This is a genomic window from Streptomyces sp. NPDC015532 (assembly GCF_043078065.1).
GTDB lineage: Bacteria > Actinomycetota > Actinomycetes > Streptomycetales > Streptomycetaceae > Streptomyces.
Genome location: NZ_JBIBSY010000002.1, coordinates 463,755 through 554,292, shown reverse-complemented (window position 1 = coordinate 554,292; position 90,538 = coordinate 463,755). Strand labels below are relative to the sequence as shown.

General features: G+C 68.8%; 87 protein-coding genes and 9 pseudogenes. 53 read left to right on the top strand and 43 right to left on the bottom strand.

From position 1 onward, the window contains the following. Positions 1 to 84: 84 nt before the first annotated feature. The gene (locus ACF07B_RS09030; RefSeq protein ID WP_392178357.1) at positions 85 to 555 is read right to left on the bottom strand and encodes an ArsI/CadI family heavy metal resistance metalloenzyme; all 471 of its coding nucleotides are present in this window, start codon (positions 553 to 555) and stop codon (positions 85 to 87) included. Between the two features lie 61 nt (positions 556 to 616). After that, a complete protein-coding gene (locus ACF07B_RS09025; RefSeq protein ID WP_392178356.1) occupies positions 617 to 2,002 on the bottom strand; it encodes an FAD-dependent oxidoreductase in 1,386 nt (461 codons plus the stop codon). A 104-nt stretch (positions 2,003 to 2,106) separates the two neighbouring features. Here ACF07B_RS09025 and ACF07B_RS09020 point away from each other — a divergent pair, with 104 nt between their 5' ends. Then, a complete protein-coding gene (locus tag ACF07B_RS09020) occupies positions 2,107 to 2,475 on the top strand; it encodes a metalloregulator ArsR/SmtB family transcription factor (protein WP_369481678.1) in 369 nt (122 codons plus the stop codon). A gap of 23 nt (positions 2,476 to 2,498) precedes the next feature. After that, a pseudogene (locus ACF07B_RS09015) lies at positions 2,499 to 2,639 on the top strand (N-acetyltransferase); the annotation flags it as partial. 124 nt (positions 2,640 to 2,763) lie between these two features. On the opposite strand, the gene ACF07B_RS09010 reads toward ACF07B_RS09015, so the two are convergent. Together ACF07B_RS09010 and ACF07B_RS09005 are read right to left on the bottom strand one after the other, a co-directional pair. After that, positions 2,764 to 3,552 carry a sulfite exporter TauE/SafE family protein gene (locus ACF07B_RS09010; RefSeq protein WP_392178746.1) on the bottom strand — a complete coding sequence of 263 codons (789 nt, stop codon included), beginning with the start codon at positions 3,550 to 3,552 and terminating at the stop codon, positions 2,764 to 2,766. 84 nt (positions 3,553 to 3,636) lie between these two features. Further along, complete coding sequence (locus ACF07B_RS09005; RefSeq protein WP_369481679.1) at positions 3,637 to 4,776, bottom strand: PucR family transcriptional regulator; 1,140 nt, start codon at positions 4,774 to 4,776, stop codon at positions 3,637 to 3,639. 87 nt (positions 4,777 to 4,863) lie between these two features. On the opposite strand from ACF07B_RS09005, the gene ACF07B_RS09000 reads away from it, so the two are divergent. Both ACF07B_RS09000 and ACF07B_RS08995 read left to right on the top strand, forming a co-directional pair. Beyond that, positions 4,864 to 5,919, top strand: a complete 1,056-nt coding sequence (locus ACF07B_RS09000; RefSeq protein ID WP_392178355.1) for a ferredoxin reductase — start codon at positions 4,864 to 4,866, stop codon at positions 5,917 to 5,919. Positions 5,920 to 5,926: 7 nt separating this feature from the next. Beyond that, complete coding sequence (locus tag ACF07B_RS08995; protein WP_392178354.1) at positions 5,927 to 7,045, top strand: fatty acid desaturase family protein; 1,119 nt, start codon at positions 5,927 to 5,929, stop codon at positions 7,043 to 7,045. A gap of 297 nt (positions 7,046 to 7,342) precedes the next feature. On the opposite strand, the gene ACF07B_RS08990 is transcribed toward ACF07B_RS08995, so the two are convergent. After that, positions 7,343 to 9,055: an MOSC domain-containing protein gene (locus tag ACF07B_RS08990; protein ID WP_392178353.1), complete on the bottom strand. Its 1,713-nt coding sequence runs from the start codon at positions 9,053 to 9,055 to the stop codon at positions 7,343 to 7,345. 137 nt (positions 9,056 to 9,192) lie between these two features. Beyond that, positions 9,193 to 9,498: a helix-turn-helix domain-containing protein gene (locus ACF07B_RS08985; RefSeq protein ID WP_392178352.1), complete on the bottom strand. Its 306-nt coding sequence runs from the start codon at positions 9,496 to 9,498 to the stop codon at positions 9,193 to 9,195. 41 nt (positions 9,499 to 9,539) lie between these two features. Here ACF07B_RS08985 and ACF07B_RS08980 point away from each other — a divergent pair, with 41 nt between their 5' ends. Continuing rightward, positions 9,540 to 9,893, top strand: a complete 354-nt coding sequence (locus tag ACF07B_RS08980; RefSeq protein ID WP_392178745.1) for a hypothetical protein — start codon at positions 9,540 to 9,542, stop codon at positions 9,891 to 9,893. A 389-nt stretch (positions 9,894 to 10,282) separates the two neighbouring features. Here the strand turns inward: ACF07B_RS08980 and ACF07B_RS08975 are convergent, their stop codons facing one another. Further along, complete coding sequence (locus ACF07B_RS08975; protein ID WP_392178351.1) at positions 10,283 to 11,968, bottom strand: ribonuclease J; 1,686 nt, start codon at positions 11,966 to 11,968, stop codon at positions 10,283 to 10,285. A 30-nt stretch (positions 11,969 to 11,998) separates the two neighbouring features. On the opposite strand from ACF07B_RS08975, the gene ACF07B_RS08970 reads away from it, so the two are divergent. Continuing rightward, positions 11,999 to 12,307, top strand: coding sequence for a hypothetical protein (locus tag ACF07B_RS08970; RefSeq protein WP_392178350.1), 309 nt, complete (start codon positions 11,999 to 12,001; stop codon positions 12,305 to 12,307). A 329-nt stretch (positions 12,308 to 12,636) separates the two neighbouring features. Here ACF07B_RS08970 and snpA read toward each other — a convergent pair whose 3' ends face one another. After that, positions 12,637 to 13,332, bottom strand: a complete 696-nt coding sequence (gene snpA, locus ACF07B_RS08965) for a snapalysin (protein ID WP_369481686.1) — start codon at positions 13,330 to 13,332, stop codon at positions 12,637 to 12,639. A gap of 197 nt (positions 13,333 to 13,529) precedes the next feature. Here snpA and ACF07B_RS08960 point away from each other — a divergent pair, with 197 nt between their 5' ends. Then, complete coding sequence (locus tag ACF07B_RS08960) at positions 13,530 to 14,567, top strand: LysR family transcriptional regulator (RefSeq protein ID WP_392178349.1); 1,038 nt, start codon at positions 13,530 to 13,532, stop codon at positions 14,565 to 14,567. Between the two features lie 123 nt (positions 14,568 to 14,690). On the opposite strand, the gene ACF07B_RS08955 is transcribed toward ACF07B_RS08960, so the two are convergent. Together ACF07B_RS08955 and ACF07B_RS08950 are read right to left on the bottom strand one after the other, a co-directional pair. Further along, on the bottom strand, positions 14,691 to 16,166 hold the full coding sequence (locus tag ACF07B_RS08955) for an endonuclease/exonuclease/phosphatase family protein (protein WP_392178744.1): 1,476 nt from the start codon (positions 16,164 to 16,166) through the stop codon (positions 14,691 to 14,693). An 884-nt stretch (positions 16,167 to 17,050) separates the two neighbouring features. After that, positions 17,051 to 17,902, bottom strand: a complete 852-nt coding sequence (locus ACF07B_RS08950; protein ID WP_392178348.1) for a shikimate dehydrogenase — start codon at positions 17,900 to 17,902, stop codon at positions 17,051 to 17,053. A 137-nt stretch (positions 17,903 to 18,039) separates the two neighbouring features. Here ACF07B_RS08950 and ACF07B_RS08945 point away from each other — a divergent pair, with 137 nt between their 5' ends. After that, positions 18,040 to 18,720 (top strand): TetR/AcrR family transcriptional regulator, encoded by a 681-nt coding sequence (locus ACF07B_RS08945; protein WP_369481691.1) that lies wholly within the window; start codon positions 18,040 to 18,042, stop codon positions 18,718 to 18,720. A gap of 128 nt (positions 18,721 to 18,848) precedes the next feature. On the opposite strand, the gene ACF07B_RS08940 is transcribed toward ACF07B_RS08945, so the two are convergent. The 6 genes from ACF07B_RS08940 to ACF07B_RS08915 all read right to left on the bottom strand — a co-directional run bounded on the left by ACF07B_RS08940 (position 18,849) and on the right by ACF07B_RS08915 (position 26,810). Then, a complete protein-coding gene (locus ACF07B_RS08940; protein WP_392178347.1) occupies positions 18,849 to 19,583 on the bottom strand; it encodes an ABC transporter ATP-binding protein in 735 nt (244 codons plus the stop codon). Further along, positions 19,580 to 21,415 carry an ATP-binding cassette domain-containing protein gene (locus tag ACF07B_RS08935; RefSeq protein ID WP_392178346.1) on the bottom strand — a complete coding sequence of 612 codons (1,836 nt, stop codon included), beginning with the start codon at positions 21,413 to 21,415 and terminating at the stop codon, positions 19,580 to 19,582. The genes ACF07B_RS08940 and ACF07B_RS08935 overlap by 4 nt, the downstream gene beginning before the upstream one ends. Then, positions 21,412 to 22,281: a branched-chain amino acid ABC transporter permease gene (locus ACF07B_RS08930; RefSeq protein ID WP_369481694.1), complete on the bottom strand. Its 870-nt coding sequence runs from the start codon at positions 22,279 to 22,281 to the stop codon at positions 21,412 to 21,414. The genes ACF07B_RS08935 and ACF07B_RS08930 overlap by 4 nt, the downstream gene beginning before the upstream one ends. Before the next feature lie 8 nt (positions 22,282 to 22,289). Beyond that, complete coding sequence (locus tag ACF07B_RS08925) at positions 22,290 to 23,450, bottom strand: ABC transporter substrate-binding protein (protein ID WP_392178345.1); 1,161 nt, start codon at positions 23,448 to 23,450, stop codon at positions 22,290 to 22,292. Positions 23,451 to 23,559: 109 nt separating this feature from the next. Continuing rightward, a complete protein-coding gene (locus ACF07B_RS08920) occupies positions 23,560 to 25,311 on the bottom strand; it encodes a thiamine pyrophosphate-binding protein (RefSeq protein ID WP_392178344.1) in 1,752 nt (583 codons plus the stop codon). Next, positions 25,308 to 26,810 carry an aldehyde dehydrogenase family protein gene (locus ACF07B_RS08915; RefSeq protein ID WP_392178343.1) on the bottom strand — a complete coding sequence of 501 codons (1,503 nt, stop codon included), beginning with the start codon at positions 26,808 to 26,810 and terminating at the stop codon, positions 25,308 to 25,310. The genes ACF07B_RS08920 and ACF07B_RS08915 overlap by 4 nt, the downstream gene beginning before the upstream one ends. Before the next feature lie 211 nt (positions 26,811 to 27,021). On the opposite strand from ACF07B_RS08915, the gene ACF07B_RS08910 reads away from it, so the two are divergent. The 15 genes from ACF07B_RS08910 to ACF07B_RS08840 all read left to right on the top strand — a co-directional run bounded on the left by ACF07B_RS08910 (position 27,022) and on the right by ACF07B_RS08840 (position 41,006). Beyond that, positions 27,022 to 27,789, top strand: a complete 768-nt coding sequence (locus tag ACF07B_RS08910; RefSeq protein WP_369481698.1) for an IclR family transcriptional regulator — start codon at positions 27,022 to 27,024, stop codon at positions 27,787 to 27,789. Between the two features lie 64 nt (positions 27,790 to 27,853). Continuing rightward, entirely contained in the window at positions 27,854 to 29,047 is a 1,194-nt protein-coding gene (locus ACF07B_RS08905) for a CaiB/BaiF CoA transferase family protein (RefSeq protein ID WP_384233987.1), read from the top strand. Further along, positions 29,044 to 29,865 carry a citryl-CoA lyase gene (locus ACF07B_RS08900; protein WP_384233988.1) on the top strand — a complete coding sequence of 274 codons (822 nt, stop codon included), beginning with the start codon at positions 29,044 to 29,046 and terminating at the stop codon, positions 29,863 to 29,865. The genes ACF07B_RS08905 and ACF07B_RS08900 overlap by 4 nt, the downstream gene beginning before the upstream one ends. Before the next feature lie 192 nt (positions 29,866 to 30,057). Beyond that, positions 30,058 to 32,205 (top strand): PQQ-binding-like beta-propeller repeat protein, encoded by a 2,148-nt coding sequence (locus ACF07B_RS08895; RefSeq protein ID WP_392178342.1) that lies wholly within the window; start codon positions 30,058 to 30,060, stop codon positions 32,203 to 32,205. Positions 32,206 to 32,335: 130 nt separating this feature from the next. Beyond that, positions 32,336 to 33,316, top strand: a complete 981-nt coding sequence (locus tag ACF07B_RS08890) for a ThuA domain-containing protein (protein ID WP_392178341.1) — start codon at positions 32,336 to 32,338, stop codon at positions 33,314 to 33,316. Between the two features lie 80 nt (positions 33,317 to 33,396). Continuing rightward, positions 33,397 to 33,528 (top strand): pyrroloquinoline quinone precursor peptide PqqA, encoded by a 132-nt coding sequence (gene pqqA, locus ACF07B_RS08885; RefSeq protein ID WP_392178340.1) that lies wholly within the window; start codon positions 33,397 to 33,399, stop codon positions 33,526 to 33,528. A gap of 12 nt (positions 33,529 to 33,540) precedes the next feature. Next, the gene (pqqB, locus tag ACF07B_RS08880; RefSeq protein ID WP_384233994.1) at positions 33,541 to 34,440 is read left to right on the top strand and encodes a pyrroloquinoline quinone biosynthesis protein PqqB; all 900 of its coding nucleotides are present in this window, start codon (positions 33,541 to 33,543) and stop codon (positions 34,438 to 34,440) included. Further along, entirely contained in the window at positions 34,437 to 35,201 is a 765-nt protein-coding gene (gene pqqC / locus ACF07B_RS08875) for a pyrroloquinoline-quinone synthase PqqC (protein ID WP_392178339.1), read from the top strand. Before pqqB ends, pqqC begins: the two co-directional genes overlap by 4 nt. Next, positions 35,194 to 35,460 (top strand): pyrroloquinoline quinone biosynthesis peptide chaperone PqqD, encoded by a 267-nt coding sequence (gene pqqD / locus ACF07B_RS08870; protein ID WP_392178338.1) that lies wholly within the window; start codon positions 35,194 to 35,196, stop codon positions 35,458 to 35,460. The genes pqqC and pqqD overlap by 8 nt, the downstream gene beginning before the upstream one ends. Then, a complete protein-coding gene (gene pqqE, locus ACF07B_RS08865) occupies positions 35,457 to 36,572 on the top strand; it encodes a pyrroloquinoline quinone biosynthesis protein PqqE (RefSeq protein WP_392178337.1) in 1,116 nt (371 codons plus the stop codon). The genes pqqD and pqqE overlap by 4 nt, the downstream gene beginning before the upstream one ends. Before the next feature lie 567 nt (positions 36,573 to 37,139). After that, positions 37,140 to 37,397, top strand: coding sequence for a toxin-antitoxin system HicB family antitoxin (locus tag ACF07B_RS08860; RefSeq protein WP_369481709.1), 258 nt, complete (start codon positions 37,140 to 37,142; stop codon positions 37,395 to 37,397). Next, the gene (locus ACF07B_RS08855) at positions 37,394 to 37,642 is read left to right on the top strand and encodes a hypothetical protein (protein WP_392178336.1); all 249 of its coding nucleotides are present in this window, start codon (positions 37,394 to 37,396) and stop codon (positions 37,640 to 37,642) included. Before ACF07B_RS08860 ends, ACF07B_RS08855 begins: the two co-directional genes overlap by 4 nt. Before the next feature lie 544 nt (positions 37,643 to 38,186). Next, positions 38,187 to 38,948 carry an FG-GAP repeat protein gene (locus ACF07B_RS08850; protein WP_392178335.1) on the top strand — a complete coding sequence of 254 codons (762 nt, stop codon included), beginning with the start codon at positions 38,187 to 38,189 and terminating at the stop codon, positions 38,946 to 38,948. Positions 38,949 to 39,505: 557 nt separating this feature from the next. Beyond that, on the top strand, positions 39,506 to 40,333 hold the full coding sequence (locus ACF07B_RS08845) for a restriction endonuclease (protein WP_392178334.1): 828 nt from the start codon (positions 39,506 to 39,508) through the stop codon (positions 40,331 to 40,333). Positions 40,334 to 40,649: 316 nt separating this feature from the next. Next, the gene (locus ACF07B_RS08840; protein WP_392178333.1) at positions 40,650 to 41,006 is read left to right on the top strand and encodes a GNAT family N-acetyltransferase; all 357 of its coding nucleotides are present in this window, start codon (positions 40,650 to 40,652) and stop codon (positions 41,004 to 41,006) included. 71 nt (positions 41,007 to 41,077) lie between these two features. Here ACF07B_RS08840 and ACF07B_RS08835 read toward each other — a convergent pair whose 3' ends face one another. From ACF07B_RS08835 to ACF07B_RS08820, 4 genes are all read right to left on the bottom strand, one after another. Then, positions 41,078 to 41,245 carry a hypothetical protein gene (locus ACF07B_RS08835; RefSeq protein ID WP_392178332.1) on the bottom strand — a complete coding sequence of 56 codons (168 nt, stop codon included), beginning with the start codon at positions 41,243 to 41,245 and terminating at the stop codon, positions 41,078 to 41,080. A 217-nt stretch (positions 41,246 to 41,462) separates the two neighbouring features. Next, positions 41,463 to 42,698: a DUF2716 domain-containing protein gene (locus ACF07B_RS08830; protein ID WP_392178331.1), complete on the bottom strand. Its 1,236-nt coding sequence runs from the start codon at positions 42,696 to 42,698 to the stop codon at positions 41,463 to 41,465. A 142-nt stretch (positions 42,699 to 42,840) separates the two neighbouring features. Then, complete coding sequence (locus ACF07B_RS08825; RefSeq protein WP_392178330.1) at positions 42,841 to 43,161, bottom strand: hypothetical protein; 321 nt, start codon at positions 43,159 to 43,161, stop codon at positions 42,841 to 42,843. A 317-nt stretch (positions 43,162 to 43,478) separates the two neighbouring features. Continuing rightward, on the bottom strand, positions 43,479 to 44,873 hold the full coding sequence (locus ACF07B_RS08820) for an alkaline phosphatase PhoX (RefSeq protein WP_392178329.1): 1,395 nt from the start codon (positions 44,871 to 44,873) through the stop codon (positions 43,479 to 43,481). 1,041 nt (positions 44,874 to 45,914) lie between these two features. On the opposite strand from ACF07B_RS08820, the gene ACF07B_RS08815 reads away from it, so the two are divergent. From ACF07B_RS08815 to ACF07B_RS08805, 3 genes are all read left to right on the top strand, one after another. Beyond that, complete coding sequence (locus ACF07B_RS08815) at positions 45,915 to 46,391, top strand: hypothetical protein (RefSeq protein ID WP_392178328.1); 477 nt, start codon at positions 45,915 to 45,917, stop codon at positions 46,389 to 46,391. Positions 46,392 to 47,025: 634 nt separating this feature from the next. Further along, positions 47,026 to 47,295, top strand: coding sequence for a hypothetical protein (locus tag ACF07B_RS08810; RefSeq protein ID WP_392178327.1), 270 nt, complete (start codon positions 47,026 to 47,028; stop codon positions 47,293 to 47,295). Between the two features lie 232 nt (positions 47,296 to 47,527). Beyond that, on the top strand, positions 47,528 to 48,439 hold the full coding sequence (locus ACF07B_RS08805; protein ID WP_392178326.1) for an alpha/beta hydrolase family protein: 912 nt from the start codon (positions 47,528 to 47,530) through the stop codon (positions 48,437 to 48,439). 390 nt (positions 48,440 to 48,829) lie between these two features. On the opposite strand, the pseudogene ACF07B_RS08800 reads toward ACF07B_RS08805, so the two are convergent. Then, positions 48,830 to 49,054 (bottom strand): annotated as a pseudogene (locus ACF07B_RS08800) (hypothetical protein); the annotation flags it as partial. 491 nt (positions 49,055 to 49,545) lie between these two features. Here ACF07B_RS08800 and ACF07B_RS08795 point away from each other — a divergent pair. Then, positions 49,546 to 49,749, top strand: coding sequence for a cold-shock protein (locus ACF07B_RS08795; protein WP_326790538.1), 204 nt, complete (start codon positions 49,546 to 49,548; stop codon positions 49,747 to 49,749). Between the two features lie 394 nt (positions 49,750 to 50,143). After that, positions 50,144 to 50,299, top strand: coding sequence for a DUF6207 family protein (locus ACF07B_RS08790; protein WP_392178743.1), 156 nt, complete (start codon positions 50,144 to 50,146; stop codon positions 50,297 to 50,299). A gap of 15 nt (positions 50,300 to 50,314) precedes the next feature. Here the strand turns inward: ACF07B_RS08790 and ACF07B_RS08785 are convergent, their stop codons facing one another. Then, the gene (locus ACF07B_RS08785; RefSeq protein ID WP_392178325.1) at positions 50,315 to 50,767 is read right to left on the bottom strand and encodes a hypothetical protein; all 453 of its coding nucleotides are present in this window, start codon (positions 50,765 to 50,767) and stop codon (positions 50,315 to 50,317) included. Between the two features lie 153 nt (positions 50,768 to 50,920). Between ACF07B_RS08785 and ACF07B_RS08780 the strand changes: the two genes are divergently transcribed. From ACF07B_RS08780 to ACF07B_RS08755, 6 genes and pseudogenes are all read left to right on the top strand, one after another. Beyond that, on the top strand, positions 50,921 to 51,082 hold the full coding sequence (locus tag ACF07B_RS08780; RefSeq protein WP_392178324.1) for a hypothetical protein: 162 nt from the start codon (positions 50,921 to 50,923) through the stop codon (positions 51,080 to 51,082). A gap of 33 nt (positions 51,083 to 51,115) precedes the next feature. Further along, positions 51,116 to 51,312, top strand: a pseudogene (locus tag ACF07B_RS08775) (transposase); the annotation flags it as partial. Positions 51,313 to 52,235: 923 nt separating this feature from the next. Then, positions 52,236 to 52,802 (top strand): SMI1/KNR4 family protein, encoded by a 567-nt coding sequence (locus tag ACF07B_RS08770; protein WP_392178323.1) that lies wholly within the window; start codon positions 52,236 to 52,238, stop codon positions 52,800 to 52,802. Positions 52,803 to 53,003: 201 nt separating this feature from the next. Then, a complete protein-coding gene (locus ACF07B_RS08765; RefSeq protein WP_392178322.1) occupies positions 53,004 to 54,071 on the top strand; it encodes a peptidase M10 in 1,068 nt (355 codons plus the stop codon). A gap of 65 nt (positions 54,072 to 54,136) precedes the next feature. Further along, positions 54,137 to 54,505, top strand: a complete 369-nt coding sequence (locus ACF07B_RS08760; RefSeq protein ID WP_392178321.1) for a DUF6281 family protein — start codon at positions 54,137 to 54,139, stop codon at positions 54,503 to 54,505. A 566-nt stretch (positions 54,506 to 55,071) separates the two neighbouring features. Next, positions 55,072 to 55,509 carry an HAD-IA family hydrolase gene (locus ACF07B_RS08755; protein ID WP_392178320.1) on the top strand — a complete coding sequence of 146 codons (438 nt, stop codon included), beginning with the start codon at positions 55,072 to 55,074 and terminating at the stop codon, positions 55,507 to 55,509. A 5-nt stretch (positions 55,510 to 55,514) separates the two neighbouring features. Here ACF07B_RS08755 and ACF07B_RS08750 read toward each other — a convergent pair whose 3' ends face one another. Then, positions 55,515 to 55,646 carry a hypothetical protein gene (locus tag ACF07B_RS08750; RefSeq protein ID WP_392178319.1) on the bottom strand — a complete coding sequence of 44 codons (132 nt, stop codon included), beginning with the start codon at positions 55,644 to 55,646 and terminating at the stop codon, positions 55,515 to 55,517. Between the two features lie 5 nt (positions 55,647 to 55,651). Further along, a complete protein-coding gene (locus ACF07B_RS08745; protein ID WP_392178318.1) occupies positions 55,652 to 55,807 on the bottom strand; it encodes a hypothetical protein in 156 nt (51 codons plus the stop codon). Positions 55,808 to 56,073: 266 nt separating this feature from the next. On the opposite strand from ACF07B_RS08745, the gene ACF07B_RS08740 reads away from it, so the two are divergent. Together ACF07B_RS08740 and ACF07B_RS08735 are read left to right on the top strand one after the other, a co-directional pair. Beyond that, positions 56,074 to 56,637 (top strand): peptidoglycan-binding protein, encoded by a 564-nt coding sequence (locus ACF07B_RS08740; protein WP_392178317.1) that lies wholly within the window; start codon positions 56,074 to 56,076, stop codon positions 56,635 to 56,637. A 125-nt stretch (positions 56,638 to 56,762) separates the two neighbouring features. Then, positions 56,763 to 57,675: pseudogene (locus tag ACF07B_RS08735) on the top strand (transposase family protein). Positions 57,676 to 57,857: 182 nt separating this feature from the next. On the opposite strand, the gene ACF07B_RS08730 reads toward ACF07B_RS08735, so the two are convergent. Further along, complete coding sequence (locus ACF07B_RS08730) at positions 57,858 to 58,190, bottom strand: type II toxin-antitoxin system PemK/MazF family toxin (protein ID WP_392178316.1); 333 nt, start codon at positions 58,188 to 58,190, stop codon at positions 57,858 to 57,860. Between the two features lie 80 nt (positions 58,191 to 58,270). Between ACF07B_RS08730 and ACF07B_RS08725 the strand changes: the two genes are divergently transcribed. Continuing rightward, the gene (locus ACF07B_RS08725) at positions 58,271 to 58,789 is read left to right on the top strand and encodes a transposase (RefSeq protein ID WP_392178315.1); all 519 of its coding nucleotides are present in this window, start codon (positions 58,271 to 58,273) and stop codon (positions 58,787 to 58,789) included. Between the two features lie 67 nt (positions 58,790 to 58,856). Here the strand turns inward: ACF07B_RS08725 and ACF07B_RS08720 are convergent, their stop codons facing one another. Continuing rightward, entirely contained in the window at positions 58,857 to 59,168 is a 312-nt protein-coding gene (locus tag ACF07B_RS08720; protein WP_392178314.1) for a CBS domain-containing protein, read from the bottom strand. Positions 59,169 to 59,522: 354 nt separating this feature from the next. On the opposite strand from ACF07B_RS08720, the gene ACF07B_RS08715 reads away from it, so the two are divergent. After that, positions 59,523 to 60,707 (top strand): type III polyketide synthase, encoded by a 1,185-nt coding sequence (locus ACF07B_RS08715; protein ID WP_369482377.1) that lies wholly within the window; start codon positions 59,523 to 59,525, stop codon positions 60,705 to 60,707. 170 nt (positions 60,708 to 60,877) lie between these two features. Here ACF07B_RS08715 and ACF07B_RS08710 read toward each other — a convergent pair whose 3' ends face one another. Then, positions 60,878 to 63,043 carry a SpoIIE family protein phosphatase gene (locus ACF07B_RS08710; protein ID WP_392178313.1) on the bottom strand — a complete coding sequence of 722 codons (2,166 nt, stop codon included), beginning with the start codon at positions 63,041 to 63,043 and terminating at the stop codon, positions 60,878 to 60,880. Between the two features lie 512 nt (positions 63,044 to 63,555). Beyond that, positions 63,556 to 63,909: a DUF427 domain-containing protein gene (locus tag ACF07B_RS08705; RefSeq protein WP_392178742.1), complete on the bottom strand. Its 354-nt coding sequence runs from the start codon at positions 63,907 to 63,909 to the stop codon at positions 63,556 to 63,558. 67 nt (positions 63,910 to 63,976) lie between these two features. On the opposite strand from ACF07B_RS08705, the gene ACF07B_RS08700 reads away from it, so the two are divergent. Continuing rightward, positions 63,977 to 64,315, top strand: coding sequence for a winged helix-turn-helix domain-containing protein (locus ACF07B_RS08700; RefSeq protein ID WP_392178312.1), 339 nt, complete (start codon positions 63,977 to 63,979; stop codon positions 64,313 to 64,315). Between the two features lie 79 nt (positions 64,316 to 64,394). Further along, positions 64,395 to 64,942: pseudogene (locus ACF07B_RS08695) on the top strand (transposase). Between the two features lie 10 nt (positions 64,943 to 64,952). On the opposite strand, the gene ACF07B_RS08690 reads toward ACF07B_RS08695, so the two are convergent. Beyond that, on the bottom strand, positions 64,953 to 65,282 hold the full coding sequence (locus ACF07B_RS08690) for a UBP-type zinc finger domain-containing protein (protein WP_392178311.1): 330 nt from the start codon (positions 65,280 to 65,282) through the stop codon (positions 64,953 to 64,955). A 521-nt stretch (positions 65,283 to 65,803) separates the two neighbouring features. Here ACF07B_RS08690 and ACF07B_RS08685 point away from each other — a divergent pair. Beyond that, positions 65,804 to 66,220: pseudogene (locus ACF07B_RS08685) on the top strand (IS630 family transposase); the annotation flags it as partial. Between the two features lie 786 nt (positions 66,221 to 67,006). Here the strand turns inward: ACF07B_RS08685 and ACF07B_RS08680 are convergent. The 5 genes from ACF07B_RS08680 to ACF07B_RS08660 form a co-directional block, all read right to left on the bottom strand. Next, positions 67,007 to 67,273, bottom strand: a complete 267-nt coding sequence (locus tag ACF07B_RS08680) for a DUF4235 domain-containing protein (protein ID WP_392178310.1) — start codon at positions 67,271 to 67,273, stop codon at positions 67,007 to 67,009. A 4-nt stretch (positions 67,274 to 67,277) separates the two neighbouring features. Next, positions 67,278 to 67,760: a DUF3618 domain-containing protein gene (locus tag ACF07B_RS08675; protein WP_392178309.1), complete on the bottom strand. Its 483-nt coding sequence runs from the start codon at positions 67,758 to 67,760 to the stop codon at positions 67,278 to 67,280. After that, the gene (locus ACF07B_RS08670) at positions 67,757 to 68,194 is read right to left on the bottom strand and encodes a phage holin family protein (protein WP_392178308.1); all 438 of its coding nucleotides are present in this window, start codon (positions 68,192 to 68,194) and stop codon (positions 67,757 to 67,759) included. The genes ACF07B_RS08675 and ACF07B_RS08670 overlap by 4 nt, the downstream gene beginning before the upstream one ends. 150 nt (positions 68,195 to 68,344) lie before the next feature. Beyond that, a complete protein-coding gene (locus tag ACF07B_RS08665) occupies positions 68,345 to 68,890 on the bottom strand; it encodes a phosphatase PAP2 family protein (protein WP_392178307.1) in 546 nt (181 codons plus the stop codon). A 52-nt stretch (positions 68,891 to 68,942) separates the two neighbouring features. After that, complete coding sequence (locus tag ACF07B_RS08660) at positions 68,943 to 69,998, bottom strand: YihY/virulence factor BrkB family protein (protein WP_392178741.1); 1,056 nt, start codon at positions 69,996 to 69,998, stop codon at positions 68,943 to 68,945. A 938-nt stretch (positions 69,999 to 70,936) separates the two neighbouring features. On the opposite strand from ACF07B_RS08660, the gene ACF07B_RS08655 reads away from it, so the two are divergent. The 5 genes from ACF07B_RS08655 to ACF07B_RS08635 all read left to right on the top strand — a co-directional run bounded on the left by ACF07B_RS08655 (position 70,937) and on the right by ACF07B_RS08635 (position 75,542). Further along, a complete protein-coding gene (locus tag ACF07B_RS08655) occupies positions 70,937 to 71,932 on the top strand; it encodes an SDR family NAD(P)-dependent oxidoreductase (RefSeq protein ID WP_392178306.1) in 996 nt (331 codons plus the stop codon). 39 nt (positions 71,933 to 71,971) lie between these two features. Then, positions 71,972 to 73,153 (top strand): alcohol dehydrogenase catalytic domain-containing protein, encoded by a 1,182-nt coding sequence (locus tag ACF07B_RS08650; RefSeq protein ID WP_392178305.1) that lies wholly within the window; start codon positions 71,972 to 71,974, stop codon positions 73,151 to 73,153. Positions 73,154 to 73,230: 77 nt separating this feature from the next. After that, positions 73,231 to 73,443, top strand: coding sequence for a hypothetical protein (locus ACF07B_RS08645; protein WP_369482385.1), 213 nt, complete (start codon positions 73,231 to 73,233; stop codon positions 73,441 to 73,443). Between the two features lie 1,118 nt (positions 73,444 to 74,561). Further along, complete coding sequence (locus tag ACF07B_RS08640; RefSeq protein ID WP_392178304.1) at positions 74,562 to 75,062, top strand: PRC-barrel domain-containing protein; 501 nt, start codon at positions 74,562 to 74,564, stop codon at positions 75,060 to 75,062. A gap of 225 nt (positions 75,063 to 75,287) precedes the next feature. Beyond that, positions 75,288 to 75,542, top strand: coding sequence for a DUF6479 family protein (locus tag ACF07B_RS08635; protein ID WP_392178303.1), 255 nt, complete (start codon positions 75,288 to 75,290; stop codon positions 75,540 to 75,542). A gap of 200 nt (positions 75,543 to 75,742) precedes the next feature. Here the strand turns inward: ACF07B_RS08635 and ACF07B_RS08630 are convergent. Both ACF07B_RS08630 and ACF07B_RS08625 read right to left on the bottom strand, forming a co-directional pair. Then, positions 75,743 to 76,201, bottom strand: a pseudogene (locus ACF07B_RS08630) (hypothetical protein); the annotation flags it as partial. A gap of 422 nt (positions 76,202 to 76,623) precedes the next feature. Next, a complete protein-coding gene (locus ACF07B_RS08625; RefSeq protein WP_392178302.1) occupies positions 76,624 to 77,037 on the bottom strand; it encodes a DUF4345 domain-containing protein in 414 nt (137 codons plus the stop codon). A 90-nt stretch (positions 77,038 to 77,127) separates the two neighbouring features. Between ACF07B_RS08625 and ACF07B_RS08620 the strand changes: the two genes are divergently transcribed. Continuing rightward, positions 77,128 to 77,775, top strand: a complete 648-nt coding sequence (locus tag ACF07B_RS08620) for a TetR/AcrR family transcriptional regulator (RefSeq protein WP_369482390.1) — start codon at positions 77,128 to 77,130, stop codon at positions 77,773 to 77,775. A gap of 87 nt (positions 77,776 to 77,862) precedes the next feature. Further along, on the top strand, positions 77,863 to 78,372 hold the full coding sequence (locus tag ACF07B_RS08615) for a DUF2867 domain-containing protein (RefSeq protein WP_392178301.1): 510 nt from the start codon (positions 77,863 to 77,865) through the stop codon (positions 78,370 to 78,372). A gap of 364 nt (positions 78,373 to 78,736) precedes the next feature. Here the strand turns inward: ACF07B_RS08615 and ACF07B_RS08610 are convergent, their stop codons facing one another. The 3 genes and pseudogenes from ACF07B_RS08610 to ACF07B_RS08600 all read right to left on the bottom strand — a co-directional run bounded on the left by ACF07B_RS08610 (position 78,737) and on the right by ACF07B_RS08600 (position 80,369). Continuing rightward, positions 78,737 to 79,093, bottom strand: coding sequence for a hypothetical protein (locus ACF07B_RS08610; protein ID WP_392178300.1), 357 nt, complete (start codon positions 79,091 to 79,093; stop codon positions 78,737 to 78,739). 640 nt (positions 79,094 to 79,733) lie between these two features. Continuing rightward, positions 79,734 to 80,059: pseudogene (locus tag ACF07B_RS08605) on the bottom strand (transposase); the annotation flags it as partial. Beyond that, positions 79,957 to 80,369, bottom strand: a pseudogene (locus ACF07B_RS08600) (GNAT family N-acetyltransferase). The pseudogenes ACF07B_RS08600 and ACF07B_RS08605, both read right to left, overlap by 103 nt. Before the next feature lie 469 nt (positions 80,370 to 80,838). Here ACF07B_RS08600 and ACF07B_RS08595 point away from each other — a divergent pair. The 3 genes from ACF07B_RS08595 to ACF07B_RS08585 all read left to right on the top strand — a co-directional run bounded on the left by ACF07B_RS08595 (position 80,839) and on the right by ACF07B_RS08585 (position 83,461). Then, a complete protein-coding gene (locus ACF07B_RS08595) occupies positions 80,839 to 81,057 on the top strand; it encodes a hypothetical protein (protein WP_392178299.1) in 219 nt (72 codons plus the stop codon). A gap of 107 nt (positions 81,058 to 81,164) precedes the next feature. Continuing rightward, positions 81,165 to 81,506, top strand: coding sequence for a hypothetical protein (locus ACF07B_RS08590; RefSeq protein WP_392178298.1), 342 nt, complete (start codon positions 81,165 to 81,167; stop codon positions 81,504 to 81,506). A 554-nt stretch (positions 81,507 to 82,060) separates the two neighbouring features. Then, positions 82,061 to 83,461 carry a protein kinase gene (locus tag ACF07B_RS08585; RefSeq protein ID WP_392178297.1) on the top strand — a complete coding sequence of 467 codons (1,401 nt, stop codon included), beginning with the start codon at positions 82,061 to 82,063 and terminating at the stop codon, positions 83,459 to 83,461. Between the two features lie 130 nt (positions 83,462 to 83,591). On the opposite strand, the gene ACF07B_RS08580 is transcribed toward ACF07B_RS08585, so the two are convergent. The 4 genes from ACF07B_RS08580 to ACF07B_RS08565 all read right to left on the bottom strand — a co-directional run bounded on the left by ACF07B_RS08580 (position 83,592) and on the right by ACF07B_RS08565 (position 86,798). Further along, positions 83,592 to 83,858: a DUF4235 domain-containing protein gene (locus ACF07B_RS08580; RefSeq protein WP_392178296.1), complete on the bottom strand. Its 267-nt coding sequence runs from the start codon at positions 83,856 to 83,858 to the stop codon at positions 83,592 to 83,594. A 4-nt stretch (positions 83,859 to 83,862) separates the two neighbouring features. After that, positions 83,863 to 84,312, bottom strand: coding sequence for a DUF3618 domain-containing protein (locus ACF07B_RS08575; protein ID WP_392178295.1), 450 nt, complete (start codon positions 84,310 to 84,312; stop codon positions 83,863 to 83,865). Then, complete coding sequence (locus tag ACF07B_RS08570; protein WP_392178294.1) at positions 84,309 to 84,746, bottom strand: phage holin family protein; 438 nt, start codon at positions 84,744 to 84,746, stop codon at positions 84,309 to 84,311. Before ACF07B_RS08570 ends, ACF07B_RS08575 begins: the two co-directional genes overlap by 4 nt. Positions 84,747 to 85,805: 1,059 nt before the next feature. Then, the gene (locus tag ACF07B_RS08565) at positions 85,806 to 86,798 is read right to left on the bottom strand and encodes a LacI family DNA-binding transcriptional regulator (RefSeq protein ID WP_392178293.1); all 993 of its coding nucleotides are present in this window, start codon (positions 86,796 to 86,798) and stop codon (positions 85,806 to 85,808) included. Between the two features lie 320 nt (positions 86,799 to 87,118). On the opposite strand from ACF07B_RS08565, the gene ACF07B_RS08560 reads away from it, so the two are divergent. Then, positions 87,119 to 88,849: a discoidin domain-containing protein gene (locus ACF07B_RS08560; RefSeq protein ID WP_392178292.1), complete on the top strand. Its 1,731-nt coding sequence runs from the start codon at positions 87,119 to 87,121 to the stop codon at positions 88,847 to 88,849. A gap of 102 nt (positions 88,850 to 88,951) precedes the next feature. Beyond that, positions 88,952 to 90,322, top strand: a complete 1,371-nt coding sequence (locus tag ACF07B_RS08555) for a DUF1996 domain-containing protein (protein ID WP_392178291.1) — start codon at positions 88,952 to 88,954, stop codon at positions 90,320 to 90,322. The last annotated feature ends 216 nt before the right edge of the window (positions 90,323 to 90,538 follow it).

Sequence of the window (90,538 nt, the reverse complement as noted above, 5' to 3'; positions counted from 1 at the left end):
GCGTGAGGCCCGGGCCGGGGAGTCGGGCGCGGGGCCGCGCCCGGTCCCCCGGTCCGGTCGCGGCCCCGCGGGCGTCGAGCTCGGTCACGGGCAGCAGCCGCCGGCGGCCTTGGCCTGCGCGGCAGGGCTTGCTTCGGCCGTGTCCGGGTTCGCGCAGCAGGTGCTGCCCTTCTGCTTGGCCATCGACTCGGCATCGGCCTTGACGACGTAGACCTCCCAGGGTTCCTGGCCCGGACCGTGGACCCAGACCTTGTCCTGGAGGGCGTAGCAGCAGGTGGTGTCGTTCTCGACGTCGGTTGCCAGGCCTTGGTCGGCGAGGCGGGTGGTGGCGGCGTGGACGGCGTCGGTGGTGTCGACTTCGACGCCGAGGTGGTCCATGCGCGTGTCGTCGTCGGCGGTGCCCTGGACGAGGACGAGTTTGAGCGGCGGGTCGGCGATGGCGAAGTTGGCGTAGCCGTCGCGGAGTTTGGCCGGCTCGGTGTTGAAGAGCTTGCTGTAGAAGGCGATCGAGGCCGCAAGGTCGGGGACGCGCAGAGCGAGTTGTACGCGGGACATGACGTTCCTCCTGACACGGGATGGACACGCCCCGGCCTGTCGGCCGGGGCGCGGGAGTTCATCAGCCGCAGCAGCCACCCGACGCCGTGTCCTCGGCGGCCGGGGCCGCCGAGGCGGCGGTGCCGATCTGGACGAGCGCCGGGGCGGGGGCGCAGCAGCCGCCGTCGGTCTGGCCGGCGGTGGGGTCGTCGAAGAGTCCGGCGCCGCCGCACACGCCGGTCTCGGGGAGGGTGAGTTCGACGCGGTCGGCGGCTTCGAGGTCCCCGGCGATGGCGGCGGTGACGGAGCGGACCTGCTCGTAGCCGGTCATGGCCAGGAACGTCGGGGCGCGGCCGTAGGACTTCATGCCGACCAGGTAGACGCCCTGTTCGGGGTGGGACAGCTCCTGGTGGCCGTGCGGGTACACGGTGCCGCAGGAGTGCTGGTTGGGGTCGATGAGCGGCGCCAGTTCGACGGGTGCCTGGAGGCGCTCGTCCAGGCCGAGGCGCAGTTCGGACAGGAACGACAGGTCGGGACGCAGACCCGTCAGGACGATGACCTCGTCGACCGCGTCGAGGCGGCGGCCGTCCTCACCGACCAGGACCAGGCGGCCCTCCCCGTCGGGTTCGACGGCGTCGGTGCGGAATCCGGTGACGGCGTCGGCGTATCCGTCGTCGACGGCGGCCTTGGCGGCCAGGCCCAGCGCGCCGCGGGCGGGGAGCTGGTCGGCGCTGCCGCCTCCGAAGGTGGAGCCGCCGATCCCGCGGCGCAGGATCCACACGGCCCGGGTGCCGGTCACGTCCTTGGCGAGGGCGGCGAGGGCGGCCAGCGCGGTGAACGCCGAGGCACCGGAGCCGATGACCGCGGTGCGCTTGCCCGCGTACCGGGTACGGACGGCGGGGTCCTTGAGGTCGGGGATGCGATACGAGATGCGGGCCGCGGCGGCGTGCTCGCCCAGGGCCGGGAGGCCGTCGGCGCCGATCGGGCCGGGGGTGGACCAGGTACCGGACGCGTCGATCACAGCCCGGGCGAGGATCCGCTGCTCGGTACCGTCGGCGAGGGCGATGCGCACGGTGAAGGGCTGTTCGTCACGGTCGGCGTCGACGATCCGGTCGCGGCCCTGGCGGGAGACGCCGGTGACGGTGGCGCCGTAGCGGACCTTCTCACCCAGGACGTCGGCGAGCGGCTGCAGATATTGCTCGGCCCAGTCCCCGCCTGTCGGGTAGGTGTCCGCGTCGGGCTTGCTCCAGCCGGTCGGCGCGAGAAGCTTCTCGGCGGCGGGGTCGGTGAGCTCGCCCCAGGTCGAGAAGAGCCGCACGTGCGACCAGTCACGGACCGCGGTGGCGGCGGCGGGCCCGGCCTCCAGGACCAGCGCGTCGATGCCGCGTTCGGTGAGGTGGGCGGCGGCTGCCAGCCCGGTGGGGCCGGCGCCGATGACGACAACCGGACGGTCTGCAGTGGTGGTCATGGCGGTGATGTCCTCCGAGACACGCGACCCGACAGGCCGCTATTTCGATCGATGTCGATATTCTCACCTTGCCACTCGGTATCGACGAGTGTCAACATAGACGTATGTCGAAGTCTGAGGTTGTGGAGCTGCCGGTCCTGGACACCGGTGTGGTGACGCCGTGCTGCCCGCCGATCACCGCCGGGGAGCTGTCACAGGAGGACGCGGAGAAGATGGCCGCGATGTTCAAGGCCCTCGCGGACCCGGTGCGGCTGCGGCTGTTCTCCAAGGTCGCCTCGCACCCGGGCGGCGAGGCGTGCGTGTGCGACATCTCCGACGTCGGCGTCTCCCAGCCGACGGTCTCCCACCACCTGAAGAAGCTCAAGGACGCCGGGCTGCTCACCTCGGAGCGGCGCGGGACCTGGGTCTACTACCGGGTCGAGGCGTCCGTGCTCGCGGGCATGGGCCAGCTGCTGACGCTGCCGGCGGCCTGACCAGCAGCCGGGAACGAGCTGGAATGCACGGCGGGGCGAGCGCGGCTGTCGTGCCGCCGGCTCCTGAGCATGCCGCCGCGGTGCTGGCGATCTACCATGCCGGGATCGATGAAGGCAACGCCACCTTCGAGACGCGGGCGCCCGCCTGGGAAGTGTTCGACGCGCTGGTTTCCGGGTCATCGGCACCCGCGAGCGGATGGGCCGTCGGTACGGCCGGGGGCGCGACGTCGTCCTGATGGGACGCCGCAGCCCTGTCATCGGCTGACCCACCCTGGTGCGTGCCGCGCATCAGGTGAGCGTCTCGACGGCGTAGAGGGCGCCGACGCCGGCGGCGAGCGTGCCGAGGAGCAGGCGCAGTGCCTTCTCCGGAAAGCGTGGCTGGAGGCGGGCGCCCAGGTAGCCGCCGATCAGCCCGCCCACCCCGCAGGCGAGGCCGAGAAGCCAGTGCGGTGCGATGCCCCCGGAGCCGGTGAGCGACAGGAGGACGTAGGCGGCGGCGCCGACGACAGAGGTGGCGAAGGTGGCGGCCAGGGCCGCCGGTGCGACCCTCCCCACCGGCATTCCGCGCCCGACAAGAATCGGTCCCAGCAGTGATCCGCCGCCGATGCCGTAGATCCCGCCGACCACTCCCACGGCCAGAGCCAGGCCGGTGACCGCGCGCGGCGAGGGCCCGTCACCTGAGCGTGCCGCCTGCGGTGCGGGAAGAAGGGTCCGGACGATCAGCCAGGTCCCCAGCGGGAACAGGAACAGTGCGACCAGCGCCTTGAACGCGGCCGGACCCGGGACGGCGAACACGCGGATGACCGCGCCGACGATGACACCAGGCAGGGTGCCCAGGACCAGCCGGCGCACGAGCGGGCCGTTCAGAGATCCGGTGCGGCGGTAGCGCAGGAGTGCGCCCGGGCCGGCAACTACGTTGTAGAGCAGGTTGGTCGGGGTCACGGCGGGGCTCGGCACCGCGAACACGCTCAGCTGGACGGGCAGCAGGAAGACGGCTCCCGAGACACCCACCGGCGCGGTGACGACCGCGATCACCAGGCCTGCTGCCAGACCGGCCGGCCCTGTTCCCCACTCCACGGCCGTCAACGCCGGTCGATGTGCAGCGCGAGGCGCGATTCCTGGACCGCTCGCGGACGCGGTCCAGGACGGTCGAAGTACGCGTCAGCCGACCCCAAGACCGACCGCCAGTGTCAGTTCGAGGACCCGGTGTGGCGACGCGAGATCCGGAAACAGCTCCCGCAGCTGCGACATCCGGTACCGGACCGTCTGGGGATGGACGAACAGCGCCGCCGCCACCTCGTCCCGCCTGCCCTGGTGCAGCAGCCACGCCCGCAACGTCTCCTCCAGCCGCCGTGCGGTCGCGACAGGCAAGGTCCGCAACGGTGCGAGGGCTCGGGCACGCAGGTCTGCGAACGCGTCCACGTCGGCGCTCAGCACCAGCGCGGGCAGGTGGTCCTCGGTGTCGCGAATGTCGGAGGAGAGGGAGCGCGCGCGTACGGCTCGTGCGTACGAGGCGGACGCACGCGTCCATGGCCGGGCCGGGCCGGCCACGGCGGTGCGGTCGGTCAGCTGCCGCAGGAGATGTGATCGGTCGGCATCGGGGACGAGCAGCACACCGGTGGCATCCGGAAGATCGTCGAGGACGAGGGTGCTCGGGTCGAGCGCGCGGTAGGCGGGCCGGGCCTGGTCGGCGGGCAGCAGGACCGCGGTGAGCGAAACCGGAGGCTGCCACCCGGCCCGTTGGACAGAGGCCAGCAGCACGTCCGGGCTCGCGCCGGCGAGGAGGTCGCGGGCCAGGTGTTCCAAGTGTCGCTCGTGGGCCCTGCCCCGGGCGGCGAGTTCGTCGGCGTGGCCCGCGGCGCTCGCGGCGGAGAGCTCGTCGATGTAGGCGAAGGTCAGCTCGGCGAACTTGGCGACCTCGGCGGCGGGCAGACCTGCGGGTACGGCACCCGCCGCCAGGCATCGCCAGGCCACACGGGCGCCGACGCGGTAGGCGCTGAGCAGGGCGTCCATCGAACGGCCGTCGCGCACCTCGCCGCGGCCCAACTCGTAGGCCGCGTCACCGCCGTCGCCGCCCGTGGCGTTCCCGCTCGCGAGGTCCAGGTAGTGCCCCAGGGCGGTGCGGACAGCTCGGCGGATGGTGGCGCCCATACGGCCCGAAAGGGCGTTGGCGTAGGGAGGAACCTCGTCGATGATCGCCTGGACGACCTCGTCGGCGGTGGTCGTCAGCGCGGCCCGAAGTGCGGTGACCGTCGCCTCATCCAGAGCCAGTTCGGTGGCTCTGCGGAGTGCATGGCTCATATTTTTGTTCCCTGCGAACAATTCAGCCGACCAGATTTACGTCCTGCGGTCAGGACTTTACGCCCTCAGGCACAGCAAGCTGGAGTCATGACGAGTGCAGCCCTCCGCAGCAGGGCGTGGAAACTGCTGGAGATGGTCACGACGCCGCTGCTGCCGTCGGACTACCTCGACCTGGTCAGCCCGCTGCGTGCGGGCGCTGACCTGCGTGGCCGCATCGAGGCCGTGCACCCCGAGACGGGTGACGCCGCGACCGTCGTGATCAGGCCGGGGCGGGGCTGGCGCGGCCACACGGCCGGGCAGTACATGCGGATCGGGGTCGACGTCGACGGGGTGCGCCTGTGGCGTGCCTACTCCATCACCTCGCCGACAGACCGCCGGGACGGCCGCGTCACGATCACCGTGAAGGCGATCCCGGACGGCAAGGTCAGCAACCACCTGGTCCGCAAGGCGAAACCGGGCACACTGATCCAGCTCGACCAGCCGACCGGTGACTTCGTGCTGCCGCAGGCCAAGCCCGCCAAGGTGCTCTACCTGACGGCCGGCAGCGGCATCACGCCCGTGATGGGCATGCTGCGCGACACCGAGTTCGACGACGTCGTCATGGTCCACTGCGCGCCGCAGCCGCACGACGTGATCTTCCGCAACGAACTGCACGCCCTGGTCGCGGACAAGAAGCTGCGGCTCACCGAGGTGCACACCGACACGGACGGCATGCTCGACATCGCCCGTCTCGACGAACTCGTGCCCGACTGGGCCGAGCGCGAGACCTGGGCCTGCGGGCCCGCGGGCCTGCTCGACGCCGCCGAGAAGCACTGGAGCGAGCACGGCGTCCCGGAGCGTCTGCACACCGAACGCTTCCGCCCCAGCATCGTCGTCGCCGGCGACGGCGGCGAGGTCACGTTCAGCGTCACCGGCAAGACCGTCGACGCGGACGGCGCCTCGCCGTTGCTGGACATCGGCGAGGAGGCCGGCGTGCTCATGCCCTCCGGGTGCCGCATGGGCATCTGCTTCGGCTGCGTCACTCCGCTCAAGGCGGGCGCCGTCCGCGACCTGCGCACCGGCGAGATCACCGAGGCCGAGCCGGGCGTCCTCATCCAGACCTGCGTGTCCGCCGCGGCGGGCCCCTGCGACATCGAACGGTAGGAGCACCTTGACCGCCATCGACCCCACCGCCCACCTGACAGCGGAGCAGATCGAGGAGCTGGGCCGCGAGCTGGACGCGATCCGCGACGAGGTGATCGCCGGCCGAGGCGAGAAAGACGCCGCCTACATCCGCAAGGTCATCTCGGCTCAGCGCAAGCTCGAGCTGGTCAGCAGGAGCGTGCTGCTGTTCTCGATCTTCCCGCCCGCGTGGCTGCTCGGCACCGCCGGCCTGTCCGTGGCGAAGATCATGGACAACATGGAGATCGGCCACAACATCCTGCACGGCCAGTGGGACTGGATGCGGGACCCGAAGATCCACTCCACCACCTGGGACTGGGATCACGTCTCGCCGGCCGATCAGTGGAAGCACTCGCACAACGAGTTGCACCACACGTACACCAACGTGATCGGCAAGGACAACGACCTCGGCTACGGCATCATGCGCGTCGACGAGGACCAGAAGTGGCACCCGTTCCACCTCGGCCAGCCGCTGTGGAACTTCCTCAACGCCTGCTTCTTCGAGTACGGCATCGCGGCGTACGACCTGGAGCTCGGCAAGAACCTGCACAAGCGCCGCCGCAAGAACCCGGAGTTCCGGGCGCGGGCCAAGGCCGTGGGCCGCAAGATCCGCAAGCAGGTGCTCAAGGACTACGTGATCCACCCGGTGCTGTCGGGCCCGTCGTTCCTCCCCACGCTCGCCGCCACGTTCACCGCGAACCTGGTCCGCAACCTCTGGACCCACTCGGTGATCATGTGCGGGCACTTCCCCGAGGGCGTACAGGTCTTCGAGCGCCGGTCGATCAGGAACGAGACGCGCGGCCAGTGGTACCTGCGTCAGATGATGGGCTCGGCGAACATCAGCGGCAGCAAGGCCATGCACTTCATGTCCGGCAATCTGTCGCACCAGATCGAGCACCACCTGTTCCCGGACCTGCCGAGCAACCGGTACGCCGAGGTCGCGGTGAAGGTGCGCGCGCTGTTCGAGAAGTACGAGCTGGAGTACGTCACCGGCCCGCTGCCCAAGCAGGTGTTCTCCGCGTGGCACAAGGTCTTCCGGCTCTCGCTGCCGAACAAGAAGCCCAAGGTCAAAGCGCCGGACCGCGAGCAGGCACTCGTCGCCGCCTGAGTCCCGGTATCGATTCGGATCTCCCGGCCGTCCCGGCGGCACCGCCGGGTTCGGTGGGATCCGTTGAGATCGGTCACCGTTCGCGGCGAGGCCACGCCGGAGGCCCGCCCGCCCGGCTTCGACGCCGCGGCCCACAAGGAGCGCAACACCGTCGAGCGGTGCGTTGTCCGACCAAGCAGTGGCGCGGCCTCGCCATGCGGACGGACGAGCTCGCCATCGCCTACCAGGCCGCGCTCCACCTTGCTGCCATCCTCCGCCGGACCAGGACGTGTCCGCGCGGGGCGAGTTCGCGACCGGCTAGAGGTCGAGCACCACGTCGGTCGCGGGCCGGCTGCAGCAGATCAGGACGTCGCCCGCGTCCGGGAGTTCGAGGGGTGGGGCGGTGTAGGCGACGTCGCCCGTCACGACGTGGCTGACGCATGTGTGGCAGACGCCGCTGCGGCAGGACCAGCGGGTGGGGATGTCGCAGGCCTCGGCGAGTTCGAGGATCGAGGCGTGCTCGGCTGACCAGGGGGTGGTGATGCCGCTGAGCGCGAAGGTGACGAGCGGGCCGCTGCCCGAGGGACCGGGGGGTTGATGCGGCCGGACGGCGGCCGCGGGCGTGATCCCCGGGTTGATGGCCGGGAGGGCGCTGAACTGCTCGGTGTGGATGCGCTCCGGGCTCAGACCGTGGGTGCGCAGGAAGCCGCCGAGGACGTCCATGAAGGGAGGCGGCCCGCAGACGTACGCGTCGGCGTCGGCGGGGATGCCCAGGGCCTTGAGCGAGGAGACCGTCGGGCGGCCGTGGGTGATGTGGGGCTGTTCGGGGCGGGGGGCCTCGGACGTGTAGTAGGTGTGCTCGTGGGTGTCGGGGAGCTGGGCCAGCAGGGCGTGCGCCTCGTCCGAGAAGGCCTGGCTCGTGCGGTCGTGGGCCACCTGGATCCACCAGACCGGCCGAGCGGATCGTGCGGCGGCGAGCCGGTGGAGCATGGCGAGGACCGGCGTGACACCGATTCCCGCGGAGATGAGGGCGACGGGACGGGTCCCCTCCTCGAGTACGAACGTTCCTCGGGGGCTGGCGATGTCCACGAGGTCCCCTGGGCGGAGCGTCGCGTGGATGTAGCCGCTGACCTTTCCGAACGGTTCGTGCTTGACGCTGATGCGGTACGTGCCGCCCTCGGGGGCTGCGGAGAGCGAGTAGCTGCGTACCGCCGGGGCCGCGTCACCGACGGGGAGCCGGATGGAGAGGTACTGGCCCGGGCGCGCCTCGGGCAGGGGTGTGCCGTCGGTGGTGTCGAGGTAGACCGACGAGACGCCGGCGGTCTCGGGGACGATCCGGGCGACGCGCATGGGCCGGAATCCCGGCCAGCCCGCCTTCCGCGCCGGCTGCTGCCCGGTGGCGAGCTCCTCGAAGGACCGCTGCCACCCGGGGCTGAGGGCAGGTATGCGCAGGGCGCTGCGCAGCTTCACCGGGTCGCGGTCGGGAAGGTAGAGCAGCGCGTCGGTGTCGGTGACGCTGAGCTGTTCCGGGCCCCTTCGGGTCAGGGTGATCTCGTCGCCGCTCCCGACCTGTCCTTCGGTGATGACACGCATGTAGAAGCCCGGACGATGGTGGGCGACCAGGAGGGAGGCCATGGCGGGTTCGCCCAGACGCATGCCCACGCGATAGCAGGTCACGCGTGGCTGTGTGACCTCGAATTCCGCTTCGCCGATGCGATAGCGGTCGCCGACGCACACCTCGTCGTCGGGCAGCCCGTCGACGGTGAGGTTCTCCCCGAACATCCCGAACGTCAGGTCGCTCCGGCCGAGTTGTCCGGCCCAGTACCGGTACGACTGCGACTGGTAGACGAGAACGGCACGCATCTCGCCGCCGTGCCCGGCCAGGTCGCCCTGGCCGTCTCCTTCGATGTTCAGCCGCCGCACCATCCGACGGCCGCGCACGGGGGTCTTCCACGCCCCGGTGTGCACGGTCCTTCCCTGCCAGGAAACGTCCTTGGGTGTTCCTACGTTGACGGACAGCAGGGTCGCCATCGGGGACCTCCTGCGGGTGGTCGGCCAGGGCAGCCCTCAAGGCGCCGTGGACCCGTGGTCGGTCCGGGCGTTGCCCCGTAGGCCGATCTTAGTTCTCATGCCGGTACGGCCGCGATTCAGCGCGAGCTCCCATCGGTCTACCGGCCGCGTGCGTGCGGCTCTCGGACATGAGCGGTGTCCCCCGAACTGTCCGTGATGCGGAAGCGCGTCCGGTAGGCCCCGGGCGTGATCGCGAGGTTGCGCGTGAAAGCCCGGCGCAGCGACTCCGGCGAGCCGAAACCCGTGTGCCGGGCCACCGTCGCCATGGGGTCGTCGCCGCCCTCCAGCATGGCCTGGGCGGCCTCCATCCGTACCTGCTCGACGTAGCGGGCCGGCGTCGTGGTCATCTCGTCGTGGAACAGGCGGGTCATGTGCCGGGTACTGACGCCGGCCCGGCGCGCCATGGTGGCGAGCGTGTGCTCGGCGGACGGGTTCACTCGGTGCGCTGGCCATCGCGGCGCCGAGCGCGCTTCCCGCTCCGGCCGCGCGGGGGAGCGAGGTCGTGGCGCTCCTCGGCGGGCTCGGGATAGGGGGTTTCGCCCTGCTGTGGCTGGCCCTCGCCACCGCGCTGACCGTGCGTGAGGTCCGCGGAGGGCTGCCCTTCGCACCGACCTGGTGGTCGTTCACCTTCCCGCTCGGGGCCTGCGTCACCAGCACCAGCGCCCTCGCGACACGAAGCGGCTCACAGCTGTTCGTCTGGCTGGCCGTCGTGCTGTACGCGGTGCTGGTCGTCGCATGGGCGGTGGTCTCCTGGCACTCGATGCGCGACGTCGCGGCACGTCGGCGAATGCGCTCTTGAGCGGGTGACCGGGAGTTGAGGACGACGCTTCCGAGGGCGAGGGCCGCTGCGGGAGCATCGCCGGCCCGGCGAGAACGCGGTGATCGTCCGTCCCGGCTCGGTGCCCGTCCTGCGGTGGGCGGGCCGCCTGCATGCCTCTCAGGCGCCCGAGCGCGCTCGCCGAGCCTGCCGGAAGTCGACGGTCGACAGCGCCGTGACGAGAAGCGGCAGGATGCGCGCCAGACGGCCTACGAGCCTGCGACCGCAAGCCGGGCTGCCGAACGCGGCTGCCCGAGCGCCATCGGCTGCGACCGGCTGCGTGGCGGCTCCTCGGGCGGCTGCTGACTGCCGTGCCCGGCTTCGATACTCACGAGGCCGGGCACGGCGGTCAGGGGGCGTGCTGTCGGGGCTCAGGCGTCGATGATGACCGGGATGATGAGGGGCCTGCGGCGGTAGGTGCGAAACGCCCAGTTCGCCACGGCGCGGGCGATGAGCTGTTCGAGTTGGACCGCGTCCCCGATGCCTTCGTCGGCGGCGGTGGCCAGGGTCTTCTCGATGACGGGGATGACCGGCTCGAAGGTGGTGTCGTCATGGGCGAAGCCGCGGGCCAGGAAGTCGGGGGCTTCGGCGAGGGCGCCGGAGTCGGCGTCGACGATCGCCACCACCGTGACCACACCCTCTTCCCCGAGCGTGCGGCGGTCCTTGAGGGAGGCTTCGGTGACGCCGCCGACTTCCATCCCGTCCACGTAGACGTAGCCTGCGGGGACCTTCCCGGTGATGGACGCGCGGCCGTCGACGAGGTCGACGACGACGCCGTCCTCGGCGATGACGACCCGGTCCGGATCGACACCGGTACGGATGGCGAGGTCGCCGTTGGCCTGCAGGTGGCGCCATTCGCCGTGCACCGGCATGACATTGCGGGGTTTGACGATGTTGTAGCAGTAGACGAGTTCGCCGGCGCTGGCGTGCCCGGAGACGTGGACCTTGGCGTTGCCCTTGTGGACCACGTGGGCGCCCCACCGGGTGAGCCCGTTGATGACGCGGTAGATGGCGCTCTCGTTGCCGGGGATGAGGGAGCTGGCGAGCAGGACGGTGTCGCCCTTGCCGATACGGATCTGGTGGTCGCGGTTGGCCATCCGTGACAGCGCGGCCATCGGTTCGCCCTGGGAGCCGGTGCACACCAGAGTGATCTTGTGGTCCGGGAGCTTCTCCAGCTCCTTCGTGCTCACGACCAGACCGGATGGGACCTTCAGATAGCCCAGGTCACGGGCGATTCCCATGTTGCGGACCATCGACCGGCCGACGAAGGCGACCTTGCGGCCGTGCTGGTGGGCGGCGTCCAGGACCTGTTGGATGCGGTGCACATGGCTGGCGAAGCTGGAGACGATGACCCGGCGCGGCGCGGTGCGCAGCACCTGCTCGATCGCCGGGTTCAGCTCACGCTCGGAGGTGGTGAAGCCGGGTACTTCGGCGTTGGTGGAGTCGGTGAGGAACAGGTCCACGCCCTCCTCGCCGAGGCGGGCGAAGGCACGGAGATCGGTGATGCGGTCGTCGAGGGGGAACTGGTCCATCTTGAAGTCGCCGGTGTGCAGCACCATCCCGGCGCCGGTGCGGATCGCGACCGCGAGGCCGTCCGGGATGGAGTGGTTGACCGCCACGAACTCGCAGTCGAAGGGACCGAAACTGCGCCGGTCGCCCTCCCGCACGCGCACCGTGCGCGGCCGGATGCCGTGTTCCTTGAGCTTGGCCTCCAGGAACGCCAGCGTCAGCTTGGAGGCGACGATGGGAATGTCGGACCGCTCGCGCAGCAGGTAGGGCACGCCGCCGATGTGGTCCTCGTGGCCGTGGGTGAGGACCACGGCCACGATGTCGTCCAGCCGGTCCCGGATGGAGGTGAAGTCCGGAAGGATGACGTCTACGCCGGGCTGGGTCTCTTCGGGGAACAGCACGCCGCAGTCGACGATGAGCAGCTTGCCGGCGTACTCGAAGACGGTCATGTTGCGGCCGATCTCGCCCAGGCCGCCCAGGGCGATGACCCGCAGCCCTCCTTTGGGAAGGGGCGGAGCGGCTTTCAGCTCGGGGTGTGGATGACTCATGCCTGGACGTTACCTGGAGAGTGGGACGAGGTGATCCATTGCCTGGGCGATCTCGTCCTCCCGCCGAGCGGATCGAGCGGTGCCGGCAGCAGGCCGACGACCGTTTCACCAGCCGCCTGCGGCACCACCGAGGGCTTCCTCGGCGCGATCGGCGAAGCCCGCCTGACCACCCCGCTGCGCTCCGCGGGCGGCCACCGCCGCTCCTCCCGCTGCCAGCTGCGCATCGCGGGCCGCGCCCGTGAGCGCGTCACGGGCCGCGAGGAGGTCGGCCGGGGCGAGGCTGGTCCAGTACTCGTGCGTGACGATCGTCCCGGCGAGTACGACTTCCCGCGCCCGTAGCCCGGCGATCTCCGCCGCGTCCTGGGGATCCCAGCCGGGGGAGGAGGACCGGGACGACTTTCGTCAGGCGTTCTCGTGCGTCTCCCACGCGTCCAGCGGGTCGAGGTTCCCGAGAGCGCTGACGTACAGACGCGTCTGCTCGCCTTCATCGGGCGTCAGCCCTGAGCGGCGCGTCCGGCCGGATCACCGCCGGGACGGGTCGTGTCCCGGTCGGGCCACGGCTCGCACCCGGGCGAACCCGGTAGGGGCCGTGGCGTCACACCACGGCCCCTACCGGCTCGACTCGAGTGTGCGGCGCGCGGCGCTCGACACGCGTGCGGGACGCTGGGTCAGCGCGCCTTCTCCAGCTTGGCGAGGGCCTTCGCGAGGCCGTTGGCCCAGAGCTGGTTCACGCGGGAGCGCTCGGCCGTGTTCGGGTAGCGGTTGGTGCAGGACGTGCCCGGGCCGCCGCCCGACATCAGCTCGCTGCACGGACCGCTGTAGTGGTCCGGCAGACCCAGCACGTGACCGGTCTCGTGGGCGGTGACGCGGATCGAGTCGTACTGCCGGTTCTGCGCGTAGTCGAGGAAGATGTAGCCGCTGCCGTGGCCGTTCGTGGAGGCGTACGACCCGCGCGAGTCGTTGCCCTCGTAGTAGGTGAAGTCCGCACCGCTCGAGGTCGCCTGGAGCTTGACGTTCGACACGGAGCTGTTCCAGATCGAGGCGGAACTCGATATCTGGGAACGGAAACTCGGCGCCTGGGAGGCGTTGTAGTAGACGGTCACCGACTGCGCGGAGGGGTTGGCCGCCTGCTTCTTGGCGACCGACTTCAGTACGGCTTCGAAGAACGCCTTGTTGCCGGCGGCGTTCTCGGCCGAACCGGCGTACCGGGCCGCCGAGGCGGAGGTGGAACCGGCCGGGGCGGAGTCCGCCGACTTGGCGCTCGCCGGGACCGCGGTGCCCAGCGCGGCGGAGGCCAGACCCAGGCCGAGCGTGAGGGCCAGGACCCTCCTGGAGGCCTTCGACTTCATGCGGGAGGACAGCATGTGGGGTGCTCCTACTCGTTCGTGTGGGGTGGTGAACGATTGGTTCAGCAGGAGTCTCGGGTAGGCCAAGGGGGTGGCGGATGATGGCATTCGGGGATAGCGCGGAGCTATCGGGGAGCTATCGGGAGCCAACTCGTCAGGCTTCGTCGCGTTTTGAACATCTGGTGCGCCGCTCCGCCTCGCCCTACCCTTCCGGCATGGAGCTCGAGGTGAGGCATTTACGTGCCCTGTGCGCCATCGCCGACACGGGCAGCCTGCACAAGGCGGCCCGTGAACTCGGGGTGGCACAGCCCTCGTTGAGCGCCCAACTGCGCCGCATCGAGCGGGCACTCGGCGCGCAGCTCTTCGTCCGCGCGGGCACGGGCTGCCGCCCCACACCACTGGGTCACGCGGTGCTGAGTCGCGCCAGACCTCTCGTCGCCGAACTCGCCGCGATCGTCACGGAGACGAGGGCGGCCGTGGCCCGGGCCACGGATGAGTACACATTGCGGATCGGTGCCACGGCCAGCCGTGCTCTGCCGGGCTGGCTGCGCCGCCTGCGCGCCCGTGTTCCCCGCACCGAACCCACACTCCGGATGGACGTCTCCGCGAACTCCCTGCTGCGCATGGTCGCCGGGGGATGGCTCGAACTGGCCTTCGTGCATGAGGTCGAGGGCAGCCCCCTGTGCATCCCGTCCGGGCTCTGTCTGCGCGTCCTGGTCGAACGCGAACCGCAGTTCGTCACGCTCGCCGCCGACCACCCGGCTGCGGAACGTTCCGAGGTGCGGCTCGCCGACCTGGCCGACGACCACTGGATGGTGGACTCCACGGTCGACGGCGAGTGGGACGCGCTCTGCCGTGTCCTGCGGGATGCGGGGATCGAGCCCGACATGCTGCACGGCGACTACCTCACGGCGTACTCGCTGGCCGCCACCGGCGAAGTCGTCACGGTCAGCCAGCCCACGGCCCGCCCGCGTTCCGATGTCGTCGTCCGGCCCCTGCAGGGCGACCCGATAGGAGTACGACTGCTGCTCGCCGCCCGCTCGGAGGCCGAACTCGATCTCGGATACGACGAGTTGGTGGACGCCTACTGGGAGGCGGTCCGTCAGGCACCGGCCTACCGTGAATGGCTGAAGCGTTCGGGCACACCGGAGGCGATGCGAGTCCTGTGTGAACCCGGGACCACCGACACGCGGGAGACGCCCGAGCGGGTGCTCACGACGGACGGTACCGGCACGGGCAAAGCCGTGCGGTGACCGGGTAGGTCCGGCGCATGTCCGAGCCCTTCGTGAAGGCCACCGGACCGAGGTTTCCACGCCGGTCGGGCCTTGGTCCGGAACGCCTGCGGGGCGTTCTGGACCAAGGCCGCGTCACTGCTCTCAGAACTCGAAGTGCGCCTTGATCGGATAGTGGTCCGACTTCCCCGCGTCGGCCAGCACGTCGCATGCCGAGATGGTCGCGGAGGATGGACCGAACAAGTAGTCGATCTTGATGTTTCGGCCGACCAACGGCTTCGTGGCCTTACCGTCGCGCGGCCGAGTGCTCGACTGCCCCTCGTCGCATTCCTTGTCCGCCGCATAGGCGGACGTCATGACGTCCTTGGGCGTGTCCGGCGAGGCGGAGTCCGTCGGCACGGAGTTGAAATCGCCGCCGTAGACGGTCCGATAGCCGGCCGGAGTGTACGTATGGACGATCTCCTGCAGCAGCGCGGATTGTTCCTTGCGCTTTTCCCCCTTCGGGTCCTCCGTGTCCGCGCCGGAGCTGAAGTGGGTCGCGCAGAACTGCAGGGCCTGGGTCGGGAGAACCGCGCACATGGCGGTCCGCTGTTCCATCCGCACCCAGACGTCGTCGCCCTTGTCGTTCTTGATGGTCTGGTTCTCCGGTGAGGGAAGGTCGTACGACGTGTACCAGACGTTGGTGTCCGGCACCGCGAGGGCGATGCCGTAGGCGCCTCGGTCCTCCGACCCGGTCTTGTTGCAGGTCTTGGCGGCCTTCACGGATGACTCGTCGACGGTGTACTTGATGGGGGCGAAGCGTACGTCCCATCCGGTGTCCGTCTTGGTCTCCAGCGCCTTCTCGATCGCCTTGGCGTGCGACTCGCAGAGCTCCTGGAGAAAGACGGCGCGGTATTGCCTCGCCTCCGCGTCGGAGCCCAGCCGGTCGGCGATCTGGCTCCCCAGGTCCGCGCCTGCTACCTCGTTGTTCTGGCAGCCCGTGTTGTTATTGGCGCAGACGTTCCACGACATCACACGGAAGTCGGCCGCTGGTGCGGGGGAAGCGGGACTGGGGCGTCCCCCTTCGTCGCTCGCGTTCTCCTCGCCGAGGAAGACGAGCTCGAACTTCTGCCAGGATCCCACCGAGTCAGCCCGTGCCCGCAGCAGCCCCTTGTCGGTTCCGGGGTCCTGCATCTCGGCGGTCACGTATTTGTAGCCGTCGTTCGTCCAGGCCTTCAGGGCGTACGTACCGTCCGTCTGCCTCACGAGATGGAGCTCTTCCCACTCGCCGACGGTCGTGCTCCGGGCCCGGAGCAGATTCTTGTGGCTGCCGGTGTCGTTCCGCTCGGTCGTGACGTAGTTCCCGTTCGCTTCCGAACGCAGGGTGGCGGTCCACCCCTTGTCGTGGGTGTGCAGCGTGAACTTCTCCCAGGATCCCAGCTCATCGAGAGGGGACTTGCGCGCACGCAGCATGCCCTCCTCGTCACCGCTGTTGACGACTTCCGCCGACACATAAAGACCGCCGGCGCCCACGGACTTGAGCGCGTACTTGTCGCCGGCCGTGACGGGCACCGGCCGTGCGTCCGCCTGCGCCTGCACGGTCGACATGGCGATCACCGCGAACAAAGCGGTACACAGCACCGCCAAGCGGCTGATTATCTGTCTCATTTACCCCCGCCTAAGAACTGTGAACAGTCAAAGCGTGCACGGTGTGACACCGCCCCGGCCGCGAGCGAGATCGCGAAGGGCTGCCGAGTCCGCGGACGGCATCCGTAGACCCTGCATGCTCACCATCCATCCACGACAACCCGTGACGGGCTGTCAAATGATCAATGTAACTTCCGATCCGGAAGCGGCAGTTGACGGATTGCATGAGGAGCTTTCATCGGGCGATGAATAGCAAAGGCGACTGCGGGATCGTGCAGCAGTGGGCCAGGCGGCGTCGTCGTCGGTCGGCAAGTTCCAGTGACGGCTCACCAACTCGGACACCCGTGTCGGTTCCGGACGGCGTGGAGTGAGGGCCGTTGTCTGGGAGGCGAGGGGAGACGTCCGGTCGCGGCGTAGGCGATGAGAGCACCCCAGGCGAAGACGTTCCCGGCAGGCCCCACGTCCCCGGTGCGGTAGTGCTCAGGACTGATCCAGCCGGGGGTGCCGGTCATCATTCCCGTGCGTGTCACCGAGGTGGCGTCGAGAGCATGGGCGATACGGAAGTCCAGCATCCGGGGCCGGTCGGGGCGAGGATGACATTCTGAGGTTTCACATCCCGGTGGATGACGCCTGCCTCGTGCACGGCCGCGAGGGCAGCCGCGGTTGCGGCAGCCAGCGCATACCGCGGCGCCCCGTCCAGAGCGCCGCTCGCGGTCGATGGTCGTCAGGTGGGTGAGGATGAGATCGTCGAGCGGGTTCAGGCCTTCGCGCAGGTACGGTGCGGAGTCGGACAACGCGGAGCACGGTTGTGGTTCGTGCGCGGTCGAGCACCCGTCCGCGTGACCGAAGGGCTGCTCCTGCTGATCGAAGGTTCGGCCTCAGCTGTGAGCGGCCGGTTCGGCCGTCAGGTCGGCGAAGTCCCCGAGCATGTGTGAGGTGTGCGCCTGTTGGCCTGTGACGAGTTGGAAGTTCCGCGCCGTCGCGTGGACCAGTATGGTCCCGCCGTGCAGCACCGTGCACCCCAGGGCTCGTGCCGCTGGCGCGAGCGATCCAGGGCGGTGGTCGAGGTCGCAGATCCACAGGTCGCTGCGCAGTGACTCGGTGAGCACCTGGGTCAACCGGTCCGATTCCGCTGCGGGTGGGAGGGCGTTGACGAGTCCGTCGGCCTGCTTGAGGTGATGTTCGAGAACCTCGGCCGGATGGGCCCTGGCGGGACGGTGCACCGCGTGCCGGTTCACGGCCTCGGCCAGGGCTGAGGCCCGGGCCGGGTCGGTGTCGACCAGGGTCAGATGTTCCACGCCGCGCTCGGCGAGTGCGTGGGCGACCGACACACCGGCACCTGTCGCGCCGACCTGCACGACCCGGGAGAGCGCAACGCCGGGCAGGTTCCGTGTGAAGGCGGCGGTGAAGGCTTCCATGCCGGTGTCGTGGCCGGTGGTCCGGCCGTCCGCGCCGTAGACGACCGCGGTTACCGTGCCCGTTCTGGCGGCCGCCCCGGACAGTCCGTCCAGGGCCTCCACCGGGTGATCCGCTGATGCGGTCACGCCGAGTCCCGAGAACCCGAAGATCCTGCAGTAGTCCAGCAGCCTGCCGAAGTCCCGCTGGCAGTCCAGGTGCCGGCACAGGTAGCGCAGGTGGTGGCGTTCGGCTTCGCGGCGGTGGAGTTCGGAGCTGACCGAGAACTCGGCTCCCGGCGCAATCAACCCGACCAGGTACGAGTGCTGGTTCATCCGGACTCCACACGAGTAATGTACGAACTGGTTCGTTATCCATATCAGGGATCGGCGCGCTACGGGAAGTGGCAAGGATGCTCCGACCGCGCCCAGGACACGTCGCGCCTCCGGCCCGGGGCGGGCCAGGGGGTCACATGGGCACGGCCGTCTCACCGGACCGGCACCGTCCGCACGACGCGGACCGCACACGGCGCGAGATACTCGCGGCAGCCAGAGCGGAGTTCGCGGAAGCCGGGTACGCCGGCGCGCGCATGGACGAGATCACCGCCCGCACCCGCACCAGCAAGAGGATGATCTACTACTACTTCGGTAGCAAGGAGGGCCTGTTCACAGCCGTCCTAGAGGAGGCCTACCGCGAAATCCGCCAGCAGGAGCAGCTGCTGGACACCGACGAGCAGGACTCGGTGGAGGCGATGCGCCGGCTGGCGGAGTTGACCTTCGACCATCACGAGGCCCACCCCGACTTCGTCCGCCTGGTGAGCATCGAGAACGTCCACCGAGGACGTCACCTGGCCCGGTCGCGGCATCTGACGGACCTGCGGACCCCGGCGCTCACGGTCATCGAAGGGATTTTGCACAGGGGGCGGGAGAGCGGACAGATCACCGCCGACGTCGACGCGGTCGGCATGCACGCCTTCATCAGCTCGTTCTGTGTCTTCCCGGTGGCCAACCGGCACACCTTCGCGGCACTGTTCGACTGTGACCTGCTCGCGCCGGGGCACCGCGACCGGCTGCGCACCATGATCGGGGACCTGGTCGTCACGTACCTGACGGGCACCGCCGCGCAACAGGGGCCCGCGGTGTCACCGGAGTGAACGCACTGCCCTGACGGCCTGTTCGGCAGAGGCGACGAACCGGTTCCTCCGTCGCAGGGGTCCCGCCTGCAACGGAGTCGCCAGGACCACCCGTGGATCGGTGGTCGGAGTGTCAGTCGTGGCGGTATTCACAGTCCCAGGTACACCTCCCGCACCCGCGGATCGTGGCTGAGCTGTGCGGAGGTGCCGCGCATGGCGACCTGACCGTTTTCCATCACGATGCAGTGACTGGTCACCCCGAAGGTGAGCTTGGCGTTCTGCTCCACCAGGAGCAGGCTCAGTCCTTCCTCGCGCAGCCGCAGCAGTACGTCGAGGATGTTGCCGACGAGCTTCGGCGACAGACCCATGGACGGTTCGTCCAGCACCAGCAGACGCGGACGGGTCATCAGGGCGCGGCCGATGGCGAGCATCTGCTGCTGCCCGCCGGACAGCGCCCCTGCCACACGCTCGCGCATCTCCTTCAGCACGGGAAAGAGGGCGTAGATCTCGTCGAGTTGCTGGTGGGTGTCCTTGTCCCAGGCGCGGGAGTAGGCACCCAAAAGGAGGTTCTTCTCGACAGACAGCCCGGGAAAGACGTGCCGGCCCTCGGGTACGTAGCCGATACCGTGACGGACCATGTCGCGGGCCTTGACCCGGGTGAGGTCCTTGTCGCCGAGACGGACGCTGCCGCCGCTGCGCGGGACCAGTCCCATGACCGCCTTGAGGGTGGAGGTCTTGCCGGCGCCGTTGGCGCCGATGATGCCGACGGACTGGCCGGACTCCACGCTGAAGTCGATGGAGCTGACGGCCTGGACACCGCCGTAGTGCACGCTCAGTTCCTGCACACTCAGGCACTCTGCGGCGTTGCCTGCGATGACCTTCACGAGGTCGCCTCCTTCGCACGGTCAGGCCGGTCGGCGGCCTCGGGAGCGTCCATGCCGAGCTCGGCCAGGTCGGACTCACCGAGATAGGCCTCGATGACCTCCGGCGCGGTCACGACCTGCTGCGGGGTGCCCTCCGCGATGATGTTCCCGCTGGACAGGACGGTGACCTTCTCGCAAAGAGACATCACCAGCCCCATGTTGTGCTCGATGAGGATCACGGTGGTGCCGCTGTCCCTGATCGAGCGGACGATGCGGATGAGCTGCTGCACCTCCTCGCCGTTGAGACCGGCAGCCGGCTCGTCCAGCAGCAGCAGCCGGGGACGGGCCGCCATGGCGCGGGCGATTTCGATACGGCGCTGGATGCCGTACGGCAGTGCCGTGGGGTCGGCGTCCGCGAAGTCCGCTAGTCCGAAACGCTCGAGTACCTCGTCAGCCTGCGCCCGCAGCCGACGCTCGTGCGCCCACACTCCCGGCTGCCACACGGCGTACTGCCAGATCGACCGGGTGCGGCTGCGGTCGAGCGCGACGAGGATGTTCTCCCGCACGGTCAACTGCCCGAACAGGCGCAGGTTCTGGAACGTGCGGGACAGTCCGGCCAGTGACAGGACGTAGGGCCGGGCGGTGGTGGTGTCGCTGCCGACGAAGCGGACCGTGCCCGCGGTCGCCCGGTAGAAGCCGCTGATCACGTTGAACAGCGTCGTCTTCCCGGAGCCGTTGGGACCCACGATCCCCCGGATCTCGCCCTCTCTCACGGAGAGAGAGACCTCATTGAGCGCCCGCAGTCCGCGGAACTGCTTGGTGACGCCTTCCACCGCCAGCAGCACATCCGCGGTGTCCGGACGCTCGATGGGGGAGTAGGGCGTGAAGGGCCGCAGCTCGGCGCGGACGGACTCCCGGCCGCGCCGCCGCTCGTACACACCGCGCAACCGCGCCGGGACGCCGGCGAGACCGGTCGGCGCGAACACGACCATGAGGACGACGACGATGCCGTAGCCCAGTTGGGCGTAGGTGGAGAAGTCCGAGAGCCATTCCCGGACCAGGGTCAGCCCGATGGCTCCGACCACACAGCCCACCAGGGACCGGCGGCCGCCGATGATGACCATCGCCAGCAGGATGAACATGTTCCCGATGGAGAACGTCTCCGGAGCGACGTAGCGGATGAGCCCCGAGTAGAGGACTCCGGCGAGGCCGCCGTAGAGACTGGCCAGGAGGAAGGCCGTCATCCGCAGCAACGGGATCTCCGCCCCCATCGCCCCGGCGGCCAAGGAGTCGTCGCGCATGGCGCGCAGGCGCCGGCCGAGCGAGGTACGGACGACGAAGAGGCCGAAGACGAGCGAGAGGCCGAAGACCACGGCTTCCAGGTAGTAGTAGAGGTACTCGCTGGACAGATCGATGCCCGGCACGGTGGGGCCGGGGACAGCGGAGATGCCGTCGGCGCCGCCGGAGATGTGGGCGTTGGTGATCCAGTTGATGAATCCCAGGGCGAGACCGAGGGTCACGATCCCCAGATAGTGCGACTGCATCCGCAGGGCTGGAATGCCGACGAACAGGCCGGCGATGACGGTGGCCAGGACGGCGAGCAGGGCCGCGGCCCAGAAGCCGTAGCCGTAGTGGGTGGTGAGGATGGCCACCGTGTAGGCGCCGACGCCGAAGAACGCGACCTGGGCGAGGTTGATCTGGCCGGAGATTCCCATCGCCAGGCCCATCCCGATCGCCAGCAGGGCGTAGATGAGGGCGATGTTCACGACGTGGATGGTGTAGCTCCCCAGGCCGTAGGGGAGTACCCAGGCGGCGACGATGATCGCGCCTATCGTGCCGATGCGGGTCTTCATGCGCGGCTGACCGTCCTCTCGCCGAAGATGCCCGTGGGCCGGATCATGATCGCCAAAGTGAAGACGAGGAACGTGACCAGGACCGAGTAGCCCTGGAAGTGGCCGGCGGCGTAGGAGTCGAGGACACCGATAGCCACCCCGCCCACCACAGCCCCCTGGATCGAGCCGAAACCGCCGAGCATCGCCGCGGCGAAGCCCTTGATGCCCAGCGCCCCGCCGAGGGAGGCGTCGACGTAGAGCATGGGGCCGACCAGGCCGCCCGCGAGGGCGGCCAGTCCGGCTCCGATGGCGAAGGCCAGGGCGTTGCTGCGGCCCACGTTGATCCCCACGGCGGTTGCCGCCTCGTGGTCCATCGCGACCGCCTGCATGGCCGCCCCGCGCTTGGTGCGCGACAGGAAGAAGGCCAGGGCGACGACGGCGATGGCGGCGACCGCCATGACCAGCAGGTCGTACGTGCGCACCCGGATACCGAGGATGTCCAGGGGCGCGGCGTGCAGGGGCGAGGGGACGGCGCGGCCGGTGGTGCCCCAGATGAGGACGGCGACCGCCTGCAGCACGATGCCGAAGCCGATCGTGCCGATGAGCATGAGGTCGAAGTCCTTGTTCTCCAGCGGGCGCAGCACCCGTTCGATGACCAGGCCGATGGCCCCGGTGACCACGATGGCGGTCAGCATGGCCACGGCGAAGGGCAGCTTGGAGGTGAGGTAGAACGTGGACGCGGCGTACGCGCCGATCATGGCGATGTCCGCGTGCGCGAAGTTGACCAGCCCCATCGTGCGGTAGACGAGGGAGAAGCCCATCGCGACCAGGGCGTACACGGCCCCGAGACTCAGACCGCTGACGAGCGTTTGCAGGGTGTCTTGCACGTCGTCCCTCAGTTCTGCGCGACGAGCGCGCCGGACTTGATGACTCCGATGCTGGTCTTGGTGATGCCGACGCCGTCGGCGCCGTACTGGAACTGCCCGAGCAGGCCGTCGTACTGGGTCGCACGGATCGCGTCGGCGAGCTTCTTGCCGGTCGCCACCTTGCTGTTCTTCAGCGCGGTGAGCAGGATGCTGGTGCCGTCGTAGGCCTTGGCGCCGTGCAGTTCGGCCTCCTCGCCGTAGGCGGCCTTGTAGGCGACGGCGAACTTCTGTGCTGCGGGGCTGGTGTCGTTGCTCAGGTAGGGAGAGCTGACGATGGTGCCTTCCGCCGCCTCCTTGCCGGCGGTCTGCGCGAAGACCGGCGTGCCCTGCGGCGCCGCACCCGCGAACGGGACGGTGATACCGAGGTCGCGGGCCTGCTTGACGATCAGACCGGCCTCGACCTCCTCCGAGCCGATGAAGATCACCTGCGGCTTCTTGGCGCGGATCTTGGTCAGGGCGGCGCTGAAGTCCTTCTGGTCGGTGGTGACGACCTGGTCGGTGACCGGGGTGACGCCGAGGTCCTTGGCCGCCTTGGTGAACGCGTCGTGCTCACCCGTACCGAAGGAACCGTTGTTCGTGATCAAGGCGATCTTCTTGTAGCCCTTGGTCTCTATCAGGTATTTGGCCAGGGTGCTGTCGTAGGTGGTGCTGGTCGGGCCGTTGAGGAACAGGAACTCGCTCTTGAGCGCCACGAGCCCGTCGGACTGACCGGAGGTGATGTTGGGGATGCCCTCCTGCTTCAGGACGGGCGCCATGGCGATGGTGACCGCGCTCTCGGCGGTGCCGATCATCGCGATGTAGTTCTCGCTGGAGATCTTGCGGGCCAGGTTGGTGCCCGTGGTGGGGTCGCCCTGGTCGTCGAACGACTTCAGCTGGATCTTGCGGCCGTTGATGCCGCCCTTCTTGTTCCACTCGTCGACGGCGAGCTTGGCGCCCTTGTGCTCCCAGTCGCCCAGAGAGGAGAGCTGGCCGCTGCGGGCGTTGATGACGGCGATCTTGATGGGGCCCGAGTCGGAGCTGCCGCTCTTGTCGGAATCACCGGGTGCGCCGCAGGCGGTGAGGGTTGCGGCCACGGCGATGGCGGCGGCGAGCAGGGTGCGTGGGGCCGAAGGCTGGGAGATGCGGGACATGATGGTCACCTCGTCGGTGTCGGTGGGTTGGCGGGCAGGGGTGGGGGGAGGCGACGCGAACCCCGCCGGCCCGTGATGCCGGGGCCGGCGGGCGTTGCACAAGTGGGGATCAGAGAGTGTCGGCAGGGAAGCGGCCGGCGTAGATGTCCTTGATGTTCCAGTGACCCGGGGTGGGCACCGGCTCGTTGACCATGGGGACGTCGAGGACGGCCGGGCGGCGGCGGGCGATGGCGTCGTCGAGCGCCTTGCGCAGGTCGCCAGGTGCGGTGACGGTGTAGCCGTCGGCGCCGCAGGACTCGCCGTACCGCGCGAAGTCCGGGCTGTAGGGCCGGCCCTCGGCGTCGGTGAACTCGCAGCCGTAGGAACGTCCGAAGGACGAGGCCTGCAGGTCGGCGATGGTTCCGTGGGCGCGGTTGTTCATCACCACGAAGATGACGGGCGCCCCCTGCTCGACCGCCATGGGTACCGCGGGCAGTTGGGCGCTCATGCCGCCGTCACCGATGAGGGCGACCACGACGCGCTCGGGCTGGGCGATCTGCACGCCGACGGCCGCGGCCGGGCCGAAGCCCATGGTGGAGGCGCCTCCCGGAGTGATGAAGCGGCCTTCCTCGGGCAGTTCGTAGCACTGTGCGACGCCGTTCTTGTTCCAGCCGACGTCGGTGACCAGGATCGCGTCGTTCGGCAGGGCCTCGCGCAGGTCGGTCAGGATGCGCTGGGGCCGCAGCGGGAAGTTGTCGCTGCGACCGGCCTCGCGTGCCGCGTCGAACACACCGGTTCGCGCGCCAGCGATGCTCTCGCGCAGGCCCGGACGGGAGACGGGCGCGTTCCGGCGGGCCCGGACCGCCGCACCGATCTTCTCCAGGGCGAGTTCCACATCCGCCACGGCACCGATGTGCACGGGGTAGTTGCGGCCGATCTCCGCGGGGTCGATGTCGATCTGCAGCAGCCGGCTCGGCGGGAAGTTCCAGGTGTACGTCGCGTCCCAGGAGCTGGAGTCGGTCTCGGCGAAGCGGGTGGCGAGCGCCAGGACGACGTCGGCACCCTTGGTGCGTTCGTGAGTGCTCTCCAGTCCCCAGAAACCGGGCATGCCCAGCAGCAGGGGATGACGGTCGGAGACGACGCCCTTGCCCATCAGGGAGTGGGCGAGCGGGATGTCGAGGTGCTCGGCGAGGGCCAGCAGCCCGGCGCGGGCCCGGGGGCTGCGCAGGCCACCGCCGAAGTAGATCAGAGGCCGCTGCGCCTCCAGCAGCTCCTGGGCGATCTGGTCGGCGGTCGCCTCGTCAAGGCCGGGCCGGCCGAGGTGTCCGGGCAGCGGGTGGCCGCCGTCGTAGGGCGTGACCGGCCGGTTGAACAGGTCCATCGGAACATTGATCAGAACAGTCCCGGGTCGGCCGCTGACGGCGGTGAAGAAGGCCCGCTCGGTGACGCGCGGGATGTCCTGGACCCGCTGGACCTCCCAGGTGCGCTTGCAGAAGGGCCGGTAGATCGCGGTCTGGTCGGCGTCGGCATGGAGGTTGACCTCCTGATGCGGGTGCCGGCCGTAGTAGTAGGAGGGAATGTCGCCGGTGATGACGACCAGCGGCACGGAGTCCAGGGCGGCCGTGGCGACGCCGGTGACGGCGTTCATCATGCCCGGCCCCACATGGGTGAGCAGTACTCCGCGGCGGCCGGTGGCCCGGGCGTAGCCGTCGGCCGCGTGGGCCGCGGCCTGTTCGTGCCGGGCGATCACGAACTCGATCGAGCTCGGGCCCAGCGCGTCGAGCAGGGCGATGTTGGTGTGTCCGCAGGTGCCGAAGACGTGCTCCACGCCGTAGGACTCGAGCTGGGCGACGAGGGCTTCGGCGGCGGTCACAGTGGTCACGAGTTCTCCTTGGGCAGCTCACGGCTGTCGCCCCAGATGGACAGTCCGCGCAGTACGAGGGTCTTGACGACGGTGTAGTCCTCGATGAGCCACCGAGGGGCCTCGCGGCCGAAGCCGGAGTCCTTCACACCGCCGAACGGAACATGGTCGAGACGGAAGTTGGAGGTCCCGTTCACGATCAGTCCGCCGACCTCCAGGCGTCGCCAGGCGGTGAGGATGCGGGTGATGTCGTGGGTGAACAGGCCGGCCTGCAGTCCGTACCTGCTGGCGTTGCACTGATCGAGAACGGTGTCGAAGTCGTCGAAGGGCAGGACGGCGACCAGCGCGCCGAACACCTCGTGCACGACCACGGAGGCGTGGACGGGCGGGTCGGCGACGATGGTCGGTGCGGCGGTGGCGCCGTCACGGGTGCCGCCGCGGATCACACTCGCGCCCAGCCGGCGTGCCTCGCTCGACCAGGCCACCACGCGTTCGGCCGCGTTCTCGTCGACCATGGAGCCGACATCGGTGCGGTCGTCGAGGGGATCACCGACGACCAGCGCGTCGACCGCGGCGGTGAAGGCATCGAGGAATTCGGCGTAGCGGGACCGGTGGACGTAGACACGCTGGACGGAGATACAGCTCTGACCTGAGTTGCTGTATCCGGTGCGGGCGCTGATCTTGGCGGCCGCCGTGGCGTCGGCGTCCTCGCACACGATCGTGGCGGCGTTGCCGCCCAGCTCCAGGGCGAGCCTCTTTCGGCCCGCGGCGCGGGCCACGGCGGCACCCGTGTCGGCGCTGCCGGTGAAGCTGATGACGCTGACCGGATCGGCGGCGCACAGGGCGGCCCCGACATCACCGCCGCCGTGCAGCAGCTGGACCGCCTGGTGGGGCATGCCGCTGTCCAGGAGCAGGGCGACGACGGCGGCCGAGATGGCCGGCGCCTGCGGCGGGGCCTTGACCAAGGTGGTGTTGCCCGCCGCGAAGGAGGCGCCGAGCTTGTGCGCGAGGAGGTTGGCCGGCGCGTTGAACGGCGTGATGGCCAGAGCCACTCCGGCGGGCGCCCGGTAGGTGAAGGCGGTGTTGCCGATGCCGGTGTTCCAGCCGGCCACGGGCAGGGTCTCGCCGTCGACGCGGCGGGCCTCGGCCGCGCAGACCGCGAACGTGGAGGCCACCCGTTCGATCTCGGTGCGGCTGTCCTTGACGGGTTTGCCCAGTTCAAGGGCAAGAAGGCGGGCGAGCCGGTCGCGGTGGGCGAGCGCGTTGCGTGAGGCGGCCTCCAGGATGTCGGCCCGGGCGGCGGGCGCGAGGTCGGCCATCTGCCGCGCGTAACCGCCGGCCTGCGCGACCGCTGTGTCGATCTCACGCCCGGTCGCGGCAGGGGCGCGGCTGACGGTGCGCCTCAGGTAGGGGCCGGTGCGATCCGTGGGAGGGCCTTCGCCGCCCCAGGATCCGGCGATGTAGGGGAGGACCTCGACCACGTCGTTCTGGTCGGCGGCCTTGAGGAGGTCTTGCAGCATCACATCTCCAGAAAAAACCATCTGATGGTTTCCATGGACTGCTCTGTGGACTGGCGTGTAACGTACGGGCGCCGTGAGGCCGTGGCAATAGGTCGGCAAGAGGAAGTTGAAACCAGCGGTTTTCGAATGGACCGTGGCTGGTGGAAGCTGTCCTCTCGAGCGCCACGCCCGACAACGGGCCGCGCGGCCGGCCACTGACGAAGGAGAGCGCATGGACACGGAGCAAGGACAAGGCGGCGTACGCAGCGTGCGCCGGGCTCTGGACATCCTGTCGCTGCTGACCGAAGATCAGCCCACCGTTCCTCTCAAGGACATGGTCGACGCGACCGGCCTCCCCAAGACGACCGTGGTGCGCCTCGTCCAGACGCTGGAGCAGTACGGACTGTTGTGGGCGACGCCCGGCGGCTACACGGCCGGGCCTGGCCTGTGGCGCTGGGCCCATCTGGCCCACACCAGCTGGGAGTTGCCGCCGGACACGCAGAAGCTGTTGCGTGAACTGGTCGACCGGCGCGGCGAGACGGCGAATCTGATGATCCGCCGCGACATCCACCGTGTCTGCGTCGCCCAGCAGGAAAGCCCTCAGCCTCTGCGGCATGTGGTGCGCGTGGGCGACGAACTGCCGCTGTGGGCCGGCGCTTCGTCGAAGGTACTGCTCATCGGGGCCACCGATGGGCTGCTGCAACGGGTCGCCGCTGCTTCCCCGCACGGTGTGGCCCACGTGCAACAACTGCGGCTGTGGGCCGATGAGGCCGCCGGCCGCGGATACGCCACCAGCCACGGCGAGCGCGACATCGGCCTCACGGCGGTTGCCGTGCCCATCCGCACCCAGTCGGGTGTCACGGTCGCCTCCCTTTCGCTGAGCGGCCCCAGCGCGCGCATCACGGAGCAGGACATCGAGGTGTTCGCGGACGACCTGCGCGAAACAGCCGCGCGCATCGCCTCGCAGGGCTTCCACCACCCCCTGGGGCCGCGCACCTAACCACGCCGGCAGCGGCGCCGCAGCAGGTGCCGCTGGAAGGAGACGTCATATGCACGTTCGCCCATTGGATGGAATACGCGTTCTGGATCTCACGAACGTGCTGGCAGGTCCCTACTGCAGCTACCAGCTCATGCTCATGGGCGCCGAGGTGGTCAAGATCGAGCGTCCGGGCCAGGGTGATCTGGCCCGGAACCTGGGCCCCGATCCTTCTCTCAACCGGGACGGTGTCGGGGCGTCCTTCCTCGCCCAGAACGCGGGCAAGAGCTCGCTGGAGCTCGATCTCAAGGACACCGCCGACCGGGCCCTTTTCGAACGGCTCCTGTCCGGGGCGGACGTTCTGCTGGAGAATTTCCGGGCCGGTGTCCTGGACAGGATGGGCTACGGGGCGGACCGCCTCGCCCAGCTCAACGGACGTCTCGTCTACTGCTCCATCTCCGGCTTCGGACAGGACGGCCCGATGAGCGACGCGCCGGCCTACGACCAGATCGTCCAGGGCCTCACCGGCATGATGAGCATCACCGGAACGACCGAGACAGCGCCCCAGCGCGTGGGCTTCCCCGTCTGTGACACCACCGGTGGACTGATGGCCGCCTTCGCGATCAGCGCAGCCCTGCTCCACCGCGAACGCACCGGGCACGGCAGCCGTCTCGACGTCTCCATGCTGGAGGCATCGCTGTCCACCATGGGCTGGGCCGTCTCCAACTACCTGGTCAGCGGTATTCCACCCGAACCGCTCAGCGACCAGAACCCCACCGCGGCCCCCTCCGGAACCTTCCAGGCCCTGGACGGACCCCTCAACATCGCAGCGAACCAGCAGCACCAGTTCGAGGCGCTGTGCCGACTGGCCGGCGCGCCAGAACTGATCACCGATGACCGTTTCGGCGAGCGGGAACAGCGCAAGATCCATCGCGACGAGCTCAACACCGCCCTGAACGAGGCACTGTCGAGCCGTCCGGCCGCCGACTGGGAGCGCGAGCTCAACGCCGCCGGCGTGCCCGCCGCCCGTGTGCTCACGGTGCCCCAGGCCCTGGAACAGCCACAACTGGCCCATCGGCACTTCATCACCAGTCTCAGTCATCCAGGACGTCCCGGACGGCCACTGAATGTCGTGGGCAACGGCGTTCTCGTCGACGGGGAAGCCTTCAGCCCGCCCTCTCCGCCGCCGCTGCTGGGCGAACACAACGCCCGCCGTGAGGACATTGCGAGCCGCTGGCTCGATGCGGCCGCCCGGACAGCCGGAGAGGCCGCCGCGTCATGACCAGCGCTCACAACGACGCCGCCGAAGCCGCACAGTGGTGGGCCACCGCGGTCAGCCACATCGAACCCGGCAGCATCGAACTGCGCGACCACCCGGTGCAGGACCTCATCGGCACGGCAAGCCTGGTCGACATCATCTGGCTGATGCTGCGCGCGACCACACCCGCACCACGCGAATCGTCCCTGCTGGAGGCCGCGTTGGTCGCCGGTGTCGACCACGGTCCCCAGGCCCCTTCCATCGCTGCCGCCAGAATGGCCGCCACCTGCGGAGTCGGCCTCAACAACGCCGTTGCCACCGGTGTGAACATGCTCGGTGACGCCCACGGCGGGGCAGGCCAGCAGTGCGTGGAGATGCTCACCGACGTCCGTGACCTTCACGCCCTGGGCGGCAGCTGGCAGGAGGCGGCCCAGGAGGTCATGGCCGACTGGCAGAGCCGCTCGCGCTACCTTCCGGGTTTCGGCCACCGCTTCCACCCCAGAGATCCGCGGCGCGATCCGCTGATCCAGCTCGTCCAGCAGGCGGTTTCCGACAACGTCGTCGGCGGCGACTTCCTCAACGCGGCCCTCGCGGTCGAGGACATCCTCAAGCGACGCCGAGCGGGCGCGCGGCCCGTTCCGATGAACATCGACGGAGCCACCGCCGTCATCTACGCCGAGCTGGGCTTCTCCGCCCCGCTCGCCCGCGGCCTGTTCGTCCTCAGCCGCTCGGTGGGCATCCTGGCGCACGCGTGGGAGGAAAGCGGGCAGGGCCGCCGCAACAAGGGCCCGATCCCGCGCACGGTGCTGCCGGCCCGCCTGCCCCAGCCGAAAGACGCGTGAACAATCCGCGTCACAGCTCTTGCCACACCTCTGGTGCATCCCTAACGTAGCTTTCCGCCAATCGGCAACCATCGTGCGGACCACCCGAACCGTACAGCGGACCATGATCCGCCTCGCAGCTCCCTCCCCCACCTGAGACTCCGCAGCCCCGCCACTGACGGGTATTTCAGGACTCGTCATGAAAGAGGGACCATGGACAGACGCAGCTTTCTCACCTCGACCGCGGCCGGAACGGCCACCACCGTCGCCCTGCTCAACGGCACACCCGCCCAGGCCGACACCGCCGACAGTCCGGCGCGGCCGGTACCGGCCCAGGCCCACGCCGCCACCGGCGCGAACTACCCCAAGGTCGGTGGCAACCTTGGCAACCACAGCTACTCCTCGCTCAAGAAGATCACCGCGGGCAACGTCCGCAAGCTCGGCGGAGCCTGGCACATCAACCTGGAGAACGGCTCCACCTCCTCCGCGCAGCAGTGCGCCGTCATCGCCCAGGACGGCGTGCTGTACCTGGCCACCACCCAGCAGAACGTCTTCGCCGTCGACGGCCGCACCGGGCAGGTGAACTGGAAGACGAACGTCGGCACCGACACCACCAACATGCGCGGCCTCGCCCTCGGTGAGGGCCTCGCGTTCACCATCTCCGGCGACAACAAGGTCCTCGCCCTCGACCAGAAGTCCGGCGCCGTCGTGTGGAGCCGCGAGCTGATGGTCGAGGACCAGGGCGACCCGGACTGCGACCCCGCCTCCGGCCAGTGCGGCGGCAGCAAAGGCGGTCTCGCCGGAGCCGCCGTGTACTGGGACGGGCTCGTCTACATCGGCACCCAGGGCAGCACCGCCGGCGCCCGCGGCCGCGCCTACGCCCTCGACGCCCGCAGCGGTGAGATCGCCTGGGTCTTCTGGGGCACCCCGGGCCCGGGGGAGTACGGTCACGACACCTGGGAGGGCGACACCTGGAAGACCGGCGGCGCCGTCTGCTGGATCCACCCCGCCGTCGACCCCGAACTGGGCATCGTCTACTGGACGTTCGGCAACCCGTATCCGCGCACGGACGGCTCCACCCGCGGCGGCGACAACCTCTTCGCCAACTGCCTGGTCGCCATGGACGCCAAGACCGGCGAGCGGCGCTGGCACTTCCAGTCCGTGCATCACGACATCTGGGACTACGACGGAGTCATGTCCCCCGTGCTCGCCGACATCCTGATCAAGGGCAAGAAGCGCAAGATCGTTGTTTACGGCAGCAAGACGGGCATGTATTACATGCTCGACCGCGCCACCGGCAAGCCGATCCACGGCATGGAGGAGCGTCCGGTGCCGCAGCACGCGGCCCAGAAGACCGCCCCCACCCAGCCGTTCCCCGGCGGCGAGCCCTTCGTCGAGACCGAGCCGCGTATCGACAAGGCCACCCGGCCGGTGCCCTTCTACCCGACCGGCGGCCTCTTCGAGGCCCACTGGGACCGCGCGACGATCATCTTCCCCGGAGCGGGCGGCGGCGCCGACTGGTCCTCCCCGTCCTTCAGCCACCGCACCGGCCTGGTCTACGTCGGCTACGGCCTCATCAACTCCGCCTACTCCAACACCCATGGCGGCCGCGTCAACACCGCACGGCCCCTCGGCGAGTACTTCGCGGGCGGCCTCGCCGCCGTCGACCCGCGTACCAACACCGTCGCCTGGCGCCAGGAAGGCGACTGGTCCCTCGCCCACGGCAACGGCGTCCTCAGCACCGCAGGCGGCGTGCTCTTCCAGGGCCGTCCCGACGGCGTGCTCACCGCCCTTGACGACCGCGACGGCAGCGAACTGTGGACCTGGCAGTGCGGCGCCGGCGTCAACACCAACCCGCTGACCTACGAGATCGACGGCGAGCAGTACATCGCCGTGCTCGCCGGCGGAAACGGCCTGCCCTACCCGGACATCCCCAGGGGCGACCACCTGTGGGCGTTCAGACTCGGCGGCACCGTGAAGCCGGCCGCGGCGCCCACCCCGCCGTCCAAGCGCAACCAGATCCGGACCGCCGCCGTGACCGGCGACACCGCCAGGAACACCATCACTTTGGGTCGGACCTGGGACAACGCGAAGAGTGCTCCCGGCGCCACCGAGAACCTCGTGGCCCAGAACGCCATGGCTCCGCAGCACCTGAGCATCGCCAAGGGCACCACGGTCACCTTCGTCAACCCCGCGGACAACAAGTCCGCGCACGGCGCCGTCTCCTTCTTCGAGGCCGAGTTCGACACCGGGCTCCTCATGCCGGGCCAGTCCTCCTCGTACACCTTCAACACCCCCGGTGAGTACTTCTACAACGACCCGGTCGCCCCGCAGAACACCGGCAAGATCGTCGTCCAGTAGCAGCCCGCCCACTGCACCGCGCTCTCCCAGCCGCTTCGCGGCAGCCCTGCCCGCCAGTGTCCACTCCTGGCCCAGACCCCTTCCGCGAGGCCGCCCCACCACGCCCTTTCGAACGACGTAAGGACGCCCCATGAGAACCAGACTCCGCGTACGCCCGCTGCACGCAGCACTCACCAGCGCCGCCACGACAGTCGGCATCACCGTCGCCCTGGTGGCCACCGGCACCCTCAGCATGGCGCAGGGCCGCATCGGCCAGGGCGCCCAGGAACTCGGCGACCCCGACTACGGCGTATGCCGCGGCGTCGACGCCCACTGCTACCACAACTGGGGCAACTTCGACACCACCAAGGCCTTCAAGGTCCTCCTCTACACCCACACCGCAGGCCCCCGCCACGCCAACCTCGGCCCTGTCCTCGCCGCAGGCATGAACCCGCCCCTCACCGATGCCAACGTCGTCCAGAAGGCCGTGCTCAAGCTGGGCGCGGACGACGGCTTCCAGGTCGACTACACCGAGGACGTCTCCCAACTCGCCTCACCCGCAACCCTGTTCAAGTACAACGCCGTCATCTTCTACTCCACCAGCCGCGACGCCCTCGATGACGCGGCTCAGACCTCCCTGCGGCAGTACGTCCGCGGCGGCGGCGGATTCGTCGGCGTCCACAACGCGTTCGGCACCGAGTACAACTGGCCCTGGTACGAGGGCCTGCTCGGCAACGCCAACTTCTACGACCACGGCCCCGCGCAGCCCGGCACGGTCGAAACCGTCGACCACAGGGACGTCTCCACGAAGTCACTGCCCTCCAAGTGGAACTTCTCCGACGAGTGGTACAACCTCGTCCCCGCCCCGACGCGGGTGCGTGTCCTGGCCAACGTCGACGAGAGCACCCTCGCCAGGGGCGTGACCGGCAACTACAACCATCCCGGGCACGGCGAGAACCACCCCGTCGCCTGGTGCCAGTACTACGACGGCGGCCGCGCCTGGCTGACCACACTCGGCCACGACGCCAAGGACTTCTCCACCGACGGCTCCTTCGCGGGCGCCGCCGAGTTCCAAAAGCTCCTCCTCGGCGGCATCGAATCCGCCATGGGCAAGACGCCGTTCTGCAAGTGACGTCCGGCCACACCCGGTCGGCCAACTACCGCCGCTCACCACGGCGCCATCACCCCTCCCGACAGGAAGGCAACATCACCATGCACGACGAGACCCGCATCCAGCACCCGGCCGAGCCGGCAGCCCAGACCCCCGCGGGCTGGCAGTGCCCCGACTTCACGGTGGTCGACACCGCACTGGAAGTCACCGCCTACTCCCTGCGCACGAAGTAGGGAGACTCCGCCGTGCTGCTGCGCATCCTCGGCACAGCAGCCGGTGGTGGCATACCTCAGTGGAACTGCGCGTGCCCCGGCTGCACCGGGGCACGCCGCCACCCCTCCCGCCGGCGCCTCCACGACGGACTGGCCCTCCAACCGGCGGACTCAGGGGCCTGGTTCCTCGCCAATGCCACACCGGACATCGCCGAGCAGCTCGAAAGCCACCCCAGCCTCAGGCCCGACGCCGGACAGGAACGCACACCCGTCGTACGCGTCGTTCTCACCGATGCCGAACTCGACCACACACTCGGCCTCCTGCGGCTCAGGGAAGCCTCCCGTATCGACATCTGGTGCACCGAACCCGTCCGCAAAGCCCTGACCACGCGCCTGGCCCTCAACGAGGTTCTTGCTCCCTACACCACGCTGAACTGGTACGACCTTCCCCTTACCGGAGCCGAACACCCCGCAGGCATAGGCGGACTTGACGTCAGCGCCATCCCGCTGTCCGCCAAGCGTCCCCGCTACGCCGCCGACGAACCCGCACACCCGGCCTGGAGCACCGCACTCAAGATCAGCGACAGAGCCACCGGGAAGACCGCACTGTACGCGCCGGCCCTCGCGGCCTGGAACGACCGCCTCGACGACGAAATCGCCGACGCGGACTGCGTTCTGATCGACGGCACCTTCCTCACCGACGACGAGCCCCACCGCACAGGCTTCTCGCAGCGCACCGCCTCCGCCATGGGACACCTGCCCATCGAAGGCCCGCACGGCACCGCCCTCCGCCTCCAAGGAAGCGGCAGACAGATCCTCTACACCCACCTCAACAACAGCAATCCACTGGTGGATCCGGACGATTCCGCACACGAACGGCTCGCCGGCCTGGGCCTGGGCGTTGCCGCAGACAGGATGGTGGTGTCTCTATGACCACGGCCGCACCCGACACCCGGCTCGTCACCCACCACCGCGCCGCCCAGGACGGCCCGGCACCCTGGACCGCGGATGAGCTGGAACACCGACTGCGAGACCTGGCGGTCAGCCGCTACCACGACCGCCACCCCTTCAACCAGCGCATGCACGAAGGCCGGCTGGCACCGGCCGAACTGCGGACCTGGGTTGCCAACCGCTTCTACTACCAGTGCAACATCCCCATCAAAGACGCTCTCATCCTGAGCAAGCTCCACCTTCCCGCGCATCGACGGTCCTGGCTGCGACGCATCCAGGACCACGACGGACACACCGACCAGGACGGCGGCATCGAGAGATGGCTCCAGCTCGGCGAGGCCGTCGGCCTGCGCCGGGACGAGCTGCTCGACCATCGACACCTCCTGCCCGGCGTCCGCCTGGCCGTGGACGGCTACGTCAACTTCTGCCGCAACGCCGGCGTGCTGGAAGCCGTGGCCTCGTCCCTGACGGAACTCTGCGCTCCGTCGATCATGCTGACGCGCCTGGAAACCTTTCCCCTGTACTACCCCTGGATCAAGTCCGCCGGCCTTTCATACTTCCGGGGCCGCGTTCCCCAGGGCCGGCGAGACGGAAGCGAAGCCCTGGGCTGGGTACGCACGTGGGCCACCACACGCGGGCAGCAGCACCAGGCGCTGGCCGCGCTGTCCTTCAAGTGCGACGTCCTGTGGAGCCTGCTCGACAGCGTTCAGCAAGCCGCCGACCAGGACTGCCACCATGCCTGACCCCGCCACCTGGCGTCCCCGCCTCCCGCCCGCAGCGCGCCTGCGTCATGACCAGGTCCGCCACACCGACGTCCTGCTCCTGCCCGAACGGGTCATCGTCCTGCACGGCTCCGGCCGGGCCGTCCTCGACCTCGTGGACGGCACCCGCACCGTCAACGAGATCATCGCCGCCCTCGCGCCGGAACCCGTCCCCGACACGATCCGCGACGACGTCACCTCGTTCCTGAACAAGCTCCACACGGAAGGCGGCCTGCGATGACGGCTCCCACCCCACCCTGGGCCCTGCTGGCCGAACTCACCCACGCCTGCCCCCTGCACTGCGGCTACTGCTCCAACCCCCTGGAACTGACCCGCCGGTCGCAGGAACTCGGCCCCGCCCAGTGGGCCGACGTCTTCCACCAGGCAGCGGAACTCGGCGTCCTGCACACACACCTCTCCGGCGGCGAGCCCCTGCTGCGCAAGGACCTCGAGCAGATCACCCGCTCCGCAGTGGACGCAGGCCTTTACACCCAGCTGGTCACCAGCGGCGTCGGACTGACAGCAGAACGACTCGACGCCCTGGTCGATGCCGGTCTGCACAGTGTCCAACTGTCCGTACAGCACGCTGACGCCCGGCGGTCCGACGAACTCGCCGGCCATCCTGCCTTCACCGCCAAACAGCAGGCCGCCGCGCTGGTCAGGGAACGCGACCTGCCCCTGGGCATCAACGTCGTCCTGCACCGGCACAACCTCGACGCCCTGGACGCGCTGATGGAACTCGCCGTGGCCTGGGACGCGGAACGGATCGAGCTGGCCAACACACAGTTCTACGGCTGGGGCCTGCTCAACCGAGCCGCGCTCATGCCGAGCCGCGAACAGTTGGCCGCCGCCGGAGCGCAGGTGGAGGCCTGGAAAGAACGACTCGACGGCTCTGTCGAGATCACCTGGGTGGTGCCCGACTACTTCTCCGGAACCCCCAAGCCCTGCATGGGAGGCTGGGGCGCTGTCTCGCTGACCGTCACGCCGGACGGGACGACTCTTCCCTGCCCGGCAGCGGCAACGCTGCCCGGGCTCGATGCGCCCAACGCCACCGAGCGGCCCCTGCGCTGGATCTGGGAGGAGTCACCCGCCTTCAACGCCTACCGAGGCACCGACTGGATGCCGGATCCCTGCCGCAGCTGCGAACGGCGGACCGAGGACTTCGGGGGGTGCCGCTGCCAGGCATTCGCCCTTACCGGAGATGCGTCCCGTACCGACCCGGCCTGTTCACTGTCGCCGGACCACGCGACTCTGATCGATCTCACGCGCCCCGGCACTCCGCCCGAGCTCATACCTCGCCGCCCTGCGGCAGTCAGCCGGCTCCAGGCGCGCACCGTACAGCACGTCACGTGAGAGCGGATTGCTGATCTGAGGGATGCGTCAGTAACCCAGTCCATGGATGGCGCTCAGTTGCCCGAAGCCTGTGCTCCGGCCCTCCCGCTTCGCACCTCTGTTTCGCTTGTTTCCGTGGTCGCCGTTGCTGACGCTCGCCGCCGCGAGATGTACTGCAAAGGCGACTGCGGACGTGCATGGCACAACCTGCCGGCGGCGACCGAGCAGCCGTAGCGTCGGACATTCCGGCTCTGGCTGGGCTGGTGTCGGGCGCTCCGTCTCGTGTGGCGCGCGGTCAGCTGATTCTGGGCTCGTTCGGCTTGAGCCCTGGTGTGAGCGGGGGCGGCCCGCCGGACGGTCCCGGGCACGCCTCGTCCCCATTTCGCCGACGAATCCCTCGCCCCGCTCCGCCGGGAACGGAGAGACAGCATGAGGTCCGCGACACCCCGGCACCCTGCGACGGCTCCGCCTCGGCTCCCGCGGGCCGGCCCGGTAGAAGGACAGGCGACACGGGAGCAGCTGCGCCCGCGGCCGTGTCACCCGACAGCCCCCTTCCCCGCCTGCTAGCAAATCGCTAACATCACTGCTATGGGTATCGCACAGCTCAACACTCGCGTCGACCAGGAGCTGGCCGACAAGGTGCGCGCCTCGGCGCAGCGCGCCGGAATGTCCCTCAACGACTACGTCACCGGCGTCCTCGAAGCCGACCAGGCCGCCGCGGACGGACCCGAAGACCTGCGGGAAGCCCGCGCGCGCATGCACGCCCGCGTCGCCTACCAGAAGTGGATCGCCGGCGGCCGGTCCGAAACCGGCTCCATGACCATGGACGAGGTCTTCGGCGCGTGACGGCAATCCCCGCCCGGTTCGCCGCGCACATCGGCGAGACCATCAAGAACCTGCCCGGCCCGGCCAAGGAAGAGCTCCACGACGCGGTGATCCGCGCATGCGCCGACCCTTGGTCCTGGCCGCAGGCCGACAAGTACGACATGGATGAGGCGGTACGCGTCATCACGACCGGCACCGCCATCGTCCACTACGTGATCATCCCCGGCCCCGACCCCCACCTGTGGGTCTTCGCCATCACGGTCTGACGCACACGGGCGCGCCAAGACCGGCCGACAGCTCGACCGGCCTCAGCAGGATCCGGCAGCGCCGGCCGACACCCAGTTGCTTGACGAACTGCATCGAGCGCTGCGCCACTTCATGCAACGCGAACCGCACTTCCACCAGGTTCCCGCCCCGCTGTGCCACCCGCTGCGCATGACTGGTGCCACCCTTGCCCTGACCGAGCGCCCCACCTTCCTGTCTGGCGGATCTGGGACGCCGTCTGGGCACGGGCCGACAAGCGACAGGGGCCGCGCAGGGGGCTTTGTCAGTCGCTCCGGCTAGTGTGCGGACTGCCGGTCGGAGATCGTGAGGGACTCGCGGCCATGGGGGGTGGGTAGGAAGGTTCCCAGCATCCAGCTCGGGACTGGAAGTGGTATCCGTGGCCCCACCCCCCTTCTCCGTTCACCCTTCTCGAAGACCTGGTCGACGGCGCTCTGCCGGGCGCGTCTCGGGACCTTCGGGGGCGCCTCCTACGATGCCCTGACTGCGGCGCACGCCAGGTGCGTCGAGGGGGAGGGGATCCGGTTCATGGTGAACAGACGTGGCCTGCGCGGAGGCTGGCGGTCGGGGGCGCTCCTGGTCGCCGCCGTCATGAGCGCTCCGTTGCTGTCGGCCGCGCCCGCGGCGGCCGTGCACGGTGCGATGCCAGGTGACTTCAACGGTGACGGCTACCGCGACGCCGTGCTGCCCGCGCCGGGGGCGAACGACGAGCCGGACCATGCCGGAGCCGACGGCGCGCTCGGCGGCCGGGTGCTCCTGTGGTACGGCTCGGCACACGGCATCGCACGGGACACGAAACCCGTGCAACTCACCCAGAACACCCCCGGCGTCCCTGGCACGAGCGAGAAGGAGGACAACTTCGGCGGCGCCCTCGCGGTGGCCGACCTCAACCGTGACGGGCTGGCGGACATCGTGGTCGGCTCACCGCTGGAGGACACGGGCAAGAGAGACGCCGGACAGGTGACGGTCATCCCAGGCCGCCGAACCGGGGCCCTGGGCCCCGACTCCTACGCTTTCACCCAGAACACCGCCGGAATCCCGGGAGCTGACGAAGCCGAGGACGCCTTCGGCACCACCGTGGCCGTCGGCGACATCAACAAGGACGGCAAACCGGAACTCTTCATCGGCGCCGCAGAAGAGAACAACGCCACCGGCGCCGTCTGGGTGCTCGCGGGCGGCACCGACGGTCCCACCGCCAAGGGCAGCAGCATCATCACCGCACCGTCCGTCGGCTTCCCGCAGAAAGACAGCACCCTCCTTGGTGGCAACGGACTCCTCGGAGTCATCTGAACGAGAGGCGACCGCGCCACAAAGCCCTGGCTTTACACGCCGCGTTCCAGCACGGGCCGCGGGCGCCGGCCCGACGGGGGAGGGCGGTAGCCGGTGGGGGAGGCGAGGAGCTCGCAGACCCCGCTGCCTGTCCAGGGTGTGGCCCCGGTATTCCCTTCGACGCGACCAGCTCCCGCCCTTGACCTGGCAGGTGTGCGGATGTTGCAGACCCTCTTCGACGTCGCGCGCGTCCACGGCACCGAGGCGCGCCACACACCCGTGGCGGTCCCGGCCCACTGGAACGGTCCCGTTCTGAAGAGAGGACCGAAGGTGGCGGCCCCGCCGGAGGGACAGGCCGATCGAGGCCGACGGCTCGGGCACCTGCCTTTGGGGTGAGGCTCGCGCCACGTTCACGCGCGGGATCGCACCGGAGCCGAGGACGCCTGGCCCGACAGGCAGCGAGTCCGCGCCTCCCGTCGGACCGGAAGAGGCGTGCACGACGGAACCCGGTAGAACGGCCGCTGCCTGGGAAGACGCGAATTGATCTTCGTTGACGTTCCAGGGGAGGAAACATCACCATGGCCGTTCCCGCACGCGCCCGGCGTACCGCGCGCCGCTCCCACCGGTTCGAACTCCGGGCGACAGCCCTCTACTTCGCCCTCCTCGCGGTCATCCTCGCTCTGGTGGGCGCGGCCGCCCGCACCGCCGCCGCGGCCGCGGTGCACCGTCCCGTCTGGGCTGTGGCGCTCGCCCTTGTGGGCGTCGGCGCCGTCATGGCCGGCTGCCGCGGGAAGCGCCGCATATCGGCGGCGAGGATCGCGCGCCGCGCGGCCGTGGCCCTGGACGAAGCCACGCAGACGGCGGTCGAAGCGCTCGACGCGGCGTCACCGGCTCCCGCCGTCGGCCTGGTCCCCGCCGGGGCCGGCGCCTGCGGCGGCTGCCTCGGCACGCATCCCACCGTCCTGCTTCCCGAGACCGTCGCCGAGGCGCCCGCGGACACGGTGGAGATCGCCTACGAGACCTTGGACCCAGACGAGTTCGAACAGGCGGTGGCCGAACTGTGCCGGCGCGACGGCTGTCTCGACGTGGACGTCGTGGGCGGGGCCGGCGACCTGGGCGCCGACGTCGTGGCGAGGACGGCCGACGGGCGCTCGGTCGTCATCCAGTGCAAGCGGTACTGCGACGGCAACCGGGTCGGCTCCCAGGATCTGCAGCGCTTCGGCGGTACTTGCTTCACCGTTCACGGCGCCGATGTCGCCGTCGTGGTCACCACCAGCGACTTCACCGCCCCCGCGCTCGACTACGCAGAGCAGTGCGGCATCGTGTGCGTCGACGGTCCGCAACTGCGGCGCTGGCAGGAAGGCGGGGGACCGCTGCCCTGGGAGGCGCAGGCGTCGGCAGGCTGACGGCCACGTTGTCTCACCCACGACCGGCACCATCCTGAGCTCGACCGCCTGATCGTGCGCCAGCGGGACTTCTTCCAGGCCCGTGGCCAGGGCGTCGAGTGGAAGCTTCGGGCTCCCGACCTGCCCACGGATCTTCCCGAGCGACTGGTCGCGGCTGGTTTCGTCCCGCAGGAGGCGGCGACAGTGCTGCTCGCCCTCGCCGAAGAGGTGGCCGCCGAGCCGGTCCTGCCCCGCGGCGTCGTGCTGCGGCAGGTCAACGAGGCCGAGGATCTGCGCCGCTTCGCCGACCTTGACGCCGTCGCGGTACAGCGCCGTCGTGGCCGAGGTGTTTGGAGTCGACTGCTCCTGGGTCGCTACCGACCTCAGCGCCCGGGTGTCGGCGGATCCCGGACAGATCACCATCCTGGTCGCGGCGGCCGGTGAGCGGCTGGCCTGTGCCGCCTTTGCGGTGTACGAGCCGGGCACCGATTTCGTCGCGCTGCTCGGCGGTGCAACGCTGCCGGAGTGGCGAGGACGCGGGCTCTACCGCGCCATGATCGCCGCTCGGGCACGGGAGGCCGTTGCCCGGGGCTTCGGGTTGCTGCACGTCGACGCGTCCCCGGCCAGCGCGCCCATCCAGCGCCGGTGCGGCTTCCACGAGATCACCACCTCGACGCATTATCAGTGGGCGTAGCCGAAATAGCTTGGGTTCGAACCCCGGTCCTGGCGTGCTCGAAACGTGCGTACTGCGCTTGGCTGTCGCCGTCACGGCTGGATTTGGCCAGCGACAACTTTGCGGGCCAGGTCGTCGACCGGGTATGGCAGGCGGATGGGGGTGCGGCCGAAGCTGATGCTGACCTCGGCGCCTGTGATGGCGATCTGGTCGGTAGACAGCAGAGCGATGGCTGACGAACGTTGGGCATAGAGAAGCACGTCGGGCCTTGCGGTAAGCGCTGGTGAGCTTGTTGGCGTGCGCCCATCGGGTGAACGTGGCGGTCTCGTAGCGGTAGCTTCCCGCCGAGATCGCACAGTGAGGGTGTCTCGCAACTAAGGGCTGTCGGGAATGCTGAGTGGGAGCCTCGGCTGGAGATGGCCGCGCACCGTTACTTGGTCGGGCGGCCCCGGCTGTGAGGCTGTCCGCGGCATTCGCCTACGGGCTGCCTTTTGATTCGTAAGTCCAGACGTTGCCTACGTTGCGTCCGCCCCGGCGCACTACTGTGCCGAGGACGGCTGTGAGATCGTCCTCTACCTCGGCAAGGAGCTCTGTGCCGAAGACGCACAGGGACTCCTCCCAAGGGTGCCAGAACGTACCCATGCGCAGGTCGCGGGTGAGGAGCATGGAGTAGTCGCCCTCCCAGCACGCGATGCCCGGCCAGGTCGGCTGCCCCGGCGCGCCGACGCGCGCGGGGTCGAAACGGTATCCCTGATGCCACCAGTCGACCGAGTGGAGATGCTCGCCGGGGCGGACGTGGACGCGCAGGCCCCGCTCGACGATGTCCTGGAGGCGTGCCACCCGATGGTCGTCCGGGAGGTCTCGCCCCAGGCGGTAGGTGTGACGAGTGTCGGTGACGTCCCCGACATGCCAGGTGACGGAGTCGGGTGGCTCCTCAATGGCCGGGTAGTAGGTGTGGCTGGGCTTGAAGGCGAAGCGGGCCTTGAATTCGTCGCACAGCGCATCGTGATCCCGATCGTCGAACAGCATGGATACCGGGCGGGAGTCAGGGGGTGGCGTGCCGTTCGGCGACCACACGTAGACGCGTACCGTCGAGACTGCTCGGAGGCCGGCCGTGAGAAGGGCGTCCAACCCCGGCCCTGTCGGTGCCTCGGCCGTGAGATAGCGGCGGTCCGGTGCCGGACCGGGGCCGAGGTGGAGGCTGCGGCTGTTGCGGGCCCAGCGGACCCAGCGGTGCACGAACTCCGCGTGGGGGCCGGTCAAACCGCGAACGGCCGCGAATTCTGTCGCCCCGACGGCTTCTGCCCAGCCCGCGCCGACGATCCTGGATTCTGCCTCCAGGAGCTGGACGTTCAGACCCCAGTTCAGCAAGTTCCCGTGGTCCTCGCGGACGTCCGCCAGGCTGCGCGTGTACGGACCGAAGGCCTCGACCAGACGGTCCAGCTCCCGAAGTCGGCGGTAGCCGTAGTCGAGCCTGCGCGCACGCATGCCCTTCGCCGGAGCCACCTCACCCACCAGATCGTCGAGCTCGGCGATGTGTAGCGTGCGCGTCGGTCCGACGGCCGTGAAACCGGCGGTGCGCAGCGGTCCGTCCATCTGGATCGGGTCGTGGTTGTACGTCCGCCACTCAGCGGGCTCGCAGCGGGCGGCGAAAGCCTCCTGCTGCCGACGGATCAGCCCGGTGACTTCAGCCAGGTCGGTCCCGGCGGTCAAGGGAGGGTGTCGAATCGTGCCGTGCGTGCCGTAGTGAGTCCGAATCACCGGTCCGTCCCGCTCGACCACGGCTCCTACCGGAGCCCGCTCCGTGACATGCCCTCGCACCTGCTCGTCATACGCTGCCAGCAGCGAGCCCACCTCATTCATCAAGTCCCTGGCCTGGCGGACACCTGTCCTCGGGCATGGCGATTATCTGGACCGTCGTCAACGCCGGCCACTCATTAACGGTCACGCTGTGGCGCGAGGCAGGCCTGCACGCGTCCTGCAACAGGGTGGGTACTGCTGACGAATGAGACAGCGAGACATCACGAACCGCTGAGACAAGCGGCCCCTCCACATGGAGGAACACCACGTCGATGGGCCGGTTGGCCACAGCGCCGTCACGGGTCTTCACGTGGATGGCGTCGATGAAGAGCACCGGATGGACGGCGTCGAGGGGCTGGCTCTGCCATTTGGCCATCCCCTCCAGGCCTATGTGGGTGATGGGGCCGTTCCCGCGACCCCCTAGCGGGGGCGATCCGGGTCCGGCTCGTCGCGACCGTCGCCGGCATCTTCGCGGGCGGCGCGCTCGGCACGCTCATCACACCGTGGGGGACGGGTCATGCGCTGCTCGCGATCGCGACCGCGGTCCTGATCGTCGCCGCACTCAACGTGCTCCTGGCGCGGTATCACCTGCTCGCGCCGGAGCTCATCGGCTGAACTCCCTTCCGGGACAGCCCCGCCCCGCGACGGTGCCACACACCGTCGCGGGACGGTTGCCGTTTCCACGGACGGAACCTAGCCGTGCCAGGGGCCCGTCACCGCGAACGTCGTCCCGGGCGTATAGCAGTTCACGTACATCGTGTCGCCGTCCGGGGAGAAGGTGACGCCCGCGAACTCGCCCCACTCCGGGGCCTGTGGCGTGCCGATGTTCTGGGCGCCGCGCGCCAGGGCGTACACCTCTCCGCGCCGTGTCACCCCGAAGACGTGCTGCGCGCCGTTGCCGTCCTCGCAGACCATGAGGCCGCCACCGGGGGCGAGGCAGATGTTGTCGGGGGACTCGCCGGGTAGTTGGATGTCGGTGCCGGGGCCGAAGACGATCACCAGCGTGAGGCGGCGAGCCGATGGGTCGTACCGCCAGACCTGGCCGTAGTGGTCGGCCGAGGACCCGTCGGCACTGCGGGCGAAGGAGGAGACGAAATACACGCAGCCTCCGCCCCAGTAGCAGCCCTCCAGTTTCTGCCCGTGCGTGATGCCCTTCGGGCCGAAGTCCTGGAGACGGACGGGGGTCTGGGCCGCCAGGGGATCCGGGACGTCCACCCACTCGATGCCATGGAAGGCCGTGCCGGTCGCCTGGACGGAGGATAGGTCCGGCACGCCGGGGACGCGCATCGCCTGGAGCCGGCCGCCGGCGCGCAGTGAACCCGTCCCGCCTCGCGGTCTGTTGGGCAGGAAGCGGTAGAAGAGGCCGAAGGGCGAGAGGAACGCGTCCTCGGTCTCGTACACCACTCCCCGCCCCGGGTCGACGGCGATCGCCTCGTGCTGGAAGCGCCCCATGGCGGTGAGCGGAACGGCTCCGGTGCGGTGCGGGTCCACCGGGTCGACCTCGAAGATGAAGCCGTGGTCCTTGGTGTAGCCGTTGGTCCCGGCCTTGTCCTCGGTCTCCTCGCAGGTGAGCCAGGTACCCCAAGGCGTGGGCCCACCGGCGCAGTTGACGGCCGTGCCGGCGATGGCCACGCGTTCCGAGAGGACGTTCCCCTGCCGGTCGAGTGACAGGGACGTACAGCCGCCCTTGCCCATCGGGTCGTACGTGAGGCCCTCGACTGTCGGGACCGCGATCGTCGCGGTGACCCGGTTCTCGTGATTGCGGACCAGGTGGACGCGTCCGCGGCCGTCCCGGGAATGCCCCGCGAAGGCGGCCATGCCGTCGTGGTTGCTGGGCACCAGGCCTTCGCCGGAGCGGAGCCGGTCGCCCTCGCGCGAGAGGACGCGGTAGCGGAAGCCCTTCGGAAGGTCGAGCAGTCCGTTCGGGTCGGGGACCAGGGGGCCGTAGCCACGGTGGCCGAGGCTCTGCGCGGCGGCGGTGCCCGCGAACAGTTCGGAGAGATTTCCCGCGAACGCGAGGGAGCCGCCTAGCGCCGCGGTCCGGGCGATCATCTGACGCCTCGTCGTGGACCGGCTGTTTTCGGGCATGGGACAACCTTCCTGCTGGCGGACAGGACTGTGACCCAGCTGTGTCTAGCACGCGGTGGAGTCCGCCGGAACCACGCACGTCGTACGTGTCACTCCTTTCGCTGGGGTTTCGTCGGTGAGACGGTGCCGCTCCCGCGAGTCGGCCGGCCGGGAGCGCCATCTTCGCCTCCCGGGAGCGGCGATTACTGCCGCGATTACCGAGACGGAGCCGCGGTGAGACCATCCGTGCTGGTCATGGGCGTGCATCGGTTCATGGAGCTGTGTTTCTGCGGGTTGCGCGGGGTGCGGGTGGCGGCCGACCGCCACCCGCACCTTGCCGTCACTTGAATGCGAACGCGATGCGGGGTGCAACAGTCCCCCGTCGGATTGGTGGGCGGCGTGGGCGCAGATGCCTTGGAGCCACGCCGCGACCGCTGCGGCGTCGGCGAACTGCATGATGTGGGCTTCGTCTCCGTCGAAGTGTTCGGCCGGGGCGTGCAGCATGCTTTGCGCCTGCGCCGGATCCCGTTGCAGGGAGGCCGCAGCCGTCATGGCCTTCGTCCCTGCGTGACCACGCGGAATCTGCACAGCACTTCAGGAGCGCGGCCGACGACCGCACCGCGCATCCGCCAGGCCGTCCGCGCGAGCACCGCACCGTAAAGCCGCGCGTTCCCGCCCCGGCAGCTGAGCGGGAAACCGCAGCCAGCTCGCAGCCGGACAACTTCCGCCCCGCCACCTTCGACGGACAGGGCGCCATTCGCCCGACCTGCGCGCCATGGGCCTCGAAGCCCACGGCGACCGGCCTCCCGCCGACGTCGCCTGCGCGCCGTTCCTGGAGTCGATCCAGCACAGCCTTCCCCGACGCCGGAACGATCCCATCCTGGCATTCAGGCCAGACGCATGCACAGCCTGTCGTCCTCCTCTTCGACCGGACCGCCGAACTCGCCCCACAGACGTGGGCTTTGAACGGCCCGGCCCCGTTCTGGTGAACCTCGACCGAACCCGCCCGTAACCACGGCAGCCGCCGTTAGCGTCCCGACTCCATGCACTCCCGGGGGAATCATGCACCGCGCCACCGCCGCCCTACTCACTGCTGTCCTGATCGCCGGAGGAGGAGCCGTCGGCTGTGCCACTGCCGGCGGGGCGACTGACGTGAAAGCCAGTACAACGCCGACGCCGACCGACACTGGCTTCACGGCCGAGGACTGCGAGGAACTGCTGGAGCTGAACTTCCAAGCCGACGCAGCCATCGACGTCTCACGCGAGCCGCGATGTGTCGGCCTCACCCACGACGAATACGCGAAGCTTGTCGGGGAGATACTGGCCAGTCACAAGTACGAGATCTTTGCCGACGCCGCCGATGAGGCGATCTACGACGATGCGTGGGACGGCCTCGACGCGGACGCCCAGACGGACACGTGCAGTCTGCTGAGAGGGGAAGGCTCGGAGACGGTGGGCATCATTCTGGAGGCGATGCTGGACGATCCGTCGATCGATACGAAAGCCATGGCGAAGTACTTCTTCATGGAGAAGTGCTGACCGGTCCGCATCGAGCACCCGGAATCGGGCGGGGCCTCTTCATGTCCGAGGCTCGCCGGCCGGGACCTTCGTCGTGGGTGCCGAACCGCGCGCGCCATCCAGCGGCAGAATGGGGGCCGGCCTGCCCACCCACGACCTCGACCCTGCCACCATCGCACCCTCAGCGGCACTCGGATCAGCCTGAACACCTCCACGCCCGATCCGGATAAGGATGCCCGCGAGGTGGAGTCCGGCCTGGTAAATGGTCGCGGTCTTGTCATGTCGGGTGGCAAGGCCGCGCCACTGTTGCAGCGATGTTCGCGATCAGCCGAGGCTGTATGAACAGGCCCGGTGGAGGGCACGCGGTGTGATGTGAATTCTGTTGGAGCCGGTGCTGACCACGCCCGTGCTCGGCGATCCAGGAGAAGCCTGCCCCGAGCACACACCCTGCGAATTTCTCTCCGCCTCCCTGTGCGCTCCGACCATGCGGTCACGGCTGGACCTCCCGCCAGTGCTCTGTCGGCGGCCGAGGTGAGTTCTGTGGCTCCTGAAGTTCCCAACAGCCTTTTCTGTCCGACGCGTTGACACTTCATGCAGCGCGCTCCACGATGACCGGGCGGTCACATGACCGCCCGGTCATATTCGGGAGTGCTTCATGCCCAAACGAACCTGGCACCGGCCTTCACCGGTCCGACGCGAGACCGTCTTGACCGCAGTCATGGATGGGTTCGGCACGCACGGCTACTTCATAGGCAGCCTCAATGTCATAGCCCGGGAGGCCGGAGGTTCGCTGTTTCAGCACTTCTCCGGCAAGCTCGTCTCCTTCATCTGCGTCGCGGAACAGCCATCGCTGCGCATCTACGCCCCCGCGACGACACCCGAGCACAGCCCGTTGAGTCCGCTAGCGAACCGCCTCCGCTGCTGAGTCTGCCCCTGCGGGAATTCGGTCTGCGCTTTGGCGGCCGACACCAGCATCCGGGGCTCCGCAACCCGTTCTTAGGCGGTTGCAACCGGAACCGTCTTCTTCTCAGCCTGCAGCGCCCGACGGTGACGACAGGCACCTGAGAGCCGCCGCATCGCCCCGCAGCCTGCGATTCCTTGTCCCACAACCGCACCCAGAATGAGGTGATCCTGTGTTACGTCAATTATCGCGGATAGTGAGCGTTCTGCTGCTCAGCGCAGCATCCGCCTTCGCCGTCATGCCGGCAGCCAGCGCGTCGCTCCCCGCCGCAACTTCAACGGTCGCAGACCCTTCCACCACAGGGGCCTACGCCGTGGCCTACTCCGATGTGACCGTCTCGGCCTCTGGCCGATCGTTCAGTGCACGCGTGTGGTACCCCGGCAGCACGGCCGGGCCCAACGCCCCGGTCGCACCCGGCGCCCACCCCGGACTGGCCTTCGGACATGGCTTCTTTCAAGGCATTACGCAGTACGAAGGACTGCTCAAGCACTATGCGTCCTGGGGCTTCATCACCGTCACGCCCAAATCGCAAGGTGGGCTGTTCCCCAGTCACTCCGCCTTCGCCGACGACCTCAACGCCGCTCTCACCTGGCTGACCAGCCAGAACACCACCGGTGGATCCCGTTTCGCGGGCGCCGTCAACACTGATCGTCTCGGGGTTTCCGGTCACTCCATGGGAGGCGGTGCCGCGCTGCTCGCTGCCAGCCGCAACCCGGCCATCAAGAGCGTGTCCACTCTGGCCGCGGCGGAGACCAATCCGTCGGCTGTCACCGCCTCCGGAAAACTGACGGTGCCGGCCCAGTACGTCGGCGGCAGCGCCGACACGATCGCCGGGGTCGCCGACAACCAGCAGAAGATGTACGACGCCAAGCCGGCCCCCACGCAACTGCGCGTCATCACCGGCGCCTTCCACTGCGGATTCGAGGACAGTTCCGGATTCGGATGCGACAGCGGCACCCTCGCCCGAGCTGCACAGCAGAAGCTGACCCAGGGTGTCACCACCTCCTACCTTCTCTACACCCTCGGTGCGGATAGCTCCATGTATGACCAGGTATGGGGCTCTGCGGCCCAGAACCTGGCAGGGGTCGTGTACACCGCCAAGCCCTGACCTACTTCTCATCGTCCTAGCACGCACCTCCTCCAAGGCTCACGACCCGTACTGCCCGGACGGAACGCCACCGTGACCGCCCATTCGATGACCGCTTGAGCCGACAGGCCCAGCGGACGGGCGCACATCTGGACGGTCCTTACGGGCGGTACGGCGTATCCAGTGACTCTGCACTGCAGACTGGCGCGCCCGGAGTGCGCCTGGGGAAGCAGCACCAGAGGTGGGGCCCCCACCGTCGAAAGGTAAGCCGGATTGGCAGTCGGCTCCGGCACGACAGCAGCGCGCGAGATGCAGGAAAGACGGTGTTGCCGTGGTCGCCACAGAGGTGCACCGAGCGCGGACACCGCTCGGTGTAAAGGTGCTGTACCCGGCTCCCGGACAGTGCCAGGGCTACCTGGGAGGAGGAGTTCCGCCGACTAAGAGGTCCTGACAAAGGCGTTGGACGTGCCTGTGGGTGATCAGGCAGGTGGCGAGGCTGAGGAAGGCCTCGTGGATGTCGGCGCGTCGCTCCCAACGGATCCGCAGTCGTTGGAAGCCGTGCAGCGGCAGCAACTGCGTGACGTCGTTGCGGTTTCCGCCGGTCAGCGACACCGCGAGCGGGATGCCCTGGGCGTCGTGACATCGCGACCAGCCACCTCCTCGGACGGGGCTTCACTCTGGTCTCCCGGCTGCGCCAGGCGCCGCCGCAGGCCCCCGAGTGGGTCGGCGTGCTCCTGCTCGGCCAGGGCCCGGCCGGTGAGGACGGGCTGATGATCCTCGCCCCCGACGGCGAGACGTTCTTCGCCGGGACGGTCGACCTGCCGGACGGCCGGATCACCCAAGCCGCCCCGCTACGGCTGGGCCGTGCTCTACATCGGCAACGCCGGCCTCGCCGGGCGCCGCCACGACGACAAGGCGGCGGCCAAGGGCCTGCGGGCCAGTCCGGATAACTGGTCGGCGCCCACATCGCCATCGGCACCGCGCCGACCGCCAGAACGTGACGCCGCCGGGGGTTGATCTGTGGGGCGAGTGGGGTAGAACAGGAGCCGGGTGCACTCCGGCGACGGGCGAGCACCCACCCCAGATCAGCCGGGGAAAGCCCCGGCGCTATTTCGAAGGACAGCAGTATGGCCAGCGGCACCGTGAAGTGGTTCAACTCCGAAAAGGGCTTCGGCTTCATCGAGCAGGAGGGCGGCGGACCCGACGTCTTCGCCCACTACTCCAACATCTCCGGCAACGGCTACCGCGAACTGGCCGAGGGCGAGCACGTCACGTTCGACGTCACCCAGGGCCAGAAGGGCCCCCAGGCCGAGAACATCGTCCGCGGCTGACACAAGCCGTCCGCGGGCGCCCGAAGCCTTCGAGAGCCGCGGGCCGACTCCATCGCGTAAAGAGGGGCCCGGCGCAGTCGGGCCCCTCCGCCGTTCTCGCTTCCGCTGTTGAGGGGCAGCCGTGGTGGGGCAGTCCGGTCCCGCCAGAGCATTACAGGACCGGGCTGCAGCTGAGGCCCAGCGGCCGGGCAGCGGCCGGGCCCCAGCTTCCGCGCATCCCAGGACGCAGAACAGGCCTCCCGATCACGGCGGCGACATCAGCCACTGCGAGGACGTACCCGGTCGGGTGACGCTGCCCGGTTCCGAGAACTGCCGGCCACGGCGGCGCGTTCTGCCGGGCATGAGATCAATCCTCGATGCGCACGTGGCCGAGCCGGGCCTTGCGGTAGTAGAGATCGGGGCTGCCGACGACGCGACCGCTTTCGCCATTCAGCAACTGCCCGTTGAGCGCTGCGCTAGAGCGTGCGCGGATCGAACGACTCGAGAGCCGGGTGAGCCCGGCGTTCGTCGGCGCTTCTTCGCCGATCTGCGCCAGGAGCCCGACGCGTAGGCGTCCGCGGCGCCATCAGAAGCTCCAGCTGTAGAGGCCTCCACCCGTGCTCACCGCAGACGCCGCGAGCCGGGCAACTCCCTTCAGGACCGCCAAGAGGTCATCGTCCGTCATGTCGTCCCCGTCGGCGCTCCTGAGCCTCGTGGTCCAGCGGCGTGCCAGTTCCGCCAGTTCGGCGGAGCCGGCGCCGGCCAACGCCCGGGTCAACCGTGGCGGCAGAGCGAACACCTCGACGCCATCGTTCGTGGGAGCGATGACCTCGTCCGGCCACGGCCACCCGGTGAGCTGCTCCAGCGGCGGGATCTCGGCCGAGGGCGCCTCGAAGTACATGTCCCACTCGACGATGGTGCTGTCTGGCTCGATGAAGTGACAGGTCACAGACGCAAAGGCCCGGCCGGGTCCCCCCAGGTACGTTGCGGCGGCAGTCTCGTCGTCGGGGGCGAGGAAGAACACGATGTCGTGGGCCATCCCGGCATGATGCCAGCCCACCGTACGGGCGCCGGTGTCATCCAACTCGACCAGGTGTCATCCACCTCGACCAGCCTCCGGTCTCCGCGCTCCTTGTGGCGGAGTGGCCCGGCTGTCAGTGCGATGACGCAGCGCTCTCCCGATGATCCGGAAGTGCTGGGCACGCTGGTGCGCGACGTGATGTGGGACCAGTGGGCGCGCATCGGCCGCATTGCCCCGGTCGGGAGGCTAGGCAAGGCCGCGATTGCCATGAGCACGGTCCAGTACCTCGTCATCCCCGGCTGGGCTGAGGACCTCAGGCGTACCAGGTCCTGATGGAGAGCCTGTTGTCCAGGGACCCACGCCGTTGTGCCTGTTCGGTTAGTTATCACTGATGCGTTGTGGGACCGGATTGCGCCGCGGATGCCGGGCGATCCGGTCCGAGGGCGACGCTGGGCCGACTATCGCCGCACGCTGGAGGCCATCGCTTGGAAGTACCGGACCAGCTCGCCCTGGAGGGATCTGCCCGACGGGTCGGCTCGTTCCAGACCGCACACAAGCGGCTGACCAGCAGATGCCGTGGTACCAGGGCGACTTGCCGCATGTGCTCCTGTGGGCCGTCAAGTGGCCTTCCCTTCCGTCATAGCCCGGCTGGAGCACGTGAACGGGCCGCACCGGTTGGTGAGGCCCGGCTGGAGCGCGTCCTGGTCGCACCCGCACGTGAACGGGCCGCACCGTTCGGCGAGCCACGTGCGGTCGGTAAGCGGCAGGTCTGCCCGCTGGTCGTCCATTACCTGACCGGACGCGTCCACGCGCCTGAACGGCTCCTCGTACGGGGTGCTGCACCCCGTGCACTGGGCGTTGAACCAGTAGGAGAGCTCGCCGTGTACTTCGGCGGGGATCACGGGGTATCTGTCGCCTCCGTCGTGGAGTTGGACGGTCAGCGCAGCATTGCAGTCACAGGCCATCGGCGCATCGTGCCAGGCCCGCGCTCCCCTCAACACCGTTGCGAGCTGGTAAAGAGGATTTTGTCCGACAGAGCTGTTTCAGAAGTCGATGATCGGTCGCCGCTCGGGGCTGGTTTGATCCCAGGAAGGGCGCCTCTGCAAGATGACGTCATGCTCGATTTCGGCATCGCGGGCTACCAGCCAACATGGTTGGGCAGCCGTAGTGACGTCGTGCAAGAGCGTGGGCATCGGCTGCGTGGTCTTGCCGGCCGCCTCGACCCGCCGGAGAAGGCCGTGGCCTTTTGCGTGGACGGGAAGTCGCAGATCCAGGCACTCGATCGACCCCAGCCCGTCCTGCCGATGATGCCCGGAGCCTCCGTCACTGACTGTCGCCGTAGGTCACCGTCGAGCGGCCGCGCATGTCCCAGGGGCGGCCCAGGGACGAGGCAGCGATGGGGTGTCCGCCGACAGTGGTGAGTATTTGATCAACTCCATGCCTCCAAGGCATGGCTTGCACTGCTCCGGGTTGAAAGGCTGAGCCGGTGACTGAGGACGAGGTCGTCGAGGCGTTGAAGACCGTGGCCCGGGCCGGGACCTTGCCGCCGCCCGCGACACCGGAGGCTGTAGCCGAGGCGGAACGGATCATCGGGTTCCCGCTGCCTCCCCTCCTGCGACGCCTGTACCTCGAGGTCGCCAACGGCGGCTTCGGCCCGCGCGAGGGAATCCTGGGAGTGCGCGGGGGGCCTGTGCAGGCCAATTTCAGAGACATCGCCGAGCTGTACCAGGACGGTCCGGATCCGTCCGGCGAGATCCCCGCCGGCCAGGTACTGATCTACGACTGGGGCTGCACCATCTGGTCACTGGTCGACTTCGCCGACCCCGCGGGCGGCATGTGGTGCACGCATGACGGAGCGCACTGGCCCCAGGGCATCACCCTGGTCGAGTGGCTGGCCGGCACGGTGACAGGAACCCTGGAGCTGGACGAATTGCTGGAGACCCAACCTGCCAGACAGGTCGACGGACCGTCCGCTCCGGACCGGTGGTTCCCTGTCGATGCGGCAGCGTTTGACCTCGTGACCCCTTCATCCCGAGATCAGCCGTCCAATTGACAGACCTGGGACGGTGACGCGAGGGACCTACCAACAGGACCAAAAGTAGCCATAGGTGCAATTTTTTTGTCTTAAATTGAAAAGAAAATTAAGTAGCTTGACGGCTACTCTCCCGAGGTCTGTTCATATCCCGCAGAGCGGGAGAGCCGCAGGGGGTGGGGAGTGGCTGGGCGTATCCCAGGACTCATAGGTAGAACAGTGATGGCCTTCGCGCTGGCAGCTTCGCTGTCAGCCTTAGCAGGCAATGCACATGCTGACACGACGGGGGCGGACGTCTGTGAACTCGACGAGGGGGAACTGACCGTCAGTGACCTGCCGTCCGGCTCATCCGTGATCAAGTGTGACGCCGTCGGTCGCATCGTCACTTACGACAACACCGGCGTGACGGTCCCTGAACCCGGCACGGCGGTCAGCGTCGACTCACTGAGTACGGATGGAACGAACCACGGATTCACCCTGGAGGTCGCCGCCGATGGAACCGTCTCCTACGACCTGACCAGCGCCAGTGTGGACCTTTCCACCTCCGGCTCCGACGCGGCCGATGTCCTGGCCCATCCGGCCCGGACAGCCGATGATCTGTCGCAGGAGTCGGACGGCACCGATGCCGACGCAGCAGACTCCTCCACCGAGGCCGAAGTAGCGGACGTGGACGCCGCAAGCGCTCCGGGGGCATGCAGCGACGGAACGTACGGGACGAAGGATCAGAAGGAGTACGGCACCTACAACTGGTACATCGGCGACGGCGGTCTGCCCGGTGGGCTGTCCAAGAGCGACGCCCTCTGGGCCTTTTACGAGGCCCTCGACAACATCACCGAAAGCCACAACAACTGCGGCTACACCGACCAGGTCGACGCGCACCAGGCCAACTTCCTCGACTACACGAGCTACGAGGCCGACATCAACACCAGTTCCCAGTGCACCTCCCGTGACGGGGTGAGCACATGGGACGCGGGAAATCTCAGGAATGACGCCGTTGCCACGACCTGCTCGTGGACTTGGCCCACGCCTGGCATCAAGAACGACCTCCGAGAGGCCGACACCCGCTTCAACACGCACGACAACGACTTCACTAACAAGCCGACTTCCAGCTGCACGGATAAATACGACATCCGCAGCGTGGGAACTCATGAAGCCGGACACATCTTCGGTCTGAAGGACATCACCGGAGCTCACGACAACCTCACCATGTACACCACCGCATCCAGGTGCAGCACAAAGGGAAGGACGCTCGGCAAAGGTGACGTCCTCGGTCTCCGCAGCATCTACTGAACCGGGGCGAACGCTCCAGAGGAGGCAGATCGATGAAAGCCGTACGGCCTTCCCGCACAGGACCCGTGGGGGTGCTGCTGGCGGCGGCCGTCCTCGTGATGGCGGCAGCCTGCACTTCGTCGAACGGCGGTGAGACCGAGGCGTCCTGCGTGTTCCTGGTCCACTACCAGAATCATGAATACTCAGACGTCGCCAATGTCGATTTCACCGTCGGGGACAAGCTCGGTCCTGCCACCCTTCCGCCTTGCGACGACACTCCCAATGACGATGACGACGCCCAGACGCCCTCTGCCACGACCGCCTACAGGGTCAAAGGAGTGGACCCCGGCATCGCCATCGCGGTGGGAGAAGAGCCCAATGACGCCCGCTTGGTCGCCGTCTACTCCGGCAACGAGCTTCCGCCGGAGATCAAGAAGCTGATCAAAAGCTCCTGACGCCCGGTGTGTGGGGCGGCGCGGACGGTCGCCCCACACACCGGGCCTCTGACAAATCCTGCAGAGATCACTGGGTGGGCAGTGTTCTGACCTGCCGATCTAGCGGTGGTTTGTCAGACCTGGGTGTAGAGGTCGATGGGTCTTCCGGTACTGACGGCGTTGATCAGGTTCTGGAGTTCGGTGGGCGAGGGCTTGGCTGTCCATGCTGGCGCGTAACGTTGCAGCGTGACCCAGGGCGTCAGCCAGCCACGGACGGCCCGGATCGCCTGGGGCCAGCTGGTCGGGTGGGGCTGATGGGACGGCGGACGGCCCCATCACCGGCGAGATCACCGACAAACAGCGGAGGTCCACAGTGGCGGCCGACCTCGCCACCATCTGCGGCTCCTACAAGCGGGCCCGCGCCGCCGTGACCGACTGGTCCGACCGCACCCCGTCCGTGGACCTGGAACTGGTGGCTCCGCTCACCCGGGTCCGCGACGTCGCCCGCGTCGCCCTGGTCGCCAAACGGAACCACACGGCTGGAGCAGGACCTCGCCCGCCAGGGACTGGACAGCCTTGCCCACACGGTGGTGAACACCGCCCGGATCGGCATCGCGAAACCGGATCCCAGGGTCTACCGCATCGCCGCCGAACGCGTCGGGGCCACCACCGAACGCTGCTTGTTCGTCGACGACATCGCAGCCAACGTCACGGCTGCCCGCGAGACCGGCATGACCGGTCTCCACTACCGACGGATCGACGATCTGCGCACAGTGCTCCCCCCTGCTTGGACGCTAGCTGCCCATGGACCGGCGCCATGTACGGGTTTGAGGAAGAGGAGCAGCGCGGCACTCGGCGGCGTTCAGATCAGCTTGGTCAGAACGCCGGCCATGGAGGTGTACGTGTCATCAACACCGGAGGGGTTGTGGAGGCGGTGCCGCTCCAGCCGGATCGCCCCCAGGCGCCGCGCCTCGTGGATGAGCGCTCGCCAAGCCTTCGCGGACGCGGCGATCCGGGGCCCGTAGATGTCCTAGAACGCCGTGCGTTCATCTGTCTTGGCGCCGGCCATGCGGATGGTCCAGTCGGCAGCCGGATCGCCCCACAGGTTGCGGTCCAGGTCGAGAACACCGCTGATGACCGGCGTGGGGGAGTCCGCGAGCATCGTGTTCACGGTCCACAGATCGCCGGTGAGCAGCCGGGTTCGGTGATCTCGTCCAGGACCTTGTGGTTTTCGGCGGCGAGGTCAGCGACCTTGCGTACGTCCGCAGCGTCCAGCCCGGCGCGGCTGACATCGTCCGCAGTGGCGGACAGGGAGGCCGGCACGGCCTCACTCCATGTGGCGTGGCCGGTTCCGGCGACGGGCCCAAAGCGCGGGCCGCGTACGGCGTGGATGTCCTTCGTGATCGTGCCGAGCTGGGCGAAGAAGCCCGGCCACAGAGTGCGGGGGTAGTCGCCGGGGCGGTCGGGGCGGGCGTGCCGTCGAGGTGGCTCTGCACCATCTGTTGGCTCGAAACTGCCCCAACCGCCACACGGCACCGCTAGTCAAACCGAGCGTCCGGCTCCGGCGGAGCCCGAGTCCAAGGGGAGCTATGAACTCACGCACAAAGAATGCCAAGCTGGCCGGGTGCGCCGTCGGTGCGCTGAGCGCCATCGTCCTTGTCCTCAGCGCCTCACCGGCCTCCGCCTCAGGGACCTACTCGGGCCTCCCCTACGTCCACGGGGCTGCCTCGCCTTACGACGACTTTGGCGACGAAGGCGTGACGGACATCAACACGAACAGGACGTCCAATGCCACCTGCCTGTGGCAGATGACACTGTGGGCGAACGGATACCTGTCATCCAAGGCGTCTGTCGACGGCGATTTCGGGAGCCAGACCAGGACCGCGACCGCGAACTACCAGTCGGACGCTCACTTGCAGGTCGACGGAAGCGCTGGCAAGCAAAGCTGGTCCTACGCGGGCGTCGGCCAGATCAGGTACGTGTCAGGCAGCAATGACTCCACGCTCACGCTGGCGTACGAGGGCCTGACCACCGACGGGGAGCTCACGGGCCGCAACTTCTCCATGAAGCGTGACGCCAGCGGCGACTACCAGTTCATCGACGGCGATGGCGCCTGGCGGTATGCCGGTTACAACTACCGGACCTGCGGCTAACACCGCCACTCGCCACGCCTGCGGGGCCCGGTCCTCCGAAAGAGGGGCGGGCCTCTAACGAGCTGGTGCCTGATAGCGGGTGAGGTGTCGTGCCAGGCAGGTGGCATGATCCCGCTGTGGCGATCATGGTCAATCGGTCGGTGTTGGCGCATCGGCTGTTTGCGGGGCTCTCTCGGCGTCATCTTGCTTGCCTGGTCGACGAGTTGGCCGTGCCGTGGCAGGCCGGGGTCGAAGGTTGCCGTCGTGCTGTGCGAGGTGGGGTCCGGAAGCGGGCTGAAGGGGTTCGGCGCCCGCCACCAACTGGTGTTCGTCGACCGGCTGGTGGCCACGCTTATCCATTTGCGACACGACCTGCCGCATTCAGTGCTGGGACTGCTGTTCGGCGTCGACCGTTACACCATCACCCGCGCGATCGGAGAGGTGCGCACGCTCCTGGCCGAACGGGGGTGCGCGGTCCCGGACAGCCCTGGTCTGCGTCTTCGGACACTGCCAGATGTGTTCGCATATGCCCAGGCCGAGGGCATCGAGTTGCGGCTGGATGCCACCGAGATCCAGGTCCGCCGGCCGCCTGCCGACCGCGGCGGGCGGCGAGCGTTCGTCTCCGGCAAGAAGAAGCAGAACACGACGAAGGCCACCGTCATCGCCGACCACCGCAGCCGCACTTTATGGGTCGATGCCCTGCGACCTGGGCGGATGCATGACGCGACCGCCGCACGCAACGAGGGCATCGGGATCTGCTGCCAGCACTTTCCCGATGTCGAGATCCTTCTGGACGATGGCTATCTCGGGCTCCGCCGTGATCACCCTGGACAGGCGGTGACACCGCCGAGAAAGGGCAACAGGATCAGCCCGCCCGAGGTCCTCGAATTCCGTCGGCGAGCCCGCCACGGACACTCCTCGAAACGCATCACCGTCGAACACGCCCTCGCCCACCACAAACGCTGGAAACAACTGACGCGCTGGACCCACCGACGCGAGACCCTGCCCGCCACCTACCGAGCCATCGCCGGCCTCGTCTCCGACCGCACCACCGGCTGACAACAGCCACGACCGGGAGAAACACACCTCTCCCGCTATCACGCACCAGCTCGTAAGAGGTCCTGATACGCCAGCCGTAGTTCGTGATCTCGATCGTGAGGGGCGCCGAGGGGACAGCTGGCAGCGTCGATCATCTGGACGAGACCGACCACGCCGTCGCGGGCGTCCGTTTCCTTCCCCGCCTACCCGAGTCCACCGAGACGGAGGGCGTTCTCCATCTCGCTGAGTTTCGCGGAGGACAGGGCGCCCGCCCGCTCGATCAGGTCGTCCCGGGACACGGTGGTCAGCCACGTGCAAGGGGTAAAGCCCGGATGCGGGAGCGCGAACCGAAGCACGCCTTCAAAGGGCAGTCCTTCCACGGCGCCTACTGCCACTTCGACGCCCAGACCGGTGATGTCGACACCCGCCCGAGCGACGACCTGCATCACCCGGATCCCGGACGCGTCGTCTCCCGACAGCAGCACGACTGGCCGCCGCTCGTCGAACTCCACCCACCAGACTTCGCCACGTTGCACATGTCCTCCTGACACAGGACGGCGGGCGGACGCTGCGCAGCGTATACCCTGCCCGCTGGCAGGAGGCGTTCGAGGGCTTGATGAGCCGGATAGCTGGACGGTTCACCCGGGTCGAACCCCGGTTCCAGGTGCGGAAGTTGGTGCTCGGACTGCTGTCGGACCTGCCGCGCGAGAACTGCTGGACCATCGCCGAATGGGCCGGGGAGAGGACCCCGGACGGCATGCAGCATCTGCTGGGGCGGGCCAAGTGGGACGCCGACCGGGTCCGCGACGATGTGTGTGACTACGTGGTGGACCACCTGCACGACGACCAGGCGGTACTGGTGGTCGACGAGACCGGGGACGTGAAGAAGGGCACCGGCACGGTCGGCGTCCAGCGCCAGTACACCGGCACCGCGGGCAGGATCGAAAATGCCAAGGTCGCCGTCTACCTGGTCTACGCCGGCCGGCGCGGACACCCTGGCCAAGAAGGTGCCCAAGCGGGTCCGGCAGAAGCTCTCCGCAGGAGCCGGGGCCAAGGGCCACCGTTTCTACGACTGGGCAGTCATCGACCTCGCCGACCCCCGCCCCGGGAGTCGTCAGCTGCTGATCCGCCGTAACCGCAGCCCCGGCGAACTCGCCTACTACCGCTGCTACTCGCCCGCACCGTGCCGCTGACCGTGCTGGTCAGAGTCGCTGGATCACTGTCAACAGAAAGTGCCCCGACTTCAAGGTCGCCGGCGGCCGGCACCCGCACATGCCGGGAACCCTCATGGAGTCCAGCTGCCCGGTGAGCGTGACCGCACCGTCGTGGGCGGCGACTTCGGAGATCTGGGGGCTGACCCGGAGCGCGGCGGCGAACACCTCACGTCGCACGGCCTGCCAGATCTCCTCGGCGGAGCGCGGGAGGACCTGGAGCGGGTCGCGGTGGCTGACGATGTCGACGAGCCGGTCCTTTTCGTCGACCACGGGCAGTCGTTCGATGCCGTGTCGCGTCATCAGCCGGGTGGTCTACGGCAGGGCCGCCTCCGCGGGACCGTCGCGGCGGGCGCCGACACCAGTCCGCCGGCGGTGCGCGCCCGGACCTGGCAAGCCCCATGGCTGACGGTAAGTCAGGTAGGGCCTGTGGAACCGCCCTGAGCGCCCCTCTGTTTCGGTGGTGTGTGCCATATCACGCCCCCGGGGATCGCCCAAGTTGCCTTAGTCACAGCGCAAATGTCCCTTTTGCGTCCATGCTCGACCTGGACAGCGGCTCCCGAAGTGGAGTCCATCGGCATGGGCGCGAAGTTCCAAAGCGGCCCATGACGCAGCCCTCGTGACGTTCCACCTTGTTCCCCTGGAAAGGTGCCCATCATGGCCGCTTACCTCTGTCCTCCTGCTGTGATACACGGCGAGCACGCCGTCGAGACCCGCCAGATCGTGGCGGAGGTGCGCGACCGGCACCCGCATGCGCCGTGGGCGCCGCGGATCGACGGCATCGCGGCCAGTACGGGCATCGAGACCCGCGGGTGGATGCTGCCGCTGGAGACCGCCGTCGCGCCCGGCGACGGCGGCGGCCTGCAGGCTGTCGGCATCGGGACCGCCCAAGAGGCGCTGGCACGCGACGGGTTCACCCAGCAGGACGTGGACCGCGTGATCGCCGCCCTCGAGGCGATACCCGCGCCGCAGACCGTCCAGGAGCGCACCGCCCCGGCCTGGGAGGCCGTGCAGTCCTACGGGGAGCGTGCGGCGCGCGGGGCCCTGCAGATCGCCGGGCTGGACCCCGCAGACGTCGACTGCCTGATCACCAGTCACTCCACCACCCCGGCGCTGCCCGGTCTGGACATCGCCCTGGCCAACAAGCTTGCGCTCCGCAACGACGTGATGCTGCTGCCGGCCACGCAGTGGGCCTGTGTCGCGGGGACCCGCTCCCTGGCCCTGGCGGCTGATCTCGTGGCCGCGGACCCCGATCGGGTGGTCCTGGTCGTAATCTCGGAGGCGCTGAGCACGACCTACCAGCCCGCGGACGACACCCTCGAGTCCCTGATCGTCCGGTTGCTGTTCGCGGACACCGCGGTCGCCGCGGTGGTCACGGGCCGCCCGAGGCGCGAGTCGGTGCTGCGGCTGGACGCGGCCTGGCACCACACCGTGCCCGACACCCAAGACCTGCACTGCCTGGAAACGCGGGCGGACGGCACCCACTTCGTGATGGACCGGCGCGGGCCGCGCGCCGTACAGGAGACGGTCACCGCGATGTGGGAGTGGCTGCGCCTCCGTTACCAGGACGACCCCGACTCCTGGCACCCCGACGTGCTGCTCGCGCACCCCGGCGGGACCCGGGTGCTGGAGTACATGGAGCAGACGATGCCCGACGCATGGCCGTCCGGGCTGCTCGACTACAGCCGGGACAGCTACACCAGCGGCAACCGCGGGGGCGCCGCCGTGTTCGACATCCTGAGGCGGGCGCACGACGCCGGACAGAAGTCGGGCAGTCGCGCCGTCCTGTACGCGGCGGCACCGGGCCTCACCGCCACCGCCCTGGAAGGGGAGTGGCTGTAGTGAGAGCCCGCGCCACTCGTAGCAGCGAACGGGCCGCCCGCATCACCGGTCACGGCACCGGTACCGCTGAGGGCGCCGTCCGTACCGTCGGTGGCGCCGGCTGACGCGCACGCAGCCCCTGCCCTCGCCGCGCTCGCGTACGCCCGTCCGCGCCCCGCTCCGCAGCCGCGTCATCTTGCGACTTCCGCCCAGACCACCTTGCCGGTGTCCGTCCACCGCACCCCCCACCGGGTGGTGAGCCGGTGCACGACGTGCAGGCCACGCCCGCCGTCGTCGAGGAGGCCGCCCCGGCTCAGCCGCGGCCTGCCGTTGCCGGTGTCGCCCACCTCGCACAGCAGGCCGTGACCACCGGCCCTGATCAGTCGTATCGTGATGGGACCGGCGGCAAAGCGCACAGCGTTCGTGACCAGCTCGCTGACCAGCAGTGACACGTTGTCCTGGGTGTCGCTCCTGGTGTGCCATTGCCGCAGCAGTGCGGAGACGTGCGCGCGGGCACGGGTGGGCGCGTCGTCGCGAGCGGGTAGCCGCCAGGTCGCGGTGTCCCCCTTGCGGTAGCCGATCATGCGCGCGAGCAGCAGGGTCACGTCATCGCGCTGGCGCACGGGCGCCAGCGCGGAGACGACGTGCCGTGCGGCCTGCTGCAGGGCATCCCAGGGGTGCACAGAGGACACGGCATCCGCCAGCCTGCTGATGCCCTCGTCGATCGACAGGGCCGGATCCTCCACCAGGCCGTCGGTGTAGAGGGCGAGCAGGGAGCCCGGGGGCGCGCCGAACGTGTGCACGTCGAACGGCTCCCGCAGCGCGAACTCGGCGCCCAGGCCGGGGTGAGGGCGGACCGCGAGCGGGCCTGCCTGCCCGTTCGGAAGCACCAGGACCGGAGGGAGATGGCCCGCGCTGGAGAGGACCACGTGGTGGCTGACCGGGTCGTAGAGGGCGATGCAGCAGGTGGAGCCGAGGGCGCTGTAGCCGGCCGCCAGTCCGGAGTCCGCGTCGTCCAGCAGCGTCACGGTCTCGTCCAGGTGCTCCAGCACCTCGTCGGGTGCCAGCCCCGCAGACAGCAGCGCGCGGGCCTCCATGCTCAGCTGGCCCATGGTCGCCGCGGCTCCCAGGCCGTGCCCGACGACGTCACCGACCACCAGCGCGGTACGGCCGTCCGGCAGCGGAAAGCTGTTCACCCAGTCGCCGCCGACGCCCGCGCTGTCGGGGGTGGCGGGCTGGTAGACGCTGGCGATCTCAATGGTGTGGCCGCCGGTCCGGGGCAGCAGCCGGCGCTGCAACGCCAGCACCTGCGTGTGTTCGCGCTGGTGTTGACGGGCCAGGTCGACGTGATGGGCGGTCCTGGCCACCAGTTCCTGCAGGTCGAACAGCTCGCTGTCCCGGAAGGGGCGGTCCGCCCGCCGCCAGACCTCCGCCACGCCCAGCACGACGGGTGGCGCGCCGTCCAGGACCAGCGGTACGCACGCCACACTCGCCGACCGGTCACCGGGCACCAGGGCACGGATCACTCGCTGACTGCCGAGCAGCCGCTCGATCGTGTCCCGGTCGGGTATGACGATGGGCTGCGGGGCATCGTCCCGCCGTACCGCCTGTGCCAGCAGGCGACTCGCGTCGCTCGGAAGATCGCCGCCCGGAGTCACGTAACCCTCGGGCCACGCCCGGTCCGGCACCAGGGCTGCCCGCCGTAGCCGGATGCGCCCGTGCGCGTGCTCGGTGACTCCCTCGCCCGTCCACACGGCGAAGTCGAGGTCGACGGCAGCCACGTCCCCCCAAGCCAGTAGGGACTCCGCCAGCGACTGCGCGGTCTCACCGATGTCCAGCGAGGTGCCGATCGCGGTCTCGGCGGCGTACAGGTGCAGCCTCCTGGCCATGGCGATCACGGAGACGGTCAAGCCCTCCTGAGGCGCTGCGGCGGGCAGGATGCTCAGCGAGACCACCAGCTCCGACCCGTCGGCGCGCCGCAGGCGCTGGATCCGGGCGACGTGTGCCTCACCGACCTCCAGGACCTGCCGCAACCGCCGTGTGACCGTCGGTACGTCCCCGGCGGGCAGGAGATCGGCGAAACGACTTCCGGCCACGGCGTCCAGACCCGCGAATACGGGGGCGTCCAGATTGCAGCGGGTGATTCTCAGATCCTTGTCCAGGTTGACCACGCCGAGAATCTGATCCTGACGGTCGGCTGCCGGGTTGTCGGGTACGCGTTGGCGGGTGGCGCGGTTGCCCTGCGCGTTCGCAGGGCCGGCCGCCGCTGCCGCTGCGCCGTGCGGGATGTAGCGCCCGAGGGCACTGCTCACCATGTCAAACGGCGAAGAGGACGAGGGGGAGGGTGTGGAGTCCATGCGGCTCTCTCGCAATCCCCGGCGCAGCGCCGGGGCTGTACTCGGACCCATGCGTCGGGGCACCGAGATCCCTGACCGCACACCTCATTGAATACCACCGGGGCCCGCTTCGCCCACACCAGCGGATCGCGCGGTGAACGCCGACCATGCGGGAACGCCGCGGCCGGTGGGGCCGAGCTCACCTTGCCGGGGGCGTAGCAGGCCAGGGTGCGACGACCGCCGCAGGCTCACCGGGCGCCGGCGCCGGCGCCGACGGTGATGGCCGGCCCCCAGAGCTTGGCGCATTTGCAAGCAGCCGGGAATCACTCAGCACAGCCTTTTCTGCAGCGCGCCCCACAGGCTGCCCTTTCGACCCGCCCGCTCCCTTCACGCAAGCGGGGGAGGAATGGCCTCATCGGCGGAGGGGAATCGAGGGAGGCTGTACAAGCCGACTGGTCGGTGGCCTTTGGCGGGCTCCACGGCAGGGGGATGGTTGAAGCGGGCCAATGGGGCGCGGTCGGCGTTGGCTCTCCCTACCACCCATGTTTTTCGGGCGCTCCCTTGAAGAGGCCTTGCACGTCCGAGGTGATCCAGCCGCCGTAGAAGTCTCCCTCCTGAGCTCGCGCCTCTTCGCTACCAACGAGGCAGCGGTCGACGCGGCTGGTGTAGAAGGCGAAATAGTCCCGAAGGACCGTGTAGGCGGGGTCGGGGTCGGAGTAGCTCCAAGCGGCACGACCGTGCACTTCGTGGCCGGTGATCAGGTCCCAGCAGCAGGCGGTGCCCTTCCATTCGCACCAGGAGTGGCCGTTGCTCGGGAACAGCAGATCGGACCGATATCTGCAAGGTGGTGGGCTGACGTCTGAACGGCAGGCGTTTCGCGAGCGCATCCGGATGGAGGCCGCCGAGTGATTCGCGGTCGGTGCCTCCAAGGTCTAGGTCGGCAAGGACTTACGGGTGAGTGTGCGCTCAGTGCAGTGCTGGCGTCGGCCCTGGCACGACGCCGGCGCGGAGGGGCTGCGGTCCGCCGGACCGGTCTCACTGCCCAAGCTGAGCGAGGCACCGTTCGCCGTGCTCGAACAAGAGCTGGCCAAGGGGCCAGTCGCGCACGGCTGGCCTGACCAGACCTGGACGCTGTCGCGGATCAAGACGCTGATCGGGCGCCGGTTCCACAAGGGCATGACGCTGTCGGCCATCGCGCAGATGCTGCACCGGCACGGCTTCAGTCACCAGGTCCCCGCCCGCCGCGCGATGGAGCGCAATCAGGAAGCCGTTACCGCGTTACCGGCTGGGTGAAGGAGACCTGGCTCCGGGTGGAAGCACTGTGGCGGCGCTCGGGGCCTGGCTCTGCTTCGAAGACGAAGCCGGCTTCTCGATGACGCCGCCCACCGCCCGAACCTGGGCCAGGCGCGGACACACACCCGTCATCCGGGTGCCCGGACGCTCCCAGCGCCGCATCTCCATCGCCGCGCTCGCCTGCTACAAGCACGGCGAAAGCACACGCCTGATCTACCGGCCCAGACGACACGTCGATCACAAACGGCGCGGCAGACGCAGCTTCACCTGGACCGACTACCGCGATCTCCTCATCGACGCCCATCAGCAACTCGGCGCACCCATCGTGCTCATCTGGGACAACCTCAATGTCCACAAGGACCGCCGAATGCGGCAGTTCATCGACACCCCACGGCTGGAACAGCTGCTACTTCCTGCCGGCCTACGCACCCGACCTCAACCCCGTCGAGGGCATCTGGTCACTACTGCGACGCAGCAGCCAGGCCAACACCGTGTTCACCGACCCAGACAATTGATGCGCACGCGCCGGCACGGTCTCCGCCAGATCCAGCATCGCCGCAACCTCATCGACGGAGGCTCGCCGAAACCGGCCTCACCGTGACGACACCACGGCCGCAACCTCAGTAGAGCCTGCTGCTTATTCCGTGGAGCGGTCGTCGCTTGGCAGGAGAAATACCTCATCAACGTAGCACCAAGCCCATGGCTCGCCGCCTGGTTCCACGGAGCGAGCGAGGGGATGGCCGCTGGATGCGTAGTGAGCGGTGGCATGGGCTCCTGGCGCACTGTCGCTGCATCCGATGTGACCGCAGGTCAGGCAGAGCCGCAGACGGGTTTCCTTGCGTCCCTGGATGAAGCACTCTCGGCAATCGCCGCTTCGGGGCGCTTGTACCGGGCCCGCGGCGGCGGCATGAGGACAGTCGCGGCCCTCGAGTCGGCCGCCGTCGGGTTGCACCACCCACTCGGTCATGGTGTCGCCCTCTCGGTAGTGGTGGTCGCGGGGGAAGGGGCACCCGTACTACACGCATGGAAGTACGGGCAGGTGCGCAGCCGACGGCACCAGGTTCCCCTGCGCCTGCGACGGTTGCGCTCTTCCGGACTCTGGGCTGTCTGGCATGGTCATGAGCGATGGGTGCGGCCCGCGCTGTCGGTAGGGCAGGAGGCGTTGGCTGATCGGTGCCGGCGCGGTTGCAGGGAGGGTGGGACGCGTCCGGCTCTGGACTGCGGGGGAGGGCTCCGTGCCGTCCTGGAAGCGGGTCATCAGCGGCTCGCGCATCGACCGGATCGTGGTGTCCGTTCCAGCGTGGTCGCCGGTAGTGAAGACTGATGCGTAACTGTGTCGACTACGCTTCCCGCAACATTGCCACCGTGGCGAGAACGTTGGAATGCGGGGCGTGAGCCACGCGTCTTTGCTATCGCGTAAGGGGTGCTGGACGAGGTAGTCCACCCAGCGGCCAGCTGGGCTCTACCTCCAAACCTGGTCCTTCATGCGTGGACGAGAAGTCCCGATTCCAGGCCCTGGACCGCTCACAGCCGGTGCTTCCGATGATGCCGGGCATGCGCGAACGGCCCACCCACGACTACCTGCGACACGGCATCACCAGCCTGTTCGCCGCCTCTAACATCGCCGACGGGACCGTCATCGGCGAACTGCACTGCCGCCACCGGGCCATCGAGTTCAAGAAGTTCCTGGTCACGATAGGCAAGGCGGTCCCGACCGGGCTCGACGTGCACCTGGTGTGTGACAACTACGCCACCCACAACACGCCCGAGATCAAGACCCGGCTCGGCAGACACCCTCGACTCCATGTCCACTTCACCCCGACCGGCTCCTCCTGGATCAACCAAGTCGAGCGGTGGTTCGGCCTGTTGACCGACAAACTCATCCGCCGCGGCCTCGGTGAAAGCGCTGGAAGACGACATCAAGGAACTCGTGGAACGAGAACCCCAGGCGGCCGTTCACATCCTCCCTCAGCGGCTACCGTCCCCGGCGGATGAGTCATCGGGGTTGACGCCTGTATAGGCCGAGGCATCCTTTTTGCCGCTGGGGCGGCGGGATTCACCGCGGCGTCCGGTGTCATGCATGCCACCGGACTTTCCTCGGTCTTCGCCACTCGCGGTCAGGCTGTCTGAGGGTGTGCCCACTCCCGATGCCTCTTTCTCTTCCTTCGTAGGCACCTTGCGGGGCTTGTCGGGCTCAGGGGCGTACTTGTCGGGGTGGAAGCTGCGGTGGGCGCTGGGGTTCGGTTGCTGTGACTCGTTGTCTATGGACGGGCCCCAGCGCTGCTGACGCTCTCCCTCGGCTTTGCGCGGTTCTGGCCCCTGCGGGGGCTGCTTCGCTGAATTCGCCATTGGGGTACCTCTCGTCGTCACGGGCTGTGCGGTGGCTCTCCTCGCGATGCAGACTGAGCACCACGAGCGACGAGTTTCCCATCACATGTACGCAAAACATGACATTGTCGTCTCGCCGGTCCTCCATGACGGTTTGCGGGGACGGGGCGTGCTGCAGGAGCAGCCGGCCCAGATCCCAGGTGTCGGTCGAAACAGAGATCATCGGGGTTCGGCAACGTGACGGACCTCGACGTCTGTCCGCTGTCAGACCGCTTTGTTGCCGGTCCGGGTGGCGTGTGTCTTGGGTGGCAGTGGCTGGTGTGGGGGCCGGACTTCGTGTCCTGCCGGCCCCACATTGCTTTGTCAGCCAGGCCAGGTTCCGGTCAGGCTGCGCGTGGTGGCGGCGCCAGCGCGATCGACGGTGGCCTTGACCGCGGCGAAGATGGCGCCCTGGAGTGTGGCGGCCAGGAGTACCTCGCTCCAGGTGCGGTCCTCGTCGGTGGCGTCGGGGGCGTCTTTGTCGTGACCGAGGACTTTCCATGCCTGTTTGAAAGCGGCCCCGGCGATCATGCCGCTAACGGCTCCCAGGACGAGCCCGACCGGTTTGTAGGCGATTTTCGAGGTTTTCATGTGCTCAGTCCTTCTCGCGGTAGCTGGCCAGCCACAGCACGGTGACGCCCGCGGCGGCGACCAGCAGCACGGTTCGGTTGTCCCGTGCCAGCTGCGCAGACTGTGTCGCCTTCTGCCGCAGAGGTTCGGGCGCCTTCTCTTGCCACATCCGTCCGGCCCGAGCTGCTCCTGCGCGGACCTGTCCCGCCGCTTGGGCGGTCGTGCCTTTGACCGCGTCGGGCCGTTTGTCATGGACCTGGGAGGTGGCCTTCGCGGCCTGGGCCTTGAGCTCGCTGGCCTGGGTGACCGCCCGTTCCTTCAGCGCGCCTGCTTTGGTAGCAGCCTTCTCCCGGACCTCGGCGGTCTTGTGCTGGGCGCGGGCCTTGACGTCGGCCTTGTCTGCGAGGGCCTGGACGGTCTGCCCGAGGTCGTGGCGGGTCTGCTCGACCTGCTCGCGGAGTTGCTCGGGGCCAGGGGCGCTCTGCGGGTCGGCGGGCGTGTGGGTCATCGGTGTGCGCTCCTTTTGATCTCGGCCATGTCGGCTTTGACGTTCTCGATCGTGCTCTGGGGTGTCGGCGGGGCGGCCTTGCCGATCTGCTTCTTGCCGCTGAGAGCCAGGACTGCGGCGATCACACCGAGAACGGCGGTGACGATCAGGGCCGCGGCCCACACCGGCACCAGCAGGGCCATCGCTGCGATCACGCCGGCGACCAGCGCCTGGAGCATCAGGAAGCCGACCAGTGAGGCGCCGCCGAACAGTGACCCACTCTTGCCGTAGCGCTTGCCCTTCTCCTGCATCTCCACCTGAGCCAGCTTCATCTCGCCGCGCACCAAGTCGGTCAGCTGCTGCGAGGCCTGCCGCACCAGCTCGCCCACCGGCTCATGTCCCACCTCGTGCGTATCTCGGCCTTCTCCGAAGCCGTGCCGTTGGGTACTCGACACGCGATCACCTCCTGCTCTGTTTAGTTCCTGCCAGTCGGCTCGGGTCGAGGTGCCGGCCGTTTGATGAGGGGGCGAGTACCCAAAACCGCGGAGTTCAGGAGAAACCTGACCTGCCGCGACCAGGGGCGCGCTGGGGTCGGTAGGCGTCTGCTACGGCCAATGCCGCAGCAGAAGCGGGATACGCAAGGTGAGCCAGGCGCTGCCGAGGCCGATCAGGGCGCCGGCGGCGACATCCGTGGGGTAATGGGCACCCGACTGCACCCGCTCGACGGCCAGCAGGGCGGCGGGTACCGAGCAGAGGGCGCCCGCCAGCGGCAAAGTGGGGGTGACGGCGGCGGTAAAGGCGACGGCAGCAGCCGTGTGCCCGGAAGGGAAGGAGGAGGAGTCGGGCCGATCCTCGACCTCATCGTGCTCGATCCACTCCTTGGGCGGGCGGGGCCGGTCGACCAGCTGCTTGCCCACACCGTTGGACACCAGCTGCGCGACGGCGAGCGCAGCAAGCCCCGCCACGGCGGACCTGCGTCCGCGCCGTCCGCCGAACGCCGTCATCACGACCGCGGCGCCGCACCACAGTTTGCTGCTCTCCGCCGCCTCTTCCACCGCCGACAGCAGCCGGCCGATGGAAGGCGGAATGCGGGAGGCGGCCTGCTGCGTCAGATACCGATCCGCGTCGCCCAACCCTGCTGTCAGTCTCATGAGCTGCAAATATCCCGGACGATCCGATACATACCCACCCGGCGCCCGGCGGTCACTCTTCGCCTTCGTCCAGGCGGCGCATGTCTTCCTCGTCCCATGTGCGGGTGTCGCGGGGCTGGGTGTAAGGCTCAGCATCGGGCGGGAGCCCGCCGGCGATGGCCCGCTGGCGTACCGCCTCCGCGTCGAACTCCAGGCCGAGGAGTATGGCCAGGTTGCTGATCCACAGCCACACCAGGAAGACGACGACGCCGGCCATCGTGCCGTAGGTCTTGTTGTACGAGGCGAAGTTGGCCACGTAGAACGCGAATCCGGCGGACGCGATCATCCAGATCACCAAGGCGAGGAAACTGCCCGGAGTGATCCACTTGAAGCTCTTGACCTTCGCGTTCGGGCTGGCCCAGTACAGGATCGCGATCATCACGGTGACCAGCACGACCAGGACAGGCCACTTGGCGATCGACCACACCGTCAGCGCCGTGTCCCCGATCCCCAGAGCCGTGCCCACCTGGCGGGCGATGCCGCCAGTGAAGACCACGATCAGCGCGCTGATGACCGCCAGCACCATGAGGACGACGGTCACACCGACACGCACCGGCAGGATCTTCCATACCGGCCGGCCCTCGGGCATGTCGTAGATGGCATTGGCGGCGCGGATGAAGGCCGCGACATAGCCCGAGGCGGACCACACCGCCACCACCAGGGCGATGACCGCCACGAGGGAGCCGAGGCCGGCGTTGCCCTGCAGCTGTTCCACCGCACCGGTGAGGATGTCGCGGGCCGAGCCGGGGGTGAGCTGTTTGAGATTGTCGAGCACCTTGTCCGCGGTCGACTTGCCGGTGATGCCCAGCAGGGAGACCAGGACCAGCAGCGCCGGGAACAGGGCGAGCACCCCGTAGTAGGTGAGTGCGGCTGCCCGGTCGGTCAGTTCGTCCTTCTTGAACTCCTGCAGGCTCCCGCTGAACACCTTGCCCCAGGCCCGGGAGGACAGGTTCGTCGGCGTATCCGGTGCCCGTTCCTCCACCTCGGGCCCGGGCCCGGCCTCCTCAGGCGCAGGCACCCTGGCACCACCGTTTTGTTCTTTCCGTCCTGAAAGACTGAATTTCGCCATGCCCGCCGAGTACCCCAGCTCATGACGTTGAGCAACGATGAGAGGAACCCGAAGCACCCAGCGCAGATGCCACGCCCGGATCGTCGCTCGAGGCACCGGGCGAAGTCGGCAGGACGCTGCTCCCGTCACGGCTCCGTACGTGACCCGGCGACGCTGCGGAGTGTCGATCACCGCTGGGCCGCCGAACGCGGCCTTGCGTGGATGACGCACGCGCGCCGCCGCGCAAGGGACTGCAAACGGCTCAGCCGGCACTCGGAGACCCTGATCGCCTGGGCCGCCATCACCCTCATGGCCCGGCGCTTGGCCCGCAAAGGGGCCGCCCTCGGCTCGTCGAGGAAACCGGCACCTGCCAACTGCTCAGCTGGGCAGGCTGGGTCGCCGTGTGTCGGAGCGAGGTCGGCCGGGACCGGCGGGCGCCGGGTGAGAAGACGATCACTCTCCGGGAAGGACGCGCCGGACGGACGGAAGGGCGCTCAGACACCGAAGACTGACGGGCCGACCCCGCCACAGATCATGCTGCCAAACACGGCTGGACCATTTCGCGCGGTGCAGCCGACCCCGTCGCCACTTCCTGGGGCTTCACCGTTCACGTCGGCCTTCCCGGCCATGTCGTGCGCCACGTGCCGCCAACTGTGGACGAAACGGCCGTCCATAGCCCTGAGCTGCGGTGATCGCCTTGTCGTAGAGGTCGTGATCCGTTGGGAGGGCGGTCGACCGCTCACGGCGCAGCCACGCGATCAGCCACGGCATGTCTGGGACCAGCTCGGGTTCGCCAAGGAGCGCACGCGCAGATATCCCAGTTGATCCCACCATCGGCGGCTGTTCCACTTGCGTGAGTCTGCGGGCGGCAGACCGGGGGGTCTTCGGCCGCAGAGTGCACGTCTGCGCGCACCCGATCCGGGTACTCGGCATCCCTCCCGTCGAGCGAGGTGATGAAAGTGGCATTGACTCCACGCTGGTCAGATTTGTCCGGCCTGTCCGCACTGGTGACGGGCGGATCCAGGGGCCTCGGACTGCTGCTGTCCGCACGGCTGGCCCAGCGCGGCTGCCTGGTCACGATGGCGGCCCGCGACGAGGACGAACTGCGCCGCGGCGCCGAATGGGCCGAGGAAAGGACCGGCAAGAAGTTCTCCACCGCGGTGTGTGACGTCCGTGACCGGCATGCCGTGGAGTCGGTGGTCCGGCAGGCGGATGCCCGGCACGGCGGCCTGGACATCGTCGTCGCCAACGCCGGTGTCATCCAGGTGGCCCCGGTGGCATCGCTCGACAGCGGAGCCTTCGAGGACGCCATGGACACCATCTTCGGCGGCGCCTTGAACACGGCCATGGCAGCACTGCCCTCACTGCGCGCCAGCGACGCGGGAGGCCGGCTGTGCCTCATCGGCTCGGTCGGCGGGCTGCTCGCCGTTCCGCATCTGCTGCCGTACTCGTGCGCCAAGGCCGCCGTCGGAGCACTGGGTGAAGGACTGCGGGCCGAGACGACCGGAGACAATCTCAGCGTCACGACCGTCCATCCCGGGCTGATGCGCACCGGCTCGCATCTTCAGGCCGAGTTCGGCGGACGCTCGTCCCAGGAGTTCGCCTGGTTCTCCGCTCTCTCGGGGGCACCCGTCGTCTCGATGGACGCCGATCGCGCGGCGGAGCGCATCGTGCGGGCGCTGGAGAGGCGCAGGACCCGCCTGGTGCTGACTCCCGCCGCGCGGGCCGCTGCGGTGGCGCACGGCATGGCGCCGGTCACGGTCACCCGGCTCAGCGGCCTCGGCGCCCGTCTTCTGCCCGCTCCCCCGGCCGCGCACGGCATCGAGCAGGGCCACGGCATCGATCGGACGGCCTCCACCTGGAGGGAGAAGGTACGCAGGCTGGGCAGCGTCCTCAACGACCGGGCCGCCCGCCGCTACAACCAGCACATCCCGGGCCCGCCGACCAGCGCCTGATCGAAGCGGCGGCCGGGACCCGCGACAGAAGGAGTTCTCATGCGCGCACTGACCTGGCACGGCAAGAGGGACGTCCGTGTGGAAACCGTGCCGGACCCGCGGATCGAGAAGGCCGACGATGTGATCGTACGGATCACATCGAGCGGCATCTGTGGATCCGACCTTCATCTCTACGAGCTGTTCGGCCCCTATCTGGACCCCGGGGACATCCTGGGGCACGAGCCCATGGGCGTGGTCGAGTATGTCGGGCCGGAGGTCCACGCCCTCAAGCCGGGCGACCGCGTCGTGATCCCGTTCAACGTGTCGTGCCGTGACTGCTACATGTGCGACCGCGGGCTGCACTCGCAGTGCGAGACCACGCAGGTCCGTGAACGCGGCACCGGTGCCTCGCTGTTCGGGTACACCAAGCTCTACGGTCAGGTCCCGGGCGGTCAGGCCGAGCTGCTGCGGGTCCCGTTCGGGAACAGGCTGCCCATCAAGGTCCCGGACGGGCCGCCGGACGACCGCTACGTCTATCTTTCCGACGTCCTGCCGACGGCCTGGCAGGCGGTCGAGTACGCCGACATCCCCGACGGCGGCACGGTGACCGTGCTCGGGCTCGGCCCCATCGGCGACATGGCGACCCGGATCGCGCAGCACCGCGGGGCTGGTCCGGTCATCGGCATCGACCCGGTAGCCGAACGGCTCTCCCGCGCCTCCGCGCACGGCGTCACGTGCTTCGACGCCCGGCGCGGCGCCGAACTGACCGATGCCGTACACGAGTTGACCGAGGGCCGGGGCACCGACGCCGTCATCGACGCCGTCGGGATGGAGGCCCACGGAGCGCCGTTCGCGAAGGCCGCCCAATGGGTCACCACCCTGCTTCCGGACAGTGTCGCGCAGCCGCTCATGGAGCGGGCCGGCGTGGACCGGCTGACCGCCCTGCACACGGCGATCGAGCTGGTACGGCGCGGGGGCACGGTCTCCGTCTCCGGGGTGTACGGCGGCGCGGCGAGCCCCATGCCGCTGCTGACCATGTTCGACAAGCAGATCCAGCTCCGGATGGGCCAGGCGAACGTGTGGCGCTGGGTCGAGGACATCCTGCCTCTGCTGACCGACGCCGATCCGCTCGGCGTGGACTCCTTCAAGACCCACGACATGCCGCTGGAGGACGCCCCCAAGGCCTACGCGATGTTCCAGGCCAAGGAGGACGCCATGGTCAAGACACTTCTCCACCCCTGACCCCGGAATCCACGCCCCGACCCGGATTCCATCCATTTCATCTGTACGTAACCGCATGAGCGACAGAGAGTTGCCTGATGGAAGAACGACAGACCCCTGGCCAGAACCGAGGCGTGGGCGTGTGCAAGGCGTGTGGGAGCAGGCCGGCCGTCTCGTCCGAGGGCGGGACGATGCTGTGCGAGCACTGCTCCCGTCTCCTCGAACTCCCCGACCAGGCAGGGCTGGTGGACGACGACGGGGCCGGTGTCCGGCGCGATTTCGAGAACCGCGACGTCCGCCCGGAGGCCTGAGGACACCGCGTACGACGCGACATCTGCCCCGAAGGCACGGGCAGGAACATGACGGCCGCGATGCCCGTGGGCAGGACGGCATCGGCTCGGTCAGTCGTTCGTGGGGCAGGGTCTCGAGGATACCCGGCGAGTGAAGGGTGACCATTTTCGCGGCGATACAGCCGGAGGGCCGGGCGAGCTCATGTTCCGGGTGGAACTGAGAGGGGCCCTGCCTGCGTGCCAGCACCAGAATGAGCTTCAGGATGCGCCAACCGTCGCGGTAAGTGCGGATCGTGCTGACGCTGCCCGCAGGCCGGTCCTTGAAGCCGACCTCCAATGCGGCTGTGGGAAGTCGCAGGTTGAACGCGTGGACGGTCATCTCGGTCTCGGTCTCGAACTCGCGGGACAGGGCGGGAAGGACTTGATGTAACGGCGTGAGAAGGCCCGGTAGCCGCTGAACATCTTGTTGCCGACCGCATGCACTGGGCGGTAAGCGGTGTCGACGCTCTCGCGGCGTGCTCCGACGACCTGGTCGTAACCCAGTTATTGACGCCCCGGTCTCATCCACATCGTTAGAGGCGATAGCGATGTCCGGACATCGGGTCATGCGTTTCGACACCATCGTGGATCCCGTCGTCGGAGAAAGAAAAGGGAGCGCCGAGGAGCGCGACGCTGGCGGACTCTTCGTGAAAGGCGCTGTTCCTGGTGACCTTTGCTGCGTCTCCCTGCGGTACTGACGGGCCCTGCCGTGAACGGCGCTCCCAATGTCATTTCTGCAGACGGAGCAGGGCCCTGGAGAGAGGCAGAGTCTTCAGGGCCCGGACAGACGGGGAGCCATGGCGGTCACGACAGGAGACCGGCCGGCGGCCCCGAGCTCCACCACGCTGTCAGGTCACCGGTCCGCAGTAGCCTGCTGTCAGCGCGCAGCTGCTCCGCGGCGGCCATCGGACGGTAGGCGCAGGTGCCGGGCAGGGTGTTGGAGGGCCGCCTGGCCCAAGGCGACTGCCATCGCGCCGCTTGTCGCACCGACCTAACCGCACCCCGGCCGGACGCCGGATAAGGGCAACTAATTCACATAGCGACGTTTTCATGGCGTTGTGCGGGTTACGCGGAACAAGACCACGGGGCAGGAGGTCAGGATGATCACTCAAGGGCAGATCGCCACCGTGCTGGACCACCCGGTGTACGACATGGACGGAAGCAAGATCGGCAATGCTCGGCATGTCTTCCTCGACGATGCCACCGGCGAGCCCGAGTGGGTCAGCGTCAAGACCGGGCATTTCGGAACCCGCGAGTCGCTCGTTCCCCTGCATGAGGCCACGATCGTGGAGGACCATCTTGAGGTTCCCTACGCGAAGACCACCGTCAAAGACGCCCCCCATGTCGATGTCGACGCCGGAGGCTTTCTCACGGTGGCCGAGGAGCACCGACTCTACGAGCACTACAACATGGCCTGGGCTGAAGACCCAGGCTGGCAGCAGGTCGTCAGCCAGCCGGACCAGAGTCGGCGAACCTACCCACGAACCCTCAGCGATAGCGCCGATGGCGCCTCGCTGCCCTACGACAACACCGCAGATCCCAGCATCGCCCACGACGGCCTTACGCCGGGTTCGCCCGCTTCGGGAGAGACGACGCGATAACGCGTGCCGGGAACACGGGCGACCAGTCGCGCCACGTCTACCGGGACGATGAAGCCGACGACGCTGCCATTGCGTTCAGAGAGGTGGTTTGCTGATCGTTTGCGGCAGGGGCGTAACGCGGACGGCGGGGCCACAAACAGCCGTCAAAAACAACCGCGCACCGGGCCTCCACCAATACTGCTTGAAGACGGGTGGTTTTGTGCTGCTTCTGGGTACTCGGCATTCATGATCGACAAAGCGCAGACCGTACTGGCCCTCTCTTCCATGGGCGCTCTCTGGCTGACCGTGGCAGGTGTAGCTGTGGTCGCCGTCCTGATTGCGGCATTCGTCGTCGGAGGTCGACGTGCCACCCGGCGCGACGTGTCCACCCCGGCGCCGAACACGGAACAGGTCCAACGGGCCTTGGCAGACCCCGCACAGCGCGGCGAAGGCTGGAGCACTCCTGACGACGACCCCGAGCAGGGGCGCCCCCGCCGCTGACTATGGACGCAGCCTTTGTCTAAGGCTCGGATTGATCGTCATCGGGTCACTTTTGGTGGCTGACTTCTTCGTAGCACGCATCGGCGGACTCTGAACCGGCACCGGCACCGGCCCCGCGGGCGGGGGCGACCTTGGAATCTGCGCATGATCGGTCTTGGCCTGCGGCACCAGCCCTTCCTGCCGTACCGGCATGCGCGTGATGCCGGCAGTGTGAACCGTCCCGGCTTCGCCTCCACCAGCCAGCCCCGTTCCACCAGCCGTTCCAGACGCGCTCTCGCACCCTCGACGTGGGAGGCGGACGCGCGGTCCCAGCCCAGCACCACCGCAGTCCGCCGGGGATCCAGCCCGTCGGCTCCGGCTTCCGCCGCGGCAGCCATCACCGCCTGATAGCCCACCGACTGGTCCTCGACCCCGGCCGAGTTCTCTTGATGAGGCACCGCATGGCGCGGCCCGACCGGCTTCCTCTGCAACTACCCGACGGCCGCCGCGGCGGGCGTCTCCTCCTCGGCCAGCGCCTCCAGATACTGCTCGAGGCCGATCCGGCGCCTCGGTACCTCTTCCGCGTCCGCCAAGTCCGTCTGCACCCGCTCCAGTTCGGTTTCGAGCTCCTCCACCCGCGCTCCGGCGGCTTTCCGTCGCGCTTCCAGAACCGCACGCATCGACGGCATCCGCACCCCCGCAATTCTCGGCCGGCAACGAGCCGAGGCTTCCACAGCAGTTGCAATCTCACGCCTGACCAGCGGAAACCGCACACCAGGTTCGGAAAGAGAACGACCTCGGAGTGCCGCCTCTCAGCTTGGGAAGCTCATGTCTCCTGGCCCGGCTGCCCAGCCGACTTGCGGCCAAGGGCACTGGAGCCCCTGGTGGTGTGAAGGCGTGGGTGCGCCGAAGGGCCGGATTGCGCACCCACGCTCCTCGCGCGCGGAATCAGATGGACAAAGCGACGGAGCGACGACGCCGGATCAGCCCCGGCCCCGAGGCAGGAATACCGCGGTGCCGAGTTGCCGACGATCACGTAGTTTCTCACCGGCAGCCTCAACGTCCCTGCCCAGGCGTTCGATCCGGACGAGCTCAGGCGAGTTCATCGCCCGGCGGGCATGGACTCGACGTCGCCGTGCGGGGCCCGCTCCTCTGCGTCGGCCAGCCAGAAGAAGACCGGCGGCAGGCCGAGTTCGATCACCGCCAGTGCGATCTGGAACCACTGCGGCCAGCCGTGCACAGCGAGCGAGAGCAGTCGTCCCACGCCGCCCAGCAGGAAAACGCCGGCCAGCCACCGCACCGCCCGAGCCGGGATTGGACGCTGCTGCGCCGCCCAGAGCCAGGCCAGCCCGTAGCCGACGAAGCTGGCCCCCATGAACCTGCCCCAGCTGTCGATCGTCGAGCCGGCGGAACCGGCGCCGGGGATCGCCGCGTTGCCGAGTGCCACGTGGAGCACGCCGATCGCCACGCAGGTCCAGCCCATCAACTGTGTGAGTACGCGCAGAACCCTGGCCATGATCCCCCTAAGTCGTCTCGGCGGAGCTTAGTTGACATGCGTCTACTACAGTGGATGCACTAGTAGACCCATGTCAACTAAGCTTCGTGCGTGCCTCCCCGTAAGCGACTCACTCCCGCCGGCCGCCGCGCTCAGCTCCTCGCCGTCGGCGCACGGCTCTTCGCCGCACGGCCGTACGCCGACGTGCTGATGGAGGAGGTCGCCGAAGAGGCTGGTGTCTCGCGGGCCCTGCTCTACCGTCACTTCCCCAGCAAGCACGCCCTCTTCGCGGCCGTCTACCAGCAAGCCGCGGACCAGTTGCTTGCCGAGACGCGGCTCGACCCCGCCGACTCCCTGGTCGAGCAGCTCATCCAGGGCATGGACGTCCATCTCGACTACTTCGTGGCGAACCGCAACGCCGTCCTCGCCGCGAACCGGGTCCTCGCGGGCGACCCGGTGATCCAGACGATCATGACGAACGAGCTGGACGCCCTCCGTGCGCGGCTGCTGGCCGTACTCCCGCTCGCGGACGAGAGTGCCCGCGAGGCTGTGTCCGGCGTCCTCAAAAGCTGGCTGGTTTTCGTCCAGGTCCTCTGCGTCGACTGGCTCACCCAGGCGACCTGTACCCGCACCCAGTTGCGCGACGTCTGCGTCGGCGCGGTTCTCGGCGCTCTCCGGCCGCTGCTCGCCGAGAACCCCGCCCCCGACTGGCCGTCACAGGGGCCCGGCGCGAGCACGTGGAGCCTGTCCGACGGATGAATGACGCCCAGAGCGCGGTCCGTCGCCGATTGCGGTGAAGAATCAGAGGATTAGAGGTAGGACCATCACTGGGGAGGGATCCTGATCATGGCTGATACGCAAGTCCGTAAACACACGAAGCCTGTTGCCGAGAGCGCCGTGGCAAGTCTCGGCGGCTATGACCATGTGGATGCCGTGGCCGTGGATCTCCCCGCAGGTACGAGCGCAATCGAGTTCACTCGTCTGGTCTTCACCGGGACTCCTGAGTGGGTGCACAGACTGCTCACCCTGCGCGACATGATGATGGCGCCCTTCGGACTCCAGTCGCAGAAGCGCGTCCCGGTGCAGGACATCCGGATCGAGCCCGGTCTCAAGATGGGGCCTTTCCGGTTGTTGACCGTGACCGAAGACGAGGTCTTGTGCGGAGACGACGACAAGCACCTGGACTTCCGTACCTCTTTCGCGGTTCGTCCGTCTTCCTCTGGCGGGGGGCGGGAAGGCGTGTGCACGACGGTCGTTCGGTTCCACCGCCCAGTCGGACGCTTGTACTTCAAGGCGATCCAGCCACTTCACAACCTGATCATTCCCCGGGTTGTCGCAGGTGCTGTCCGTGCCTGACAGTCGCTTTCAGTGCGCGGTCCGGCACAGCCAGATCGCCGTGACGATAAACGTCTGGGCCCACGTCGGCCGGGACACGCGGCACGAGGCGGTCAGCCACAAGGGCCGGCTGCTCACGCGGCCCGCAACGCGAGCAGTCCTGGCGAATCCTGGCACTGATGTCAGACCGGGATGCCAAAGACCCCAGGGCTGAGACGAGCCGTCGTTGACCGTGAATCACCGCACGATGTGGCACGGCTTTGGCGCGCTTCGTCCCGAAGCAACCTACGCGGGCGTGCTGCCTTGGGCTGGTGTGGTTCTCACCTGCGCCGATGGTCCACAGACGTTCGCGGGCGTTTCTCGGCGTTGTCACGCAGTTGGACACTCACCCAGGTTCGTTGGGTGGGGCCACCAGTTGATCTTTCAACGCCGCGTATGCGCGCTCGACCTCGCCCAGGTACTGCTCCAGGCGAAAGCGAACCTCCTCGATGACCCTCCCTTCGAGGCCCGGGTACATCAGGTCGGACCAGATGACCATCTCGCCCCGGAGCCGGACCCGGATGGTCAGCCTGCCCGGCCCCGGCTCGGGCTGCTCCTGGGCTGCCACATCCACCGTGCGCGGCATATCCGTCGGATAGAGCGGTCCGCCTGGGCGGAGCAGTCGCTTCGGATCGAGGCCGGCCATTCTGCTGTCGCTGCGCGCGACCACGTCGAGGCCGTCGATGAAGAGGTACGTGTGCACGGCGGCACACGCTGGCGGCCCAGGACACGCGCTGATGAGCAGCGTGCTCACCGCGCCATCGCTTTCCCCATCGGGCACGGTCGCCCTCGACTCGCGCGGGGACCTACGCGGCATCCGCCTGATGTGACGTCATAGGTCGACCTTATCGGCTACGCCGCACTGGTTTGGAAGATCGCGTACGAGGGTCCGGGCTGAGCCGGCGAGACGCTGACATGCTGGTTCTCACACGGTTCGCCGACTTTCCCTGTGGCTCCCCGCCGGTCGCCGCTCGATCGGGCACGCAGCGGGCACGGCGGACCGCGGCCCTCGTGCTGTGACCGACGTCTCACGCTACTCGGGAACGCACATCATGCGGTGGGCCGGCACGACGGGCTCACCCGGGAGCGGATCGACTCCATGGACCCGTACGGCGACGATGTCCAATGACGATGGAGGATCGGGCCGGGAGCTTCGTCAAACGCCACCGGAGGGGCTCTGGGACGTCCTTGGCGGGCAACTCCACGGTGGCGAGGCTGACCTAGCGATCGTAGTTCGTGGGCCATACCCGAACCATGCTCCGCAAGTTGGGCAAGAGGGTGGTGCGATCCACGACACGTCGTCCGGGTTGCGGGGCGGCCGTGGCCCCGTCGACTCCTCCCATGCCCTGGGCGTCGGTGACGACGTGGTGTTTGCTGCCCGGCCGCGCGCGGCCGACCGCGCTGGGTCCGCTCTTGGGCCGCGCCGGGCCGCCCGGACAGGGGAGGAGTCGATCACCGCCCGCGACCAGTCCAACTGTTTCGCGGCCCGCAACTTTCTCAGCAGCACCAGATGCAGTCCCTCCCACACGTCGGCTTCGTTCCACGCGGCCAGACGCCGCCAGCACGTCATCCCCGAACCGAAGCCCAGCTCCTGGGGCAGGTACTCCCATTGGATGCCGGTATGCAGCACGAACAGGATCCCGCACAAGGCCTGCCGGTCCGGGACCCGCAGTCCAGACACGCACGGGCTGCTTCGCTTGCATTGCCGCGGCCCCACGTCTCGGCCTTCAGCGTCCAGCCGAGTTCGACCTCGTTGAACTGCTCCCAGTAGTTCAGTCCGACCGACCGATGAATTCACCGGTGGATTTCAGCTCGACGGCACACAGCCCGTGACCACTTTCCGCCCACCGCTGTTCGACGGAGGCCAACCGTTCCAACGCCTGCTGGTTCGAGTAGGCGCCGACGAACCGGTTCACTTGCTCGTCCTCATGGAGCGCGACGAACACCTCGACGTCTTCCACTCGGAGAGGTCGCAGCATGAGCCGTTCAGTCTCGATCACCTGGCCAGCCCTATCTGCACGGCCATTGGCGCACTCCGGCATCCGGATCATCGGAAACTCTTCGAACGCACCGTCACGAAGAAGGGAAACACCTACTCACTGCAAGCGACGTCACACCGACCTCGACTGAACCCTTCACCCAGATGGTCCGTCAGATCGCCAAGTGCAACTGGAGTACTGGGGCAGCAGCACCCGAACGGGCGACCCGGTCCCGCCTGTCGCCGCACCTCAGGTTTCGCTCAACCGTGCGAACGGAGGTGGGAGTCGGCGCTAGGGTCTTTCCTCGGCGGCTGTAGAGGCCGTTGTCGACCAAAGAAAACCGAGGGGAACGCGTGCGCCGAATTTCGCGCATCATGTCGGCAGGCTGTGTCACTGCGGCACTGCCGTCATCCGCTCCACACCTGCTTCCGCCGCTGTGCCCGAGAAGATGAAACCCATGAGTTGCCCGATGACCAAGGGCTACGATTTTTCCGGCAGTCACAATTTCTACCGGGACCTGGAACCCCGTTCCGGCGGCGACAGCGGTACGACAATCAGCATCACCTTCCACAAGGGAAAGACGACGACGTCCACCGTGGGCGGAGCGGTGCACAACCCCAAGGTGCTGCGCAGTGGATCAGCGCGGCTGGTCTGCAAGGGTCGCGAAACCCGGGACGGAATGAGCTGATGCGCAGAAGACATCTGGCCGTAATGCCAGTCATCGTCATCCTGGCCGCCGGGTGTGGGGGAGGGGGAAATCGGGCTCCTGTGGGCAGCCCGTCGAAATCAGTGCTGGTGTCTGATCCGGACCGTCCTGACAGCGGAAAGGAGACGCCGGGCCATCTCGGACCCGGGACGGTCAAACTTCCTGTTTCTGCTGACCAGATCGCCGAACTAGGCGTCCGCTACGACTGTCTCGGACCTGGCGGTCTCACAGTCACTAGCGGAACCGGCCTCAGCGCCGAGGCCGGTGGCTGCGACGACAGCGCCACGTTCGGCGCCCGCGTCAAGGCGAAGGATCTGCACGGCAGAGAATTCGCGGACACGGTCACCGTCACGGTAGGCAAGCGTACGAGGTGGCGTATGTCCGTGGACATCACCACCAAGGACGGTGTGAAGCAGACCGTCCACGGCTGATCGCGTGACGAGACCCCCGCTGATGCTGATCTCTGACTACGGGCTGACGCGGGGGCGACAAGTTCGAGGCCGGTTCCGGCCAGAAAACCGATGAGGAGTTCGGGGTGGCGCTGGGCGTAGCGCAGGGTGCTCTTCGTGGCCCAGTCTCCAGTCGAACTTCGTGATCTGACGGATCAACGGGGTGGTGGGTTCAGTCGAGGTCGGTGAGGCGTCGCTTGCAGTGAGAAGCCGCATCTCAACCGATCTTGAAACCTGCAGGTCGAACGGAGTTCCTGGTCGGGTGATCTTCCGGCCGTACGCGTATGAAGGGAGGGCCTCCTGGTAGCTCGGGGGCGCGACCCCATTCCGAGCGTCCGGGAGGCCCTGTTGCAGGGCGGTTGCAAGGTCCGGGGTCGTGCGGCTGGTCGGGTTGCGACCGGTTGGGGCGCATAACAAGGCAGGCACGGGCTTCGTGAGGTGCTGACCGCACCCGGGTAACGCTGCTTGTTGCGGGTACTCACTTCCGGCGGCGCGCCGATCACGGCCCGCCAGGGTTCCGGTACTGGGGAGATGCGTTGAGGCTTCGCGATTCGGCTCGGGCTGCGGCCGCCCGCTGTTCGGCCGACATAGTCAACGGCCGTTACCGTCTTGACGGGCTTCTCGGTGCGGGAGGCACTGCTGATGTGCACCGCGGGTTCGATCTGAGCCTCAGACGCCCGGTGGCGATAAAAGTCTTCCGTCCCGGTACAGGCTTCGATATCGAGGAGAGCTGGCGCAGTGAGGCGGTGCTCCTGGCCCGGCTGCATCATCCCGGCCTGGTCACCGTTTACGACGCGGGACAGTACGACGGGCATGTCTTCCTGGTCATGGAGCTGGTCGAAGGCACTACCTTGAAGCGGCGCATCGCCCAGGGGCTCCTTTCATCCCGCGAAGTGTCCGCGCTCGGCGCTGACCTGGCTGACGCGCTGGCTCACGCCCATGAGGCGAGGATCGTCCATCGCGACGTCAAACCATCCAACATCCTTCTCGACGCTAATTCCCGCCCATACCTCACGGACTTCGGCCTCTCCCGGCTGGTCGACGGCACCAGCCGCACCGCATCGGGCACGCTGACCGGCACCGCTGCCTATCTCTCACCCGAGCAGGTGCTGGGGCAGCCCGTCGGCCGGCCCGCCGACATCTACGCCCTCGGTCTGGTCCTCCTCGAATGCCTCACCGGCAGGCTCGAATACGACGGAGGCCCCCTCGAGGCCGCGATCGCACGACTGCACCGCCGGCCCGCGCTGCCCGACGGCATTTCGGAATCCCTGGCGGGTCTCTTGCGGGACATGACGGCTCTGGACGAAGCCGACCGTCCAACAGCAGCGTGTTGCGCCCGTGCGCTGGCCGAAGCAGTTGAGCCGGTCAGTTCTCCGACCGTCACGCCCCTGCATGCCTCCAGTCCCGCCGCCGGGTTCGACGCACGCCGGGCTACCGACTACACCCATCGCAACTTGTCGCCTCTCAGCTCACGAACTGCAGCGGGCACCCGCAGGCGTCGGCGCGTCTGGATCGCCGGCGCGAGCGCCGCGATGGTCACCGCCCTGGCGGCTGCTCTCGCTGTCGGCGACGACCTGGGATCGCGCGGCAGTGATCAGAGCGGGACGCGCGCTACCAGCGCCCCAGCGGAGGGAAAGTCTTCCACTTCCGGGCAGGAGAAGGCCACGCCTCCTGCAAGCGGGCCTCCTTCCGGTTCCGGCCAGGAGGCCGCCAGAGAGCCGAGCCAAGGAAGCGGCCGCCCGGCTGCGAGCGGGCCAGGCCAGCCTTCTCCCGCGGCTTCATCACCGCTGGCCCCCGGCCGAGCTGCCGCGTCACCTCCAGCAAAGCCGGCCGGCGCAGCCAGGATTTCCCACCGGCCGCCCGGTCAGGTGAATAAGACAGCCAGGGCTGAGAATGAGAAGGTAACCCAGCCGGGTGAGGCGGCCCGTGGTCGTTGACAGCGCGAACCACGGTCCGAGAGCGGTGCCGTATCCCCCGCCCGAAGGGCAGGCGGTCGCGCAGAAGTAAGACTGGTCGATCGCAGCGGATAGGGGCCGACCGCGGGGTGTCGGCCCCGTCTATCCGTTGTCAGCCGGGCCAGGTGCCGGTCAGGCTGCGTGTGGTGGCAGCGCCGGTGCGGTCGACGATGGCTTTGACTGCGGCGAAGATGGCGCCCTGGAGAGTGGCGGCGAGGATCACCTTGCCCCAGGTGCGGCCTTCGTCGGTGGCGTCGGGGGCGTCTTTGTCGTGGGCGAGCATTTTCCATGCCTGTTTGAAGACGGCCCCGGCGATCACGCCGCTGACGGCTCCCAGTGCGAGTCCGACTGGCTTGTAGACGATCTTCGAGGCCTTCATCTGTCTAGCCCTTCTTGATACGGCGGGCCAACCACAGCACGGTGACGCCCGCGGCTGCGGCCAGCAGCAGAGTGCGGTGCTCCCGCGCCAGCTGCGCAGCCTGTGCCGTCTTCTGCTGCAGGGGAGCGGGTGCCTTCTTTTCCCACATCCGTCCGGCCTCGGCAGCCGTGGCGCGGGCTTGCCCTGCGGCTTGGGCGGCCCTCTCCTTGAAGGAGTCGGGCAGCTTGTCCTGGGCCTCGGAAGCGGCCTTCGTGGCCTGAACTTTCAGCTCGCCGGCCTTGACGATCGCCCGTTCCTTCAGCTGGCCGGCTTTCTGCCGGGCTCGAGCCTTGGCATCGGTCTTGTCCGCGAGGGCCTGGACGGTGCCGCCGAGTTCGTGGCGGGTGTGTTCGATCTGTTCGCGGAGCTCGGCCGGGGTGGGGGTGCTGTGCTGGTCGGCGGGCCTGTGGGTCATCGGTGTGCGCTCCTTTTGATCTCAGCGACGTCGGCCTTGACGTTTTCGATCGTGCTCTCGGGGGTGGGCGGGGATGCCTGTGCGGCCTGCTTCTTGCCGGTGAGGGCCAAGACCGCAGCGATCGCGCCGAGGACGGCGGTGATGAAGAGGGCTGCCGCCCACAGCGGCAGTACGAGGTCGAGGGCTGCGATCGCAGTGGCGACCAAGGCCTGGAGCATCAGGAATCCGGCGAGCGAGGCGCCGCCGAACAGGCCGCCGCTCTTGCCGTAGCGCTTGCCCTTCTCCTTCATCTCCGCCTGTGCCAGCTTCATCTCGCCGCGCACGAGCTCGGTCAGCTGCTCGGAGGCCCGCTGGACCAGCTCGCCCACCGGCTCCTGCCTCCCGCCGTTCACATGAGGGCCCGAGCTCGGGTTGTGCGGTTGGGTACTCGACATGTGATCACCTCCTGCGGTGTTCTGTTCCTGCCAGCCGGGCCGCCAGGACGACCCCGCGCTCTTGGCCGAAGGGGCGAGTACCCCGAACCGCGCGGTTAAGAAGAGAGAACGAGCGTCACCAGCCAAAGCTGCGGCACGCTGTGAGGCCGCTACAGCCAGTGCGCAGCAGATGCGGGACACGTCGGGTGAGCCAGGCGCTGCCCAGTCCGATCAGGGCGCCGGCGGCGACGTCGGTGGGAGTGGGCTCCCGACTGCACCCACTCGACAGCCAGCAGAGCGGCCGGGACCGCGCAAGCCGCAGCGGCCAGTGGCCAAAGGGGCGTAACGGCGACGGTGAAGGCGACTGCGGCCGCGGTGTGGCCGGACGGGAAGGGGGAGGAGTCAGGCCGCTCTTCCGCCTCGTTGTGGCCGATCCATTCCCTGGGCGGGGGCACGGTCGACCAGCTCCTTGCCCACACGGTTGGACACCAGCTCGGCAACGGCGAGCGCGGCAACCCCCGTGACCGCGGACTGCATTCCCTTGCGCCCGCCGACCACGGCCCTGACGGCCGCTGCGCCGCCCCACAGTTTGCTGCTCTCCGCTGTCTCCGGTCGGCAAACGCATCACCGCCCGCCTCGCCCTGGCCGACGGCCCTGGCGGCGCCATCGCCGGACGCCGGCCTCTGAAGAACGGTTGACCGCCGCCGCCGGCCGATCCGCAGGGGCTCCGGGGCGTCGGCGTCGTGGACGTCGGCCCGGATGATGCGGCCGGTGCCCAGGTGCAGGGAGACCCGAAGCTGCCGGCCTATCCGGTTGGGCACCTCCAACCCGATGAGCGGCAGCGACACCATGGAGTCGGCCTTGAGGACCAACGGCACCTCAATCCGCTCAGCCTCGCTTTCGACCTGCACCGGCGCCGCGAAGTGCACCGCCACGCACTGACGTTCAGCGAGGCGGGTGCACGCCCGGCCCGGCGCCGTGCTCACCGGAGCACGGCGCCGGCAGCCCGCGTCCGGAGCACGACCTCGTGTGCGGGCAGGGCCGGGGGGAGGCGCGGGGAAACGGGCCCGGGCCCTCCGTTCAGCTGGACCCGCGGACCACGAGTTCGTTCGGCATGATCACCGGCTTCCTGGGGCCGCCCTCGATGAGCGCCAGCAGCAGGCGCACCGTCGCGGCGGCCTGGTCGGCCATGGAACTGCGCACCGAGGTGAGCGCGGGAGTGGTGTAGGCGGCGGCCTCGATGTCGTCGAACCCGACCACGGCCACGTCGTCGGGGACCCGGCGGCCGGCTTGGTGCAGGGTGCGCAGCGCCCCGATGGCCATGAGGTCGTTGGCCGCGAACACCGCGTCGACGTCCGGGTCGTCCTCCAGGAGCTGCCGCATGGCCTCCGCGCCCGACACCCGCGTGAAGTCGCCCAGTGCGACGATCGAGCGGCGGCCGGTGTCCCGCAGGGTCGCGCGGTACCCCTCGAGCCGTTCGCGGGACTCGTACAGGTCCAGCGGCCCGGTGATCGTGGCGATCCGGCGTCTGCCCCGCTCCAGCAGGTGCCGTACGGCCAGCTCCGCACCGCCCGCGTTGTCCAGCGCCACGTACGGGACGTCCGTCGCGGCGGTGCGGTTGAAGGACGCGACGGGCAGGCCCATGCGGGCGAGCGCGGCCGGCAGGGGATCGGCGCCGTGCAGCGCTACGAGCATCACGCCGTCCACGTGGCCCCCCGCCACGTAGCGCTCCACCCGGGCCCGGCTCTCGTCGGACTCGGCGAGGATCAGTACCACGCGTCTGCCGACGGCCTCCAACTCCCGGCTGACGGTGCGTACCACGGTGGAGAACAGCGGGTCGTCGGACACCACGCCCTTGGGCGGGTCGGACACGACCACGGCCACGGCGTCCGTGCGGCGGGTGACCAGGTTGCGGGCGGCGGCGTTCGGCACGTAGCCGAGTTCCCGCACCGCCTGCATGACGACGTCCTGGATCTCCGGCGCGACGGTGGTCTCCCCGTTGATGACCCGGGAGACGCTCGACTTGGACACGCCAGCCCGGGCGGCGACCACCGCGAGCGTGGGTCGTTTCATCGCCTTCCGATCACCGGTGCCCGGTCGTCGAGTTCAGGGAGCGTTTCCCCCAGGATGACCTCGGCCCGATCCGCCTGTCAACGACGTCTCCCGTGCACCTGGTTGACGGTCCCTCGCCTCACCTGGCTGCTCTCCGGCGCCGGTCGGCCGGCGCCGCGCGCACCGCTGCAGTGGATCTCAGGAACCGTTCCCTGACACGCAGCACGTGCGTCGGGGATGTTACAGGCCTGTTGCCGAAAGCCTTGACAGGCCACCGACACCAGCCCATTCTCACCCCTCAGGGAGCGCTCCCTCACCCTTCCCCCACTGAGGAGTCGCCCGTGCATCCCCTGCTCCGCCGCTTCGGCTTACCCGCCCTGGTCGCGGCCGTCCTGCTCACCCTCGTCAGCCTGCCCGCGCCCCGCGCCCACGCCGCCGAGACCCTGCTGTCGCAGGGCCGGCCCGTCGTCGCGTCGAGCACCGAGGACCCGTTCACCGCGCCGGGAGCCGTCGACGGCAACCCGGCGACGCGCTGGTCCAGCGCCTTCTCCGACCCGCAGTGGATCAGGGTCGACCTCGGGGCCCTGGCCCGGATCAGCCGTGTCACCCTCCAGTGGGAGGCCGCCTACGGCAAGGCCTTCCGCATCCAGGTGTCGGACGACGCCGAGACCTGGTCCACCGTCCACGAGACCGCGGACGGCACCGGCGGCACCCAGAACCTGACCCTCACGGCCACCGGCCGCTACGTCCGCATGTACGGCACCCAGCGCGGGACTCAATACGGCTTCTCCCTCTGGGAATTCCAGGTGTACGGCACGGCCGGCACCGGCGGCGACCCCGGCGGCGGTGACGGGGACACCCTGCTGTCGTACGGGAAGACCGGCGCGGCCTCCTCGTCGCAGAGCGACGGCGACTGCTGGGAGTGCACCCCGGCCCGGGCCTTCGACCGCGACCCGGCCTCCCGGTGGGCGACCAGCTCCACCACCGGCTGGACCGACCCCGGCTGGATCTCCGTCGACCTGGGCGCGACCGCGCAGATCACCAAGGTCGTCCTGCAGTGGGACCCCGCCTACGCCAAGTCCTTCCAGATCCAGGTCTCGCCCAACGGCACCGACTGGACGCCGATCTACTCGACCACGTCCGGCACCGGCTTCAAACAGACCCTGGCCGTCTCCGGCACGGGGCGCTACGCCCGCATGTACGGCACCGAACGCGCCACCCCTTACGGCTACTCCCTCTGGGAGTTCCAGGTGTACGGCACCGGAGGCGCCCCCGTCCCAGCGCCGCCGCTGCCGCCGGACCCGGCGCAGCCGCCGCGGCTGGTGTGGAGCGACGACTTCGACGGGGCCGCCGGCAGCCAGCCCGACCCGGAGCATTGGCGCGCCGACCCCGGCACCGGCCAGAACGGCGAGCTGCAGTACTACACAGACCACCAGAACGCCGCGCTCGACGGCGGCGGCCACCTCGTCATGGAGGCCCGCAAGGAGGCCGGCCCCGGTCGGGCCTGCCCGCCCGACCCGCTGACCGGCAGCACCACCTGCCAGTACACCTCGGCCCGCATGAACACCGGCGCCACCTTCCAGTTCACCTACGGACGCGTCGAGGCCCGCATCAAGGTGCCCAAAGGCAACGGGCTGTGGCCCGCCTTCTGGATGATGGGCGCCGACTTCCTCACCGGCCGTCCGTGGCCGTACAACGGCGAGGTCGACATCATGGAGGTCCTCGGCAAGGACGTGAAAACGGCCTACTCGACCGTGCACGCCCCTGCCTACAACGGTGGCAACGGAATCGGCTCGCCGTACCGGCTGCCCTCGGGCGCCGACTTCTCGGACGACTTCCACACCTGGGCCGCCGACTGGAGCAGCAAGGGCATCGTCTTCAGCCTCGACGGGCGCACCGTGTTCACCCTGGACAAGGACCAGGTGGAGCGCACGCGCGGACCCTGGATCTTCGACCACCCGCACTACATGATCCTCAACCTCGCGGTCGGCGGCGACTGGCCCGGCCCGACCGACGCGTCGACGCCATTCCCGTCCCGGATGCTCGTCGACTACGTGCGCGTGTACCAGTAGCACAGCCGGCACCGGCCCCCTTGTCAGGTCCGGCCCGGACACCTCGGTTCCGGGCCGGACCGCAGGCGCACCACGCCCCACCCCCTCCGATGAGGAAGTGACATGCGCAGACACCCGTTACACCTCTATCCCGTGTTGGTCGGTGCCCTGGCGATCGCCCTGGCCGCCGCCCTCGGCATCACCCTCGGCGCCCCCGCAGCGCGGGCCGCCACCATCACCGTCCAAGCCGAGTCCTACGCGGCGCAGTCCGGCGTCGCCCTGGAGACGACCGCCGACATGGGCGGCGGGCAGAACGCCGCCTACCTCGCCGACGGCGACTGGATGCGCTTCGACCAGGTCGACCTCGGGCCCGCCGGCCACCTGACGGTGTCGGCGCGCATCGCCGCCGCCACGGGCAGCGGGTCCGTCGAACTGCGCACCGGTTCCCTGACCGGCCCCCTGCTCGCCGTGATCCAGACAGGCCCCACCGGGGGCTGGCAGACCTGGGCGACGCGCAGCGCCGACGTCACCACCCACCCGACCGGCGCCCAGACCGTGTTCGCGGTGCTGCGCAGCACCACGCCCGGCGACTTCGTCAACATCAACTGGTTCTCGTTCGTCAGCGGCGGCGACGAGCCCGCGCCGGGCTGGGTCGACGTCGACCAGACCAAGTGGCAGGCCCAGCTGACCCAGTTCCGGGCGATGACCCCGGCGCCGGTGCCCGCCAACGCCGTGCGCGTCCCCGAGTTCAACGCCACCTGCACCTACAGCCACTCCAAGCCGGACGACCCGATCGTCGCCCCGGGCCTGCCCGGCGCGTCCCACATGCACAGCTTCTTCGGCAACAAGAGCACCGACGCGTTCACCACCACCCAGAGCCTGCTGGACAACACGGGCACGACCTGCACACCCGCCAAGGACCTCTCGGCGTACTGGATCCCCACGCTCTACGAGCGCGGCAAGGCGGTCGAACCCGACGGGATGATCGTCTACTACGGGTCGCGGCTGCCCGACCCCACGGCGACCGTGCCCTTCCCGCAGGGCTTCCGCATGATCGCGGGCAGCGCCAAGTTGCAGGTGGCCACCCCGGCCGGCTCGCCCAACCAGTTCTGGTGCGCCGGACCCGGCGGCGAGACCGGCCGCAGCGCCGACGGCAACTGGCCGCTGTGCGCCCCCACCGCCAAGCTGGTGTACCAGCTGGTCTTCCCGGACTGCTGGGACGGCAAGCACCTCGACAGCCCGGACCACAAGTCGCACGTCGCCTTCACCTACGACGGCAAGTGCAGCGGCGCCTACCCGGTCGCCATCCCCTCGGTGTCGTTCGTCATCAGCTACCCGACCAGCGGGAGCGCCGACGGGTTCAGCCTGGCGTCGGGCATGGCCTCGTCCATCCACGGTGACTTCTTCAACGCCTGGGACACCGCGGCCCTCGGGCAGCGCGTGAAGGACTGCATCGTGCAGAGCGCCAAGTGCAACTCCGCCGGAACGTTCTGACCCGGCGGACGGCGGCCGCCCTGCTCCTGGGCCTGGCGGGGGGCCGGCGGGGCCCCCCCCCCCCCCCCCCCCCACCCCCCCCCCCCCCCCCCCCCCCCCCCCCACCCCCCCCCCCCCACACCCCCCCCCCCCCCCCCCGGGGGGCCCCCCCCCCCCGGCGCCCCGCGGACCGGGTGCGGACAGGTGGGCGACGCGACCCGCGCGGACGCGGCCCGG

Bases quoted from the DNA above. Each gene is read 5' to 3' on its own strand.
- ACF07B_RS08555 (WP_392178291.1), top strand. From the start codon at position 88,952: ATGCGCAGACACCCGTTACACCTCTATCCCGTGTTGGTCGGTGCCCTG.
- snpA (WP_369481686.1), bottom strand. From the start codon at position 13,332: ATGCTGTCCTCCCGCATGAAGTCGAAGGCCTCCAGGAGGGTCCTGGCC.
- ACF07B_RS08595 (WP_392178299.1), top strand. From the start codon at position 80,839: ATGACCAAGGGCTACGATTTTTCCGGCAGTCACAATTTCTACCGGGAC.
- ACF07B_RS08625 (WP_392178302.1), bottom strand. From the start codon at position 77,037: ATGGCCAGGGTTCTGCGCGTACTCACACAGTTGATGGGCTGGACCTGC.
- ACF07B_RS08975 (WP_392178351.1), bottom strand. From the start codon at position 11,968: ATGAGTCATCCACACCCCGAGCTGAAAGCCGCTCCGCCCCTTCCCAAA.
- pqqC (WP_392178339.1), top strand. From the start codon at position 34,437: ATGACCACGGCCGCACCCGACACCCGGCTCGTCACCCACCACCGCGCC.
- ACF07B_RS08705 (WP_392178742.1), bottom strand. From the start codon at position 63,909: ATGCGCTCGCGAAACGCCTGCCGTTCAGACGTCAGCCCACCACCTTGC.
- ACF07B_RS08810 (WP_392178327.1), top strand. From the start codon at position 47,026: ATGCCCAAACGAACCTGGCACCGGCCTTCACCGGTCCGACGCGAGACC.
- ACF07B_RS08665 (WP_392178307.1), bottom strand. From the start codon at position 68,890: ATGAGACTGACAGCAGGGTTGGGCGACGCGGATCGGTATCTGACGCAG.
- ACF07B_RS08645 (WP_369482385.1), top strand. From the start codon at position 73,231: ATGGAAGAACGACAGACCCCTGGCCAGAACCGAGGCGTGGGCGTGTGC.
- ACF07B_RS08815 (WP_392178328.1), top strand. From the start codon at position 45,915: ATGCACCGCGCCACCGCCGCCCTACTCACTGCTGTCCTGATCGCCGGA.
- ACF07B_RS08985 (WP_392178352.1), bottom strand. From the start codon at position 9,498: ATGGCGCGCCGGGCCGGCGTCAGTACCCGGCACATGACCCGCCTGTTC.
- ACF07B_RS08960 (WP_392178349.1), top strand. From the start codon at position 13,530: ATGGAGCTCGAGGTGAGGCATTTACGTGCCCTGTGCGCCATCGCCGAC.
- ACF07B_RS08910 (WP_369481698.1), top strand. From the start codon at position 27,022: ATGGACACGGAGCAAGGACAAGGCGGCGTACGCAGCGTGCGCCGGGCT.
- ACF07B_RS09020 (WP_369481678.1), top strand. From the start codon at position 2,107: ATGTCGAAGTCTGAGGTTGTGGAGCTGCCGGTCCTGGACACCGGTGTG.
- ACF07B_RS08750 (WP_392178319.1), bottom strand. From the start codon at position 55,646: ATGCTCGCGGACTCCCCCACGCCGGTCATCAGCGGTGTTCTCGACCTG.
- ACF07B_RS09000 (WP_392178355.1), top strand. From the start codon at position 4,864: ATGACGAGTGCAGCCCTCCGCAGCAGGGCGTGGAAACTGCTGGAGATG.
- ACF07B_RS08635 (WP_392178303.1), top strand. From the start codon at position 75,288: ATGATCGACAAAGCGCAGACCGTACTGGCCCTCTCTTCCATGGGCGCT.
- ACF07B_RS08825 (WP_392178330.1), bottom strand. From the start codon at position 43,161: ATGGCCAAATGGCAGAGCCAGCCCCTCGACGCCGTCCATCCGGTGCTC.
- ACF07B_RS08675 (WP_392178309.1), bottom strand. From the start codon at position 67,760: ATGACCCACACGCCCGCCGACCCGCAGAGCGCCCCTGGCCCCGAGCAA.
- ACF07B_RS08935 (WP_392178346.1), bottom strand. From the start codon at position 21,415: ATGAAGACCCGCATCGGCACGATAGGCGCGATCATCGTCGCCGCCTGG.
- ACF07B_RS08850 (WP_392178335.1), top strand. From the start codon at position 38,187: ATGGTGAACAGACGTGGCCTGCGCGGAGGCTGGCGGTCGGGGGCGCTC.
- ACF07B_RS08860 (WP_369481709.1), top strand. From the start codon at position 37,140: ATGGGTATCGCACAGCTCAACACTCGCGTCGACCAGGAGCTGGCCGAC.
- ACF07B_RS08740 (WP_392178317.1), top strand. From the start codon at position 56,074: ATGAACTCACGCACAAAGAATGCCAAGCTGGCCGGGTGCGCCGTCGGT.
- ACF07B_RS09030 (WP_392178357.1), bottom strand. From the start codon at position 555: ATGTCCCGCGTACAACTCGCTCTGCGCGTCCCCGACCTTGCGGCCTCG.
- ACF07B_RS08640 (WP_392178304.1), top strand. From the start codon at position 74,562: ATGATCACTCAAGGGCAGATCGCCACCGTGCTGGACCACCCGGTGTAC.
- ACF07B_RS08895 (WP_392178342.1), top strand. From the start codon at position 30,058: ATGGACAGACGCAGCTTTCTCACCTCGACCGCGGCCGGAACGGCCACC.
- pqqD (WP_392178338.1), top strand. From the start codon at position 35,194: ATGCCTGACCCCGCCACCTGGCGTCCCCGCCTCCCGCCCGCAGCGCGC.
- ACF07B_RS08785 (WP_392178325.1), bottom strand. From the start codon at position 50,767: ATGGCCCACGACATCGTGTTCTTCCTCGCCCCCGACGACGAGACTGCC.
- ACF07B_RS08925 (WP_392178345.1), bottom strand. From the start codon at position 23,450: ATGTCCCGCATCTCCCAGCCTTCGGCCCCACGCACCCTGCTCGCCGCC.
- ACF07B_RS08820 (WP_392178329.1), bottom strand. From the start codon at position 44,873: ATGCCCGAAAACAGCCGGTCCACGACGAGGCGTCAGATGATCGCCCGG.
- ACF07B_RS09025 (WP_392178356.1), bottom strand. From the start codon at position 2,002: ATGACCACCACTGCAGACCGTCCGGTTGTCGTCATCGGCGCCGGCCCC.
- ACF07B_RS08690 (WP_392178311.1), bottom strand. From the start codon at position 65,282: ATGACCGAGTGGGTGGTGCAACCCGACGGCGGCCGACTCGAGGGCCGC.
- ACF07B_RS08795 (WP_326790538.1), top strand. From the start codon at position 49,546: ATGGCCAGCGGCACCGTGAAGTGGTTCAACTCCGAAAAGGGCTTCGGC.
- ACF07B_RS08680 (WP_392178310.1), bottom strand. From the start codon at position 67,273: ATGAAAACCTCGAAAATCGCCTACAAACCGGTCGGGCTCGTCCTGGGA.
- ACF07B_RS08915 (WP_392178343.1), bottom strand. From the start codon at position 26,810: ATGCTGCAAGACCTCCTCAAGGCCGCCGACCAGAACGACGTGGTCGAG.
- ACF07B_RS08710 (WP_392178313.1), bottom strand. From the start codon at position 63,043: ATGGACTCCACACCCTCCCCCTCGTCCTCTTCGCCGTTTGACATGGTG.
- ACF07B_RS08990 (WP_392178353.1), bottom strand. From the start codon at position 9,055: ATGGCGACCCTGCTGTCCGTCAACGTAGGAACACCCAAGGACGTTTCC.
- ACF07B_RS08950 (WP_392178348.1), bottom strand. From the start codon at position 17,902: ATGAACCAGCACTCGTACCTGGTCGGGTTGATTGCGCCGGGAGCCGAG.
- ACF07B_RS08575 (WP_392178295.1), bottom strand. From the start codon at position 84,312: ATGACCCACAGGCCCGCCGACCAGCACAGCACCCCCACCCCGGCCGAG.
- ACF07B_RS08765 (WP_392178322.1), top strand. From the start codon at position 53,004: ATGGCCTTCGCGCTGGCAGCTTCGCTGTCAGCCTTAGCAGGCAATGCA.
- ACF07B_RS08570 (WP_392178294.1), bottom strand. From the start codon at position 84,746: ATGTCGAGTACCCAACCGCACAACCCGAGCTCGGGCCCTCATGTGAAC.
- ACF07B_RS08720 (WP_392178314.1), bottom strand. From the start codon at position 59,168: ATGACGCGACACGGCATCGAACGACTGCCCGTGGTCGACGAAAAGGAC.
- ACF07B_RS08650 (WP_392178305.1), top strand. From the start codon at position 71,972: ATGCGCGCACTGACCTGGCACGGCAAGAGGGACGTCCGTGTGGAAACC.
- ACF07B_RS08565 (WP_392178293.1), bottom strand. From the start codon at position 86,798: ATGAAACGACCCACGCTCGCGGTGGTCGCCGCCCGGGCTGGCGTGTCC.
- ACF07B_RS08900 (WP_384233988.1), top strand. From the start codon at position 29,044: ATGACCAGCGCTCACAACGACGCCGCCGAAGCCGCACAGTGGTGGGCC.
- ACF07B_RS08890 (WP_392178341.1), top strand. From the start codon at position 32,336: ATGAGAACCAGACTCCGCGTACGCCCGCTGCACGCAGCACTCACCAGC.
- ACF07B_RS08660 (WP_392178741.1), bottom strand. From the start codon at position 69,998: ATGGCGAAATTCAGTCTTTCAGGACGGAAAGAACAAAACGGTGGTGCC.
- ACF07B_RS08725 (WP_392178315.1), top strand. From the start codon at position 58,271: ATGAGCCGGATAGCTGGACGGTTCACCCGGGTCGAACCCCGGTTCCAG.
- pqqA (WP_392178340.1), top strand. From the start codon at position 33,397: ATGCACGACGAGACCCGCATCCAGCACCCGGCCGAGCCGGCAGCCCAG.
- ACF07B_RS09005 (WP_369481679.1), bottom strand. From the start codon at position 4,776: ATGAGCCATGCACTCCGCAGAGCCACCGAACTGGCTCTGGATGAGGCG.
- ACF07B_RS08845 (WP_392178334.1), top strand. From the start codon at position 39,506: ATGGCCGTTCCCGCACGCGCCCGGCGTACCGCGCGCCGCTCCCACCGG.
- ACF07B_RS08715 (WP_369482377.1), top strand. From the start codon at position 59,523: ATGGCCGCTTACCTCTGTCCTCCTGCTGTGATACACGGCGAGCACGCC.
- ACF07B_RS08580 (WP_392178296.1), bottom strand. From the start codon at position 83,858: ATGAAGGCCTCGAAGATCGTCTACAAGCCAGTCGGACTCGCACTGGGA.
- ACF07B_RS08615 (WP_392178301.1), top strand. From the start codon at position 77,863: ATGGCTGATACGCAAGTCCGTAAACACACGAAGCCTGTTGCCGAGAGC.
- pqqE (WP_392178337.1), top strand. From the start codon at position 35,457: ATGACGGCTCCCACCCCACCCTGGGCCCTGCTGGCCGAACTCACCCAC.
- ACF07B_RS08945 (WP_369481691.1), top strand. From the start codon at position 18,040: ATGGGCACGGCCGTCTCACCGGACCGGCACCGTCCGCACGACGCGGAC.